An 89,201-nucleotide genomic window follows, 5' to 3' on the forward strand; every position below is an offset into this window, starting at 1 on the left:
CGCGCGCCCGCAGCCGACGCCTTCACCGAGGTACCGCTCACTGACTTCACTGCTGGTACTGCGAACTGCACTTACTACGGGTACTGCCACTGCGTCAACTGCGGTACTGCTCTCACGGCGGCCCCTCATCACTGCGAGCCGCCCGGTCCGGTCACCAGTCCCGTCGCCGTCCTGCAACCGCTCTGGCTTCGACACTCCGTCACCGCACCGTCCTGCAACTGCAACTGCGTGTACTGCGGTACTACTGCCCGGCAGTTCGTCTCTGCCGGGCCGTGCGGTCTCTCTGGGCTACGAGAGAAACCATAACCACCCCACCACCCAATGTCTACTCCAACCGACATAGATTTCCGCGTGTTCGACGATGAGGTAATCGACCTCGAACAGCGACACGAGCGGGCACAAGGCCCGGCCCTCGCCGGGTTACCGGTCACAGGCCAGGGCACAAGCACCACGCAGGCACGACCGGGCATCGACGATCCAGAGACCAGGGAGACCTCCCTCGACGGCCCCGTACGTCCGATCGCGGCCGAGGCTGCCGACACGGTGGTCCTGGTCGTCTCGAAACTCGTCACCAACGCCCTGGTGACGGCACGACCGCCGGGCCGGAGAGGGTCGTGGACCTGTCCGCAGACCCGGCCGCGCGGCAACTCCCCATCGCTGTCCCTGCGTGGCAGCGAACTTCCCGTCAACGATCCAGTGGGCCCCGCTCCGGGACGATGCCTACGGTGTGCCGGGAAGCCGGACCGTGACGAGGAGACCGCCGGCGGGGCGGGGGACGAGGTCGAGGGTCCCGTCGTGGGCACGGACGATGCTGTGCACGATGGCCAGCCCGAGGCCGACGCCGGCGTGCTCGTCGGTGCGTACGCGTTCCGTTCCGCGCTGGAAGGGTTCGGTGAGGGTCGGCACCAGTTCCCGTGGGAGCGGATGGCCCGTGTTCTCGACCCGCACCACGCTCGCGTCGCCCTGCCCTTCGGTGTGGACCGTCACGGTGCCGCCGGCGGGGAGGTTGTGGACGATGGCGTTCTGGACGAGGTTCGTCACCATCCGCAGCAGAAGCTCCGCGGAGCCGCTGGTCCGTGTCGCTCCGCCGGTGACGTCGAGCGTGATCCCGCGCTGTTCGGCGAGGGGGAGCAGGGTTTCGGCGGCCTCTTCGGCGACGAGGGACAGGTCGACGCTCTCGCGGGTGAAGTTCCCGCGGTCGCTGCGGCTGAGCAGCAGGAGGGCCTCGGTGAGGTCGATCGCGCGCGTATTGACAGCCTGCAGGCGTTCGAAGACTTCGTCTTTGTCCCGCGTGGGGTCCCTGCGGGCGACGTCGAGCAGCGTCTGCGAGATGGCCAGCGGGGTGCGCAGTTCGTGGGAGGCGTTCGCGGCGAACCTCCGCTGCTCGGCAACGTGCGACTCAAGTTGTTCGAGCATGGTGTCGAACGCGTCGGCGAGTTCACGGAATTCGTCCTGGCGGCCTTCCATGCGGATCCGGTGGGACAGCGATCCGTTCCCGGCCATCCGTGCCGCGGCCGTGATCTGTGTGAGCGGTGCGAGCATCCGGCCGGCGAGGATCCATCCCCCGACGAGGCCGAACACGAGCAGGAAGACCATCGCCACGGCCGCGGCGGGGGCGAAGGTGCGCACAAGGAGGTAGCGGTTGGGCGCGATCCCGAGAAGGCCCTTGGGGGTGTCGGGTACGTAGCGCAGCAGGAACACCCACACCACGGCCAGCAGGAGGGCGCCGGCGACGGCGAGGAACCCGGCGTAGCTGAGGGTGAGTTTCAGCCGGACGCTGAACCCTGGGCGTCTATGCATGCGTACTGCCGGAGCGGGTGGTGTCGGGGCCGGTGTCGATGCGGTAGCCGACGCCCGGCACGGTGGCGATGATCCATGGTTCGCCGAGCCGTTTGCGCAATGCGGAGACGGTGATGCGCACGGCGTTGGTGAAGGGGTCGGCGTTCTCGTCCCAGGCCCGTTCCAGCAGCTCTTCGGCGCTGACGACCCCGCCCTCGGCGGCTACGAGGACTTCCAGCACGGCGAACTGTTTGCGGGTGAGCGCGACATAGCGTCCGTCGCGGAAGACCTCCCGGCGGAAGGGGTCGAGCCGCAGGCCAGCGATCTCGCGGACCGGGGGCCGGGCGTAGGCGCGTCTGCGGTCGAGCGCCCGCAGCCGCAGGACGAGCTCGCGCAGCTCGAACGGTTTGGTGAGGTAGTCGTCGGCGCCGAGCTCGAACCCGGAAGCCTTGTCGTCGATCCGGTCGGCAGCGGTGAGCATGAGGATCGGGATGCCGCTGCCGGAGGCGACGATGCGCCGGGCGACCTCGTCGCCGGAGGGGCCGGGGATGTCGCGGTTGAGGACCGCGAGGTCGTAGGAGTTGACGCTGAGCAGTTCCAGGGCGGAGTCGCCGTCGCCCGCGATGTCGGCGGCGATCGCCTCCAGCCGCAGACCGTCACGGACGGCTTCGGCCAGGTAGGGCTCGTCCTCCACGATCAGTACGCGCATGTCCGAAGCCTAAGCAGCCCCACATATCGCCGACGTATGCGAAGACGTGTACACACCGGACACGCGCCTCAGCCCGCCGGTGCCAGCACGGGGCGAGGCTGGTCCGACGGCGCTTCCGCCGTACTGCGCCACCAGCGGCGCGACGCCAGCCCGGCCAGTACGGCGCCGGCGGCGTTGACCAGTACGTCGTCCACGGAGGACACCCGGTCCAACCGCAGGACGTACTGTGCGGTCTCGACCAGGACCGAGCAGCCCGCCCCGAGGGCCATGATCCGCGGCACCGACGCCAGCGCCGCGAACCGCATCGGGGCGAAGAACCCTAGCGCCGCGAAGACCAGCAGGTTGCCCACGATCCCGAGCGACCCCATCGTGACCAGGTCCCGCAGCGGTACCAGGCTCACCCGGGCGGGGACGACGCCGGCCCCGCCGCCCGGCATCATGGTCAGCCACAGGAACGGCACCGTCCCGTGGACCATGCCCACCTCGGTCAGCGACCTCCGCCACGCCGATGTGACACCGGCGGCCCGCCGACGGCGCGCCAGGGCCCACGCCACCAGCACGGCCAACGGCAGCGTCACCAATGTCATGAGCACCACCCCGTTGAACGTACCGAAGCAGCCCCGCCACCGCCCGGCCACGCACATCGGAGCGGCCATCATGAGCGGCCCCCGCACGACGAACAGGGCGCTCGCCAGGCCGAGGGCCGCCAGGCCGAGGGCCGCCAGGCCGAGGGCCGCCAGGCCGAGGGCCGCCAGGCCGAGGGCCGCCAGGCCGAGGAGCACGATCCTGCGCGTGCGGCGCGCCGGTGCTGACAGGGATGCGTTGTGGTTCATGCCCTCATTGGAGACGGAGGGCCGTTGCGGTGGCGTATGCGATTTTCGATACGCCCGCGATACACGGAATCCCCGGCATCAAGGAACTGGCGCAAGCTGGCATGGAGACGGTCCCGCCCCTGGGGATCGCGCCAGCCCAGCTACTGCAGGTGCTGGACGACTCGTCCGTGAACATCGCGCTGCCGAGCATCCACGACGAGCTCGCTGTCACGCCCGCACATCTGCCCTGGACCGTGAACGCCTAAGAACTCCTATCGCAATGACTTCGGGCGTCGCCAGCAGATGAGTGCGCGTCCGGACCGCCCCCCGCTCGGTGCTGGGCCAGCTCGACTCCGTGCGCTCGGGTGCGACTACACGGGTGCACACCTGCACGTCAGACGGCGCGAGAACGTCAAGGAGCGTGGTCGAGTCGAAGAAGGGATGAGTTCAGCCGGTCGACTTCCTCGTTGTGCAGGCATTCGGTCAGTTCGTTGACGAGCGGCATGCGACCCTCGGTGCGGGTGCTCCGGGAGGCCGACCACTTGTGGGTGCGGCGGAGGTCCTCGTCACATGTGAGCTCCAGGCGGAGGAGATCTCGATCAGTCCCCGCACGGCGTCACGGCATCTGCTCGCGCTTGGACTGAACCGTCGCCGGTTCATGGACCCGGACGGTGAAGCGAACCGGGAGCCGCAGAAGATCACCGCCCGCCGTCCCGGGCACATGGTCCACGTCGACGGGTTCAGCCGGCTCGCCTACACCGAAGCGCTGCCGGACGAGAAAGCCGCGACCGCCATCGCGTTCATGCGCAGGGCGAGAGTCTGGTTCGTTGAGGCTGAGGCCGACAGATATCGGGTACGCCGAAGGTACCGCCCACCACTGACGTCCCACGTACACCACCGTCCACCACCGTCCACTCGCGACACCCGTCAGACGGTGATCGTCAGACGGCGATGGCGTTGAGGGCAGCGGGCGCGGAAGGGGCCCTGGCTCCTGTGGGTGCCACCGCCCCCGTATGCCCCGCGGCCTCCGGGGTGTACTCCCGCCAGGCCGACGCCAACCTCCGTACCGCCTCCGACAGCGCCTCCGGCGCCAGCAGGAAGTGCAGCCGCAGCTGCCGGGTGCTGCCGCCCAGCGCGTCCATCGTCGCGCCCGGCAGCACCGCCACCCCGTGCCGCATCGCGAGCTGGGCGAAGGCGACACCGTCGCCGTACGGAAGACGGACCCACATCGTCTGGCCGCCGTCGGCCGGGGCACACGTCCACGACGGCAGCAAGCGGGCCAGCTCCGCCCGCAGATGGTCGTGGCTCGCGCGCAGGCTCCGCGCCCGTCGCGCCGCGATCGGCCCCAAGCCGTCGAGCAGCCGGGCCGCCACCCACTGCGCCGGAACATCCGACCCCAGGTCGTGAATGGCCTTGAGCCGGGCCAGCCGGGAGACCAGCGCCGCCGGCCCCCGTACCCAGCCGACGCGCAGCCCGCCCCACACCACCTTGCTCAGCGAACCGACGCCGATCACCTCGCCGTACGCGGACAGCGGCACCCCCGATTTCTGCGCCGGATCCGCTTCGAACGCGAGATCGGTCAGCACCTCGTCGTCGACCAGCGGCACGCCGAGCGCCTGCGCGGCCTCGACGAGCCGACTGCCCTGGAGCGGCGGAAGGACGGTCCCCGTGGGGTTCTGGAAGCGGGGGATCACGTAGGCGAGGGCCGGGCGGTGACGGTCCATCACCCGGATCGCCTCCGCCACGTCCACCCCGTCCGCCCCGACCGCCACCGGGTGCAGCTCTGCCGCCGCCTCCCGGAAGAGGTCCAGCGCCCCCGAATACGTCGGCGCCTCCACCAGCACGCCGTCGCCGGGCGCGACCAGCAGCCGCGTCAGCAGCGACAGGCCCTGCTGGGCGCCCGTCGTGACCAGGATCTGCTCCGGACCGGTCGGGACGCCCCGTACCGCGTACCGCTCCGCGATCGCCGTCCGCAGGGCCGCGAGCCCCGCCGGGTGGTAGCCCAGGTCGTCGCCGGGCAGGACGAGCGAGCGGTACGCCTCCGCCACCTCGGGCGGCGCTCCCATCGGCGCCGCGCAACTCAGCAGGATCACGTCGTCCGGCGCCTCCAGGAGGTGCAGGAAGAGCGGGTTGGACGTCTCCGTCACCCGAGGGCCGGGCGCCAGGGCGGGGGAGGCGACCCGCGTCCCGCTGCCCTGCCTCCGTACCAGCCGACCCTCCTGGCGCAGCGTGTCGTACGCCGCCACGACCGTCGTACGGCCCACCGCGAGCGCGGCGGCCAGCCGCCGGTCGGGCGGCAGCAGCGTGCCAGCGGGCAGCAGCCCCTCCTCGATCAACTGCCGCAGCCGGGCGGCGAGCAAGACGTACAGCGGTCCGCGGCCGGCGGACCAGCGGCCCAGACGGGCGACGAGATCATCGATTGGTTCCATTGGCAGACCAATCTGCCGGGATTGGCCCTGTGGGCGCAAGGGGCCGTCGTCTTCACTGGTCCCATGACTGGTCCCCTGAGCGAATACACCGGTGCCCTCCGTCCCGAGACCCTCGCCGTCCACCCGCCGGAGCAGCGGATCTCCGGCAGCAAGCCCCTCGGAGTCCCCCTCCACCAGGGGCACGTGTTCTCCTTCGATGACGCCGACGCGATGGCCGAGGCCTTCCACTCCAACGACGCATTCCTCTACAGCCGCTTCGGCAACCCCACCGTCCGCGCCCTGGAGGACGCCGTCGCCCGCCTGGAGGGTGGTGTCGCGGCACACTCCTTCGCCTCCGGTATGGGTGCCATCAACGGTGTCCTGCTCGGACTGCTCGGCACCGGCGGCCATGTCGTCGCGCAGAGCTGCCTGTACGGCGGTACGTACGCGGTCCTGACCGACCTCGCCGAGCGCTGGGGCGTCAAGGTCACGTACGTCTCCGGGACCGACCCGGAGGAGGTGCGACGGGCCCTGCGGCCCGAGACGCGGCTGCTCTACCTGGAGACCATCGCCAACCCCACCACCCGGGTCGCCGATCTGCCCGCCCTGATCGCCGTCGCCGCCGAGGCGGGCGTCCCCAGCGCCGTCGACAACACCTTCGCCTCGCCGCTGCTGTGCCGGCCGATCGAGCACGGCGCGGACATCGTGATCCACTCCGCGACCAAGTACCTGGCCGGGCACGCGGACGTGCTGGGCGGCATCGCGGTCTTCCGGGACGGCGAGCTGTACGGCCGCATCCGCCACTACGCGATCGAACAGGGCGCCTCCACCGACCCGTTCGCGGCCTGGCTGACCCTGCGCGGCATCCAGACGCTGTCGCTGCGGATCGAGCGGCAGTCGGCGAACGCCGTCGACCTGGCGGGCCGGCTCGCCGCGCACCCGGCGGTAGCGGCTGTACGCCACCCCGCGCTGGCCGGACACCCCGACCAGGCCGTCGCCGGGCGGCTGCTGCCGAAGGGCGGCGGCGGGGTGATCTCCTTCGACCTCGCGGGCGGCCGCGAGGCGGGCCGCGCGTTCGTCGGGGCGGTACGGGTGGCCTCCCTAAGCGCCTCGCTCGGCGACGTGAAGACCCTGGTGATGCACCCGGCCTCCACCTCCCATCGCCAGCTGGACGCGGCGGCCCTGGAGACGGCGGGTATCGGACCAGGCACGGTCCGGGTCTCGGTCGGTATCGAGCACGTCGAGGACCTGTGGACGGACCTGGAGCGGGCGCTGGAGCGGGCGGGGAAGGCGGGCTGACCGAGAGAGAGTCCGATGAACCAGCCGATTTGACCGTCCGCTGCCAGGACGACCGGGCCGTCTCTGTGAAGTTCTGTGACCTCTTCGATGAGGACGAAGACTGCGTGAACTACGCCATCGAGGCTTGTGCGGCGGGTCTGACCGCTCGCCTGGACGGCGTGGCAGCCTGGAACTGGGGCGCCGCCGACCTGGCTCCTTGCCTGGAGGGGCTCTCCGAGGACTTCCGAGGCTGGGATGGAGAGCGTGTCTGGCAGACCAAACGACCGCGATCTCACTGTCAGAGCGGTCTTCCGCTCGGGCGGCCATGGTGGACTGACCTGGACTCTACGTCCGTGGCACACGTCCGTTGGGAGCTGGGAGGCATCCGTCACCACCTGGCTGGAAGCCGGCGAGGAGATGTCCACTCTCGCAGCCGATGTCCGGCACTTCCTCGGCCAGGAGGCCGGTCATCGTGGGTGACATGCGGCTCGTTTGGACTCTCAGCGGGCGGGGATGGGCCGAGTGCGTCATCGCCGATCATCAGGCGGAAGCCGAGGTCACAGCCTCATACATCTCCACAGCCGCCGAGGACCTTCTGAGAGGGCGGTCTGCGGGTTAATGTCCGTTTCTGGGTGAGGGCTGGGGTGGGTTGCTGGTTGAGGGCTTGGTCGGCCATTTCCCCAACGCGAACGGCCGCCCGGCGTTGAGCGCCGGGCGGCCGCGGCTGTGTGTCGGTCCGCGTCAGAACAGGGAGTACAGGAGCCTGTTCGGGGAGCCGCTGCCGGCGCTCTTGACGACGCCCGTGGTGGCGTTGGTCGTGATGGCGTCGCTGACCTGGGCCGGGGTGGCCGAGGGGTGGGCGGCTAGGTAGAGGGCGGCCGCGCCGGCGACGTGCGGGGTGGCCATGGAGGTGCCGCTGATGGTGTTGGTCGCGGTGTCGCCGGTGTTCCAGGCGGCGGTGATGCCGACGCCGGGGGCGAAGAGGTCGAGGCAGGTGCCGTAGTTGGACCAGGACGCCTTGGTGTCGGTCTTGTCGGTGGCGCCGATGGTGAGGGCCTGGGGGACGCGGGCGGGGGAGTAGTTGCAGGCGTCCTGGGCCTTGCCGCCCTGGTTGCCGTTGCCGGCGGCGACGGCGTAGCTGACTCCGGAGGCGATGGAGTTCTTCACGGCCGCGTCGAGGGAGGAGCTGGCTCCGCCGCCGAGGCTCATGTTGGCCACGGCGGGCTTGACTGCGTTGGCGGTGACCCAGTCGACGCCGGCGATGACGCCGGACCAGGACCCCGAGCCGTTGCAGTCGAGGACGCGAACGCCGACGACCTGGGCGGCCTTGGCGACGCCGTAGGTGGAACCGGCGGTGGTGCCGGCGACGTGGGTGCCGTGGCCGTTGCAGTCGTTGCCGTTCTGGCCGTCGCCGATGGTGTCGGTGCCGATGCTGGCGCGGCCGCCGAACTCGCTGTGGCTGACGCGTACGCCGGTGTCGATGACGTAGACGCGGACGCCGGAGGCGGTGGTGTTGTAGGTGTAGGAGCCGTCGAGCGGCAACTGGCGCTGGTCGATGCGGTCCAGACCCCAGGTGGCGTTGGACTGGGTGGCGTTGGTCTGGGTGGCGTTGATGCGGACCGTGGCGTCCTGCTCGACGTAGTCGACCCGGGGATCGGCGGCAAGGCGGTGGGCCTGGGTGGCGGACATCTTCGCCGCGAAGCCGCGTACCGAGGAGCCGTACACGTGGGTGAGTTTGCCGTCGAACGCGCTGGTGAGGGCCTGGGCGGTCGGCCGCACGGATGCCTTGTGGGTGTCCTTCAGGACCACGATCCAGCCGTCGGCGACGGCGGTGGCGGCGGGGGCCAGGCGGACGTCGGGGCGGCCCGCGCCGTGCGCGGGAGCGGTGCTGAGCAGTCCGGCGGCCAGAGCGGCGGCGGGGATGAGCACGCGAAGGTGTCGCGCGGGGGATCTCATGTGATGAACCAGACCTTTCGTTGTCCGGGTTACGGGCAATCCGGGTCGTGCGGTGTCGCCGTCCGGGGTCTCCGGTCGGCTCCCGGCCGCGGGTGGTCAGGCCGCGAACGGGCATATGGGGACGTGCGGCTCGTCACCCCCGGGCAGTCGCGCGCCCTGTTTTGAGCCGTGCATGACAGTGCCATGGGGTATCGAGCGTCCGCAAGATGCCGGATGCGTCCCGGCCGTTCGTTTGCTGCGGCCTCGCGGGATCCGTCCACCGGGGCAGCCGGGTGTACGCCCGGTCGGCTATCGCTTCCTGGCGTGTCGAGTGCCCTCGAGCAGGGGATGGATGTTCACGTGTTCACCGCCTGCGGGTCGCGCCAGGTGGGGGTGTTCGCGTGGGTGAGGCGGCGGGCCATGACGTGGGTCATGGCCCAGTAGACGCGGGAGGCGGAGGAGGCGGGGCGGTGTTCGTAGTCGCGGACCACGCGCCGGTGGAGCAGCAGGATCCCGTAGGTCTGCTCGACTCTCCACCGCTTCGGCTGCGGGACGAACCCCGTCTCCTGCGGGTTGCCTTCGAGGATCTCGACGTCGATGCCCAGGCCGGCTCCATGCACGACGACCCAGGATGTCGATGTTCACGAGTACGGAAGGCGGTACGAAAGAGCCTCGTGCACCGGCTTCAGCGCCCTGGCGCCGGCCGCCCGGGCGGGGTTACCCGGAGCTGCTCGCCTCAGGCTCCCTCAGCGAGTGCGATGGCTCGCGCTGCCGGGGACTGCACCTCGCTTCCCGGACCGGCCGAGAAGCCCGGAATGCGGGCCATCGAGGACACGCGTTGACCTAAATGCCTCCTACGGTCAGCCCATGACCAGTTCATCGGAAAGCCCCACCCCGTTCCTTCGAGGCGAGCGCGGTGAGCTGCTGCAGGCACTCGCGGAGCAGCGGGAGTTGCTGCTCATCACGGTCCGCGGCATCACTGACGCTCAGGCCGCACAGCGCACGACCGCGAGCGAGCTCACCCTGGGCGGGATCGTCAAGCACATCAGCCGCGGCGAGCAGGTGTGGACACAGATCATGGCCAAGGGGGACGGAGAGCTGCCGGACGGCATGCTCGACATGGAGCAGTACCGCATGGCAGACGACGAGACCCTTACCGGGCTGCTGGAGCAGTACGCGGCCGCGGCGCAGACGACCGATGAGGCCGTGGCTGCCCTGCCGGACCTCGACCGCAGCGTGCCCCTCCCCAAGACCCCGTGGTCCCCGCCGGAGACCGTCTACTGGTCTGCGCGCCGGATCCTGCTGCACCTGATCAGGGAGACAGCTCAGCACGCCGGCCACGCGGACATCATCCGGGAAACACTGGACGGAGCCAGCACCACAGCTCAACGGTGACCGCCCCCAGCTGAGTCCTCAGACCGCCAGTCCGTGCGGCGTACAGCACAGGCAACCACTCGGCCTCGGATCGCCGTCGGGTCGTTGACACCCCCTGACGGCCGGCGGTCCCCCAACACACCGGGGACTGCTGCCCGTCGTCGTGAACATCCGAGCCGTGCGGGCCTCCGTGCTGCCTCCCGGTGGGGCGACGAGGGGGGGTGATCTTGGCCTGGCTCCGCCCTGCCGTAGCCTCACCCTGTCATGATCATCTGGAGCTACGGCTGTAGCACCGCTGTGGTGTGCGCCGTAGCTCACGAGGGACCTATGAGGCACCAATTGACGAAGCACAGGATCGCCGCCCGACTCGCCAGCGTGGCCGCCGTTGGCGCTGTGGTGGCTGGTGGCACCCTGGCGCTGGCGCCGGCCGCATCCGCGGTGGGCTCCAGCGCCTGCACGAAGAATGTCGCTGACTACGACTCCCAGACGGACACCACGGTGAACTTCCGCACGGGCCCCGGGACCGACTACACGGCAAAGGGCACGGTGAGCCAAGACACCACGGTGCGCGTCTACTGCACCGCCAAGGGCGGCGCGTGGGCCTACCTGAAGGTCACCGGCGGCGCACACAAGGGCAAGACCGGCTGGATCGCCTACAAGTACCTCGCTGTTCCCATGCAGTTGAGCTAACGAGCGCGGCAGAACGGCCAGTCCCTGCAAGGGGCCGGTGGCTGATGCTGTCGTGGAGGCGGGCCCGGGGCGAGGCTTCTCCCCGGGCCCGCAGTGGGTACGACCTCTCAGACGTTTTCAGGCATGCCCGGACGCCGGGGCATTCCCGCTGGGAACACCCCGACGGGGTTGCACCGGCGGGGGGCTGGACGGTTGCCTGCACCGGTGCACCGGGAGTTGTGCCGGAGGTAGGACCGGGGGGTGAACCCCCGGAACACCTCCGCCGGGCGCTCGACGACCGCCGCCGGCCCTCTAGAGCGCGTCCACCGCGCTGACTTTCCAGCCCTGCGGAGTGCGGACCAGGGCCATGCGGACACGGTTGAGGTCCAGGCGCGGGGTGGTGATCTGGGTGCTGGTGGTGATCTGGTTCATGAAGAGGAGGATGACGGCCTTGTCCGGGGAGGCCGATACGACGGATATCGCCGAGGGATCCGCGAGGGTGGCCTTGACCACTCCCTGGTACGTCGCGGCCGTGGGCGCAACCACCGTCTTCGTGGTCTTGGTGTATTGGTCGAGGAAGTCGCCCGTGAGGTGGGTGCGGGCCGCGGCGAAATCGCGGTCCAGGTGACGGTGGTCGTACGAGAGGATGACCGGCGCCGCCTTGCGGGCCGCCGTCAGGGCGGCTGCCCTGGCCGCGTCCGTGCGCTCGCCCTCCCGGTGGTACCAGCCCAGGGTGGCGGTGGCGGCCAGGGCAAGGGTCAGGGCGACCAGGGCGGCCACCCGTGCGGTGCCTCGGCCGCGGCCGACGCGCGCCGGAGCCGGCTCCGGTACCGAGTCCGGCTCCGCTACCGGGTCGGCGGGCTCGTACGGGCGGCGTGCCCGCTCGGACCGTTTGGCCGCGGCGCGGGCGGCGGCCGCTCGAAGGGTGGGGTTCGCCACGGTGGTTCTCCTGTTCAGCTTCAGCCGACGAATTCGACGTTGGACGTCAGCCACTGCCCGTTCTCGAGGACGAGGTCGAGCTGGAGGCGGTAGTTGCGGGACGTGCTCCCGGGGGCGGCGACATTGGTGACCTTGCTGTCGGCCACCACCAGCACGCGGGCGCTACGGTCGTCGGCCCGGGCGATGCCCGCGTCGAGGATCTGTCCCTCGGAAACCGACTTGTTGTCGGCGACGATCTTGGTCAGCTCCGCGGTCTGGGCCGCGAACTGCTTCTTGAAGTCCCCTGTCGCGCCGCTCAGGACGTTCTTGCTGTCCCGGTCGTAGTGCCGGTAGTCGAGCGACGTGAAGTTGAGCGCCGACTGGCGGGCGGCTGCCAGGATGTCCTGGTTCCGCCGGTCCTCCTCGTGGCGCTCGTACAGCTGGAGACCCAGCCAGCCGGAAGCCGCCGTGAGTACGGCGGCCAGGGCGGCCAGCGTGGTCAGGAGTACGCGGTTCATGCCATGGGTCCCACGAGCAGCCATTGCCAGGAGTCCTTTCCGAAGAGGCTTTGTGCTCCGCCCGTCGAGCCGATCTGCGGGGCCCGTCCGTCGTACGAGCCGCTCGGGCGCGGTGCGTTCTGGGCCCCGCGGACCGAGGTCTCACTGCCGCGCGGGGCCGTGCAGCGGGCTCCGGTGTCGGCCGGGCGGACGTCGGTGTCGGCGGGGTCGCGGCGCTGGGTTCCGTACCCCTCTCGGCAGGGCGGAGGGTCGTCGGCGTTGACGACCATGCCGAAGTGTGTGGTGCCGTCGCCGGGTAGCACCGTGTAGCTGCCCGCGACCACCACGGGGAAGGTGACCAGCATCTGTTCCACGCCGGGCAGCCGGGCGAGGGTGATCTGACCGCCGCTGATGAGGTTGCCCAGCAGGACCGGGAGGTGGGGGCGGTTGGCCTTCAGCAGCGAGTCCACCTCCTGGGAGGCTGCCGTGCCGTTGCCCATCAGAGCGCGGATGTCCCCGTCGCTCGCCTTCACCTGGGCAGTGAGCGCCGCCAGGTCCCGGGAGAAGGAGGTGATCGCCGATCCCTTGTCGGCCTGTGTCTTCAGGACCGTCCGGGAGTCCTCGATCAGCGCGATGGTCTGAGGCAGGGAAGCGGAGGCCGACTCGACCAGGGCGTTGCCGGAGTCCACCAGCCGCGTCAGGTGCGGGCCGGTGCCGGCGAACGCCTTGCCCAGTTCGTCCACCGTGATCCGCAGGTCCCCCTTGTCCACCGAGTTGACCAGCCGGTCCAGGCTGAGAATCATCTCGGTGGTGGGCATCGGCACCCGGGTGTCCCGGCGGGGGATCGTCGTGCCCTCCCGGAGATACGGGCCGCTGCCGGAGCGCGGCTGGAGATCCACGTACTGCTCGCCGACGGCGGAACGGTTCGCCACCACTGCCAGGGTGTCCGCCGGTATGTGCGGGGAGTCCTCCAGGCGTAGCGCCACGGAGACGCCGCCGGACCCGGTCAGCCGCAGCTCCCCCACGCGGCCCACGGGCACACCGCGATAGGTGACCTCGGCGCCGGAGTAGATGCCTCCGGAGTCGGCGAACTCGGCCCGTACGGTGTATCCCCGGTCCAGGACGCGGTCGGCCAGTCCGGTGTATCGGGCGCCGACGTAGGACACCCCGACGGCGGTGAGGAGGGTGAAGGCGAACAGCTGGGCCTTGACCGTACGGGTGATCACGGCACCAGTCCCTTCATCAGCAGCTCGGCGAGCGCCACGTCGACACCGGCCGGGAAGTGGTCGGCGCCGCTTCTGCTGTACGCGCCGGAGGAGTTGTACGAGCTGTACGAGACCTGGTTGCCCCGGGGGCAGAGCGGGAGGCAGCCCAGGTCTGGGTCGCCCGGCAGCGCCGGCCTTCCCGGAACCGGTGGGGCCGTCGGGGTCTCCGGGAGGCCTGGGATTTCGGGGGGCACGGGCAGGCCCGGGAGCGGCGGAACGTCGGGGAGTCCAGGGGTGGGAACCTTCGGCAGGTCGGGGGGCGCCGGGACGCCGGGCTTCGCGGGCTGATCGGCCAGGTTGCCGTAGATGCTGCTCAGGTCCAGATCGGCGGTGACCTTGAGATTGACGTAGTCGCCCTTGATGGCGTCCACCACATTGCGGGGGAACGGGTAGGTCGTCAGCAGTTCCAGGGCGTTGGGCAGGTCGGCGCCCGCCTTGTTCAACTGCTGGAGGATCGGCTGGAGCAGCCGCAGATTCGCGATCACGTCGTCCCGCGAGGCGTTGATCACCGAGGTACCGGTCTTGCCGAGCTCCGACAGCGACGTGAGCATGGTGGTCAGCTTGGCCCGCTGGTCGGCCAGCACCTTCAGCGCGGGCGGCATGGTCGTCAGGGCCTCGCCGATCGTCGTCTTCTCCTTGGCGAGGGTCGCGGACAGCTTGTCGATGCCCTCCAGCGCGCGGACGATCTCCTTCTTCTGTGCGTCGAGCCCGCCGAGGAAGGTGTTCAGCTCGGCGAGCAGCGACTTGACCCGGTCCTCGCGGCCCTCCAGGGCATTGTTCAGCTCGGTGGTGATGGTGTGGAGCTGGGCGACTCCACCGCCGTTGAGCAGGGCCGACAAGGCCGACAGCACCTCTTCGATCTCGGGGTTGCGCCCGCTGCGGGACAGCGGGATCCGCGCGCCGTCGGTGAGCCTGCCCAACGGTTCGGCGTCCGGCGGCGCCGACAGCGCCACGTACTTCTCGCCGAGCATGCTGGTCTGCCTCAGCTCGGCGATCGCGTTGCCGGGCAGCTTGACCGAGTCGTCGACGCGCAGCCGTACCCGGGCGTGCCAGCCGGCCAGTTCCACCTTCTCGACCGCGCCGACGGTGACGTTGTTGACTTTGACCGTGGACTGCGGGACGAGATCGAGGACATCCAGGAACTCGACGGTGACGCGGTAACTGCGGCCGTCCGCGGCCGCGCCGCCGGGCAGCGGGATGTCGTACAGCCCCTTGAATTCGCAGCCGGTCAGCAGCAGGGAGCCGGCGGTTGTCCACAGGGCGGCCTTGAGCGGAGCTCTCAGGTGCATCACGTACGGGCCTCCAGGATTCCGCCGAGTGTCTTGTCCATCGAGGCAGTTCCCCCCACGGGAAGCGCGGCTCCGGTGACCGGGTCGCCCTCCGGCAGCTCGGGCAGGGAGTCGAACAGCTCGTTCAGGTCCCTGCAGTCGGTCTTCTCCCCGGTCGTCTTCAGCAGGGAGCACAGCAGGGCCGCCGGATCGTGAAGCTGGTCGGGGTTGCTGCGGGTGTCGAGCGTGCCCGAGGAGGGGTTGTAGGCGTTTTGCAGATTCGACAGGCCGGCGGGGGCGGTCTCGAGCAGTTCTTCGAGGGCCGCGCGCTGGGTGACCAGCACACCGGTCACGTTGGCCAGGCCCTTCACGTCGGCGGTCAGGTTCTTCTTGTTCTCCTTCACGAAGTCCGCCACGTCGGCGAGCGCGGCCGCCAGGTGTTTGATCGCCGCCGCCAGGTCCCCGCGCTCTCCGGCCAGTTGTTCGGCCACCTTGGCCAGGCTGTCGTTGAAGGAGCGGACGCTCGCGTCGTCGGCCGCGAGTACGGCGGTGAACACCTGCAGGTTCCGTACGGTCCCGAAGAGGTCCTCTCTGCCGTCGGACAGGGTGGTCACGGCCTGCGAAAGATCCTCGACCGTCTGGTGGAGCTGCGCGCCCTGTCCTTGGAGGTTGTCCGCGCTGACGGCGAGCAGCCGGGAGAGCGAACCGTCCTTGTTGGCGCCCTCGGGGCCGAGCGCGTCCGCCGTCATGCGCAGGCTGTCGAAGACCCGGTCCAGTTCGACGGGCACGGCCGTGCGCTCCTCGGGGATGACGGCGCCGTTCCTCAGTACCGGGCCGCCGCGGTGGACGGGGAGCAGCTGGACGTAACGGTCACTGACGACCGAGGAGTTGATGATCGCGGCCTTGGCGTCCTCGGGGAGCTTGTACTCGGCCGCGTACTCCAGCTCGACGCGCACCCGGCCACCCTGCGGCGTGATCTTCTTGACCTCACCGATCCGGACGCCGAGGACGCGGACGTCGGATCCGGGGTAGATCCCGACGGTACGCGGGAAGTACGCGGTCACGCGGACCGCCGGTGACTCGGCGAGGTGGACGAAGGCCATGACGGCGGTCACCACCAGCGCGGTGGCGAGCGCGAGGTGGCGGATGACACGCCGGTTGAGCGTGAGCTTCGCCGGGAGCTTCACCGGGACCCTCATCGTGACGCTCCTGTCCGTGGGACCACCGGGGTGGGGGCGACCAGGTTCTGGATGTAGCTGTCGAACCAGCGGCCGTTGCCGAGGGTGTTGGTGAAGACCCTGGCGAAGGGGGCCATGAGCTGGACGCTGCGGTCGAGGCTGGCCTGGTTGCGTTCCAGCATCCGCACCACGGTGTTCAGGCGGCTGAGCGCCGGGCCGATCTGCGCCCGGTTGTCCTTGACCAGGCCCGAGAGTTCGACGCTGAGGGCGACGGAGCTCTTGAGCAGCGCGTGGATGGCCTCCCGCCGCGCGTGGATCTCCTTGAACAGTTCGTCGCCGTGCTTGACCAGCTTGCTGAACTCGTCCTTCCGCTCTGCGAGCACGCCGGTGACGCCGTTGGCGTTGCCCAGGAGTTCGCGCAGGGCCTGGTCGCGGGAGGCCACGGTCCGGGAGATCTTCGACAGCCCCTGGATGGAGGCCTTCACCTCCTCGGGTGCGTCCTGAAAGGTGGTGGAGAGGGTGTCCAGGGCGTTGGCCAGCCGCTCCTTGTCGATCTGCTCGGTGGTCGTGGTGAGGTCGCTGAAGGCGGCGACCACGTCGTACGCCGGGACCGTACGGCTCAGGGGGATCTCGCTGCCCGGCTTCAGCCGGCCGGGGCCTTTCGGCTCCAGGGCGAGGTACTTCGCGCCCAGGATCGTCTTGATGCGGACGGACGCACCCGTTCGGGAGCCGAGTTCCGGGTCTCCCTTGACCCGGAAGCTCACCTTGACGTGGTCACCGGCAAGCTCCACCTCGTCGACCTTGCCGGCCTTGACACCGGCGATGCGGACCTCGTCGCCGGGCCGCAGCCCGCCGGCCTCGGAGAAGGCGGCACTGTACTTCTCGCCGCTGCCGATGAGCGGGAGGCTCTCGACATTGAACGCGGCGGCGATGAGCAGCGTGATCACGGTGAGGCCGATGGCGCCGATCGTCACGGGATTGCGTTCGCGGAAGGGGATCAACGTCCGCACCTCGCCCGGGCGACGTGGAGTTCGGGAGTGATGGTCCCGGCGCTCTTCGGCAGCACGATCCGGCCGTCGAAGTCGCACAGGTAGAAGTTGAACCAGGAGCCGTACGAGGCGGTGCCGGTGAGCTCGTTGAGCTTGTTCGGCAACCGCTGCAGGACGCCCTCGACGGTCTTCTCGTGGTCGTTGAGCGTTCCGGTGAGCGTGGCCAGCTCGGCGATGTCGGTCTTCAGCGGCGGCCGGGCGTCCTTGAGGAGACCCGAGGTGGCTTCCGCGAGGCCGTTGATGCCCGCCAGGGATTCACCGATGGGCTTCCGGTCGGCCGACAGCCCCGAGATCAGCCGTTGCAGCTGTGCGATCAGGTCGGAGAAGCGGGTGCTGCGCTCGTCCACGGTGCCGAGGACGGTGTTGAGGTTGTCGATCACCGAGCCGATCAGCTGGTCACGTTCGGCGAGCGTCGTGGTGAGCGAGGCGGTGTGCGCCAGCAGACTGCGGACCGTACCGCCCTCGCCCTGAAGGGTTTTGACGATCTCGGTGGCGAGCTGGTTGACGTCCTTCGGGCTCAGGGCGGCGAACAGCGGCTTGAATCCGTTCAGCAGGGCGTTGAGGTCGAGCGCGGGCTCGGTACGGGAAAGCGGGATCCGTCCCCCGGGGCTGAGCCGCTTGGACTCCCCCGCTCCTTCCGTCAGCGCGATGTACCGCTGCCCGACCAGACTGCGGTAGCGGATCACGGCGCGGGTGCTGGTGAGCAGGTGCCTGTCGCGGGAGACGCTGAAGGTGACCTCGGCCAGCGTCCGGTCCGTGACGGCGATGTTCTCCACCTCGCCGACCCGTACCCCCGCGACCCGGATGTCGTCGCCCTCCTCCAGGCTGGTGACATCGCTGAAGACGGCGGTGAAGGTGTCCTTCGGGGTGAAGGAGAGATTCACGATGGTGGCCGCGAGCACGGCGGTCGCCGCCACGGTCACCACCGCGAAGATCCCGAGCTTGATCAGCTGGGGGGCTGTCGCCATCGCGTTCGTACGACGCGTACGAGTCGTGGTGCTCATGCGACGCTCACCGCCGTTCCCCGTGCCATCGGTCCGAAGAGCAGGGTCGTGACCGCCGGCACCTCGTCGGCGGGCAGCCCCATGACCGGGGCCACGAGCGAGGCGACCGCCCGCTGTTCGGTCGGCGTTCCGGACACGGCACTGTGGGAACCTCGGCCCGTTCCGTCGTTGAGCTTGTGGTTCGGTGCCGGGACCTCGGGGTGGGGCAAACCTCTGCAGTTCGGTCCTGAGCGGTCGGCATAACGCGGTTCCTCGCCGGGTCGGTAGGGGGGACGGGGGTGGACGAATTCGAGGGTGATGCGCATCGTTCCGCCCTTGAACGCCTCTTCGGACGCCGCTTCCTGACGCACGAGCCCGGCCAGCAGGCACGGGTACTCGGGCGAGTAGCGGGCGAACAGGGCCAGCGTGGGCCGGGAGACGCGGCCCAGGGTGATCAGCCGGTCGGAGTTCTCTTCGAGGACGGCTTCCGTGGTGTTCGCGGCGGTGGCGGTCCAGGTGAGGACCGACGCGAGCTGCTCCCGCTTCTCCACCAGCGTCCGGCTGGTGGTGAGGGTGTTGTCCAGGATCCGCAGCAGGTCGGGGGCGGCGTCGCGGTAGACCTCTGCCACGTCGGCGAACCGGGATATGTCCTCCTGGAGGGAGGGCATGTGCGGGTTGAGGCGGTGCAGATAGTCCTCGACGCGGGTGAGGTTGTCGCCGATCCGGTCGCCGCGCCCTTCGAGAGCGGTGGCGAAGGCGGACAGGGTCGCGTTGAGCTCACCGGGGCTCACGGTGCGCAGCAGCGGCAGCAGGTCGTTCATCAGCCGCTGGAGCTCGATGCCGACCGTTGTGCGGTCCTGCGTGATCACGTCACCGGCACGGATGTGCCGTCCCGACGGCTTGCCGGGGGCGACCAGGTCGACGAACTTCTCGCCGAACAGGGTCTTGGGCAGCAGCCGGGCGTGGACGTCGGCCGGAATGAGGCGGACGTGCTCCGGTTTCAGAGCGAGGGAGAGGGTCGCCTTCTCCCCGTCGGCCCTGACCTCGCGGACCTCGCCGACCAGCAGGCCGCGCAGCTTGACGTCGGCGCGGGGCTCCAACTGGTTGCCGAGGGTGTCGGCCTCCAGGGTGATCCGGACGACGGAGGTGAACACCTGCTGGTAGACGGCGAGCGTCAAGGACAGCAGCAGCGCGATCACGGCGATGAAGGCGACTCCGTAGAGCCGCAGTTGGGTGGCCCGCGCGAGAGCCGGGGCCGGTATTCGTATCCGCATGCGCCTACCCCGCTATCCGTACGGTCGTGTTGGCGCCCCAGATGGCCAGGCTGAGGAAGAAGTCGAGGACGTTGATGGCCACGATGGACGTCCGTACGCCACGGCCGACCGCGACACCGACACCGGCCGGGCCGCCGCTCGCGTAGTAGCCGTAGTAGCAGTGCACCAGGATGATCACGACGGCGAAGGCGATCACTTTGCCGAAGGACCACAGCACGTCGACCGGTGGCAGGTACTGCTGGAAGTAGTGGTCGTACGTCCCCGTGGACTGCCCGTAATAGCCCGTGGTGATGGTGCGGGCGGCGAAGTAGGAGGACAGCAGCCCGATCACGTACAGCGGGATCACCGCGACGAAGCCGGCGATCATCCGGGTGGTGACCAGGAACGGCAGCGACGGGACGCCCATGACCTCCAGGGCGTCGGTCTCCTCGCTGATCCGCATCGCGCCGAGCTGGGCGGTGAAGCCCGCGCCGACCGTCGCCGACAGCGCGAGCCCGGCCACGAGCGGGGCGATCTCCCGGGTGTTGAAGTACGCGGAGAGGAAGGCCACGAAGTTGGACGTGCCCAGCTGGTTGAGCGCCGCGTACCCCTGGAGTCCGACCTCGGTGCCGGTGAAGAAGGAGAGGAAGGCGATGACTCCGACCGTGCCGCCGACGACCGCCAGCGCCCCGCGGCCGAAGGTCACCTCGGCGAGCAGGCGCAGGACCTCCTTCTTGTAGCGGCGCAGGGTGCGGCCGGTCCAGGCGAGGGAGCGCCCGTAGAAGACGAGCTGCACGCCCAGCTCCTCCAGGGAGCGCCCGGCACGGTGCAGGGCGTCCAGCGGATTCAGGAGAGTCATCCTCATCCCCTCTGCGGAACGACTTGGAAGTAGACGGCGGTCAGCACGAAGTTCGTGACGAACAGCAACATGAAGGTGATGACCACCGACTGGTTCACGGCGTCACCGACGCCCTTCGGCCCGCCCTTGGCGTTCAGGCCCTTGTACGAGGCGACGATCGCGGCGATGGCGCCGAAGACCAGTGCCTTCAGTTCTGCGGCCCACAGGTCGGAGAGCTGGGCCAGGGTGGTGAAGGAGGCCAGGTAGGCACCGGGTGTGCCGTTCTGCAGGACCACGTTGAAGAAGTAGCCGCCGGCCACGCCGACCACCGAGACCAGGCCGTTGAGCAGGACGGCCACCAGCATCGTGGCCAGTACGCGGGGCACCACCAGCCGGTGGATCGGGTCGATGCCGAGCACCTGCATGGCGTCGATCTCCTCCCGGATCTTGCGCGCCCCGAGGTCCGCGCAGATCGCCGTGCCGCCGGCCCCCGCGATGAGGAGCGCGGTGACGATGGGGGACGCCTCCCGCAGCACGGCCAGTACGGAGGCGGCGCCGGAGAAGGACTGGGCGCCGAGCTGCCGGGTCAGGCTGCCGATCTGGAGCGCGATGACCGCGCCGAAGGGGATGGAGACCAGGGCCGTGGGCAGGATCGTGACGCTCGCGATGAACCAGGCCTGCTGGATGAACTCCCGCACCTGGAAGGGACGGCGCGGGAGGGTACGCATGACGTCCAGCGCCATGGCGAAGAGGCTGCCGGAGTGCCGGAGCGCTCCAGTCGGGGACAGGTTCATGCGTCAGCCTCCACTGCCGGGGCCGGCTTCGCCGCCGGCTTGGTCCCTGCCGCCGAGTCCGCGGTCAGGTCCGGGGCACCCTCCCGGGACGGGTTCGGGTCCGGGTCCGGGTCCGGCGCCTGGGCCGGGGCGGGGGCCGTGTCCGCCTCCCCCGGGGGGACCGGCTTGCGGTGCGGTTCCGCCTCACGGTCGGCGATCGCCTGCCAGCGGGGCGGCCGGGTGACTCCGGGGCTGGGCAGCAGGCGCGGGGGCGTCTCCACGACGACGTCGTCCCCGCTGCCGAGGCCGGCCAGCTCCTCCTCGACCTGGGCGGCGTCCTTCTCCTCGGCCATGCCGATCGGACCCTGCATCCGGCCGCCCAGGAACTGTCGTACGACCGGCTCGTCGCTGGTGAGCAGCTCCTCGCGAGGGCCGAACATCACCAGTTCGCGCCGGAAGAGCAGCCCGATGTTGTCCGGGACCTGGCGGGCCGAGGCGATGTCGTGGGTGACGATCAGGAAGGTGGCGTCGATCTGTGCATTCAGATCCACGATGAGCTGGTTGAGGTAGGCCACGCGCACCGGGTCGAGTCCCGAGTCGGGCTCGTCGAAGAGGATGATCTCCGGGTCGAGCACCAGCGCCCGTGCCAGGCCCGCCCGCTTGCGCATACCTCCGGAGATCTCGCCGGGCAGCTTCTCCTCGGCGCCGATCAGACCGACCATGTCCATCTTGTCCAGGACGATCCTTCTGATGTCGCTCTCCGTTTTGCGGGTGTGCTCACGCAGCGGGAAGGCGATGTTGTCGTACAGGTTCATCGACCCGAACAGGGCGCCGTCCTGGAACAGCACGCCGAAGAGCTTCCGCACCTCGTAGAGATCGTGCTCGCGGAGCTCGGTGATGTCCGTCCCGGCGATCCGGATGGATCCCCGATCCGGCTTGAGCAGGCCCACCAGTGTCTTGAGGAACACCGACTTGCCCGTACCCGAAGGGCCGAGCATGACGGACACTTCCCCGGCGGGCAGCGTCAGCGACACGTCCTGCCAGATGACCTGGTGGCCGAAGGATTTGGTCAACCCTTCCACACAGATCTCGACGCCCATCCGGTTCACCCTTCAGCGGGAAGCAGCTCCGACATCTGCTCTACGGGGAAGGGCGGCGGGTCCGTCGCGACTCGGCCAAGTTTTTTTACGGCAGCTGCGCGGGGAGGGTTCCTGGGACGACGTCCGGTGCCGCGGTGGTGCCGGAGAGCGGCGGCGCGGCCGGGATGGCCGGCGTCGCCGGGAGCGGCGGAACCGGCACGGCCGGCGTGGGCAGATCCGGGGCGGGCAGGGCCGGGGCGGGAAGATCCGGCGAGAGCTCCGGCAGGATCGTCGCCACCGTCGGCAGGACGGAGGGGAGGTCCGCGGGCAGGCCCGCGGGTGTCGCCGGTCCGGTCGGACGTACGGAGGCGGGGGCGTTCGGTCGTACGGACGAGACGGCCGGCATGCGGGCGCCCTGCATGCCCGGCGTGCCCGGCGCCTCCCCCACCACCGCCACCTCCGACGTGCCGGGCCGCCGGGGCAGCGGCGCGTCGAGCTCGTACGCGAAGGGGACGGCCAGTCCCACCACGGCCAGCGTCACCGCCGCGGAGGCAGCGGCCAGGGCGGGGACATCGCCACCGGCCCGACCCACCTGGTCCCGCCCGCGACCGATCAGCCACAGGCCGAGCGCCAGCGTGCCGGCCAGCGAGTTGCGCAACGTACGCCGGGCCCTGGCCAGCAGGGACTCCACCGCCTCGTAGCTCAGACCCATCTCACGGGCTATCTGCCCGACGTCCCGCTCCTCCGCCTTCAGCCGGAGTGCCTCCGCCTGGCGGGCGGGCAGCTCCCTGCTCCGGTACGCCAGCCATCTGGCCTCCGCCCGGTCGCACACCGCCTCCTCGACCGGGACCGGACCGGGGGCGGTGAGCTTCGGGGCGCCGCTCACCTGGGCCTCGCGGTGGACCTGCCGGTAGCGGTCGACGCACAGGCGCATGGTCACGGTCGTCAGCCATGCGCCCAGCCGCGCGTCGTCGAGGTGCTTGTTCTGCGCCCCGCGCAGCATCGCCTCCTGCACGGCGTCCTCGGCGTCCTCGGCGCTCATGGACCTGCGGCGAGCCACCTTGAGCAGTTGTTCGCGATGGCTCCACATGTGCTGCCACCGCTGGTGGGCCGCTTCTTCACCCGGTGCGGCCGGGTGCGCTGGATACCTGTCCGTTGCCATGACCCGGGAGGTTACCGTCGGGTACACCAGATTGTGGAGGGGTGATCGGTGATGGAGTCCTAACCGTTGCCGGGCAGCTTGCCGGTACCCGCGGGAAGGACATCACCCGGCAGCTCGATGCCGGTACCGGGAGGGGCACTCGGAGCCGTGACCGGGGGCGGGTCCGCCGACGGCGAGGGAGCGGGGGTCGGCGCGGGCTTCGGCCTGCGCGAAGGCGGCGGCGGTGTGGGCGCCGGGGAAGCGGGCGGAGTCCCGGTCCTCGGCGCGGGGACATCCGGCTCGGTCCGTCCGGTGCCGGGAGGCGCAGGGTCCGTACCGGAACCGGCGCCCTCCCGCTCCGGAATCACCCGGTGGCCGTCCCTGAAGTAGGCGTACCAGGACAGGACGACCCTCAGGTACTCCCGGGAGTGGTTGTAGGAGAGGATCGCGCGGTCGAGATCCGCCGGCGAGGAGAGGTCGCGTCCGCCCGCGCACAGGTAGCGGCCTGCGGCGAGCGCCGCGTCGTGGACGTTGTGGGGATCGGTCCTGCCGTCGCCGTTGCCGTCGGCGCGCCACCTGGTCCAGGTGGACGGGATGAACTGCATCGGGCCGACGGCGTGGTCGTAGGACCTGTCGCCGTCGTACGCACCGCCGTCGGTGTCCCGGATCATGGCGAAACCCCGGCCGTTCAGCTGCGGGCCGACGATGGGCGCGTACGTCCTGCCGTTCGCGTCCACCCTTCCGCCCCGCGCCTGGCCGGACTCCACCTGGCCGATGGCCGCGAGCAGTTGCCAGCGCAGAGCGCAGCGCGGGGTGGTCCGGGCGAGCGCCGCCTCGGCGTTGCGGTAGGCGGCGAAGACCGTGGCGGGCAGCGCCACGCGACCGACGGTGAAGAGGGTGCCGGGCGAGGACGGTTCGGGCTCGTCCGCCGCCAGGGGAGGCAGCTCGCGAAAGTAGTGCGCATCGCCCGAAGCGCCCTGCTCCGGTGATGCGGCGGCGTCCTCGGGGCCGGACTCCCGCGCCGCGAGGCCCGGCGCCTGCGAGCCGGTCAACACCACCATGGCCGCCGCCGCGACCGCCGTACCCCGCATGCCTTTGCGTATCCGCCCCGGCAACTGACCCGCCATGTGTGAGGCCCCTCCCCATCGCACTTCCCCGACTTCCTCACCTCTCTACGCGGCCGGGGCGCGGGTCCGTCGCGGGAGCCGCGGAGTTTTTTCAGGGGCCACGGCTTCGAGCGGATGATTCCGCGTTGCGCACGGTGCGTTTGTGGGCCTGCGTCGGGCCGTGGCACGCAGGCCATGGCCAAGGCAGCCGTTGCCGACGGCGCCCGCCCGCGCCGCCGCCGTGGCCAGCACCCCGGGACGGCTGCGGCAGCTCGGGCCGTCTCGCCGGGGCCTTGGTGAAATCTCGTTCGATCACCACGGGGTCGGTGCCCTGGCGGGACTGCTTGATCTGCAACCGCAGCTTGGCCCCGTCGGACATCGTCGGATCGTCACCGGGGGACACCTCCCCCAGGTGTCCGGGCGCGGATGCGTGGCGGATACTGCCCCGGCCTGGGCGAGGACGTCACGGCGGAGGTCGTCCTCGCCAAGGATGCCGCGCATGTCCGCCAGGGGGACGGACAGCTCACCCGCGGCCGCCGGATCCTGCACGCGCAGGTGATGCCAGGCGGCATGGGCGTTGCGGGCCGCTCGTAGGGTGTCGGCCCGGGGCGTTGCCCCCGTCGTCAAGGTGTTTCGTCAGGCCGATCGCGGACTCGTGGAGCCCGCGTCGCGGCGAGGCACAGTTATCTGCACCAAGTCCCCTCGTTGATCAGCGTGATGGCAGTGCGATCAACGAGGAGGAACACCGTGGAACTGCAACATGAACTGATCGAGGGACGGGCCGAGCTGCCCCGGGTGGGGGCCGTTGTCCCTGCTCGGGGCGTCCACCCTCCGTACATCGTCGTGAACACGTACGACGATGAGATCGAGGCGGCTACCGCCTATCTGCGGGACCTGGCAGTGAACGACTGCAGCCCGTTGACTGTACGCAGCTACGGGTACGGCCTGCTGAGGTGGTTTCGACTGCTGTGGCTGCTGGGCGTGACGTGGGAGAAGGCGACTGAGTCTGAGGTCGCGGTGTTGGCAGGGTGGCTGCGGGCGGCCTCGAATCCGCAGCGCCAGCGGACGAAGACCGGTGGGGACGCGCCCGGGTCGGTGAACCTGAGGACCGGCAAGCCTGCACGGCGTGCTGGGTACGCGCCGAGGACGATCAACCACGCGTTGTCGGTAGTCAGCGGCTTCTACGGGTTCCACGCTCATCAGGGCGTGACGTCGGCCAGCGCGACGCCCTGATCGACTACTTCGGCCGACGCCGCGCTGATCTCGACTACGCCAGCCTGAGCAGCTCGCGCTCCTCCTGGTCAAGCACTTCTGGGTGAAGATCGAACAGCTCACCCTGGTCAGCAGGGCCTGCGGATTGCTCCGGACCTCTATACGCACTGGCGGGAGGCAATCCGCCTCAAGGACGACGGCTCTCACAGGATGGGCCAGGACGACATCGTCATCTCGGTCCGGAGCTTCTACTACGACCTGCACACCTGGGCTGCTGCCGAACCCGAGCCGCTGGGCCACCTGGGTCGCACCGTGTCCCGTCGCGCCCGGTGAGCTCCACGGCCTGGGCGTCCGTCGGGTCGGCGGAAGGTGAGCGAACGCTCTGCGGACCGTACTCTGCCAGCACGAACACGCCTGCTTCTCTGAACTAGCGATCGCTACTCGGGGCTCTGGGTAAACCGCTGGCAGCTGGGTCCCCGCAGGGCAAAGATGCAGCCATGCGCTATGCCAACACCGACCCCGAGCTCATGGACCTGGTCCGACGATTCGTCACGCCCGGCCGGCGGTACCTGCGGCTGGGTGGAAGCTCGCTGCGGTTGAGCGGGCCTGAGCGGGACTTGTTCATGAGGGAGCTGGTCCAGGCTGCCGGGGAGATCACTCCCGCTGAGCTCGGCGTCCTTTTCGAAGGCGGTTGGCGAGAGCGTAAGACTGCCTCGTGGCTGGTTGCTGTAGCCGGCAGGACCGAGTTCCGCAGCCGCATCGGCGAACTCCTGCTGGCCAGGGAAGGCCCCGGCGGCGGGGCCTACTGCATCATTCTTGCCACCTTCGGCACCAGCGCGGACGCCGATCTAGTCTGCAGATACCTTGATCGCTGCTTGCCTCAACCCGACCTCGTCTACGACCAGATCGTTGCTCTCAGCACACTGCTTCACCTCGATGCCGTCCTTGGGACCGAGCGAGCATCCCCCTACCTTGCCGCCGGTGGCCTGTGGCAGCACTGGACCGATGCCACGCCGAACCTGTTGCGGGATCCGCAGAAGTACCGGCAGGTCGTGGACCAGCTCTGTTCCTTCGCCAGCGAGTGCGCTGAACTCTTTGCCAGAATGGAGACCAGGCACTGAGCCCCCCGACTTGACCACTGGATGCCGACCGCTTCGGACCCCTCAGTAGAGTCTGGGCAATGACAGGAAACCAGGGCCGCTGGCCAAAGATCGACCAGGATGGTGGCATCGAGGACGTGACACTCCTCATCCTGGAATGGCTGGGTGAGCAGGGCGTGAACGCCATGATCAGAGTGGACGCCGAGAGGGTGGCCGACAACGCGCCGGCGTGGACGTTCGCCGCCAGTGGGGGTCCCTTGGAGCATGGCATGCGTGCTGACGGGAGGACTGTGCAGCAATGCATGTCCACAGCCCTGTCCCAGCTGCGCGAGGCCGGGCTGTCGGTTCCGTTTTGATCTTCGTCTTCGCTCGCTCTGGCTTCGATCATGACGTTGGTCTCGGCGTCCCAGCGGTTCCTCCGGACCGGCTGAAGCCCGGCATTCCAAGCTGGACCGCAGCCGACTGTCTCTCGGCCAGTGCGTCGACCTGGGCGAGCTTGTCTTCGGCGCCGGCCAAGCTGACCCGGAGTCCTTCGACCTCGCCGAGCCAGCCCTCCTGTTCGGCTTCGGCGATGCGGGCGACGAGGTTGTCGCGGATCTCCTCAAGGCGGCCGCGCTGGGCTGGGTCCGGCCGGAGGAGCGAGCAACGAATGCAAGCGTGTTCATGAACACAAGGGCTTGAGAAAGCACGAGCGCAGGTTCCGATGGAGACCTTGCGCTTCTCGAAGTGCGCGAGGAAGGCGTCCCATTCCTCCTCGGTGGGGGTTCGGTACTCATCGCTGGGCCGGGCGGCCCTGCGGCGGGTGATGAAGGCGCGATGGGCCTCGATGGTCTCGGCAGGGTAGATCGCCTTGTAGCCCATCGTCGTATCAAGACTCTTATGCCCGCAGATCACTTGGGCGATATGCGGTGGCAGGCCGTTCATGATGGCGTCGGTCACGAAGATCCTGCGAAGTCGTGCGGGGAGAAGACGAGCGGTTCGCCGGCGGCATCGGTCAGGCTCGTGGCGGCCAGCGCGTTGATCAGAAGCTTGCGGAGCGCGGTCGGGGTGAAAGCCCGTTGTTCGGTGCCGATATCGCGTTGGAATAGCAGCGGCATCGGCGGGTTCCAGACCCGCTCGTGGACGTCGTAGGAGGTCACCAGCGGGATCGCGCGACTGCTTCCCCGCAGGCGGCGGATGATGGTGGAAAGGACGTCTGCCAGTTCCGGGCTGACCAGCAGGAGCCGTTCGCTGTCGGTCTTGGACGGGGCGATCTGCAGCAGGGGTACGACTTCGCCGGTGCTGGGGAGCCGGTGCGGAAGGCATCAACCTCACCCTCACCTTCCTCCTAGCCAAGCGCGACGAAACCCAACGACGAGCCCGGCGCCCGGCAGTCGACCTGGGCATCCCAAGACCCCGCGCCATCCACTCACCACCGGAGGCCCCTTGAGTGGTCGGTCGCGTACCGATCAACCTGTTACCAAGCAGAAGGGATGCCCGGCCGGATCGGTGAGAACCCGCCATCTGTCCTCATTTGGCTGGTTATCTACCTTGCCCGCGCCCAGTTCCAGCAGCCGGGCTTCGGCCTCGTCCAGGTCATCCACTGCGAAGTCAAGGTGGAGCTGCTGGGGAACGCTCTGACCTGGCCAGCGGGGAGCGCGATAGTCGTCGACCCGTTGGAAGCCGATGAAGAGGCCGTCCTCACGGTTGAGGCTGGCGAAGTCTGCGTCGGATTTCGGGTGAGGTTCGAGGCCGGTGGCTTGCTGATAGAACGCCGCCAGAGCCAGCGGATCAGGGCAATCGAGCGTTATCGCAGCCAACTTCATCTTCAAGGACATGGCACCTCCGGGCCGATCGGTTGATCTTCACACCTTAGAGGCGGCCACCCGTCTGCTGACCAGGGGACCGTGGGCAACACCAGCGGTCCAGGTCGAGGACACCGAAGCCCCTTACCGACGAACACCATCACTTTCCGTCACTACATTGCACCCACTCATCCCACCTGAAGGGAGCCTCATTGCCGCAACACATACGCAGCGTCGCCCGAAAGGGTGAAGTGCAGAGAAGCACGCAAGTTCACAAGATCACGGCATCTCGAAATCCTCGAAGTCGAAGCCGGGAGCCACGACGCACGACATCAGGACCGGCTCGTCGCCGGCCGGCTCCGCGGTCTGCCAGGTGCCGGCCGGTACCAGAAACTGTGGCTGCTCCCCGTACTCGAAACCGGGCCCCAGAACGGAAGCGGCCGTCTCCCCGGGCGCCTCCCCGCTCCCGCCGAGCCGGATCGTCAGCGGCCCGCCCCGGTGCCACAGCCACAGCTCGTCGGAACGCACCCGGTGCCAGCGTGAGACCTCGCCGGGGTGGAGGAGGAAGTAGATCCCCGTCGCGAACGGACGCGGTCCCCCGTACCCGTCCGGTACCGCTTCCGGCCCGGTGCGCCAAGTACGGCGGAACCAGCCGCCCTCGACGTGCGGCTCAAGTCCCAGGCGTGTAACCAGTTCAGAAATCTCACCCATGGCCGTACATCCTGACGCACAGCAACCGCACCTGACGTCCGGGGCGCGGAACCTGGCCAGCACCTTCTGGGCCGCCATCGAGCCCGTCGTCCTCGGCATCCCGACCACCCGCCCGCCCGAATGAGACCCTGAGATCGGAGATCCGGACGAACCCTGAGTGGACACCCGGTGCCTTCCTGCCATGGCAGGAAGGGGCCGCCACCAGCGAGGATGCCCGCCATGACCACCGACCAGAACCTCACCTCGCTCCGCCCGACACCCGCAGCTCCCCTCGTTTTCGGCGCGGGAGCCGCGATCGGAGTGCTGGGCGGGATGATCGGCCTGGGCGGCGCGGAGTTCCGCCTGCCCCTGCTGATCAGCCTGTTCGGGTTCGCCGCTCTCTCGGCCGTCATCCTGAACAAGGCGATGAGCCTGGTCGTGGTCCTGGTCGCGCTGCCCGCACGCCTCGCGGCGGTCCCGGCCGCCGACGTCGCCGCCCGCTGGCCCGTCGCGGTCAACCTGCTGGCCGGCAGCCTCCTTGGGGCCTGGGCCGGCGCGTCCTGGGCGGTCCGCATGCGCAGCACCACCCTCTACAAGGTCCTGGCCGCCCTGATGGTCCTCATGGCCGCAGCCCTCGTGGTCACCCACGTCACCACCCTGGACACCGTCGCCCTGCCGCTCTGGGCCCAGATCCCCGCCGGAGTCGCGGCCGGGTTCGGTATTGGAGTCGTCGCCGCGATCATGGGCGTCGCAGGCGGCGAGCTGCTGATCCCGACGATCGTGTTGCTGTTCGGCGAGGACATCAAGACCGCCGGAAGCCTCTCCTTGCTGGTCTCCCTGCCCACCATGCTGGTCGCGCTCGCCCGCTACAGCCGCGACGGCAGCTTCGCCGTCCTCGGCGCCAACCTCCGCTTCACCGCGACCATGGCCGCGGGCTCCGTCGCCGGCGCGATCCTCGGCGGCTTGCTCCTGGGCGTGTTCCCAGACCTCGTCCTCATCCCCCTGCTGGCCGTGATCCTGCTCGTCTCCGCGGTCAAGCTCGCCCGGCACGACCGACTCCCCTAGTGCAGAGAAGATGACAGCGCACGCAAGGGCCGGACTGGGACGGGCCCAGGTCGCGACCGTCAGGCGCGGGGCGGGGGCAGTCATGGGGTGGTTCCTCTCTGCGGCGGCACCGTAGTGGACCGTTTCTCCGCCCCGGCATTCCCGCGGCGACACAGCAGTACCGGAACGCCGCCAACAGTCCCCGGTCCGGTACTCGCCATGCTGCCGATCAAGCCGAACCGCCCCGCGCCCGGACCGACTGGTGGTGTGACTGATTCCCAATCATGGTTGTCAAGCAGTCCTTGATCCGGCCTGCTCGGCAAGGGGCATGAGATCCCGGGCCTGCGGTAGTGGACTTTCGGTAGTGCCGCGGGGGCGCGGAGTTCCGTAGGGTCGCGTTCGTGAGAACAGTGATCACCAAGGCCCGGGTGCCGGCACCGGTACTGTCCGCAGGCCTCTTCATCGGGGCGGTGGCGGCCGTTGGCACAGGTGTCGCCACCCTGTGGTGGGGCATACCGGCGGCGGTCTGCGCCTTCCTCGCGGGCTGGCAGCCGGGGCGGAACCGGAGCACGGGGGCGGCCTTGGTCGGAGTGCTCGCGGCCGCCGTTGTGGCTGTGCTCCTGGTGCCGACATGGCTGGGCTGGGCGAGCCAGTTCGTGGGGTTGTTGCTCGTGGCGGCGATGCTGCCGTGGTTCGCGGGCCGGTTCCTGCGCCAGTACCGCGAACTGGTGCGGGCCGGGTGGGAGCGGGCCGCGCGGCTGGAGCGGGAACAGCATCTGGTCGCCCAACAGGCCCGGTTGCGCGAGCGGACCCGGATCGCGCAGGACATGCATGACCTCCTCGGCCACGACCTCAGCCTCATCGCCCTGTCCGCGGGGGCACTGAAGCTGGGCCCTGGCCTGTCTGAGGACCACCGGGCCACCGCCCGGGACATCCGCGCCAGGGCGGGAGCCGCCGTGGACCGGCTCGGCGAGGTGATCGGTGTCCTGCGCGAGCCGTCGGATCTGGCTCCGGGGTCCGAGCCCGGCGCTGGGCTCACCGAACTCGAACGCCTGGTGGACCGGGCGGCCGCGGCGGGGCTTGACGTCCGGCTGCGTGTAGAAGGCGAAGCGGTGGCCGGTGACGCCCTGCTGGTCGTCGAGCGGGCCGTGCAGCGCGTCGTCCAGGAGGCGCTGACGAACGTTGCCAAGCACGCGCCCGGGCACCGGGCGACCGTCGTCGTCCGGCACATGGAAGAACGGACCGAGGTCAGTGTGACGAACGAGCCGGTGTCCACCGTGTCTGCGGCCCACCATGACCACGCCGCCCGTCCCGCACCTGCGTCCCGGGCCTCCGCACCCGGCGAGGGCCACCGCTTCGGGCTCATCGGCCTGGATGAACGCGTCCGACTGGCCGGTGGCACCTTCACATCGGGCCCCGAGGGCGGCGGGTTCGCCGTCCGGGCCAGGCTCCCGCACCGTCCCAGGGCCGTGCCCCCGCCACGCCGCGCCGAGCCCGATGATCCAGGTGACGTACTGCCTCCTGAGCACCGCAGTGCCCGTCGCCGGCTGGGCCGTACCGCCGCCGCGGCCGTCCTGGTGCCGCTGTGCACCTCCGCGTTGCTCATCGGCGGGCTGCGGGCGTGGGACACCGTGACGGCACGGCAGTCGGTACTCGCCCCCCGGGACTACGCCCTCCTGCACATCGGCCAGCCACGCGCGGACGTGGCGCCGTACCTGCCCGAGCGCCAGACGACCCGCCGCCCGGCAGCACCCACGCCCGCACCACAAGATGCGGCCTGCGAGTTCTACGTACAGACCAGCGACCCCTTCGATGACCACTCGGGGGATATCTACCGTCTCTGCTTTCGGGCTGGCCGCCTGGTCTCCACCGACGACTACACCGGGAAGGCTGTCCGATGATCCGGATCCTGATCGCCGACGACGAGCCCATGATCCGCGCAGGCGTCCGCGCAGTCCTTGCCACCGACCCCGGCATCACCGTCGTCGCCGAGGCAGCCGATGGCCACCAGGCGGTGGAGCTGGTCCAGCGCTACCGCCCGCAGGTGGCCGTCCTCGACATCCGGATGCCGGGGACCGGCGGTATAGAAGCCGCCGCCGAAATACGAAGGACCGTCCCCGAAACGGGGATCGTGATGCTGACGACCTTTGGCGAGGACGAGTACATCCTGCGCGCCCTGAGCGAAGGTGCCGCCGGCTTCCTGATCAAGTCTGGCGAGCCGGAGGAGCTGATCGCCGGTATCCGGGCGGTTGCCGACGGCGCCGCCTACCTGTCACCGAAGGTCGCGGCACGGGTCGTCGCGTATCTCGCCGCTGGCGGTGCGGGCGCCCAAGCCGGCCGCCGCTCCGCGGCCCGCGCCCGCGTCGAGGCGCTAACGGCCCGGGAGCGGGACGTGCTCGGCTTCCTCGGCAGCGGGTTCTCCAACGGGCAGATCGCGCGCCGCCTGCGCCTGGCGGAGGGGACGGTGAAGGCCCACGTCAGCTCGATCCTCGCGCGCCTCGCGGTCGACAACCGGGCTGCGGCGGCCGTGGTCGCGCACGAGGCCGGCGTGGTCCCGGTGCCGTCCGACCGGCTGACGTACGAGGAAAGCTGACACCGCCCGTACGGCAATCGGTAGTACGAGGAGCCACACGGTCACTACGGCCGTCGCGCCGAGCGCCGTGCCCGCAAGGACGTCGTGCGGATAGTGCACCCCGACCAGCACCCGCAACAGGGCGGCCGCCCCGGCCACCGGGAGCACCAGGGCCGCGAGCCGAGGACGTACCAAGATCGCACCAACTGCCAACGCGACTGCCAGGGTGGCGTGGTTGCTGGTGAACGACCAGTCGCCCGGCTCGGGACACGATGCGAGGGCCGAGACCCCTGGCAGGGCCCGGCACGGACGTTCCTCGTCGACGAGGAGTTTGATCGCCTCACTGAGTCCGTAGGCGACGACGGTCCCGGCGGCGGCCACTGCTACCCCGGCCAGGCCCGGCGCGTCACGGCGGCGAAGGGCGCTCCAACCAACCCAGGCCATCAGCAGGCCCAGGAACAGCAAAGTGCCCTCACTCGCCGCTTCCAGGGCGGTCTCGGCCCACGCTGGCCCGTCCGCCACGCTCCCAGTCAGCGCCCGGTAGGCCCTCGCTGAGAGGCCCGCCGTGACGTGCACCGGTTCGTTCGTGCCCAGTGTGCCGTCGGGTGCCAGCCAAGCCACGGCCGCTGCCCCCGCCCCGGCCGACGCGACCGCCACCGGTAGTCGCCGACCCCACCCGTACCGCTTGATCGATTCCATGCCGCCGACGGTAGGAACACCGCAGGCCGGGTGCCCTGGCCGAATGGCGGCCCGGTACCCCCGACGATCGTCAGGGTTGACCGGTACAGGCTGAAGAGACGGGACTTGCCTCGGAGATCCAGAGGCCGTCACGAAGCCGTGATCGTCATGCGGCAGCGGCAGACGCGCAGGAGGCGGCGGTGGTAGCGGTGTGGTCGGCGCATGTTGCCGCTGATGCGTTCAGAGTCCCGTGGGACCGGTGCGAGTCCCGCGACGCCGGCGAGTCGGCCCGCGCTGCCGAAGGCGTCCATGTCCCCGCCGGTGCAGGCGATGAACTCCGCTCCCAGCAAGGGCCCATCCGGGGCATGCTGAGGATCACTTCCGCGTCGTGGTGGTCTCGGTAGCGGGCCGCGATCTGCCCGTCGACGGCGGCGATCTCTTCGTCCAGAGCCAGCAATGACCGGGCCAGGGTGTTTACCACGGCGGCGGCTGTGATCTCCCCGGCAACAGCGGTGTGCTGGGCCTGCGCCGCATCCATCGCTGCCTCGGCTATCGCCTGGGCGCCCCGGACTTTGCGGTTCTTCAACCAGGTCGCGAGTCGGCTCAGGCCAATCCGGCGCAGGCCGGCTGGCGTCTGGTAGCCGGTCAGCAGGGTGAGTGCCGCTAGAGCTGACCGTCATGGTCGCTCATGATGAGGTCCGTTTCGGACAGGATGGCACAGGTGACGATCTCCGACGCCGTGTACCTGGCCATGGGAGTCGGTGCGCTCGGTGCGGCCGTGCTTCCCCGGCTCGTCTTTCGCCGGCCGCTGTCCATGCCGATGGTGTTCCTGGCGGCCGGAGCTCTGGTCGCCGCCCTTCCGTTGTCAGTGCCGGTGGTGGAACCGGGGCGGGACCGGTTGTGGGTCGAGCACGCCACCGAACTGTGCGTCATCGTGTCCCTGATGGGAGCCGGCCTCGCCCTGAACCGGCCCGTGGGCTGGCGCCGCTGGGCGGGCCCTTGGCGGCTGCTGGGCATCAGCCTGCCGCTGACCATTGCGGTCATGGCCGCGGTAGCGGCGCTGCTGCTGGAATGGCCTCTCGCTCCGGCGCTGTTGTTGGCGGCCGTGCTGTCGCCGACGGACCCGGTACTCGCGGCGGAAGTACGGGTGGGTGAGCCCACCGACGTGGAGGACGACGAGGACGAGGTCAGGTTCTCCCTCACCGCCGAGGCCGGGCTGAACGACGGACTCGCCTTCCCGTTCGTGCTGGCCGCCCTTGCACTCGCCGCGGCTCCGGAGGGGGCGACGGCGACGGACTGGATCGGGAAATGGCTCCTCGTCGACGTACTGGCCCGGACGGCCATCGGGCTCGCAGTCGGCGTCATCGCGGGACGGCTGCTGGGCCTGATGTTCTTCCGGGCCCGGCCTTCGGCACTGCGGCTTTCCGAGCACATGGAGGGGTTCGTCGCGCTGGGCGCCACGTTCGTGGCGTACGGAGCGGCCGAACTGATGCACGGCTATGGATTCCTCGCCGTCTTCGTCACCGCCTGCTCCATCCGGGGCGCCGAGCGCAACCACGGCTACCACAAGGTCCTGCACGAGTTCACTGAACAGATGGAACGGCTGCTGACCGCCTTCCTGCTCTTCCTGCTCGGGGGGTACCTCGTCAGGTACGGACTGCCTTCACTGACGTGGCAAGGCGCTGTCGTCGGGCTGCTCCTGGTCCTGGTCGTTCGGCCGGCCGCCGGATGGGCGGGCCTACTCGGGGGCCAAACCGGCCCGCGCGAACGCCTGGTCACGGCCGTATTCGGGATCCGCGGCATCGGATCCCTGTTCTACCTCGCGTACGCCCTCGGCCACAGCGAGCACTTCGGCGCGTCAGCACGGCAGTTGTGGGCCGTCGTGGCGTTCACCGTCCTGCTGTCCGTGCTCCTGCACGGCGCCGCCGCTACCCCCGTCATCCAACGCCTCGACCGGCTCCGCCGCTCCTCACCGACACCACCCTGAGCCACAACGGCGCCGACCTCACAGGGCAATACACCTAGCCCGGAGGTCCTGTCTCAAGCCACACAAGCGGCCGTGGCGCCGAAGCCCCATTCGAACGCGTACGCCTTCGCCGACGGCACGGATCGCTCCCGCATCAGGCGACCTGGAGCTTCGGGCGTCCCGTCGCGGCGGGCGGACGTGCGGCCTGGCCGTAGCCGTCGGCCCCCGGCGGGTCGTCGCCGTGCGGATCACACGGCCCACCTCACGGAAGGCGGTGTACGTGGCGTTCTCGCGAGCGCGCCCGCAGGCGCCGCAGCAGCGGGGTGGAGGAGGTGACGGGCCCTCGCGGTCAAAAGGGGTCATCCCAAGGGGTAACCCCTTGGGATGTACGGGCCTTTGACGCCAGATGCTAGCGGCCGAGCAGCGAGCCGAGCGTCACGCCGTACCGGGCGCGCAGGCGCCGTATCTCCCACAGCGACAGCGCGGACACCGAGAGCGGGCCGCCCAGCGAGAAGACGTAGAGCACGACGGGCGGTGCGGCCACGGCCGGGCCGTCCCAGAGCTGGAAGCCGTAGAGGGACCAGACCAGCAGCGGGGAAAGCAGGGCCGGCAGCAGCTCGTGCACCTCCCCCGTGCGGAAGCAGGAGTTCAGGCCGGTGACGGCGGCGGCCAGGGTGAAGAACACGGCCCAGACGAGGACGGCAGCGCAGACGAGTGCGGCCGCGACGAACAGCAGGCCGACCAGGAGACCGGTGAAGATCGTGCCCAGAACGCTGCCGAAGAACCCGAAGGTGATGTCGTGCGGGCCCACGTCCGAGAGCGAGACGATGTCACCGCCGAGGGCCGCCGCCATCAGCCAGACCACGCCGGCTCCGAGCGGCAGCGCGCCCAACGCCTTCAGAGGGCCGGCGACGCGGCGCGCGTACAGGCGCCGCAGGGGCGCCCGGGTCGACAGGACGCAGAGGCCTACGCCGACGACACCGGCCACCAGGACGATGGCGCAGCCGATCAGCAGTTCCTCCAGCTTGCCGAGCACGAAGTCCTGGCGACCCTCGCGCAGGGGGTAGGCCAGGAGGAGCCAGGACATGCCCACCAGTCCCAGGGCCGTGCGGATGCGCTGCACCCTGGTGATGACCGGGTCCTCGATGCGGTCCGGGGCGGAGGGGCTGGTCAGGGCTCGGGCCGCCGACAGGGGATTGGGCAGGGCGTCTACCTGCGCGTTGACGCGCTGACGCGTGGTCACTTGAGATCTCCGGAAGGTGTTCGCTCACGCCGAGGGGGCCGGACTTCGTCACCGGGCTTCGCCACCGGGCGTGCGTCACCCTAGCTGATCATGCCCGCGTCATCATTATCGTCGCGAGGACGATAATAAGCCCATGGTCCGCCTCGTGGACAACGAACCAGGGGACGAGAAACCGGCGCGCCCCGCTCCAGCGCCGGGGACCCATGGGACCGTGGTTGCTCTCTCAGCCGGTGTGAAGGATCCGAAAGCGATCGGGTTCCGCCGGATCTCGGTCCACGACTTGGACCGGCGCCCACTCCCATTGCCACACGCTGATGCCCGGCGTACGGGAGAACTGGATCTGCCCGCGGGTGCCTTCGACTGCGACGCGCGCCCAGGATTCGGCAGTGCGTGCCCGGTCCACGCCGTGAGAACGCAGCACATCGGCGAGGACGGCGACCGTGTCGTAGCCCTCGAAGGCGACGAAGGAGGGCGCTTCGGCCAGCCGCTCGCGCAGGGCCGTCTCCACTCGTGCACCGAGTGGGCTCAGGCGCTCGGGCAGGTAGCGCAAGAACGGGATCGCGGCGCTGTCGTCGCCCAGCGACGTCGCCCATCCGGCGAACTCCGGTTGCCCGGCCGGAGCACCGATCAGGATCTCGGCGAGGCGCTGGTCGCGGCGGACGGACTTGACGATCGACACGGCCGGCTCCGGGTGGCCGACCAGAAGAAGGAGGGCCGTCGCGCGATGGTCGACGAGTTCGTCGCACACGGCCGCGGGGGTGAGCGCGTGCATGCCGAGTCCGATGACGGTGCCGCCGCGTGGAGCGAGGTGGTCCCGCAGGATGCGGGTCCCAGATGCCCAGTAGACACTCGGCTGGGCTGCTACGGCGATGCGACTGTGGCCCGCGCCGAGGAGGAAGTCCGCGTAGATCCGCCAGCCGTGGGACTGCGCCGGGGCGAGGCGCGCGACCCATTCCGTTGGCTGTTCGGTGAGCGCGTCGAGAACCGCTGACGAGCAGAGGAACGGCAGGCCGAGTGCGTCGGCCCTGGCGGCAGCGGCGCGAGCGACGACGCTGTGATACTCCCCCGCCAAGGCGGCCACGCCCAGGCCGGCCAATTCGTCCACGGCCGCCGCGGCCCTTTGCGGATCAGCCGCGGTGTCTCGGACCACCAGTCCGAGTGGTCTGCCGCCGATCCCGCCGGCGTCATTGACTTCGCGAACGGCCAGCTCCATTCCGGCGAGCAGGTGTCGGCCTGCCTCGACCCAGCCAGGCCGAGTCAGCGGAACGAGAGCGCCGATCCGGACGGACGATCCGTCAGTCCGCTCCGTTCCAGGCGGCGATGGTGGCGTATTCATGCGTGGGCGTCTCCCGTGCCACGACTCGGCTGCAGTTGGCCCGGATCGTGGAGTGGCAAGGCCCGGTAGTACGCGTTCATCTCATCTCGCCGTGGCGGGCGCACCTGGGTGACCATGCCGGACATTGCATCCACCACCATCGCCAACAGGCAACCGATTATTTGTTCGCTGAGCGGCCGGGCTTCAAGGAACCCGGCCGCTCAAGGGCCGCACCTGCGGCCCGTTCAAACCGTCGCCAGAGGCGATGGCCGAGCTCACGAGCCTGCTCGCGCCCGGCGGCCTCCACCGCTGAGCCCCGTTCCGGTTCCTTAGGCGTAGACCACGTTGGCGGCCAGCAGCGCGCGCATCCGGGGTGCGGGCCCGTCGTCCCCGCCCTTGGCCGGGGTAGCGGCCGGATGCGCGTGTAGGGGCCCTGAACCTGACCCAGGCCCGCGGCGCGCGGCGCGCGGCAAGAGGCCTTCGCGGAACGGCTGCTCGCGGACCCGGCCGCTGTGCGGGCGCGGGTGCGCCACACCCTCGAACAGTGCGCCGAGGCCTTCTTCGGCGCCGCCTGGACGGGCGTCGCCGTGCAGCTCGCCACCGACCTGCGCCTGAAGAACGACCAGAACGACCTTCTGAAGCGCCGGGGCATCGGGGCGGCACACGCATCGGTCTCCGGCGCAGTCACCCTGGCACCGGACGGCGGCTGCGTCATCGTGGACAAGCTGCAGGACAAGGCGACCGCCGCCCACGGCAGCGGAGTCACCTTCATCCCCAGTGTCTTCGGCCGCCCCCACCTGGTGGTGGTCCACGCACCCGGGTGGCAGCCGGTGGTGCAGTACCCCGTGGCCGAGCCGAGTCCATCAGAGCCGGTATCGCTGGAAGCGGTCACACTACGGCTGAGGCACTCACACATCCGGTACGGCGCGGCTGCTGCACACCCTGGCGCGCGGCCCGCACACCACCGGTGAGCTGGCCCACGCCTGGGAACTTTCACACCCGGAGGTTTCCCGCCACCTCGCTGTCCTGCGCCGCGCGGGCCTGCTCACGGCCCGGCGGCACGGTCGTTACATCCGTTAAATCTGTTACGTTCGTTACACCCTCAACCTGCCCGATCTGACGGCGCTGGGCACCCCCCTGCTGGCCGCCGTACTGCGCTGAGTAGCTTCGGTCTGCCAGAACGCGGGCGACCGCCGCCTTCGCAGCGCATCGTCCGACTCGGCAGGCCGCCGAGCAGTACGGGCGCGACATGCGGCGACAGCCGGGGACGGGCCCGAGGGCGGACACCACCCCCAGCGGCCCCGTTGCGGGCGGCACGGCCAAAACGGTCCTCCAGCGCCCTCCGTAGCCGGGAGCACCTCGCCCGCGGGCATGCCGCACAGCACCTCTGCGCGCTCCCCTGCACGTCGGATCACGGCAGGCCGAGGCCAGCGGCGCGGGCGCAAGCGATTTCCGATGACGGGTCCCGGGCATGGGGTAGTGAGCCGAGGATGGGGAGTCCCCGGGGCCATGGCCCCGGGGACTCCCCATTCTTCTTGACCGAGCGTCTCACCCGACACGGCAGCTGTCCGCTGACGTTGCCGTCAGCATTGCCGTCAAGGCACTTACTCACCGCAACAGTCACTGACGGGGAGTGTGAGATCGATAGAGAATCGGGCCGATTTCTCTCTAATTCGACCGATGGCGACCGTACGGTCCGTAGATCTCGACAGTTCTTCCTTCACTGCATTCTCCGCCTCGATCTCCCTTGTCTCCAGCGGACCAAGAGGGGGCGGAGGGTCGCCGTACCGAGTGATGACAGGTTCGCTAGCTCCGAGCCTGTAATCGACTATCGACAGCAGCTCCCGTAGGGCAACATAGGATTGATCGACCCTTTTTGGATCCGGCCTCAGTGTGACCGACAAGGCATTTCCGATCAGTTCCAGGGATCTCGCAGCAAAGAATTCAGGGTGCGAGGAGTCGAATTCATCAGCTTGTGACTCCTCGCCCAATTCTTCTAGAGCCTCAAGACACTCCTCATCCACGTCCTGGCCGTCTGCAGCGGACCAGATCAAATCCAGTACAGAATCAAGCCAGTCGCTCTCTTCCTGAGGGCCGAGGGTTCGATAGAAGACGGAACCGCGCTGTGCGACAGCAGCTGCAGCCACCTTCAGGTCAGGCAGAGACACGCTAATTGACCTTGTCGAGTCCGAGTTGTCCTGCATGCGAATCAGTCTCCAGCCCCCCAGAATATCGTGTATGGAGAATTTTGAGGCTGATGCCCGCGAAACCCTCGCCCGCCGAGAGTCAGTCCATACACATGGTCACCGAGCATCATCGAGCATCTATCCACGCAGAAATTTCGGGAAGCAGCGCCGAATACTGGATGCTCGTGCGATGCCAGGCTGTTGAGAATATTCTCCTCCGCGTGAGTTCCGCGGCCTCCCCGAGCGAATTCCTCGCCGGGCCTGAGTATCCACGAGGCGGGCTGGGGGGCATCTCCGTTGATTCCAATTCGGATCGAGTATGCCTTGGTCTTCGAATTGAAGACTCCGATTACTGCCGTAGTTGCAGAATTATAGCCACGGGTCGAATTGAGCTCCTCCGCGCGGTCCAACGCCAGCATTGCATCATCTTCACTGCCAACGCCACAGTTATGGACGAGAACCGGCGCGGCGCCTGCCAGCACATAGTATGTGTGGAAGTCGTTGACGGTGAGGTTGTGGGTGGTGACGGCGTGCGGGTAGTTGCGGGCCGACTGGACGGTGAGGGTGCTGCCGTTGGGCTTCCGAAGCTGTTCGCCGGGAGTGAGGTTGCCAGCGTCGACCCACTGGTGACGGGTCTCGCTCCAGTAGGGGTGGTGGAACGTGGAGGTGATGGTGGCCGGCGGGCCGCGGGGGTTTGCGTCGTCGGTGAGGGTGAGGTCGGTGAAGTCCTTGTCGTCCGGGGTGGTGATGGTGGCCGTGACCTGCTTCGGGCGGGTCTCGCCGGTCTGCGGGTCAGTTGCCATCACGGTGTCGCCGATACGGATCTCTTCGATGGCCTTGGTCGTTCCGTCGGCCATCTGGACCGTGGTACCCGCCGGGAAGCTGTTCGACTCGACTTCGCAGGAGTCAGACTTCGTCCTGGCCTCGGAGCCGCTGCCCTGGGATTCGGCGTCAGCATCCCCATTTTCGGCTTTGGAGTCTGTACCGGCACTGTCGCTGGCCGATTCCTTGGAGGCTTTCGCTTCGTCTGATTTGGCTGCCTTGGCTGCCGCTGCAGCTGCTTCGTCCTCAGCCTTTTTGGCCTTGGTGACCGCTTCCATGGCCTGGGCGGCCCGGCGTTCACCAGCGTTGATGGCGTCGTAGGTCTTGTTGAGTTCCTTGTAGATCTTGAAGGCCTTGATGCCGATCTTGATGGCCTTGAAGAGCTTGCCCCAGGGGACCGCGTTGAGGGCGGTGTTGATGCAGGCCATGACGTCGCCCTTGGTGAAGCAGTCCCGGGCGTCGTTGTAGCCGATAAGGTCCATGACCAGGTCGACAACGGCGTGCTTCAGTTCATCGCGCCGCTTCTTCGCTTTGATGACTTCACCGTTGGCATTGTCCAGCTCGATCTGCTCGGGGCTCGGTCCATCCCAACGAGGGGGACTGGCCTTGCTCTCGGCCTCGCGCATTTCAGGGCTGCAGTTGCCCTCGCAGCTGATGGGCTTGAGTCCGCTGGGATCCGACTTGTTGAACGGGTCATTGTTGGAGTACGCGTAGGCGTTCCACTGCTGCGGGTCGCCTGCGTCGATGATCGGGTCCGGGCTGATGAAGCGGCCGGTGGTGGGGTCGTATTCGCGGGCGCCCAGGAGGGTGAAGCCGGTGGCCTTCTCCTTGGTGCCGCCGACGAAGCCCTTGTCGCCCGCCCAGATGCCGGCGGCGGGCTGGGTGCCGCGTTCGTTGCCGAAGGGGTCGCTAGGGCGGCGGACCTGGGCGAGGTCGGTGGCGTTGAACTGAACGCCGTTGGTGCCGTGGTGGTCGGAGGCCTGGTAGGTGAGGTTGGAGGTGCCGGCGGTGGTGGTGCGGGTGATGGACAGGCCGCCGGGGGCTCCGTACGTACGGACGTTGGAGACCTTGCCGGTGGCGGTGTCCAGGGTGATCTGGTCGGCGCCGACGTTCAGCGTGGTCTTGCCCGGGTCCCGGCGGATGAGCTGGTTGCCGCCGGTGTCGTAGAGGTAGCTGGTGCCCGCGCTCTCGCCGGTTCCGGTGATCTTGTCGAGCTTGCCCTGGTCGTTCCAGGTCAGGGTCTTCGTGCCGGGGGTGCTCGTGATGGAGGCGGTGTTGCCGGTGGCGTCGTAGGTGTACGAGGTCACCTTGGTGCCGGTGGCAGTCGTTTCGGTGGAGGTCATCAGGGCGTGCGGGCCACCCGTTCCGGTGCCCTTGTTCGGTCCGGTACCGAACGTCTGGGTGACCGTCACGTCATTGGCCGTCTTCCCGGTGACGTCCTTCTTGACCAGCTTCTTGCGGTTGCCGATCTTGTCGTACTCGTACTCCTGCCAGTACGGGGCCGGGCCGCCCACGCTCGGCTTGCCGGTGGTGGCGTCGAGCTTGGGGCCGGTGCTGTTGGAGCAGCCGCCGATGCCGCGGACGCTCGGTTGCGGGGCCGTGGTGGTGGTGCCCGTGTCGGTCCAGGCCTTGGTGAGGCGTCCGAGGTAGTCGGTGGTGAAGCACTGCAGGTCGCGGGTGGCGCCGTCCTGGGTGTTGCTGATGGAGGTCAGCTGGCCGACCCGGTTGTAGGTGTAGTCGTTGACGTCGACGCTGGCCCGGGTTGCGGTCTGCTTGTCCAGGGTGGTCCGGACGGGGCGTCCGGTGGCCTGGTCGTAGTCGACGGTGGAGACGATCTGCTTGCCGGTGTCGCCCAGGGTGGTACGGATGGCCCTGCCGTAGGGGTCGTAGCGCATGTCCACGACGTAGGGCGTGATCACGGAGCCCATGGTGCTGTCGAGCGAGGTGAAGCTGCCGGCGATGTTGCTGCCGTAGGTCAGCGTCTCGGCGGCGAGGCCGGCCCCGGTGATGGCCGGGAGGGCTGTGGTCTTGAGCTGGCCGTACTTGTCGTATGTGTTCTTGGTTTCGTAGGTGCCGGCGAGCTGCTTCTCCGTGGCGGGGATCGTGACCTTGGTACCGAGCGGGCGGTATCCGCTGTCGTAGCCGGTGACCTCGGTGGTGTAGGCGTTCCCGGCGGCGCCGCCGGTGTAGCGGGTGGTGGTGGAGGGCTTGCCGAGGACCTTGGTGTCGTAGGTGTAAGCGCCGACCTGCTTGGCGGGGTCGACGGCCGTGCCCTCGTAGGTGGCGGTGGTGCGACCCAGGAGGTCGCTGACGGTGGTGGCGCTCTTGCCGCGGGCGTCGGTGGCGGTGACGAGGTTCTTGCTGTCGTCGTAGACCGTGGTGGCGGTACCCGAGTCCGGGTCGGTGGTCTGCACCGTGCGGCCGAGGAGGTCGTAGGCGAAGGTCCACTCGTTGCCCGCGGAGTCCTTGCGCCGTAGTTCCTGGCCCTGCGTGTTCGTCTCGTACGTGGTCTCGTCGTACTCGCCGGTGGGGAGGTTGCTCTTGTACTGGCGCAGGGCCGACGTGGTGCCGTTGGTGATGCTGGCCGTGGCGTAGCCGCCGTTCGGCGGGATGCTGCGGACCTCGTCAGCGCCGGGGTATTCGGTCTTCGAACGCCACTGCTCGATACCGAAGGACTGGAAGACGGAGGCGGTGGAGCGGCCGAGGCCGTCGAAGACGGAGACGGTCTGGGCGGGGATGTGGCTGTCGGGGCTGACGCCGCCGTTGGGGAGGAACAGGGCGCCGCCGGGGGCCGCCTGGTCGTTGTAGTACGGGGCGCTGGTCTTGACCTGCCAGCCGTGGGAGTCGTAGAGGGCGTCGGTGATCATCCGGCCGTAGGCGCCGGAAGGCGTGTGGGCCTGGGTCTGGCGGATGCGGCCGAGGCCGTCGTAGATGGTGTAGCTGGAGATGTACGAGTCGTCGTTCATGAGCGTCTGGCTCAGAACGGTCGTCGGCGCGTTGGTGCCGTTCATGCTGTACGAGAACTTGCGGACCGGCGGGTCGACGGTCCGGTCCTGGCCGGGCTGCCAGATGACCGTGACGCGTCCGAGGGCGTCGTAGCCGCGCTCGGCGACGTGCCCGTTCTCGTCGGTGGTCTTCATCGGCAGCGCGCGGCCGGTGTCGAGGGTGGTGGTGGTCTTCCAGCCGAGCGGGTTGGTGTGGGTGACCTCGTAGGGCAGCGCGTTGGCCAGGGCCCGGTACTCGGTCTTGGTGACGGCGCCGTCGGGGTGGGCGGCGTCCTTGCGGATCTTGTTGGTGGTGGTGCTGATGCGGCCGTAGACGTCGTAGGTGGAGGTGATGTTGAGGCGGTAGACGGGCTTGCCCGTGGCGTCGTACTTCTCCAGAACCTCGGTACCGGTCTGGTCGGCGGTGCTACCGGCTTCGCCGAGGGCCTTGCCGTCGAAGTAAGCGCGCGTGTCGCCTACCGTGTTCGCCGCGGTCGGGGTCTGGGCGCACCCGCCGGAACCCTTGAGGACCAGGGTGCGGGCGGCGAGCTGGGTGAGCGCGCCACCGGGGCCCGCGGCGTAGGTGAAGGAAGTGCACAGGCGCTGGTCGGGGCGGGACAGGTCGCTCTTGTCGTCGACCTGCAGGGGGCGGGAGAAGAGAGTGGTGTCGTAGGCGGAGGTCCGCTCGCTGATGCGCCAGGTGTTGTTGGCGAGCTTGGCGCGGCTGGTGACCTTGCCGGTGTTCATGGCGCGGGCCGTGATGGCCGGCATGCCGCCGGATTGAACGCGGGTCGCGGTGACGCCGCTGAGCCAGGGGGTGGAGACCTCGTCGGCGATGACGGTGCCGCTGTCGCCGTCGCGGTCGTAGGTCTGGGTCTGGCGGACGAAGCCGGAGAGGACTTCCTCGTCCTTGATGGTGCCGCCCTGGGCATCCGGGACGTTCACGCTGCGCTTGGTGCCGTTGGCGAGGACGTCGCCGTCCATGCCGCGCAGGAAGGTGGCTACGGACTTGGTGCGCGGGGCTTCGGCGCTGTTGCCGTTGCCGGTGCGGGTGGTGACGGTGGCGAAGCCGCGGAACTGGTCCCAGGTGCGGGTCTTGGGGTCGGCGAACTCGGAGTCGTTGCGGTGCCAGCCGATGCCGCCGCCGTACTCGTAGTCGGTGACCTGGCTGACCTGGCCGGCGACCTTGTCCTGCTGGGTGACGGACTGGACGACGATCTTGTGGAACCAGTCGTTCACCGGGTCCGGGAAGGACTGGCCGGGCAGGTACCACTTGACCGGCATGCAGGCCATGGTGTTGCTGTCCTCGGAGGACGGCATGGTGCCCTGGACGCGGGAGCACTCCGGCGCCTTGTAGACGACGTTGATCTGCCCACCGGTCTCGGTGGTGATCGTCTGGATGCGCGGCCGGTTGAACCGGGAGGCCCCGGCGTCAGAGCCGTCGGGGCGCTTGACCACGCCATCGACGCGGTTGGGGATCTGCAGGGGCGTGAAGGAGACCGCCGGTACTTCCAGCTTGGGCCTGGCGTTCGTGGCGGAGCGCTTGATGGAGCCGAGCCAGAGCGTCGGCGCGGTTCCGTCACCCGAGGGCTCGAAGCGCTGGGTGAGCGCGTAGGAGTCGATGTTACGGTAGCCGCCACTACCGAGGACCTCGGTGTCGATGGCCGTCAGGCGCTTGGTGGAGAAGTAGGTCGGCGACAGGTTCAGGCACTGACCCGTGGCCGCGCACTCCTGGTCGACGGGGGTGTCGCCCCAGGCCGCGGGGTTGGTCTTGCGCTGCGCCGGGTCGCAGGCTGCGCCCGTCTCGAAGCAGCGGTCGGCGGTGCGCAGCCAGATCTGGGCGGCGGTGTTGGCCTTGCCCTTGGCGGTGATCTGGTCGGGCAGGCGCTGGCCGTAGCCGATCCAGGTCGGGTACGAGGCGCGCTGGTAGAGCGTGGGCTCGCCGGTGCCGTTGTTCTGGCCGCCGCCGCGTCCGTAGTAGTTGTCCTCCTGCCCGTAGCGGTAGGAGGTCAGGTTCTGGTGCGGGTCGACGACGTAGTCGAGGTTCCACTGCCAGCCGAGCTGCTGCCAGGTGCCGTTGGCCGGGGTGTCCGCGCCCAGGCACTTGTCCTGGCCGCTGTTGAAGTAGACGGGGACGGTGGAGACGGACTTGGCCTCCGGGTCGGTGCCGTCACCGCCGGGGAGGCGGTTGGCTCCGAAGTAGTACTGGGTGCCGTCGGTCGTGGTGACCTTGAAGCCTTCGCCCTTCCAGGCCGCGTTGCGCTGACCGGTGAGGCGCTCGATCTTCGTGCCGTCGTCACCCTGGAGGCGGTACACGCAGGTGGCATCGTCGCGGACGATCTGGCCCGCGTGGCCGGCCATGGACAGGGACAGGATGTCGCCGGCCCAGCACTCGTCACCCGAGTCCTTGATGCCCGCGTCCTTGCAGCCCTTGTACGAGCGGGAGATCGAGCCGGGGTGCCAGTCCCAGCCCTCACCGATGAGGCCGGACTGGGCATTGGTGGAGGCGGTGCGGCCGTCGATGGACGAGGAGTCGTAGCCGAGTACGACGCTCGGCGCCGCGCCGGCGATGGCCGAGGGGATCTCCGCCGTGTAGCCGTAGGTGAAGTTCGCGGCGTTGGCCCCGGCCTGCCAGGAAGCCGACGGCAGCAGCGGGGTGGCGGAGTAGTCGCCGAGGTTGCTGGACGGGCCCGGCTCCACGCCCAGGGCGACGCCCTCAGCGGCCAGGACCTGGGGCGCGGATCCCGAAGCGGACTGCGCCTCGGGCTGCGCCTTCAGGACCGAGACGGAGCCCGGCGCTGCCTTCCGTACGTCGACCTCCGCGACCAGCCGCCCGGAGGCGTCCGTGCGCGAGGTCAGCGGCGTACGGGTCGTACAGCCCGCGGCGCCAGGAGTGGTGAGGGCGCAGGCGGGCAGCTGGACCAGCCGGGCACGGCTGCCCCAGTTGGCCCCGGCGTTCTTCGCCCATGCCGAAATGTCCAGGCCGACCTCTACCTTGCCCGTCGCTGCAACGCCCACGGGGTCGGTGAGAGCGATCAGGGCTCCGTTGACGCCGGCGGCCCGGGTCTTGGCGGCATCCTTGACCTCGACCTTGAGGCTGCCCGTACCGGTGGCGGAGGGAGAGGTGGCGAGTTCAGACAGAGGCGCCGATGACTTTGCGCCATTTCCGGGTGCGACCCACACGGGCAGGTCGCCGGCCCGGACGGCTCCCGAACCGACGACAGGCTGTGGCATGGCCCTGGAACCGACATCAACTGATCTGGCACCTACGGGAGTTTTCGATTTCGGAGCGGGCTTCCATGCCTTGCCCGCAGCCGGGTCCTTCACGGCGGATTTGGCGTTGGAGCCCTTGACCGCCTTCGCGTTGGGCAGCGCGGTCTTCGGCGGTACCCACACCTTTGGCGGCTTGTCAGCCGCCTGGACCACGGGAAGACCCAGGCCCGACACGAGAACAGCGAGCGCGGCGACCACCGCGACCCGTGCTCGACCGCGCTTCGAGCGCACGGCGAAGCCACCCCGACGAGACAACTGGATCCCCCCACAGGAAACCGGATCCTTTCCAGCCGGGGGGACCTCCGCAGACGGCGGAACCCCCGCGCGCTCGCGCTCCCTGTGGTCAGCGCCGCCGTACTCGCTTTGGGGGCCGGCCGGCTCGTAGGCCCCCCTGCGTTCGCCGACGACGCACGGGGGCACGGTCCGGCCGACACTGCATGGCCTGCCCCGCCGCAGCGCCCTCCCTCCCCGGAGGCGGAAGCCGTCGACGCCGCGAAAGCCCAGGCCAAGAGCAGCGGCAAGCCGGTCGTCATCGAGCACCTGACGACGGCGAGTTCACAGACCTTCGTCACTCCGAACGGCACGCTCACCACGGACACCGCGCCCGTACCGCAGCGGGTCAAGACGGCCGCCGGAAGCTGGCAGGCCGTCGACGCCACACTCCGGGCCAACCCCGACGGCACCGTCGCGCCGACGGCCGTTCCCTCCAGGCTCAGCCTCTCCGGCGGCGGCACCGGCCCGATGGCGACCATGACCACGGCGGACGGAAAGAAGCTGGCGCTCAAGGCTCCCTTCCCGCTGCCCAAGCCCGCGCTCAACGGCGACAGCGCCCTGTACCCCTCCGTCCTGCCCGGCGTGGACCTCGAGCTGAGCGCCAACACCCTCGGCGGCTGGCGCCAGGTGCTGATCGTCCGCACCGCCGAGGCCGCCGCCAGCCCCGCGGTCAAGAAGCTCCAGCTCTCGGTCGAGGCCGACGGGCTCAGCGTGAGCGCGGACAGCGCCGGCAACCTCAAGGCCATCGACGGCGAGGGCAAAACCCGCTTCTCGGCCCCGACCCCGCTGATGTGGGACTCGGCCGGGCCTGCCGCCGCCGCGCCCTCGACCCTCTCGAAGTCGGCGGGCGCCCTGGCCGAGCAGTCCGCTCCGGCCGAGGACACCTCGACACGGTCGAGTACGGACGGCCCCGGCACGGGCGCGAGCGTGCAGAAGATCGGCACGACCGTCGATGCGCAGGGCATCCAGCTCGTCCCCGACGCCGCCCTCCTCGGCCAGGGCACCGGACCGTGGTACATCGACCCGGGCTGGAACCCGACCCTCGACAACGCCAACCAGGCCTGGGCCCAGGTCCAGGAGGCGTACCCCGACACCAACGAGTTCAACGGAACCCAGTACGGGCAGGACAAACCCGCCACCGGCTATTGCGGCTACATCGTCGGCAACCCGCCGTGTGACAGGGAGGGCCGCTCCCGGGCCTACTTCCAGATCGGCATGGACTCCAGGCTCCAGGGCAGCGAGGTTCTCAGCGCGACCTTCTACGCGACCGTCGTCTCGTCCTCCAGCCCGAGCACCGTCACCCCGATGGGCCTGTACTCCACCGGCGCCATCGGCAATCCCACCAGCTGGAACCAGCAACCCTGCGCGAAGGCCTCGCGCATGGGCGGCTGCAGCAAGGTCGGGACGGTGAACATGTCCGGCTCGGGTGACATCCAGTTCAACGTCACCGACCTCGTGAAGAACGCCGTTCGAAGCCAGTGGCCCACCGTCACGCTCGGCCTGGCCCCGGACGACGAGTACAACAAGTACTACCGTCAGCGGTTCAGCAACACGCCGCACATCGTCGTCGAGTACGACATCACGCCCACCGTCTGGTGGCCCCGTACCAGCCCGACCCCCGGCTTCGCGGACACCGGCTCCTACGCCGACTGCCGCACCCCCGGCACCGCGAACCCCTGGGACAACCCGGGATGGGTCGGCGCCAACAACAACATCACCCTCACCACCTCCACCTACTCGGCCACCGGCCAGCAACTGTGGACGGCCTTCCAGTACTGGGACGACGACAACGGCGGCAAGACCTCGGTCGCCGAAACCGGCTGGCAGAGCAGCTACGGCGCCGTCACCGTCGACGTCGGCCCGCTGACCGACGGCCACCAGTACGGCTGGCAGGCCCGCACCACGGACGGCACGCTCACCAGCGCCAACACCGAGATGTGCTTCTTCCGCGTCGACCGCACCCCGCCGACCGCCGCCGTAACCTCCACCGACTTCCCCGCCTCCGGCACCATCGGCGCCCACCCCAAGTACGCGGGGGAACCGGGTAGCTTCACCCTCACCGGCACCGACCCCGGTCCTCTGGGCGGCGGTCGCAGCTCGGGCCTCGCCTGTGCCCGCTGGACCACCGACCCGGTCAAGGCAGCCGCCACCGGCTGGAAGTGCACCGACACCGGCGCCGGCATCACCAAGCTGACGGGCGGCAAGGCCACCATCAGTGTCACCCCGCCGCGCTGGGGCACCAACTACGTGTACCTGCAGACCCAGGACAACGCGGGCAACATGTCCCAACCGTTCGTCTACAGCTACTACGCCCCCTCCGACCCCGACGCCGGCAAGGCCGTCTTCGGTGACATCACCGGAGACAACAAGCCCGACATCCTGCTGCCCGACACCGCCGGGGACCTCCGCAAGATCGCCGGCGGCGAAGACCCGTACGGCGCACCCCGCGCCAGGATGGTCACGGCGGTCGGCAACACCGGGAACTGGAACGGAATCCAGATCAGTCACCGGGGCAGCCTCGGCCGTAAGACCGTCGACGACCTCTTCGCCCACCAGTCCGGCAGTGCAAAGCTGTACGTCTACCCCAACGACGGCAACGGTGGATGGTTCGACGGGCAGGCATCCGTCGCGATCACCAAGCCCACCAGCTGCCTCAAGTCCGACAAGACGACGGTCATCACCTGCTCCACCTACGGCTACGGCGCCGACTGGGCCAAGGTGACTCAGATCGCGGCGTTCGGCGGGGTCGCGGGCGAGTCCGGCGAATCTCTCCCCCAGACCTCCCTGCTGTTCGTCGAGAACGGGCGTCTCTGGCTCGCCACCGCCGGCACCAATAACCAGCTCGCATCCCAGGCGATCCTGCTCTCCGGGAACGACACCAAGTGGGACGGCTACGAGCTGATCGCACCCGGCCGTGCACAGGGCACGGCCTTCCCGACCCTCTGGGCCCGCTCCAAGACCGACGGCGGCACCCTGCACGCCTTCACCGTCAAGAGCGCCACCGACCTCACCGGGTTCACCGAGCCGGCCGCAGGACTGATCGCAGGCAAGGTCGATCCGAAAACCTATCCCCGCATCGGATCCGACGGTGACATCAGCGGTGACGACATCCCCGACCTGTGGGCAGTCGACATCAACCAGCAGCTCGTCTCGTTCTACGGCAAGGGGACACGCCCCGACGACAACGTTCCCCACCCCACCGCCACTGGCGTCGACACGTCACCCGTCACCCTGGCCGACCTGAACCGGCCCACCGCCCAGTGGAGCCTCACCAGCCAGACCGGCAACAAGACCCGTGACGAGGTCGGACTCGACCCCGCCACGGCGCCCGCCGGCACCAATCCCGCCACCACGGCGGGAATCACCTTCACCCAGCAGGCCATCGGCGGCCGCGACACCACCTACGCAGCCTTCAAGGGCTCTGCCTCGACCATCACCAGCACCACCAAGGCCGTCGACACGCGCGGCAGCTTCACCATCAGCACCTGGGCGAAGGCCGACACGATCAACGGCGGCATGATTGCCAGCCAGGACGGCACCAGGAGCAGCGCCTTCCTCCTCTATGCCGACCCCAACGGCCAGGCCTGGCGCTTCACAATCGCCCGCGGCGACACCGACGGCCTGATGTACGACTGGACCGACCTCGCCGTCAACAGCGCGGCCCGCTTCACCCCCGCCGAGTGGACCCGCGTTTCCGCCGTCTACAACGCCAACACCGGCCTAATGCGCCTCTATGTCAACGGCACCCTCGCCAGCACCGGCCACCACACCGCCTCGACCAGCCAAGCTCCCACCGGCCCGCTCGTCATGGGCCGGTACAAGAAGGACGGCCAGCCCCACTACCTGACCGACAGCGGTTTCGTGGGCGGCGTCAGCAACCTCGCCGTCTATCCGTACGCCGCCTCTATCACCGCCCCCAACGCGTCCAGCCCCATCCACCTGGCCGGCGCGGCAACCAACTGCGTCGACAACGACTACGACCTCGACACCGACGGCAACAAGATCCAGATCGCCGGCTGCAACGGCACGAACGCCCAGCAGTTCCAGATCCGCAACGACGGCACGATCCAGACCCACGGCAAGTGCCTCAGCGCAGCCGGAGCCGGCACCGCGAACACCACGCTCATCGAGCTCCGCACCTGCGACTCGAGTGCCAAACAGCAGTTCCTCCCCCGCGCCAACGGCGCCATCTACAACCCCGCCTCCGGTCGCTGCATCGACCTGGGCAACTACGACACCACCCCAGGCCGCCAGCTCTGGCTCTTCGACTGCAACCGCTCCCCCGCTCAGACCTGGACCATCCCAGCCCTCGGCACGGCTCCCCTGCCACTGCCGGTGCCACCCCTTCCCACCCCCTAACTCCCACCAGCAGAGCACGGGCCCGCCACTCCTAAACGGGGGGCGGGCCCCACCCCCTCCATCACCCACAGACCAACCGCCTCGGCCACAGCCCCTCACACGCAGGCCGACTCCTCGTGTTACGGTCTCCGGCCAGAACAGAGGCCGGGCGGAAGGCAAATCACCGTTCGATCAACAATCAGAGACGTAGGAAACCTGTGCCCAAGCGCCGACTCGTAATTGCCGCGGCTGCCCTGGCAGCCGGCGTTGGACTCATACCCGGCATGGCCCAGGCCCAGCCGGTAGCACCCGATCCCCATAGGGCAGCCGCTCCCGATATGGACCCGAGCACGGCCGAGGCGTCCGGAGCCGAAGTCTTCAGCAGTTCCACGGACCGTACGGTCCGCACTGTGGTGCCGCCCGCCCAGAGCCGGGCTGCGACCGCCGCCGAGAGCCAGGACCTTTCGGTCAGACTGCACAGTTGGGGCACGACGGCGCACGGGATGCTTGTCCATTCCACCTTCAGCGGCGCTGAAGGCCCGCTCGACGTCACCATTTCCTGGGGCGACGGCACCACGGATACGGTCACTGCCGACGCTGCCGAGCCACTGGTAAGCAAGCACGCGTACGCCGAGGTCGGTGAGTACACGATCACCGTTACCGTGACCGACGCGGCGACGAATACGCAGGCCGTCAACAAGGTGACCGTGAAGACGCGGGGCTCGGACTTCACCCCGCACACCCCCATGCGTCTTCTGGACACCCGCGACGGCACGGGCCAGGAAAAGGGCAAGGTCCCGGCGTACGGCTCGACCAGCGTCAAGATCACTGGCAACGGCACCATTCCTGACGGAGTCACCGCTGTGGCCCTCAACCTCACCGTCACCAACACCACCGGCAGTGGTCACATCATCGCCTGGGGCACTGGTCGTCCGAGGCCCGAGACGTCCAGCATCAACTACGCCCCCGGCGAGACCGTGCCGAACCTGGTCATCATGCCGGTCGGCCGAGACGGGCGCGTCAACCTGGACAACGTCGGCTGGGAGTCCGTCGACCTCATCGCAGACGTGACGGGATACTTCACCGCAGCCGCGTCCAGCGGCTTCACCTCGCTCTCGCCGACCCGGTTCGTCGACACCCGCGAGGGTCGGGGCACTGCCAAGGGCCAGGTCACCGGGCAGGGCTCCTTCGGCGTGCAGATCGCAGGGATGGGCGGCGTTCCCAAGGGCGCCACCGCCGTCTCGCTCAACGTGACGGTCACCAACCCACGCGAAGCCGGCCACCTGACCGTCTACCCCAGCGGGCAGGCAGCCCCGACGGCGTCCAACCTGAACTTCACCACGGGCCAGACGGTCGCCAACTCGGTCATCGTGCCCGTTGGACCCGACGGCCGGATCATCGTCCGCAACGGCGCCTGGCAGCCCACCGACATCGTCGTCGACGTCAACGGCTACTACACGCCCGACAGCAATGCCGCCTATGTGTGGAACCACCCGACGCCGACCCGGATGGTCGACACCCGTCAGGACGGCAGCCCGCTCGCGGCCCGTGACTACCTCCGCCTGCAGGCGATCCCCAACGTCGAGGCGTACGTCCTGAACACCACGGTCACCAACACAACAGGCGCCGGCTTCCTGTCAGTGGCCCCGGACCCGAACACGCGCGAGCAGTACGAGAACGGCACCGCGACCCCGCCGGCGCGTCCGGTCTCCTCCAATCTGAACTGGACGGCGGGCAAAACGGCCGCGAACCTCGTCCAGGCCAGCCCCGCCGACAGCGGCATGGTCGCCTTCTGGAACCAGGGCTGGGAGGAAGTCGACCTGATCATCGACTACTTCGGCTACTACGGCACCGACTGATCCACCAGACGACCCACCACGCGGCGGGGTGGTGCCCACATCAGGCACCCCCCCGCCGGCATCACGAAAGTCGAGCCCAGCAGGCCTGCTGGTGTTGAACCGGGACGCGAGGGTCGGGCTTGACGGGCGGGCCCTGCACCGGCTCACGGAGGATCTTTCACGCCTGGGGCGTCTCCGGCGCCCTGAACCCGTCCGGGGTGCGCGTCCGCAGCGTCCCCGTACCCGCCACGGTGACACGGATCTCGATCGTCGTCGCAGCGACTGGGCCGCCACCGCTGGACCATCGAACGCACCAGGGTCTGGCTCGCCGCCTGCTGCCGCCTCCACCGCCGCTACGGGTGGCGGCGCCCTGCTCGACGCCGGCGTCTATCCCGTTGCACTGGCCCACTCCCTGCTCGGCTCACCGGAGCACATCCAGGCGCAGGCGCATCTGACGCCGGAAGGCGTGGACGAGCACACCAGCGTTCTCCTCGGCTACCGCAGCGGGGCCACGGCGCTGCTGACCTGCTCGTTCGCCGCGACTGAGCCAGGCCGCCGTCATCTACGGCACACGTGGACGCATCGACATCCCGGCGAACCTCTTCAACCCCGGCGGGATCGTCCTCCACCGCGCCGGAGCCGAACCGCAGCACTTCCCCGCCCCGCCGGTCGCCGGACACGGCTACGGCCGGGAAGCCGCCGAGGTGATGCGCTGCCTGCGGTCGGGCGAGACCGAGTCGCCGCTGGTCCCCCTGGACGGCACGCTCGACGTCATCCGCACTCTTGACGTCGTACGCCGGCGGATCGGGGTGCGGTACCCGCGCGACGACCTCGGGTGATGCCCTGGACCCTGCATTGCGTCTACATGGCGATCACGTCCCTGGACCCCACCGGGAAGGGCCAAGTCCGCTGGACCATGCGCTGGAGAACCGCCCTGAACGCCTTCGACGGACGCCTCTCGGCAGCCCCTCCCCCGCACCCTGGGATGGATGTGACTCTGTGCCCCCATCCGCCGGCGATGCACGTCCAGAACCCGAGCACACGTACCCGCAGGCGCGGCTGCTTGACGGGGTGGGGTGCATGGATGGACTCAGACATGCAGGGTGGGCCGGTAGATGAGCTCTTGAATGTGGCCGTCGAGCGTCCGGCACTCGATCAGCTCGAGGTCGAAGTCGGCCGCACCCTGGAAGATCGGCTCCAGCCCGGTCTGACCGGTGATCACAGGGAAGAGCGTCACCTGGACGCGGTCGACCAGACCGGCGGCCATCAGCGCCCGGTTCATCGACAGGCTGCCGTGCGAGCGCAGCGGTACCTCGGACTCCTCCTTGAGCCGAGCGATGACGTCGACGGCGTCGCCGCTCACGACGTTCGCATCCGGCCAGTCGAGGGGTCCTTCCAGTGTGGTCGAAACCACCGTTGCCGGCAGGCTCCTCATCCGTGTGACCCATGGGTCACGCACCTCGGACTCCTCGGTGCTCGAGGCCAGCATCCGCGCGAACGCCCGATACGTGTTGGCCCCGAAGACCATCCGCTGCTCCTCGCCGTACAGGGCGAGGCGGTGGTCGAGGAGCTCGGGTCCTTGCTTGCCCCAGTAGCCGCTCCAGCGGCCGCTGGCGGCGCCGAAGCCGTCAAGGCTGGAAAAGACGTCGAATGTGTAGGTAGCGGACATGATGCTCTCCTCTAGTGCGGTTGATCGCGTGTGTAGATACAGACTGGAAACCATGGCGAAACTCATCGCCCTCGGACTCCTGGAGTCCGGCCACCCCGGATGCGGTCCTAGGGGCTGAACCACCGCGAGGCGATGCTGGACCTCGCCCGCGAGGGACTGGTGGAGCCTGTGCGCAACAAGGGCTTCCGGATCACTGAGGTAGCGGAACCTGGACCAGTACACCCCAGGAGCCCGTTATGCCACCTGTGTCCCGGCGGCCCCCTCCGGGACCCTTGGCGACCGTTCGGACCTCTTGGCAACCAAAGTGCAATGTGAAATATTACTGCCGTGCCCAGAAGACCCACTTCGGACGTCATCGTCATCGGCGCAGGCGTGATCGGCGCGGCCTGCGGATACTACGCGGCGCTCGCCGGTCTCACCGTCACCGTGATCGACCGCGGCCCCGTCGCCGGCGACACCACGGGAGCGGGCGAGGGGAACCTCCTCCTCTCCGACAAGGAACCCGGCCCCGAACTCGAACTCGCCCTCCTCTCCGCCAGCCTGTGGCGGCGGCTCGCCCGGCAACTCCCGCCGGAGATCGAGTACGAGCCCAAGGGCGGCCTCGTCGTCGCCTCCGACGAGACCCGGATGCGCGCCCTGCGCGTCTTCGCCGCCGGACAGCGCGAGGCCGGTGTCACCGCGCGAGAGATCCCGGCCGACCGGCTGCGCGACCTCGAACCCCACCTCGCCCCGGGCCTGGGCGGCGGCTTCCACTACCCCGAGGACGCCCAGGTCATGCCCGCGCTCGCCGCCGCCCACCTGCTGCGCGCGTGCGGTGACCGGGTACGGCTCCGGCTCGGCGAGGAGGTCGTCGCCGTGCCCACCGGGGCGCACGGCGAAGTCCTCGGCGTACGGACCGCCCGCGGCGAGGAGATCCACGCCCCGTACGTGGTGAACGCCGCCGGAACCCGGGGCGGCGAGATCGCCCGGTGCGCCGGGGTGGACCTACCCGTACTGCCCCGGCGGGGCTTCGTCCTGGTCACCGAACCGCTGCCGCGCGTGGTGCGCCACAAGGTGTACGCCGCCGATTACGTCGCGGACGTCGCCAGCGGTTCCGCGGCCCTCCAGACCTCGGCCGTGGTCGAGGGCACCCCCGCCGGGCCCGTCCTCATCGGCGCCAGCCGGGAACGCGTCGGCTTCGACCGTACGCTCTCCACCGAGGTGCTGCGGCGGCTCGCGGCCGGGGCCACGGCCCTGTTCCCGGTACTGTCCACGGTGCGGGCGATGCGGACCTACGCGGGCTTCCGCCCGTACCTGCCCGACCACCTGCCCGCCATCGGGCCGGACCCGCGCGTACCCGGTCTGCTGCACGCATGCGGGCACGAGGGCGCCGGCATCGGCCTCGCCCCGGCGACCGGCATGGTCGTCGCCCGCTGCCTCACCGGCGAGGAACTGCCCCTGGACATCCGCCCGTTCAGACCGGAGCGCTTCGCCCCGGCCTGACCCGTCACCTGATCCGGCGCCGGCTCTGCACGCTGATGTCGCGCCGCCCCGCTTCCCCGACACCGCGCGGCCCGGCCGCCCGGCCGGTCCTTCCGCCCCCCTTCACGAGAGGAGGCCCCCGTGGCCCACACCCCCGCCGATCTGGTCGGGGCACGGCCGGGACCCCCGTTCGAGATCACCTTCGACGGACGCCCCGTACCCGCACTGTCCGGCCAGTCCGTGGCCGCCGCCCTCTGGAGCGCGGGCATCCTCGCCTGGCGCACGACCCGGCGCCGGGGCCGCCCGCGCGGTGTGTTCTGCGGCATCGGCCAGTGCCACGACTGCCTCGCCACCATCAACGGGCGGCCCAACCGCCGCGCCTGCCTGGTCCCCGCCCGGCCCGGGGACACGATCACCACCCAGGAAGGGGACGGCCATGACCGCCGCCTCGGCGAGTGAACCGTACGACCTCGCGGTCGTCGGCGCGGGCAGCGCCGGCCTCGCCGGTGCCGTCGCCGCCGCCGAACTGGGCCTGACCGTCGCGCTGCTGGACTCGTCGCCGCAGACCGGCGGACAGTTCTACCGGCACCCCGAACCGCCGATGGGCGCCGTACGGCCCGAGGCCCTGCACCACGACTGGTCCGCTTTCCGCGACCTCGGCCGGCGGCTGGTGGACCGCGGCGTGCGCCATCTTGCCGGACACCACGTCTGGGCGGTGACGAAGGAGGCCGAGGACTCCTGGACGGTGCACGCCGTCACCGGCGCCGACGGCACCGAGGAACCCACCCGCGTACGTGCCCGGGCCGTCCTGCTCGCGACCGGCGCGTACGAGCGGCACCTGCCCTTCCCGGGCTGGACCCTGCCCGGAGTCGTGGGAGCCGGCGGAGCGCAGGCCATGCTCAAGTCCGGCCTGGTGCTCCCCGGCCGACGGATCGTCGTGGCGGGCAGCGGCCCGCTGCTGCTCGCCGTCGCCTCGTCGCTCGCCGCGGCGGGGGCGCGGGTACCGGCCGTGGTGGAGGCGTCGGCGTACCTGGCCTACGCCCGGCACCCCCGCGTGCTCGCGGCGAACCCCCGCAAGGCGGCCGAGGCCCTGATGTACGGCGCGGCGCTGGCGCGGCACCGGGTCCGCCCGCACACGCGCAGCGCGGTCATCGAGGCGCACGGCACCGACCGGGTGGAGGCCGTTACCGTCGCGCGGCTCGACCACGACTGGACACCCGTACCGGGCACGGAGCGCCGTATCGCGTGTGACGCCCTGGCCGTCGGACACGGGCTGGCTCCGCAGATCGAGCTGGCCACGGCCCTCGGCTGCGCCACCCGCACCACCCCCGACCGCACCCTCGCCCTCGTCCTGGACGGCCTCCAGGAGACCTCCGTCCGCGGCCTGTGGGCGGCGGGCGAGGCCGGCGGGGTGGGGGGCGCGGAACTGGCCCGCACCGAGGGCGAGCTGGCAGGCATCGCCGCCGCGGCCCGGCTGCGGAAGGTGAGGACCCCCGAGGGCCGGGTCCGGGCGCTCCAGCGCCGCCGGAACCGCCTGCGGGCCTTCGCCGACGTCATGGCCGCTGCGCACGCGCCCGGGCGGCGATGGACCCGTTGGCTGACCGACGACACCGACGTGTGCCGCTGCGAGGAAGTCACCGCGGGCAGCGTCCGTCACGCCGTAACCGACCTCGGTGCGCGTGACGGGCGGACCGCCAAGCTGCTCACTCGGGCCGGCATGGGCTGGTGCCAGGGGCGCATGTGCGGGACGGCCGTGGCCTGCCTCGCGGCCCGCGACGGCGTCCCGGAACCCCCCGCCGAGCGCCGCCCGTTCGCCACCCCGGTCCCGCTGTCGGCGCTCGCCGCGCTGGACCGGCCCGACGGCGGGCCCCAGGACGAGCCCGACGCCTGAGCCGGCCGGAGTGAGCGCCGACGCAAACCGCGTCAAGTGGGCCGTGACCTTCGGCCAGGACATGTGGCGCTGGGGCCACAAGGTCGTGGCGCACGAGACCGGACACACCTTCGGCCTCCCCGACCCCTACTCCTTCAACACCCCGACCCACGGGTTCGTCGGCGGCTGGGACGTCATGGGCAACATCGCGGGCCACGCCCCGCAGTTCCTGGGCTGGCACTCCTGAAGATGTCCTGAGACCCGATCCGTACCGTGGGTGCCGCCGCATCGGGTGCGGCGGCGGCACTCCCCCACTCCGCCGATCGGCAGGTACGCGCCGCCGAACGCCCACAGCCGCGCCCTCGCCCTCGCCCTCGGGGTACAGCCCGACACGGGATCGGGCTGTGGCTGATGATGAGCCGATCTACCGACGAAGCGCGCGGCCAAAGATGGGTGTCGACCCCGATGCACGGGGCCGGTAGGGCGGGTGATGGTGAGGGGGAAGAGCACTCATGATGCCTCTTCCGGCGCTGGATCGTAGCGGCGCGCCGGGCTGGGGCAGCCTGTGTGTTCGTGGCCTCGGCACGAACGGAGTCCGCGCCGATGACTACTTTCCCGTGCCCCTTCGCCCATGAAGGGCAGCCCGTCTTGGCCCGCCGTGGCCTTGGCATCCGCGTTTCGCCCGGAGTCTGGGCAAGGGCCGCCCCCGGCGGCCCCGGGAGTACCGGCGGGGCCCTGCCTGGCTGGCCCTGGCTCTCGCGATTGCCGCGGTGATCAGCGGTGCCGCCGTGCCCCACGGGCTGCTGCTCGCGGCCGGGCTGGTCCTCGCATCTGTCTCGGTGAGCCTCTTCGAGACCACCGGCCGACGACGGAACAGGCCGCGGCAGCCGTAAGTCATCGGGGCCGGCGAAGGGAGGAGCGGCCGTGACGCTGCAGCAGCTGTATCTGGCCTTGCTGGTCGGCGGCAGCGTCCTCATGGCCAGCATCGCCGCCGCCCGCGCCGCCCACCGGATCGGGCTGCCCAGCCTGCTGTTCTTCCTTGCGGTCGGAGTCCTCGCCGGTGAGGACGTCATCGGCATCGAGTTCGACGACGCGCAGCTCGCACAGTCCCTGGGCACCGCCGGCCTGGCAGTCATTCTCGTCGAAGGCGGATTGACCACCCAGTGGGCCGATGTGCGGCGCCTGCTGGCACCGGCCGGAGTCCTGGCCACCGGCGGCGTCGCCATCTCGGTCGCCGTCACCGGCGCCGGAGCGCACTTCCTCCTCGGCATGGACTGGCACTTGGCCCTCCTGCTCGGCGCGATCGTCTCCTCCACCGACGCCGCCGCCGTCTTCGCCGTCCTGCGCTCTCTGCCGCTGCCTCAGAAGGTCACCGGGCTGCTGGAAGCGGAATCCGGGTTCAACGACGCCCCGACCATCATCCTGGTGCTGGTGTTCTCCACCGCGGCCGCCGATCTGCCCGAGCCCGCGTACATCGCCGGGAACGTGATCTACCAGCTGGCTGTCGGCGGTGTGCTGGGCTTGCTGATCGGCCGGATCGGGGTTGCCGCTCTGCGCCACATCGCCCTGCCCGCCACCGGCCTTTACCCGCTGGCCACCGTCGGCTTCGGCATCATCGCCTTCGCCGCGGGCGGCGCCGCGAACGCCAGTGGCATCATCGCCGCCTACCTGGCCGGCCTGGTCCTGGGCAACTCAAGCCTCCCGCACCGGGCCGCGACCCGCTCGTTTGCCGAGGGCACCGGATGGCTCGCCCAGATCGGCCTGTTCGTCATGCTCGGCCTGCTCGTCGACCCCAGCGAACTCCCCTCCGCCGTCCTGCCCGCCCTCGCCGTCGGCCTCGTACTCCTGCTCGTCGCCCGGCCGGTGTCGGTCGCCGCCTGCCTGGCCTTCTTCCGGACCCCGTGGCGGGATCAGGCGTTCATCTCCTGGGCCGGTCTGCGCGGGGCCGTGCCCATCGTGCTCGCGACCTTCCCCATCGTCGCGGCCGTCGACGGTGCCCCGCGCCTGCTCAACATCGTCTTCGTCCTCGTGGTGGTCTTCACCCTGATCCAGGGGCCCACCCTGCCGACGGTGGCTCGCAAACTGGGGGTGACCCGCCCCGGTGCGCTGCGCGAGATCCAGGTCGAAGCCGCGCCCCTGGACATCCTGGACGCCGACCTCCTCACCGTCGCCATCCCGCCCGGGTCACGGCTCCACGGCGTCACCGTCGCCGAGCTCCGTCTACCGCCACCCACGGTGATCACCCTCATCGTCCGCGAGGCCATCACCCTCGTTCCCCACCCGGAGACTGTCCTGCAAACCGGTGATGAGCTGCTCCTGGTCACCACACCTGGCATCAGGGAAGCGGCAGAACAGCGCCTGCGCGCGATCGGGCGGCGGGGCAAACTGGCCCGGTGGCTCGGCGAGCACGGACGCCTCGAACCACCGCCCCCGAGCGGCGGGCGCTGAGTGGTCAACGCCTGCGGCGGCGGCAGCGGCAGCGGCGAGCAGCAGCGCGGTCTCCGTGCCGGTGAGCGCCGCCCAGTCGTCCTCGCTCACGCGCGGCCGGCCGGGTCCTGGTCCGGTACGGTCTCCGGCGCCTTCGCCAGGGAGGGCGTCGCGGCAAGGCGCGACCCGTCAGGGCTGCGGCGCTGGCGGATCCAGGCGGCCACGGGTTCGGTGTAGCGCGCGGTCAGAGGCCCGATCACCACCAGGATGAGGACGTACGCGGTGGCCAGCGGCCCCAGCGCCGGCTCGATGCCGGCGGTGACGGCGAGACCGGCGATGACGATGGAGAACTCGCCGCGGGCGACCAGGGTGCCGCCGGCGCGCCAGCGTCCCTTGACCCCGACGCCGGCCCTCTTCGCGGCCCAGTAACCGGTGGCGATCTTCGTGCACGCGGTGACGACAGCCAGCGCGAGTGCCGGAAGCAGCACGGGAGGGATGCTGGCCGGGTCGGTGTGCAGGCCGAAGAAGACGAAGAACACCGCGGCGAACAGGTCCCGCAGCGGGCTCAGCAGCGTGTGGGTGCCCTCGGCGACTTCGCCGGACAAGGCGATGCCGACCAGGAACGCGCCGACGGCGGCGGAGACCTGGAGCTGCTGCGCGATGCCTGCCACCAGCAGGGTCAGGCCGAGGACCACGAGAAGGAGCTTCTCGGGATCATCGCTGGAGACGAAGCGGGAGATCAGCCGTCCGTAGCGGACGGCGACGAACAGCACGGCTCCCGCGACGGCGAGGGCGATCGCCAGGGTGGCGCTGCCGGCAGCCAGGCTCACCCCGGCCAGCAGGGCGGTGATGATGGGCAGGTAGACGGCCATGGCGAGGTCTTCGAGGACCAGGATGCTGAGGATGACCGGGGTCTCGCGGTTGCCGAGGCGGCCCAGGTCGCCCATCACCTTGGCGATGACGCCGGAGGAGGAAATCCAGGTCACTCCGGCCAGCACGACTGCGGCGACCGGGCCCCAGCCCATCAGCAGCGCGGCCAGCGCGCCGGGAACGGCGTTCAGGGTGAAGTCGACCAGACCCGCGGGGTACTGGGTCTTGAGGTTGGAGACGAGGTCGCTGGCGGTGTACTCCAGCCCGAGCATCAGCAGCAGGAGGATGACGCCGATCTCGGCGCCGATCGCGACGAACTCCTCACTGGCGGGCAGGGGAAGCAGTCCGCCCTCACCGAAGGCGAGGCCAGCCAGTAGGTACAGGGGTATGGGCGAGAACTTGAGCCTGCCCGCGACCCGGCCCAGCAGGCCAAGGCCGAGGATGATCGCCCCGAACTCGATCAGGAACACTGCGGAGTGCACAGGCTTCACTCCCGTCCCAGTATCGCGGCGGCAGCGTCGACGCCCTCGCGGGTACCGATCACGATGAGGGTGTCCCCGCCGGCGAGGCGGAAGTCCGGCGCGGGGGACGGCCGGGCCTCCGCCCGGCGCAGGACCGCGACCACCGACACACCCGTCTCGGTGCGCATCCGGGTCTCGCCCAGCACCCTGCCGTTCCAGTACGAGTGCGCGGACAGTTCGATCCGCTCAGCCACTAGACCCAGATCCGTGGTGTGGAGCAGGTTCGGGCTGTGGTGCGCGGGCATCAGCGCGTCGATCAGCGACGCCGTCTCCGCCCCCGTCAGGTGCAGCGACTGCGCGCACGCGTCCGGATCGTCCGCCCGGTAGACGTTCACGGTCCGGGTTCCGTCCCGGTGGGCGATCACCGACAGGTGCCGGTGTTCGCGTGTCGTGAGGTCGTACTGGACCCCGATGCCGGGCAGCGGTGTCGTACGTATCCGTGGAGCAGGCACAGCCCCTCCCCCTCTGTTCGGTCTTTGCGATGGTGGTGCGAAGCGCGGCGGGATCGGGCAGGTGATCCGGCGCGACGAGGGCTCATGTTGCCAGGTGCGAACGGGCGGGGATATGGGTGTCGTCACGGATGGACAAGCGGTGCCGCAACCCACCAGGCTGAGGCGGGGCAGTAGGCCAGCCGCAGGTCAGGCCGCGGATGACGGCGGGACGCGAGGCGGCGACAGTGAAGGTGGGAGCCCACCGAGAAAGGCGCGGGACCATGTCGCTGTACTGGCGGATCTTCCTCCTCAACGCCGCCGTCCTCGTCGCGGCCGTCCTGCTGCTTCTCGGCCCCGTCACCGTCTCCACCCCCGTGCTGCTCGGCGAGGCCCTGGTCCTGATCGCCGGGCTGGCGGCGATGCTGATCGCCAACGCCGTCCTGCTACGGATCGGCCTCGCCCCGCTCCAGCGCCTGACCCGGGCCATGGCCACAGCAGACCTCCTTCGGCCCGGCCACCGCACCACGGTCACCGGCACCGGCGAGATCGCCGAACTGACGAAGACGTTCAACGCGATGCTCGGCCGTCTCGAGGCCGAACGGGCCGCCAGTTCCGGCCGGGTCCTGTCCGCACAGGAAGCCGAACGCCAGCGCATCGCCCAGGAACTCCACGACGAGGTCGGCCAGACCCTCACCGCCGTACTCCTCCAGCTCAAACACGCAGCCGACCACGCTCCCGCCCGCGTTCGCGAGGACCTCCACCAGGCCCAGGAGACCACCCGCGCCGGCCTGGACGAGATCCGCCGCATCGCCCGCCGCCTGCGCCCCGGAGTACTGGAGGAACTCGGCCTGCACAGCGCCCTGCGCGCCCTGGCCGCCGAGTTCACCACCTCCCGCCTGAGCGTGACCACCCACATCACCCCCGGCCTGCCGCATCTGGACCCGGCAGCGGAACTCGTCCTCTACCGCATCGCCCAGGAGGCGCTGACCAACACCGCCCGCCACTCCGGCGCCTACGCGGTCGAACTCCACCTGCGGCCGCTGCCCGGCGGGGGTGTGGGCCTACTGGCCCGCGACAACGGCCAGGGACTCCGATCCGCGCCTGAAGGAGCCGGCATGCGCGGCATGCGCGAACGCGCGCTGCTCATCGGCGCGGAGCTCCATATCGGCGCCGGCCCCCACGGCGGCACCCAAGTACGTCTGAACGTCACAGACCACACCGCTGAAGACCACCCCGGGGAGATCGCCCGATGACCGCACCGGCCCGCATCCTGCTCGCCGACGACCACGCCCTGGTCCGCCGCGGCGTACGCCTCATCCTCGACGCCGAACCGGACCTGACCGTCGTCGCCGAGGCAGCCGACGGAGCCGAAGCCGTCGCCCAAACCCGGGACCAGGACATCGACCTGGCCATCCTCGACATCGCCATGCCCCGCCAGACCGGTCTCCAAGCCGCCCGCGAACTCGCCCGCATCCGCCCCAACCTGCGCACCTTGATGCTGACGATGTACGACAACGAGCAGTACTTCTTCGAAGCGCTCAGAGCCGGCGCCTCCGGATACGTCCTGAAGTCCGTCGCCGACCGCGACCTCGTCGAAGCCTGCCGCGCCGCCCTACGTGACGAACCCTTCATCTACCCCGGCGCCGAGACCACCCTCATCCGCACCTACCTCGACCGCGCCCGCAGAGGCGACCCCCTGCCCGCCCGCCCCATCACCGAACGCGAGGAGGAGATCCTCAAACTGGTCGCCGAGGGCCATACCTCCAAAGAGATCGGCGACCTCCTGGTCATCAGCGCCAAGACCGTCGAGCGCCACCGTGCGAACCTGCTCCAGAAACTCGGTCTGCGCGACCGCCTCGAACTCACCCGCTACGCCATCCGCGTCGGCCTCATCGAACCATAAGCAGCCAACTGCCGCCCGTCGCCCTGTAACGGGAGTTGGTCGAAGCGGAAGCCATCTCGGCCCAGACCCGCCGGCACGTCAAGGGTCCAGCCCCCGGCTCTCAGCAAAGGGTCAGCATGCGTCCGACTAGACCTGACCACAGCCTGCTGCACACGAGACACAGCCTCAAGACCAAGAAGTGCTTCCGGCGGCCGTTTCACGCACATCGGATCTTCGGAAGCGGAAGGAAAGCGCCTCCACCTACCCAGCCTCCCGCATCAGGAGGTAAGCACAGTTCAGCGCACTCTTCCCCTGGGCTTCAGGCGAGTTGAGGGAAGTTCCGGGGCAGGAATCGGAGCGCCGTCATAGCCCTTTACCTCGCCGAAGCGGGTGCCGTTCGTCCAGTCCTCGCGGGCCCGTGCGATATCCTCTTGGGACCGGCCGATCCAGTTCCAGAACATCACGATCTCCTCCTCGAACGGCTCGCCCCCCAGGAGCATCAGGTCCGCGTCCGAGCTTGCGCGCAAAGGGAGTTCGGTGCGGCCGCAGCCGAGGTAGAGCATCGAGCCCGGGAGGACCGGGACGCCGTCGACGTGGGCCTCGCCCGACATCGACAGGACCCCGTACTCGAAGTCCGGGTCGAGCGGGAGCCGGGTCTCCGTGCCCGCCGTGAGGGAGAGGTCCGCGCCGACGATCGGGGTGTACGCCGTACCGGGCGAGGTCGCCGTGTCCAGGGTGCCCAGGATCACCGTCGCCGTCAGGCCCGGGGCGCTCACGTGCGGAAGCTCGGCATGGTGCTGGAAGTGCGGTTCCACCTCGCGGTGGGCGTCCGGGAGGGCCACCCACAGCTGGGCGCCGTGGAGGAAGCGGGCGTGCGGGCGCGGGCTCTCCTCGGAGTGGCTGATGCCGCGGCCGGAGGTCATCAGGCCCAGCTCGCGCGGGCGTACCGTCGCCAGGCTGCCCAGGCTGTCGCGGTGCAGCACCTCGCCGTCGTGGAGCCAGCTCACGGTCTGGAGCCCGGAGTGCGGATGCGGCGCGACCTGCATGCCCGTCTCGTCGGCGATGTCGTCCGGGCCGTAGTGGTCCACGAAGCACCAGGCGCCCACCATGCGGCGGCCCAGGTTCGGCAGGAGGCGGCGGACTTCGGTGGACTCCCCGAGCATGACCTTGCGCGGGCTGAGGAGCTCGCGTACCGGTTCGGCGACGACGAAACCGCGGCCGCCGCAGGTGGAGAGGGCGGGCTGGCGATCGAGATTGCTCATACGGACAACCTAGCCCCGCCGCGGCGGCTCAGGTCAGTGGAATCTTCCCCGGCTCGACCGCGTTGGAGGCACCGGACCCACCGACGGGACCGCGGAAGGACCCGGCGGACGCGCCGACGACGTGCTTCGGGCACGGGACGGCAGCCCGGCGCTGGGCGCGGGCCCGGCGCTTCTTCGACGTGACACCTGGAGCGGTACGGGCGGCGGAAGAGGCCCCCCGTACCTGCGGACGGCCGCGGCGAGGGCCGGGGAGTTCCCCGGGTAGCGGGCGGCTCGGCCCCGCCCATGCGGGGCCGGGCCGCAGCCTCGGTTAGCCTGGGGCCACGATGAACCGTCTGACCACGCCTTTCGGCTCCTACGAGCTCACCCGCTTCCCCGAGGACCCGCGCGACCGGCTCCGCGCCTGGGACGCCGCCGACGAGTACCTGCTGCGCCACCTCGACTCCGGTACCGGGGAGCGCGGGCCGGTGGACCTGGCCGGCGCCGGCCAGATCACCGTGCTCGGAGACCGCTGGGGGACGCTGACGACCGCGCTCGCGGCGTACCACCCGACGCAGATCACCGACTCCTCGCTGACCCGCTCCGCCACCGCGGCGAACTTGGACCGCAACGGGATCGGCACCTCCAAGGCGACGGTGACGCTGCTGACCACGCAGGATCCGCCGCCCGAGCGGATCGACGTACTGCTGGTGCGCGTACCCAAGAGCCTGGCCCTGCTGGAGGACCAGCTGCACCGGCTGGCCCCGCACGTGCACGCGGGCACGGTCGTCATCGGTACGGGGATGGTCAAGGAGATCCACACCTCCACGCTGCGGCTCTTCGAGCGGATCCTGGGCCCGACCAAGACCTCGCTCGCCGAGAAGAAGGCGCGGCTGATCTTCTGCACGCCCGGCACTCCCGGGGCCACGCGCCCCACGACTCCGGGTCCCTGGCCGGTCACGTACACCGTGGACGAGGAGGCGGGCTCGGCTTCCGGGCTGACCGTCGTCAACCACGCCGGGATCTTCTGCGCCGACCGGCTCGATGTCGGCACCCGCTTCTTCCTGCAGAACCTGCCGACCAACACCGACGGCGCCCGGGTCGTGGACCTGGGCTGCGGCAACGGCGTCGTCGGCACGGCGGTCGCGGTCGCCGATCCGGACGCCGAGGTCGTGTTCACCGACGAGTCCTACCAGGCGATCGCCTCGGCGCAGGCCACGTACCGGGCGAACGTCCGCGAAGGCCGGCGGACCGCCGAGTTCCTCGTCGGGGACGGGGTGGCCATGCTCTCCCCCGGGTCCGTGGACCTGGTGCTGAGCAATCCGCCGTTCCACTCCCACCAGGCGACGACGGACGCGACGGCGCTGCGGATGTTCGCGCAGTCGCGCAAGGTGCTGCGGCCCGGCGGCGAGCTGTGGATCGTCGCCAACCGGCACATGGGTTACCACACGCACCTGCGCCGGCTCTTCGGCAACAGCGAAGTCGTGGCGAGCGAGCCGAAGTTCGTGGTCCTGCGCGCGATCAAGCAGGATCGTCCGCGGCCTATGTGACCTGCCAGTACGTCCTACACTCGGCCGCGTGAGCAGCCAGGCGCGGCATGACGGCCGAGTAGACGGCGGGGGCGGGCGCTACCGCCGGGAGGACGCGGCCCGGGCGGCCGGCGTCAAGGTGCGCAATCTGCGCTACTACCAGGAGCGCGGGCTGCTGCCGCCCCCGCGCCGGGAGGGCCGGATCGCCTGGTACTCCGACGACCACCTGACCCGGCTGCGGCTGATCAGCGATCTGCTGGGGCGCGGCTACACCGTCAACGGCATCGCCGAGTTGCTGCACGCGTGGGAAGAGGGTGGTGGCCTGTCCCAACTCCTGGGCTTCGAACGGGAAATGACCAGGGACTGGGTCCAGGAGGAGTCGGTCACGATGACCCGCGCCGAGCTGCGGGAGCTGTTCGGCCCGACGGCGACGGCCGAGGACACCCGGCGGACGGTGGAGCTGGGGTACGTGACGGTCGACGGCGACCGGGTGACGCACCCGAGCCGACGGCTGCTGGAGGCGACGCTGACGCTGGTGCGCCAGGGCGTGCCGCTCGCGGACATCCTGGACGCGGGGGACTTCGTACAGACACAGGCGGCGGCTCTCGCGGACCGGTTCGTCGGGCTGTTCCGGCGGCATGTGATCGGCGAGGAGGGGCTGGAGCGGCTTTCGGCCACGCAGTTGGAGCACATCTCCGAGGCCGTGGCGGCCCTGCGACCGGTGGCCGGTGAGGTCGTGGCCACGGAGTTCGCGCGGGCGATGGCGCGGCGCGTGGAGGCCGAGGTCGCCGAACTGCTGCGTACGGAGCAGTAGGAGTCGGCCTAAAAGGTGCGCTCGCACAACCTTGCCAACCGTCATTGGCACTCTTACATTCAACTCGTCGGTAACAACATCGGTGCACAGCCGAAATAAGGGACGATCTCATGGCAGATTCCCCGCACTTATCCGACCCCTCCGGACCGCCCGACCCCCCCGATCGATCCGGCGCGTCCGGGCGATCCGGAGGCGGCCACGTCCGCTGGCGTCGGTTCGCCCTCCTGACCGTCCCCGCCGTCGCCGTCACGGCGGGCCTCGGCATCGCCCTCGCGCAGGGCGCGCTCGCCGCCTCCTTCGCGGTGTCGGGACAGCAGTTCAAGGTGTCGGCGAAGAGCCTGCAGGGCGAGGGCTTCGCGCAGTACGGCAGTGTCGACGTCAACGCCCGCGACGAGCTCATCCCGGTGGCGGTCACCGCCATCAGGGAGGCCAAGCTGCACAGCCTGTGCCAGTCCGTGGTCACCACGCTCCCGGTGATCGGCGACATCTCGCTCAATCTCACGGCGGGCAAGAAGAGCCCGGTCGAGGCGAGCAACCTGTTCGTCGACGCGACCCAGCTCTCCGGCGACGCCGCCTTCACCAACATCGAGATCGGTCGGGACGCCTCCACCCTCGACAAGGGCCCGGCCGACGCGCAGGGCATGCAGGACCTCTTCGCCCAGCAGGCGGACACCGTCAGCATCACCGATCTCCAGCAGACGGCGTGGGCGACGAACGCCGGCACATTCAAGCTTTCCGGCCTGAGCATGAACATCAGCAAGGGCAAGAAGGAATGCTTCTGAACCGCCGCAGTCCCGAACCTCGCGGGCCCGAGCGCGAACCCGGGCCCGAGCGCGGACGCGAACCCGGACGCGGACGGTGGCGGTGGCGGCGCTGGCGGCGCAGCAGACCGTTCTGGGGAGGGCTCTTCGCCATCCTCGCCGGGGCGGAGATCTGCGTCCTTCCGCTGGCACCGCTGAAGGTCATGCTCCAGCAGGGAGTGGCGGGGATCCCGTCCGTCCTGATGGGGATCATCATGATCGTGCTCGGGCTCACCGCCTGGTTCTCGCCGCCCCAGCGCAGCCTCGCCGGCGTCCTCACCACTCTGATCGCGACCGGCGCACTGGTCCTGTCGAACCTGGGCGGCTTCCTCATCGGCACCCTGCTCGGCATCGTCGGCGGCGGCCTGATGTTCGCCTGGCAGCCGTCCGCCGGCCTGCGCGCCGGCGGCACGAAGTCCGCCCAGCCCGTCAGGCCCGTCGAGCCCGTCGAGCCCCCAGTGACGACCGAGCCCGCCGCGGAGAGTGGTACCTCCCCGCGGTAGCCGGGTACTCCCCGCCCCCACCCCTCACCCGCACCCCTACCACCGCGCCCTCACCCCCGCTCCCACCACCTCGCACCACGATCCCCAAGGAGCACCACCATGATCCGTACACGTACCGCGCTCGCCCTCGGGCTGGCCGCCGCCGGGGCCCTCTCGCTGGCCTCGGTCACCGCCACCGCCGCCCCCTTACCGGTGGCCGGGTCGACCACCGTCACCCCGGCCGGGCACACCTTCAAGGCCACCCTCAGCGGGAAGGCCACCCTCAAAGCCGGATCGGTGACGGTGACCTGCACGGTCTCCGTCGCCACCGGTACGGTGCCGGCCGCCCCCGGCAACCACAACGCGGCCGGGCCGGTCTCGTCGCCGATCTCGCCGCCCACGTACAGCTCCTGCACGTCCAGCACGCCGGGGGTGACCCCCACGGTCACCACCAGCGGTGCCTGGACGGTGTCGATGCAGAACGGCGCCCCGAGCACGGCGACCCTGACCGTCCCCGTGGGCGGGCTCGTGGTCAAGACGACCGGTCTCGCCACCTGTACGGTCACCACCGCGCCCACTGCCCCGGCCGGGGTGGGCGGCAGCTGGACCAACGGCGCTCCGTCCCGGCTGACCTTCACCAACGCCTCGGTACCGGTCAAGGTCGTCGGCGGGTTCGGCTGCCCGACGAGTGCGACGAGCTCGGTCTTCAACGCCGTCTACACGGTTTCCGACGCCACCGACCCGACGCAGCAGATCACCGTCGCTCCCTGATCTCGGTGAGACGTCCCGCCGCCCCCCACTCCTCCCGTGACCAGGGGCGGCGGCCGCCGGCGCCCGAGCGCGGAGCGCAGCCGGGAGCTTCACAGTCCCGGCGGTGGCGGTTAATTCCGTTGCCCGAGGGGAGGGGGCTGAGTGAAGCTCCCTCCCATGTCACAGAGCACTGTGCAACCCCAGACCGCACCCCGTACGCAACGCGACGTCTCCGACCTCTTCTCCGGCGGCCGCCTCACCGCGATCCCCCGCAAGGCCGCCCGGCGCGAACAGTTGCTCGTCCACCTCACCGAAACCCTGTTCGCGGTGGACCGGGACTACACGGAGCCCGAGGTGAACGACGCACTGCTCACGGTGCACGAGGACTGCTCCGCCCTGCGGCGCTACCTGATCATCTCGGGCCTGCTGACGCGGACCCGTGACGGCAGTCGCTACCGGCGGGCCACGACCACCCGGTAGTGCGTCGTCAGCCGTCCGTCGTCGCCGAGTACGTGGAAGGCGACGGCCGGCGGTTCGTCGAGGTGGACGTGCTCGTCGGCCCCCGACCGCGCCTCCCACGGCAGCCGGAGCGTGGAGACCACACCGGGCGCCACGAGCAGCGGGCGCCCCGCGAAGGTGGTCGCCGCCGCCGTGTGGGCGTGCCCGCACAGGAAGGCCGTCAGGTGCGGGTGCCGGCCGGCGAGCTCCGCGAGCCGCTCCTCTCCGAACTGCCTGATGTCATCGACGTACGGCGTGTGCAGGGGTACCGGCGGGTGGTGGAAGCCGACCAGGACCGGGGTCTCCCGAGGGGTGCCGGCGAGCAGGTCCTCCAGCCAGGCGAGTGTGGACTCCCCGAGGAAGCCGTGGTGCTCGCCGGGTACGGACGAGTCGCACACCGCGAGCACGAAGCCGTCACCGCGCAGCACCTGGTCGACCGGCTCGGCGGAGGCGACCGCCGAAGGCCCTTCGTCCAGCAGGACCTGGCGGAAGGCGACGCGCTCGTCGTGGTTGCCTGGGCAGACGACCAGCGGGTGCCGCGAGCGCAGCACCTTGCGGGCCTCCTCGTACTCGGCGGCGCTGCCGTGATCGGCTATGTCCCCGCTCACCAGTACGGCGTCCAGGTCGTACGGCAGGGCGTCCAGGTACTCCATGACGGCGCGGGTACGGTCGGCGGCACGGCGGTCGCCGTCGAGATGGACATCGCTGAGTTGGGCGATCACGATCACGGGCGGTGGCTCCTTCGTCGCTGATCCGGTGCGGGACAGCAGTCCCGCGAGGGGAGACGGCAGCGGTGGTCCACCGCGGCTCCCCCACCGGAGACGGCATGTGCACCACATTCAACACGCCCCCTCCGCTCACCACGGCGTCCCCGGAACAGCGGGGATCGGCGGGGATCGGCGGGTGCCGGTCGGTAAGCCAGCGGATCCGACTTGCGGAGCGGCCGCAAGTGGAGTTGCGTCTAAGTAGGCATGGAACAGGGTCCTGTTCTCCCCTTGTGGGGTGGTGAAGCACAGTGCTGTTCACCGATCGCACGGACGCGGGCCGACGTCTCGCCGCGGCGCTGGGGCACGTCGCCCAGGAGGAACCCGTCGTCCTCGGCCTGCCGCGGGGCGGAGTCCCCGTGGCCTTCGAAGTCGCTCGGGCGCTCGGCGCCCCCCTCGATGTGATCGTCGTCCGCAAGCTCGGCGTCCCGTACCACCGGGAGCTCGGATTCGGCGCCATCGGCGAGGGCGGGGTGCGCATCATCAGCGACCACATCGTCCGCCAGAGCCGCGCCAAACAGGCAGAGCTCGCCTCGGTCGAGCATGCCGAGGAAGCCGAACTCGCCCGCCAGGCACGCCGGTTCCGCGCCGATCGTCCCCGGACGCCCATGGAAGACCGCACGGCGATCGTGGTGGACGACGGGATCGCGACGGGCGCGACCGCCGCGGCCGCGTGCGAGGTCGTACGGGCGCAAGGCGCGGCCCGGGTGGTGCTCGCCGCTCCCGTCGCGTCACCTGACGCCGTCAGCTGGCTTCGTACCGTGGCCGACGAAGTGGTCTGCCTGTCCACGCCGCGTGCGTTTCGCGCCGTCGGCGAGTGGTACGAGGACTTCTCGCAGACCTCGGACGAGGAGGTCGTCTCGCTGCTGGCCGAGGCCGCGGCCTCAGCCTCGCCGTCGGCTCCCGCTCCGGCTCCGGCTCCGGCTCCGGCTCCGGCTTCTCCAGAGGCTCCGGCAGCGGCATCGGCCGATCCGCCGTCCCGCCCGTCGGGCCCGCCCACTGCGGAATCCGTCGACGTACAGGCGGGCGGGCTGCGGCTGGCCGGAGAACTCACCCTCCCGGACGGCGCGGAGGCGATCGTGGTGTTCGCCCACGGCTCCGGCAGCAGCCGCCACAGCCCCCGCAATCGTGCGGTTGCGGCGGCCCTGCAGCAGGCCGGCCTGGGCACGCTCCTCTTCGACCTGCTCACCTCGTCCGAGGAGGCCGACCGCGCGAACGTCTTCGACATCGGAACCCTGGCCGGGAGGCTGGCCGACGCCACCCGCTGGCTGCGGAGCCGCGAGTCCGTCCCGATCGGTTACTTCGGGGCGAGCACCGGGGCCGCGGCGGCGCTGCGGGCCGCCGCTTCCGCCGACGCGGACGTCGGCGCCGTGGTCTCCCGCGGCGGCCGCCCCGATCTCGCGGGACCGGCGCTCGCCGACGTACGGGCGCCGACGCTCCTCATCGTGGGGGGCGACGACACGATGGTCCTCGACCTCAACCGGCGGGCCCAGTCCCTGCTGCGCTGCAGAACCGGCTGGAGGTGGTCCAGGGCGCCACCCACCTCTTCGAGGAACCGGGCGCGCTGGAGGAGGTCGCCGGCCTGGCCCGGTCCTGGTTCACCGAGCACCTGACGGCTCCGGCCGCCGGCAAGGGTGATACCTAGCCCGGTGACTGGCCCCGGTACGTCTCCAGCAGGCGCAGCCAGATTTCGCTGAGGGTGGGGAAGGCCGGGACCGCGTGCCACAGGCGCTTGACCGGGATCTCCGCCACGACGGCGACGGTGGCCGCGTGCAGCAGTTCGGCGGCACCCGGGCCGACGAAGGTGGCGCCCAGGAGGACCTCGCGGTCCAGGTCGACGATCATCCGGGCCCGGCCGCGGTAGCCGTCGGCGTACAGCCCGGCGCCGGAGACCTGGGACAGGTCGTAGTCGACGGCGCGCACCCGGTGACCGGCCTGTTCCGCCTCGGCCAGGGTGAGGCCGACGGCCGCGGCCTCGGGGTCGGTGAAGACCACCTGCGGGACGGCCTGGCTGTCGGCGGTCGCCGCGTGCGCGCCCCAGCGGCCGGTGTCCAGCGAGGGGGTGCCCGCCGCTCGGGCGGCGATGGCGTCGCCCGCGACGCGGGCCTGGTACTTGCCCTGGTGGGTGACGAGCGCGCGGTGGTTGACGTCTCCGACGGCGTACAGCCAGTCGTGGCCCGGAACCCGGCAGGTTTCGTCGACCTCGATCCACTCACCGGGGGTCGCGCCCACCGTGTCCAGCCCGATGTCCTCGGTCCGCGGCGAGCGCCCGGTCGCCATCAGGAGTTCGTCGCCCTCCAGGGTCTCGCCGCCCTCCAGCACCACGGTGACGGGTCCGGTCGAGCCGTCCCGTACCACCGCCTCGACGCTCACGCCCGTACGGATCACCGCGCCGGCCTCGCCCAGCGCCTCGGCGACCAGCTCGCCCGCGAAGGGCTCCATCCGCGGCAGCAGCCGGGAGCCGCGCACGAGCATCGTGACCTGCGAGCCGAGGGCCTGCCAGGCGGTGGCCATCTCGGAGGCCACCACGGAGCCGCCCACGATCAGCAGCCGGCCGGGCGCCTCCTGCGCGGAGGTGGCCTCGCGACTGGTCCAGGGGCGGGCTCCGACGATCCCGGGCAGGTCGGGGATCACGGCGCGGCTGCCGGTGGCGATGACCACCGCGTGCCGGGCGGCGAGGACGTGGTGCTCTCCCTCGGGACTGGTGACGGCGACCTTTCGGAGCCCGTACAGCCGGCCGTGGCCCCGGTACACATGGGCGCCGATCGAGTCCAGCCAGTCGATCTGCCCCTCGTCGTTCCAGTGTCCGGTCCAGTAGTCGCGGTGCGCGAACACCGCCGCCGTGTCCAGCGGCCCCTTGACGGCCGCCGCCAGGCCCGGCACCCGGCGTGCGTCGGCCCGGGCCAGCGCCGGGCGCAGCAGTGCCTTGCTCGGGACGCAGGCCCAGTACGAGCACTCCCCGCCGACGAGTTCGCTCTCCACCAGGGCTGTGCTCAGGCCGGCGGCGCGGGTCCGGTCGACGATGTTCTCGCCCGCCGGTCCCCCGCCGAGCACCACGACGTCGTACTGCACGGCTTCTGTCATGCGGACCAGTGTCACCGTCGGCCGGGGGCCCGTCACGCACTCATGCCTCCGGCGTGCCGGGCTCCTGCCCGCCCTTCTGCTCGGCGGCGATCTTCGCCCGCACCTCGTCCATGTCCAGCGCGCGGGCCTGCCCGATGAGGTCGGTCAGCGTCGCCTCGGGCAGTGCGCCGGGCTGGGCGAAGATGGCCACCTGGTCCCGGACGATCATCAGGGTCGGGATCGAGGTGATCTGGAAGGCACTGGCCAGTTCCTGCTGCGCCTCGGTGTCCACCTTGGCGAAGACCAGATCCGGATGGGCCTCAGACGCCTTCTCGTAGACCGGGGCGAACTGCAGGCAGGGCCGGCACCAGCCCGCCCAGAAATCGATCAGCACGAAGGGGTTCTCGGTAACCGTCCGGTCGAAATTGTCCTTGGTGAGCTCGACTGTAGCCACGGTGTCCAGACCTCCTGTTTGAGCCGTCTGCTCCTGGAACGAACGACTCACGCCCATGATTCCTGGACCATGATCCCCGGCCCTAGAAAGGATGTCCTGCCGGGACGGCGCGGGTCGTGGTCCAGCGCAGCTCCGTGAAGGCGTCCAGATTCGCTTCGCCGCCGAAGCGCGCGCCCGTGCCGGAGGCGCCGACCCCGCCGAACGGGGCCACGGCCTCGTCGTTCACCGTCTGGTCGTTGACGTGCACGATCCCGGTGGGGATCCGCTCGGCGAGTTCCAGCCCGCGCGCCGCGTCCCGCGTCACGATCCCGAGGGACAGGCCGTACGGGCCGGCCGCGGCAAGGGCCACCGCTTCCTCCTCCGTCGCGAAGGACCGTACGGGCGCCACCGGGCCGAAGACCTCCTCCGCGTAGGCGGGGGTGTCGTCGGCGACGCCCGCCAGCACGGTCGGCCGGTAGAAGAGCTCCCGGTGGGTGCCGCCGGCGACGAGCTTGGCCCCCTGCTGGGTGCTGGCCTCCACCAGGGCGTGGACCCGCTCCAGCTGGGCGCGGTCGATCAGCGGGCCCAGGTGCACCCGCTCGCGGTACGGGTCCCCCACCGCCAGCGCGTCGGCGCGTACGGCGAGCCGCTCGACGTACTCGTCGTAGAGCGAGGCGTGCACGAGGTGGCGCCCGGCGGTCATGCAGATCTGGCCCTGGTGGAAGAAGGAACCCCAGGAGGCCTGGGCGACGGCGGCCTCGATGTCTGCGTCGCGGAGTACGACGATCGCGGAGTTGCCGCCCAACTCCAGGTGCGCCCGGGTCAGATGGCGGCCCGCCAGCTCGCCGACGAGTCGGCCGCTCGCCGTGGATCCGGTGAAGGACACCACGCGCACCCGGGGGTCGGCGACCACGGCGGCGCCCGTTGCGGAGCCACCGGGCAGCACGTGCAGCAGCCCGCCGGGCAGACCTGCGGCGGCGAAGACCGCGGCGAGGGCGAGGCCGCCGCATACGGCGGTACGCGGGTCCGGCTTGAGCAGCACCGCGTTGCCGAGCGCCAGCGCCGGGGCGACCGACCGGATCGCGAGGATCAGCGGGGCGTTGAAGGGGGCCACTACCCCGACCACCCCGGCCGGCACCCGGCGGGTGAAGGACAGCCGGGGCGCCTCGCTCGGCAGGACCTGGCCGGTGGGGCGCGAGGCGAGCGCGGCGGCCTCGTAGCACTCCTGCGCGGCTACGTGCAGCTCGAAGTCTGCCTTGCCGGGTATCGAGCCGGACTCCCGTACGAGCCAGTCCCGCAGCTCGTCGGCGTGCGCGGCGAACAGATCCCCGGCACGGCGCAGTACGGCCGCCCGCTCCATGTGGGTGGCCCGCGCCCAGTCGTGCTGCGCGGCCCGCGCCCGTACCGCGGCCTCCGCGACGTCGGCGGGGGCGGCCAGGTCGAGGGTGGCGAGAGTGCGGCCGGTGGCGGGTTCGACGACCGGGGCGGCGCCGCCCGTGAGGGTGGGTCCGTCCTGCCAGAGCGTCGGGTCGAGGAGCGGCATGGCGCGGGGCCTCCGGGTGGGGGTGGGCGGGGCGGGGGGCGGCAGCACGCGCCATCGTGCCAGACCGGAGGCACCACTTCTGTTCAGTTATAGGGCAGTTGACGGGAGGAGGTGACCGAAAATGATCGACGTGCTGACGACGGCTCAGCGCTCCAGGACGAGCGCGATGCCCTGCCCGACTCCGATGCACAGCGCCGCCATACCGGTACCGGAGCCCGCGGCCGCCAGCTGGTGCGCGACCGAGCCGGCCAGCCGCGCGCCCGAGGCGCCGAGCGGGTGGCCGATCGCGATGGCGCCGCCGCGCGGGTTGACCACGGCCGGGTCGAGCTCCGGCCAGGCCGCCAGGCAGCCCAACGCCTGCGCGGCGAAAGCCTCGTTGAGCTCGAAGGCCGCGAGCTCGGCGAGCCCCCGGCCGGCCTTGGCGAGTGCCCGCTCGACGGCATCCACCGGTCCCAGGCCGAAGAGCTGAGGCTCGATCCCGGTGACGGCCGAGGCGCTGATCCGGGCGAGGGGCTCGCGGCCGGTGGCCGCCAGCCCCGCCTCGTCGGTCAGCAGCAGGGCGGCGGCGCCGTCGTTGAGCGGCGAGGCGTTGCCGGCCGTGACCGTGCCGCCGCCGTCCGTCCGGAAGGCGGGCTTCAGCCGGGCCAGCGCCTCGGGGGTGGAACCCTCGCGAATGCATTCGTCGCGTACGAGGTCCACCCCGGCGTACGGGACCACCTCCGCGTCGTAGTGCCCGGCGGCCCAGGCGGCCGCGGCCTTGCGGTGGCTCTCCAGCGCGAAGGCGTCCTGCGCCTCACGGGTGATGCCGTGCTTGTCGGCGACGAGTTCGGCGCCCTCACCCAGTGAGCCGGTCCACTCCGCGGGCATGCGCGGGTGGGTCATCCGCCAGCCGAGGGTGGTGGACCACATCTGCTGATGGGCGGCGGGAAAGGCCCGTTCGGGCTTCTGCATCACCCAGGGGGCGCGGGACATCGACTCGACGCCGCCGGCGATGGCGACGGAGGCGTCACCGAGCGCGATCGCACGGGCGGCCTGGATCACGGCTTCGAGGCCGGATCCGCAGAGCCGGTTGACGGTGACGCCGGGGACGGTCACGGGCAGCCCCGCCAGCAGGACCGCCATCCGGGCCACGTCCCGGTTGTCCTCGCCGGCGCCGTTGGCGTCGCCGAAGACGACGTCGTCGATGCGGGCCGGATCGAGCTCGGGCGTACGGTCGACCAGCGCGCGCACCACGTGCGCGGCCAGGTCGTCCGGCCGGACTCCGGCGAGGGCGCCGCCGAACTTGCCGATCGGGGTGCGGACGGCGTCGACGACGTAGACGTCACGGACGGTGCGGATGCTCATGGGCGCTCTCCTGGGCGGATCCGTACGGGCGGCAGCGCATCCGTACCGGTTTCGGCACCGGGATACGACGCCGGGCGCGCCCGGTGGGGCGCGCCCGCAGTCTCCGTCCGCACGTCACCGCCTGTCAACGGCCCCCGGAGCGGTGACGGGACCGGTGCGGGGAGGGCTCCCGGCGCGGCTTCCCCGACCGGTCGCGGTCTCGCGGTCAGGTCGACTCCCGGTGGACGGCCACGGCCGACATCAGGTCGTGCCGCTCCGTGACCTCCGAGGGCTCGCGGACCGCCCGGTCGACCAGGGACGCCAGGTGGTCGCCGGTGGGCAGTTCTATCTGCACCGTGCTCAACCGGGGCCTCAGCAGCTTTCCGATGAGCAGGTCGTCGGCGCCGATGACGGCCACGTCCTCGGGGACACGCAGACCCTCGTCCTGGAAGGCCCGCATGAGGAGCATCGCGTACTCGTCGTTGTAGGCGAAGGCCGCGTCCAGGCCGAGCGAACGCCAGCGCGCGGCCAGTGCCGCCGCCGATTCCTCGGAGTAGGCCAGCGGGAGGGCCTCGACCCGCGCGCCCTCGACCGACCGGGCCCCCGCGAGGCGGGGCGCGGAGAAGAGCTCCAGCCCCTGCTCCTGCGGGACCACGACGCCGATCCGGGCGCGGCCCCGCTCGACGAGGTGGGCGGCGGCCCGGACGCCGACCTGCCGCTGGTCCATGACCAGCGCGTGCGCCCCGGGGACACCGGTCGGGCCCATCGTTATCACCGCGCGCGCCCCGGCCCGTTTCAGGGTCGCGACGTTGTGGGCGCAGAGCGTGACCTCACCGAGGGAGAGCACGGCGACGGGACGCAGCTCCGCCCAGGCACGCGCGGCCTCGTCGCCGGTGAGGCCGAGGCCGGCGTACTGGACGACGGTGTAGTCGAGGCGGCGCAGGGCCCACTGGAGCTCGTTGAGGAAGGTGCTGTAGAGCGGACCGACGGGCACGTGCGAGGTGGGCAGCAGCACGATGCGGGTGTGTCCGGCCCGGAGACTGCGGGCGGCGGCGTGCGGGACGTATCCGAGTTCCTCGGCGGCTTCGCGGACCTTGCGCCGGGTCGGTTCGCTGATACGGACGGCTTCCGCGTTGTTCAGGACGTACGAGACCGTCGCGCGCGAGACCCCCGCGAGACGGGCCACGTCGGTGCTGGTCGGCACGGAAGGCGGCTGGGTCGGGGATCCGGACGCCGTCGTCGGCGGCTTCGGCGATTTCGATGACTGAGACATTGCCGTCGGATCCTTCCAGACCGGTTGCGCCCGGAGGCCGGTGGATGGCCTGAAAAGAATGCCGCCCACGGGTTGCCGGGCCCTGTCCAGCGGAAACACACGGAAACGGCCTCCCCGATCCTTCTCTGGGAGGCCGTTGCCGTGTGTGCGGGGGACATCCGGAGGACACCGGGCTAGGCGGCCGTGTTGCCCTCGGAGCCGCTCGACTCCGTCGTGATGAGCTTCGTCTGCTGCCCTGCGCTCGGCTTTGGGCCGGCGGTGACGCGCCGGCCCACAGCACGCGTGGGGTTAGTCGTCGTCGCTGCCGAGGACGCGGCCCTTGAGCTTGACCGGTGCGGCGGCGCCGACGCGGAGTTCACCGTCGGTGTACCGGTTGGGGGCCGCGCCGTCGACCGCGTTGATCTGAGCGGCGAACCCGAGGATGCCCTGGTCGTCGTTGTTGGTGAACAGGTGGGGGTTGTGGGTGAAGGTGAGGGTACGGCCGTTGTTGGTGACCTTGCCCTCGATCTTCTGGAGGTTGCCCTTGGCCGCGAGGGTCTTCAGGTCGTGGTAGGCCCAGGTGATCCAGCCGTTCCACTGGAAGCCGGTGGGTGCGGTGAGGGTGTACGTGACGTCACCGGGGTTGATGGGCTTCTCGTTCGGGCTGAGGATGCCGAAGGACAGGAGGGTCGCGCCGCCGCCGGGCGCGTCCTCGGGGATGCCCTGCTGGAGGATGAACAGGTCCTTCTCTGCTCCGGTCTTGACGGGTGTCAATGCTTCGGTGGCCATCTGGCTCCTTCTGGTGTGGGGGATGGCGCCGGGACGGGGTGTGCCCGGCGTGGTGCCGGACCGGGTGCCCGATGGGGCGGGCGGTCCGGAGCATGGGGGGCTCTGCGCGGGGTCGCCGACTGGTGGTCGGTCAGTCGTCGCTGCCGAGGACGGTGCCCTTGAGCTTGGCGGGGGGTGCGGTGCCGACGAGGGCCTGCCCGTCCGTGTAGCGGCCGGGCTGCGCATCGTCAACGGCTTCGATCCCGCAGATGTAGACGATCAGGTCGCGGTCCTCGTCGGAGGTGAAGAGGTGCGGGTTGTAGGTGAACGTCAGCGTGCGGCCGTCATCGCTCACATGCGCCTCGACCGGCGGGAGGTCGCCGGCGGTGGTCTGGTCGAACCGCTTGTACTGCGCGCCCACATGCCCGTTCCAGCGGAATCCCGTGGGCGCGGTGAAGACGTGCTCCACCGGGCCCGGATCGACGGCCCGGCCGTGTTCACGGCCGGTGACGGTGACGTTGAGGGTGGTGCCGAGCCCGCCCGGCGCGTCCTCCATCCCGATCTCCTGCTTCACGACCAGGTCCAGCGCCGGCGCCTTCGCCTCCACGTTCGTGGTGACCTCGCCGTGCTGCCGGGGCGAGGTGTTCGCCCGGGTCGGGGAGATGATCTTCGCGGAGATGGTCAACGGCCCGGTGTGCTGGGCATCGATGGTGCCGCAGACCGTGACCGTCGCCGAACCGCCCCTGGGCAGGCTCAGCTCCTGGCGCAGGCCGCCGGTGGCGGAGCCGGTGCCGGCGCTGGCGCCACCAGAGGTCTCCACCTTCAGCATCAGGTTCGACAGCTGCGGCGGAACCACCCCCTCGACCACGGCGTCGGGTGCGTCGTTGGGGCCGTCGTTGCGCACGCTGATCGGATAGCACACCTTCGTGCCCGCGTCAGCCGTCGCCGGGCCGGTGATCTCCAGCGGCATCTCCACCGGGAGGGCGATCTTCAGTCGTCGGATCCGGTGCGCCTGTGTCGCAGCGCCGGTACTGGCGGCGATGCCGAGCTTGAAGGTGGCGGGCGGGGCCGCCTGTCCGGCGCCCTGAATCGGGAAGCTGTCGATCACGGTGGTGCCGTTGGGGGCTGCTTTGCTCGACATCCGCACGGTGATCCGGCCGTCGACGATGGTGATCTGGACGTGGGCGCCGTCTTCCCAGCTTGCCCTGAAGCCGCCGGGGGCAGCCTTGCCGGTGAGCCAGTTGAAGCCGTTCCACTCGTCGCCGGAGCCGCGGACGCAGACCATGTTCGAGGAGTTGCCGGGGCCGCCGGGCCCGGCCAGGGTGCCGCCGAAGTTGCCGTAGGTGTCGAAGCCGATCCCGACGTATCCCTTCGTCACGCCCTTCTTGTTGCCGCTGCTGTGCTTGACGGAGGAGTAGCCCAGACCCGCGCCGTAGCCGCCGGGCTCAGTGGTGGTCGATCCGTCGATGAGGAAGACGGAGAACCCGTCGCCGGCGCTGTTGCCGCCGCGGTGTTCGGCTGAGTAGTCGAAGTCGATGACGACGCCCTCCGAGGAGGGGAAGGCCTGGTCCAGGAGGGCGGCACCGGACTTGTTGTGGTTGTCCGGTGTCAGTTCCAGGCATCCGTTGAGGACGGCAGTGGGGTGAATCTTCCAGTGGGGATTGTCAGTGGTGCTCTCCATGAACGTTTCGGTGATCGGCAGCGCAGCGGCGCCTTCGGTCGATGTGGGGGTTTTCTCCGTGGTCGTCATGGACTTACCTCAGGCTGTTCGGAAGTGGGGGTCACCCAGCGGGCTGCGGGGCGGGCTCGGGAGCGTGGGTGGCGAGCAGGGGGCCAAGGACGGCCAGCGCGCCCAGTGCGACGTCCTGGTACAGGTAGAAGCCGGCTTCCAGCGGAGGCAGGTCCTCATCTGCGGCTGCCGCGTCCGGCGGTGGGCCGTCCGCGGGCGCGTCGGCGGCGGGAGCCGGGCGCAGGAGGCTGGTCAGGTCTTGGCCGGCGCCCTCGATGGCGGCGCGGGCGGTGGCGGTGAGCAGGCGCAGGGGCAGGTCGAGAGCGGCGGCGGTGCGCTGGGTGGGCAACACGGCCAGTGGGGTGGGGGTGGGGGCGGTGACCGCGGCGATCCACTGCAGGGGCAGGTGGAAGGTGGCGGCGATCCGCTCGGGCGGCAGGAGGGGCGGGGGCGGCCCATCGGCCATGAGGTCTTCCCACTCCATGAGGTCGAAGAGGAACTGGCCGCCCTTGTAGAGGGGCCAGGGCTGGAGGGCGGCCAGGAGGGCCTGGGCGCGTTCGGGCTCTTGCTGGCGCAGGGCGACGCCATGGCGGGCCAAGGTGCACAGGCAGTCCCGCAGGCAGGTGTTGGTCTGCTGGAGGAAGGCCAGGGCCCTGTGGTCTGTCGGTGTGAGCGGGTCGGTGCTGCCGTCGCCGGTGTCGGGGCCCGGGCTGGATGTGGGGGTGAAGGTCACAGGGGCCTCGAGGTGACGTAGTGGGCGATCTGGCGCAGGACGGCTTTGCCCTCGTTCTCCGGGATGACAGCCAGGTCTTCTTCGAAGCGGGCGATGCCGTCGGCGGCGAGCTGGTCCGCGAGGGCGGTGGCGTACTCGATGGAGCCGTGGCGCTGCATGGCGGACAGGAGTTCTTCGGCGTGCTGCTGGGTCTTGTCGGTGCGGCGCTGCTTGAGGATGTCGAAGAGCCTGGGCCGCTCATGGGATTGCATGGTTCGAAAGAGGTGGATGAGCATGATGGTGCGTTTGCCTTCGAGGAGGTCGCCCAGGGGCTCTTTGCCGTAGAGGGCTTCCTCGCCGACGAGGTTGAGGATGTCGTCCTGGATCTGGAAGGCGATGCCGATCATGCGGAACGCTTCGTCGAAGCGGCCGAGCAGGGCGGGGTCGGTGATGCCGGCGCAGACGGCGCCGATGCGACAGGGGCTGATGCAGGTGTACCAACCTGTCTTCTTGGTGCTCATGGTGAAGTAGGCGTCGTCGTGTTCGGGGACGACGTCGTGGCGGATCCAGCCGAGTTCCATGGCCTGGCCCTCGATGGACTCGCGGCACATGTGCAGGGTTTCCTGGATGAGCCCGAGGGTGCGGGCCAGGCCCAGTGTTTCGAGGTTGGACAGTACGGCGTCGATGGCGAGGAGGTTCAGTCCGTCGCCGACGTTGACTGCCAGGCCCGCGCCGTGTTCCTCGTGCATGGTGGGCAGGCCGCGCCGGTGGGTGGATTCGTCGGCGATGTCGTCGTGGACGAGGAAGCCGTTGTGGAACAGCTCCAGTGCGGCGGCCGCGCGGACGGCGTCTTCGGGACGGCCGCCGAAGGCGGCGCAGGTTGCGATGGTGAGGGTCGGCCTGAGCCCTTTGCCCTGCCGGGCGGGATAGGAGCGCATCAGGTCATACAGTTCGGCCCGCGGCTCCTTGTCGGGCATGAGCCGGTCGATCTCGTCGTTGGTGCGGGCGCGGCAGACGCGCATCGTCTCCATGAGGTCGGCGTCGCGGACCGCGTGCTGGTTCCACCAGGGTTCGGTGCGGCGGCCGTCCCACAGCAGGCGGGGGGCGGTGACGGTGGTGCCGCCGATGAGCGCGAGCGGGACGGGGGTGTCCTCGGGGGCGCGTTGGGCGAGGAAGTCCAGCGCCTTCCACTGGGTCGGGCGGCTGGCCTGGGCGGGCACGAGGGGCGCCGCGCTGATGGCTCCCCACAGGTGGGGGGCTCGTTCGCGGTAGTCGCCCCAGAGCTCCTGCATGCTCCGCAGGCCCGACGCCCGTTGGGAGAGCAGGGTGAAGGCCCGCCAGACGGCGAGGGTGTGTTCGCGGGAGCCGCGGACGTCCAGGCTTTCGGCCAGGATCTGCGTGGTGGGCCGGCGCTGGAGGTCGAAGACGAGGTTCATGGCGCGGTTGTCGAAGACGACTTCGACGTCCGCGTCTTCGCAGCGGGTCTGTTCGATGACGAGGCGACTGTGCCGTGTGGTGAGGGTGGCGTTGCTGTCGTCGTTGAAGTGCAGGCCGAGACGGATGTCCCCCAGGTGGTCCGCTGCCGCGGCGATGATCGCGGGGGCGCGGTCGCAGAGCGCGTTGATGGTCTCGGCCAGCACGTGCGCGCCGGTGAGGGAAACGGTGGTCTCAGTCATGGGCTCCCCCGGCGAATTCGACGATGCCGCCGGTGTTGAAGGTGAAGTGCCGGCCTGCGACGGTGCCTTCGACCGCGCAGGGGCCGAGCGTCTCGTGTACGGAGAACGGGTGCAGGCTCGTTTCGGAGGGGTTGGCGATCCGGGCCGCGGTGCGGGCCGTGAAGTCCAGCAGGAGCCGGTCGTCGCCGAGCGTGGCGGTGATCAGCAGACGGCGTGGCACGGCGGCCATGGGGGGTGTGCCGAGCATGCCGGCGAGCGGGGGGACGAGAACGACCTGGTCCCGGTCGAGGGTCTCGGTAACGGCGATCTGTAGGTTGCGGCGCGGGAAGTGACGGATCATCCGCCCGTTCCGCCACAGCATCACCGATCCGTTCGCCGCCTCGGCGGGGAACGCCGGCTGGATGAGGGTGAAGACGACGGCGTAGGGCGGCGGGGCCTCCGCAGGGCCCGAGGGGTCGTTGACGAAGCCGAACACCCAGCCGCCCAGTGCGGGCCACGACCAGCGGCCGCGGACGCGTTCGTGATAGCCGAGCAGCTCGGTGGGCTCCTCGCTGCCGTCCGCGTGCCGGAGCAGGCCGCTGCCCAGGACGCCGGGTTCGGACTGCCAGCGCAGGTGCTCACCGTCACCGAAGGGCGCGCACTGCGAGGTGCACGGCAGGCTGGTACGCGACAGCAGCACGTCCAGGGCCGGGCCGGCCGAGCGGGAAGCGACACGGAAAGCGGCCGGAACACCGTGCGGGTACGGCCGGGCGAACGCGGACCACGGCTCCTCGGGCTGCTCGGCGTTGAACTGCGTCGAGCTCCAGCCGAGCTCCGCGGTGTGGACCAGGAGAATCGCCATGTGCTGGCCCTCGGCGGCCGTCCCGGTGCCGCTGCGTCTGCCGGTGGTGGGCGCGCCGGGCTGCGCGTAGACGGGGCGGGCCGCGGATCCCAGGACGGACAGGTTGGCGATCACGGCCTGGGCGCCGTTGCGCGACAGGAAGGCGTAGTGCAGCCATCTCCTGTCGAGCGGGTGGGTGAGCGGGGCATGGGGGAACGGGCCGGTCTGGCCCAGCCGCAAAGCCGGCTGCGGGGACGTCAGCACGGACCAACAGTAACCACACATCATCACTTCGTTACGCACTGTAACGTTTCTTCGGGTGATATGGGCGTGTTAATTCTGCTTAGTCATCAATTGCATGGCGGCGCAGCGACGTTGATAGCGGCCGATGGACAAGCGCCGCCGCACGCCACAGCGCCGCCACACGCCACAGCGGCGCCCTCAGCCCTCTCCGGCGGTGAGGACCGTTGCCTTCAGCCGCACACCCTCGTGGCCGGCGATGACCGCCCTGCCGTCCTTGAACCGGCCCGCCGCCGCCTCCCGCCGCGCCCGGACCGGGAGCGCGTAGACCAAAACCCCTGCCTTGTCGGGACCGGTGTTCAGCCGCGGCCGGCCGGTCACCTCCATACGCCGCCCCTCGTCGCGCAGTACGACGGTCAGCGTCTCCCCTTCGGCGACCGTCCGGTCCGCGCGGTAGTACGAGCAGGTCACAGGCGGTTCGAAGGCGAAACCCGACGGTGCGGTGAAGTGATGGGCAACCGGGCCGGGATCCCACACGCCCTCGCAGGAGACACGCACGTGGAGGAGGTCTCCCTGACCGGGCTCCACCTCGAGACCGCCCTCCTGGGCGACCGACAGCACCGGGCCGGGCTGTCCGGCATCACCCTTACCTGGATCGGGCAGCCGGATCGCCTCCACCCGGTGGTTCATGTTGTCGGCGATGTACAGCCACTGACCGGCGTCGTCCACCGCAAGTCCGCACGGATAGGCCAGGGAAACCCCCGCGACCGGGCCGCCTTCGCCCGGCGCGGCCGCGGCGCCCGCGTCCGCGCCCGCGATCACTCGCGCCGCGCCGTCGGCGATCCTCCAGACCGCGTGCGCATTCAGGTCAGCGGCGTACACCGCGCCCGCCCGGTCGACCGCCACCGCGCACGGAGCCTCCCACCCCACCACCACACCGGGCGCCGGCTCGCCGCCGGCCGGGCCCGCGATCACCGACAGCCCGCCCCGCTCGTCCAGCCGCAGCACGCGGCGCCCGCCGATGTCGGCGACGTACACGGCCCCCGAGGCATCGGTGGCGACGTCGGCGGGGGCGAAGGGCTCCCCCGCCACGGCCGGGCCCTGTTCCGTCCGGGCGCGGTCGCTCCTGCCGGTGAGGACGGTGCTGATCACGCCATCCGCTCCGACCCGGCGAACCTGCCGGTTTCCACCGTCCACGATGTAGCAAAGGCCGGCACCGGTCACCGCGATCCCGCACGGCGAGGACAGCTGCGCTTCCGTCGCAGGGCCTCCGTCGCCGCCGGCGCCGCGGCTTCCGTCGCCGGCCACTGTACTGATCACGCCGACCGGACCCACCCGCAGCACCCGGTGGTTCATCTCATCGGCGATGAAGAGGTTGCCGCCGCTGTCCAGGGCCACCGCTGCGGGGAAGCCCAGCCGGGCCGAGGTCGCCTCCCCCGCGTCACCGGCGTACCCGCGCAGCCCGTCGCCGGCCACCGTACTGATCACGCCGGAGGCCTCGACCCGCCGCACTCGGTGGTTGGCGTGATCGGCGATGAGCACCTCCCCCGACGGGCCGGCGCACACGTCGGCGGGGAAGCCCAACCGGGCCTCCAGCGCGGGGCCGCCGTCACCACCGGCGCCGGCCACACCACAGCCCGCCACCACCACCCCGGTCCCGGGCGGCATCTCCTTGTTCGGCACCGTCACGGTGACCTGGCTCACTGTCACTTGCTTGCCCCTCCTCGCACAGTGGGCACGTGCCGAGGCGGTCCGCAACCGCGTCACTCCCAGCCCCCGCCCGCGTCATCAAGAGTTCTTGCCCACACACCATGGCAAGCCCCTCCGCTCCCGCTCGACAACCCGCCCGGAGTTGCACTCGGCAGAGGGAACGGCAGATGCCCCGCGAGCGGGCGGGCAGTCACCGCCACATCTGACAGAAGTAACACGCCCATATGAACCGAAGAAACGTTACGGTGAGTAGCGGTCAGGGCTGAAGTGGTTACCTTGAGTGGTGTTCTGACGCTTCCCCGCCACCCCGGCTGTCCGGCGGCGCGTGAATCGGCGACGCCGTAGACAGCGCCCTGGCGCGTATGCCGCGGCGAGCCCCGGGTCGGCTTACCGGGACCCGTCAGGCTGACCAGCCATGCCCTCAACTCACGGCGAGGGCCTGACCGACCGACAAAGCGGAAGGTGCATGAGGATGACCACTGACGTGCAGTCAACGAAGCAGGAAGCCTACAAGCGGGGAGAGGAACAGGGGCGGGCGGACGCGAACGCCGGCCGGCCCCACACCGAGCAGCCCCGGGACGGCGCGCGCGGCGAGAAGGACTACTACGCCAACGGCTACGACTGGGGGTACGAGCAGGCCCTCGCGCAGAAGCTGGACCTGGTGGTGTGGCAGGAAGGCGGGGTGGAGGACGCGCCCGGCGGCATGGGCTCGACCCTCAACGTGTGCGTGCGCACCCCCAACTCCGGTGATCCCGTTGACGCCGGTCAGGTGGAGCACGTGTTCACCGCGCCGAGCGGCTTCCGCTGGAACGGGCATGTCGGGGCGCAGTACAAGCACATCGACCAGACGACGAGCGGACACCTTCCCACGGTCAAGGCGACCGTGAGCGACGACGGGCGAACGCTGAAGTTCACCTACCCCGTACATCTGAACACCAGCGCCGAGGACAAGGACATCCTCGTGTACATCTGCGGCATCGAAGCCGTGGACGGGGCGCGTCCCGGCCGGTACTCCGACGGCTCCGCCCAGGTGGGCGGCGCGCCTGCCGGAAAGCTCAAGGCCTCCGTCCTCGACCCCGACGAGGACTGACAACACCCCTTCCGTGACATCGCGGCCACGCCTGAAGAGCGGCGGACCGCACGTCGCGGACACCCACCACACAGCCCAGGAGTCAGAACACGTGAACACCATCGTCACGTCGGGTTTCTTCCCCTCCGCCACGCTGGACGCATCCCAGCTCAGCGGCACGGGCACCGATCACATCCGCTGGGGCACCTCTGGTGCCCAGAGCGGCTACATGTTCCGCGGTTCTGCCGCGGACGTGCAGCTCGACGGCAGTGAGTTCGTCATCGGCACGTTCGTCCACCGCAACTTCCCCATCAACGTCACCTCCAGGTTCGACGTCGACCTCAAGGTCAACGTCCTGTTCGAGGACGGGAGCACAAGCGACTTCACGTTCACCTTCAACCACAACGAGACGCCCAACAACACTGCCAACCCCGAGGACCTCGTCGACCTGCCGACCTTCGTCTCGCCCAAGGTGGTGACGGTCGACGGAAAGGAGTACAAGGCCGTCCTGAGCGGATTCAAGCTCGACGGGCAGATCGTCAGGCGGTTCGTCAGCCCTGAGAGCGGCGTGAACCACGCGGAGATCGTCTGCCTGTTCGCCCCACAGCCCGGCGCCCCCGACGTCATCATCTGCGACCTGCGCCACCAGGGCACCGCCGCCGGGCAGGGCGACGAGTACGTGGAGCTCCTCAACAAGGGCAGCGAACCCGACGACCTGTCGGGCTGGGTACTGGAGTGCAAGTCCACCGGCCGCAGCTTCACCTTCCCGGCGGGCACGACGATCCAGCCCGGCCAGCGGATCAGGGTGTACACCAACGAATCCCACCCCGACTTCGGCGGCCACTCCTTCGGCTCCGCCCAGGAAATCTGGAAGGACAAGGGCGACATCGCCCGCCTGCGCAAGGACAACTTCGTCGTGGACCAGTACGGCTACGGCGACAAGGCGCAGAACCGCGTTCCAGCGCCCTGACGGAGGCGGTCCCGATAACCGCGCGGCGCGCGGGGCGCATGGTCGAGCCGCGTAGGGCGCCCCTGGCTATGCACGGACAGCACTCACACCGCGCGGACAGGACACCTCGCCTCACGCAACTTGCGCCGCCGTCGCACGCCACCGAGCGCGGGCCGGGGCGGGGGTGGGGCGTGGTGGGAGACATGACAACCCCCGCCCCCGACCCAACAGTGTAAAAGTAGGTAGTCGAAAAAAAAAAAACCAAAAACAAAAAA

General features: G+C 70.2%; 73 protein-coding genes and 11 pseudogenes. 39 read left to right on the forward strand and 45 right to left on the reverse strand.

Translation table 11 applies throughout. From position 1 onward, the window contains the following. Positions 1 to 720: 720 nt before the first annotated feature. The 3 genes from ABZX75_RS25730 to ABZX75_RS25740 form a co-directional block, all read right to left on the reverse strand. Positions 721 to 1,800, reverse strand: coding sequence for a HAMP domain-containing sensor histidine kinase (locus ABZX75_RS25730; protein ID WP_355414457.1), 1,080 nt, complete (start codon positions 1,798 to 1,800; stop codon positions 721 to 723). Next, on the reverse strand, positions 1,793 to 2,488 hold the full coding sequence (locus ABZX75_RS25735) for a response regulator transcription factor (protein ID WP_355414459.1): 696 nt from the start codon (positions 2,486 to 2,488) through the stop codon (positions 1,793 to 1,795). The genes ABZX75_RS25730 and ABZX75_RS25735 overlap by 8 nt, the downstream gene beginning before the upstream one ends. Before the next feature lie 68 nt (positions 2,489 to 2,556). Then, entirely contained in the window at positions 2,557 to 3,321 is a 765-nt protein-coding gene (locus ABZX75_RS25740) for a VanZ family protein (RefSeq protein ID WP_355414461.1), read from the reverse strand. A gap of 29 nt (positions 3,322 to 3,350) precedes the next feature. Between ABZX75_RS25740 and ABZX75_RS25745 the strand changes: the two genes are divergently transcribed. Together ABZX75_RS25745 and ABZX75_RS25750 are read left to right on the forward strand one after the other, a co-directional pair. Next, entirely contained in the window at positions 3,351 to 3,566 is a 216-nt protein-coding gene (locus ABZX75_RS25745; protein ID WP_355414463.1) for a hypothetical protein, read from the forward strand. 341 nt (positions 3,567 to 3,907) lie between these two features. After that, positions 3,908 to 4,126, forward strand: a pseudogene (locus tag ABZX75_RS25750) (IS481 family transposase); the annotation flags it as partial. Positions 4,127 to 4,241: 115 nt separating this feature from the next. On the opposite strand, the gene ABZX75_RS25755 reads toward ABZX75_RS25750, so the two are convergent. Continuing rightward, the gene (locus tag ABZX75_RS25755) at positions 4,242 to 5,729 is read right to left on the reverse strand and encodes a PLP-dependent aminotransferase family protein (protein WP_355414465.1); all 1,488 of its coding nucleotides are present in this window, start codon (positions 5,727 to 5,729) and stop codon (positions 4,242 to 4,244) included. Between the two features lie 63 nt (positions 5,730 to 5,792). On the opposite strand from ABZX75_RS25755, the gene ABZX75_RS25760 reads away from it, so the two are divergent. The 3 genes and pseudogenes from ABZX75_RS25760 to ABZX75_RS25770 all read left to right on the forward strand — a co-directional run bounded on the left by ABZX75_RS25760 (position 5,793) and on the right by ABZX75_RS25770 (position 7,466). After that, entirely contained in the window at positions 5,793 to 7,007 is a 1,215-nt protein-coding gene (locus ABZX75_RS25760; protein ID WP_355414466.1) for an aminotransferase class I/II-fold pyridoxal phosphate-dependent enzyme, read from the forward strand. Positions 7,008 to 7,072: 65 nt separating this feature from the next. Beyond that, positions 7,073 to 7,204, forward strand: a pseudogene (locus tag ABZX75_RS25765) (hypothetical protein); the annotation flags it as partial. Positions 7,205 to 7,241: 37 nt separating this feature from the next. Next, a complete protein-coding gene (locus tag ABZX75_RS25770) occupies positions 7,242 to 7,466 on the forward strand; it encodes a DUF6228 family protein (RefSeq protein WP_355414468.1) in 225 nt (74 codons plus the stop codon). A 261-nt stretch (positions 7,467 to 7,727) separates the two neighbouring features. On the opposite strand, the gene ABZX75_RS25775 is transcribed toward ABZX75_RS25770, so the two are convergent. Both ABZX75_RS25775 and ABZX75_RS25780 read right to left on the reverse strand, forming a co-directional pair. Next, a complete protein-coding gene (locus ABZX75_RS25775; RefSeq protein ID WP_355414469.1) occupies positions 7,728 to 8,942 on the reverse strand; it encodes a S8 family peptidase in 1,215 nt (404 codons plus the stop codon). A 335-nt stretch (positions 8,943 to 9,277) separates the two neighbouring features. Continuing rightward, positions 9,278 to 9,547 (reverse strand): annotated as a pseudogene (locus ABZX75_RS25780) (IS5/IS1182 family transposase); the annotation flags it as partial. Positions 9,548 to 9,788: 241 nt separating this feature from the next. Here ABZX75_RS25780 and ABZX75_RS25785 point away from each other — a divergent pair. Together ABZX75_RS25785 and ABZX75_RS25790 are read left to right on the forward strand one after the other, a co-directional pair. Beyond that, positions 9,789 to 10,316, forward strand: a complete 528-nt coding sequence (locus ABZX75_RS25785; protein WP_355414471.1) for a DinB family protein — start codon at positions 9,789 to 9,791, stop codon at positions 10,314 to 10,316. Positions 10,317 to 10,634: 318 nt separating this feature from the next. Beyond that, positions 10,635 to 10,985, forward strand: coding sequence for an SH3 domain-containing protein (locus ABZX75_RS25790; RefSeq protein WP_355414473.1), 351 nt, complete (start codon positions 10,635 to 10,637; stop codon positions 10,983 to 10,985). A gap of 291 nt (positions 10,986 to 11,276) precedes the next feature. On the opposite strand, the gene ABZX75_RS25795 is transcribed toward ABZX75_RS25790, so the two are convergent. The 13 genes from ABZX75_RS25795 to ABZX75_RS25855 form a co-directional block, all read right to left on the reverse strand. Further along, positions 11,277 to 11,903 carry a hypothetical protein gene (locus ABZX75_RS25795; RefSeq protein WP_355414475.1) on the reverse strand — a complete coding sequence of 209 codons (627 nt, stop codon included), beginning with the start codon at positions 11,901 to 11,903 and terminating at the stop codon, positions 11,277 to 11,279. A gap of 20 nt (positions 11,904 to 11,923) precedes the next feature. Continuing rightward, entirely contained in the window at positions 11,924 to 12,400 is a 477-nt protein-coding gene (locus ABZX75_RS25800; protein ID WP_355414477.1) for a hypothetical protein, read from the reverse strand. After that, a complete protein-coding gene (locus ABZX75_RS25805) occupies positions 12,397 to 13,605 on the reverse strand; it encodes an MlaD family protein (RefSeq protein ID WP_355414479.1) in 1,209 nt (402 codons plus the stop codon). Before ABZX75_RS25805 ends, ABZX75_RS25800 begins: the two co-directional genes overlap by 4 nt. Next, positions 13,602 to 14,933, reverse strand: coding sequence for an MCE family protein (locus ABZX75_RS25810; protein ID WP_355414594.1), 1,332 nt, complete (start codon positions 14,931 to 14,933; stop codon positions 13,602 to 13,604). Before ABZX75_RS25810 ends, ABZX75_RS25805 begins: the two co-directional genes overlap by 4 nt. Continuing rightward, entirely contained in the window at positions 14,933 to 16,111 is a 1,179-nt protein-coding gene (locus tag ABZX75_RS25815; protein WP_355414481.1) for an MCE family protein, read from the reverse strand. The genes ABZX75_RS25810 and ABZX75_RS25815 overlap by 1 nt, the downstream gene beginning before the upstream one ends. Continuing rightward, positions 16,108 to 17,091 carry an MCE family protein gene (locus ABZX75_RS25820; protein WP_355414483.1) on the reverse strand — a complete coding sequence of 328 codons (984 nt, stop codon included), beginning with the start codon at positions 17,089 to 17,091 and terminating at the stop codon, positions 16,108 to 16,110. The genes ABZX75_RS25815 and ABZX75_RS25820 overlap by 4 nt, the downstream gene beginning before the upstream one ends. Continuing rightward, on the reverse strand, positions 17,088 to 18,143 hold the full coding sequence (locus tag ABZX75_RS25825; protein ID WP_355414485.1) for an MlaD family protein: 1,056 nt from the start codon (positions 18,141 to 18,143) through the stop codon (positions 17,088 to 17,090). Before ABZX75_RS25825 ends, ABZX75_RS25820 begins: the two co-directional genes overlap by 4 nt. Continuing rightward, positions 18,140 to 19,396 carry an MCE family protein gene (locus ABZX75_RS25830; RefSeq protein WP_355414487.1) on the reverse strand — a complete coding sequence of 419 codons (1,257 nt, stop codon included), beginning with the start codon at positions 19,394 to 19,396 and terminating at the stop codon, positions 18,140 to 18,142. The genes ABZX75_RS25825 and ABZX75_RS25830 overlap by 4 nt, the downstream gene beginning before the upstream one ends. 4 nt (positions 19,397 to 19,400) lie before the next feature. Further along, positions 19,401 to 20,234 (reverse strand): ABC transporter permease, encoded by an 834-nt coding sequence (locus tag ABZX75_RS25835; protein ID WP_355414489.1) that lies wholly within the window; start codon positions 20,232 to 20,234, stop codon positions 19,401 to 19,403. A gap of 2 nt (positions 20,235 to 20,236) precedes the next feature. Then, the gene (locus tag ABZX75_RS25840) at positions 20,237 to 21,007 is read right to left on the reverse strand and encodes an ABC transporter permease (protein WP_355414491.1); all 771 of its coding nucleotides are present in this window, start codon (positions 21,005 to 21,007) and stop codon (positions 20,237 to 20,239) included. Continuing rightward, positions 21,004 to 22,086 carry an ABC transporter ATP-binding protein gene (locus tag ABZX75_RS25845; protein ID WP_355414493.1) on the reverse strand — a complete coding sequence of 361 codons (1,083 nt, stop codon included), beginning with the start codon at positions 22,084 to 22,086 and terminating at the stop codon, positions 21,004 to 21,006. Before ABZX75_RS25845 ends, ABZX75_RS25840 begins: the two co-directional genes overlap by 4 nt. Positions 22,087 to 22,171: 85 nt before the next feature. Next, positions 22,172 to 23,227, reverse strand: a complete 1,056-nt coding sequence (locus tag ABZX75_RS25850; RefSeq protein ID WP_355414495.1) for a sigma-70 family RNA polymerase sigma factor — start codon at positions 23,225 to 23,227, stop codon at positions 22,172 to 22,174. Between the two features lie 59 nt (positions 23,228 to 23,286). Continuing rightward, positions 23,287 to 24,333 carry a lytic transglycosylase domain-containing protein gene (locus ABZX75_RS25855; protein ID WP_355414497.1) on the reverse strand — a complete coding sequence of 349 codons (1,047 nt, stop codon included), beginning with the start codon at positions 24,331 to 24,333 and terminating at the stop codon, positions 23,287 to 23,289. Between the two features lie 405 nt (positions 24,334 to 24,738). Here ABZX75_RS25855 and ABZX75_RS25860 point away from each other — a divergent pair, with 405 nt between their 5' ends. From ABZX75_RS25860 to ABZX75_RS25880, 5 genes are all read left to right on the forward strand, one after another. After that, the gene (locus ABZX75_RS25860) at positions 24,739 to 24,906 is read left to right on the forward strand and encodes a hypothetical protein (protein WP_355414499.1); all 168 of its coding nucleotides are present in this window, start codon (positions 24,739 to 24,741) and stop codon (positions 24,904 to 24,906) included. Between the two features lie 153 nt (positions 24,907 to 25,059). Beyond that, a complete protein-coding gene (locus ABZX75_RS25865; protein WP_355414501.1) occupies positions 25,060 to 25,545 on the forward strand; it encodes a hypothetical protein in 486 nt (161 codons plus the stop codon). 189 nt (positions 25,546 to 25,734) lie between these two features. Further along, on the forward strand, positions 25,735 to 25,857 hold the full coding sequence (locus tag ABZX75_RS25870) for a hypothetical protein (protein ID WP_355414503.1): 123 nt from the start codon (positions 25,735 to 25,737) through the stop codon (positions 25,855 to 25,857). A 164-nt stretch (positions 25,858 to 26,021) separates the two neighbouring features. Further along, complete coding sequence (locus tag ABZX75_RS25875) at positions 26,022 to 26,645, forward strand: DUF6000 family protein (RefSeq protein ID WP_355414505.1); 624 nt, start codon at positions 26,022 to 26,024, stop codon at positions 26,643 to 26,645. A 59-nt stretch (positions 26,646 to 26,704) separates the two neighbouring features. After that, positions 26,705 to 26,980, forward strand: coding sequence for a hypothetical protein (locus ABZX75_RS25880; RefSeq protein WP_189864135.1), 276 nt, complete (start codon positions 26,705 to 26,707; stop codon positions 26,978 to 26,980). Between the two features lie 28 nt (positions 26,981 to 27,008). Here ABZX75_RS25880 and ABZX75_RS25885 read toward each other — a convergent pair whose 3' ends face one another. The 4 genes from ABZX75_RS25885 to ABZX75_RS25900 all read right to left on the reverse strand — a co-directional run bounded on the left by ABZX75_RS25885 (position 27,009) and on the right by ABZX75_RS25900 (position 29,119). After that, complete coding sequence (locus tag ABZX75_RS25885) at positions 27,009 to 27,563, reverse strand: integrase (RefSeq protein ID WP_355414507.1); 555 nt, start codon at positions 27,561 to 27,563, stop codon at positions 27,009 to 27,011. Next, positions 27,560 to 27,763, reverse strand: a complete 204-nt coding sequence (locus ABZX75_RS25890; protein ID WP_355414509.1) for a hypothetical protein — start codon at positions 27,761 to 27,763, stop codon at positions 27,560 to 27,562. The genes ABZX75_RS25885 and ABZX75_RS25890 overlap by 4 nt, the downstream gene beginning before the upstream one ends. Before the next feature lie 309 nt (positions 27,764 to 28,072). Then, on the reverse strand, positions 28,073 to 28,441 hold the full coding sequence (locus ABZX75_RS25895; RefSeq protein ID WP_355414511.1) for a VOC family protein: 369 nt from the start codon (positions 28,439 to 28,441) through the stop codon (positions 28,073 to 28,075). A gap of 246 nt (positions 28,442 to 28,687) precedes the next feature. After that, a complete protein-coding gene (locus ABZX75_RS25900) occupies positions 28,688 to 29,119 on the reverse strand; it encodes a cupin domain-containing protein (RefSeq protein WP_355414513.1) in 432 nt (143 codons plus the stop codon). On the opposite strand from ABZX75_RS25900, the gene ABZX75_RS25905 reads away from it, so the two are divergent. The 4 genes from ABZX75_RS25905 (at position 29,118) to ABZX75_RS25920 (ending at position 32,735) form a co-directional block, all read left to right on the forward strand. After that, a complete protein-coding gene (locus tag ABZX75_RS25905) occupies positions 29,118 to 29,243 on the forward strand; it encodes a hypothetical protein (RefSeq protein WP_355414515.1) in 126 nt (41 codons plus the stop codon). The two genes, ABZX75_RS25900 and ABZX75_RS25905, sit on opposite strands and share 2 nt — an antisense overlap. A gap of 95 nt (positions 29,244 to 29,338) precedes the next feature. After that, entirely contained in the window at positions 29,339 to 30,163 is an 825-nt protein-coding gene (locus ABZX75_RS25910; protein ID WP_355414517.1) for a sulfite exporter TauE/SafE family protein, read from the forward strand. 380 nt (positions 30,164 to 30,543) lie between these two features. Further along, positions 30,544 to 32,043 carry a histidine kinase gene (locus ABZX75_RS25915; protein ID WP_355414519.1) on the forward strand — a complete coding sequence of 500 codons (1,500 nt, stop codon included), beginning with the start codon at positions 30,544 to 30,546 and terminating at the stop codon, positions 32,041 to 32,043. Continuing rightward, positions 32,040 to 32,735: a response regulator transcription factor gene (locus ABZX75_RS25920; protein ID WP_355414521.1), complete on the forward strand. Its 696-nt coding sequence runs from the start codon at positions 32,040 to 32,042 to the stop codon at positions 32,733 to 32,735. Before ABZX75_RS25915 ends, ABZX75_RS25920 begins: the two co-directional genes overlap by 4 nt. A 36-nt stretch (positions 32,736 to 32,771) precedes the next feature. Here ABZX75_RS25920 and ABZX75_RS25925 read toward each other — a convergent pair. Both ABZX75_RS25925 and ABZX75_RS25930 read right to left on the reverse strand, forming a co-directional pair. Next, a pseudogene (locus tag ABZX75_RS25925) lies at positions 32,772 to 33,413 on the reverse strand (phosphatase PAP2 family protein); the annotation flags it as partial. 158 nt (positions 33,414 to 33,571) lie between these two features. After that, positions 33,572 to 34,056: pseudogene (locus ABZX75_RS25930) on the reverse strand (transposase); the annotation flags it as partial. Between the two features lie 57 nt (positions 34,057 to 34,113). Between ABZX75_RS25930 and ABZX75_RS25935 the strand changes: the two are divergent. After that, positions 34,114 to 35,379 carry a cation:proton antiporter gene (locus ABZX75_RS25935; protein ID WP_355414523.1) on the forward strand — a complete coding sequence of 422 codons (1,266 nt, stop codon included), beginning with the start codon at positions 34,114 to 34,116 and terminating at the stop codon, positions 35,377 to 35,379. Positions 35,380 to 35,767: 388 nt separating this feature from the next. Here ABZX75_RS25935 and ABZX75_RS25940 read toward each other — a convergent pair whose 3' ends face one another. Together ABZX75_RS25940 and ABZX75_RS25945 are read right to left on the reverse strand one after the other, a co-directional pair. Then, the gene (locus ABZX75_RS25940; protein WP_355414525.1) at positions 35,768 to 36,601 is read right to left on the reverse strand and encodes a hypothetical protein; all 834 of its coding nucleotides are present in this window, start codon (positions 36,599 to 36,601) and stop codon (positions 35,768 to 35,770) included. A 223-nt stretch (positions 36,602 to 36,824) separates the two neighbouring features. Next, positions 36,825 to 38,062, reverse strand: a pseudogene (locus ABZX75_RS25945) (ABC transporter substrate-binding protein). 309 nt (positions 38,063 to 38,371) lie between these two features. Here ABZX75_RS25945 and ABZX75_RS25950 point away from each other — a divergent pair. Further along, positions 38,372 to 39,077, forward strand: a pseudogene (locus ABZX75_RS25950) (DUF5937 family protein); the annotation flags it as partial. A gap of 443 nt (positions 39,078 to 39,520) precedes the next feature. On the opposite strand, the gene ABZX75_RS25955 reads toward ABZX75_RS25950, so the two are convergent. Together ABZX75_RS25955 and ABZX75_RS25960 are read right to left on the reverse strand one after the other, a co-directional pair. Then, positions 39,521 to 40,120 carry a hypothetical protein gene (locus ABZX75_RS25955; protein ID WP_355414527.1) on the reverse strand — a complete coding sequence of 200 codons (600 nt, stop codon included), beginning with the start codon at positions 40,118 to 40,120 and terminating at the stop codon, positions 39,521 to 39,523. Between the two features lie 5 nt (positions 40,121 to 40,125). Then, positions 40,126 to 47,142, reverse strand: a complete 7,017-nt coding sequence (locus ABZX75_RS25960) for a polymorphic toxin-type HINT domain-containing protein (protein WP_355414529.1) — start codon at positions 47,140 to 47,142, stop codon at positions 40,126 to 40,128. Positions 47,143 to 47,520: 378 nt separating this feature from the next. Here ABZX75_RS25960 and ABZX75_RS25965 point away from each other — a divergent pair, with 378 nt between their 5' ends. The 4 genes and pseudogenes from ABZX75_RS25965 (at position 47,521) to ABZX75_RS25980 (ending at position 54,469) form a co-directional block, all read left to right on the forward strand. Next, complete coding sequence (locus ABZX75_RS25965; RefSeq protein WP_355414531.1) at positions 47,521 to 51,813, forward strand: ricin-type beta-trefoil lectin domain protein; 4,293 nt, start codon at positions 47,521 to 47,523, stop codon at positions 51,811 to 51,813. A gap of 482 nt (positions 51,814 to 52,295) precedes the next feature. Next, the gene (locus ABZX75_RS25970) at positions 52,296 to 53,651 is read left to right on the forward strand and encodes a hypothetical protein (RefSeq protein WP_355414533.1); all 1,356 of its coding nucleotides are present in this window, start codon (positions 52,296 to 52,298) and stop codon (positions 53,649 to 53,651) included. A gap of 243 nt (positions 53,652 to 53,894) precedes the next feature. Further along, positions 53,895 to 53,987, forward strand: a pseudogene (locus ABZX75_RS25975) (IS5/IS1182 family transposase); the annotation flags it as partial. A 350-nt stretch (positions 53,988 to 54,337) separates the two neighbouring features. Beyond that, positions 54,338 to 54,469, forward strand: a complete 132-nt coding sequence (locus tag ABZX75_RS25980) for a hypothetical protein (RefSeq protein WP_355414535.1) — start codon at positions 54,338 to 54,340, stop codon at positions 54,467 to 54,469. Positions 54,470 to 54,720: 251 nt separating this feature from the next. On the opposite strand, the gene ABZX75_RS25985 is transcribed toward ABZX75_RS25980, so the two are convergent. Further along, positions 54,721 to 55,299 (reverse strand): dihydrofolate reductase family protein, encoded by a 579-nt coding sequence (locus ABZX75_RS25985; protein ID WP_355414537.1) that lies wholly within the window; start codon positions 55,297 to 55,299, stop codon positions 54,721 to 54,723. Positions 55,300 to 55,422: 123 nt separating this feature from the next. Here ABZX75_RS25985 and ABZX75_RS25990 point away from each other — a divergent pair. From ABZX75_RS25990 to ABZX75_RS26015, 6 genes and pseudogenes are all read left to right on the forward strand, one after another. Continuing rightward, positions 55,423 to 55,522 (forward strand): annotated as a pseudogene (locus ABZX75_RS25990) (GntR family transcriptional regulator); the annotation flags it as partial. Between the two features lie 104 nt (positions 55,523 to 55,626). Next, complete coding sequence (locus ABZX75_RS25995) at positions 55,627 to 56,781, forward strand: FAD-binding oxidoreductase (RefSeq protein WP_355414539.1); 1,155 nt, start codon at positions 55,627 to 55,629, stop codon at positions 56,779 to 56,781. 120 nt (positions 56,782 to 56,901) lie between these two features. Further along, positions 56,902 to 57,219, forward strand: a complete 318-nt coding sequence (locus ABZX75_RS26000) for a (2Fe-2S)-binding protein (RefSeq protein WP_355414541.1) — start codon at positions 56,902 to 56,904, stop codon at positions 57,217 to 57,219. Next, positions 57,197 to 58,651, forward strand: coding sequence for an FAD-dependent oxidoreductase (locus tag ABZX75_RS26005; RefSeq protein WP_355414543.1), 1,455 nt, complete (start codon positions 57,197 to 57,199; stop codon positions 58,649 to 58,651). The genes ABZX75_RS26000 and ABZX75_RS26005 overlap by 23 nt, the downstream gene beginning before the upstream one ends. A gap of 7 nt (positions 58,652 to 58,658) precedes the next feature. Next, positions 58,659 to 58,874 (forward strand): annotated as a pseudogene (locus ABZX75_RS26010) (peptidase M6); the annotation flags it as partial. 680 nt (positions 58,875 to 59,554) lie between these two features. Next, positions 59,555 to 61,078 (forward strand): potassium/proton antiporter, encoded by a 1,524-nt coding sequence (locus tag ABZX75_RS26015; RefSeq protein ID WP_355414545.1) that lies wholly within the window; start codon positions 59,555 to 59,557, stop codon positions 61,076 to 61,078. Between the two features lie 86 nt (positions 61,079 to 61,164). On the opposite strand, the gene ABZX75_RS26020 is transcribed toward ABZX75_RS26015, so the two are convergent. Together ABZX75_RS26020 and ABZX75_RS26025 are read right to left on the reverse strand one after the other, a co-directional pair. Beyond that, on the reverse strand, positions 61,165 to 62,409 hold the full coding sequence (locus ABZX75_RS26020) for a cation:proton antiporter (protein ID WP_355414547.1): 1,245 nt from the start codon (positions 62,407 to 62,409) through the stop codon (positions 61,165 to 61,167). 5 nt (positions 62,410 to 62,414) lie between these two features. Next, positions 62,415 to 62,900, reverse strand: a complete 486-nt coding sequence (locus ABZX75_RS26025) for a TrkA C-terminal domain-containing protein (protein ID WP_355414549.1) — start codon at positions 62,898 to 62,900, stop codon at positions 62,415 to 62,417. 260 nt (positions 62,901 to 63,160) lie between these two features. Here ABZX75_RS26025 and ABZX75_RS26030 point away from each other — a divergent pair, with 260 nt between their 5' ends. Both ABZX75_RS26030 and ABZX75_RS26035 read left to right on the forward strand, forming a co-directional pair. Next, positions 63,161 to 64,132, forward strand: a complete 972-nt coding sequence (locus ABZX75_RS26030) for a sensor histidine kinase (protein ID WP_355414551.1) — start codon at positions 63,161 to 63,163, stop codon at positions 64,130 to 64,132. Then, on the forward strand, positions 64,129 to 64,782 hold the full coding sequence (locus tag ABZX75_RS26035) for a response regulator transcription factor (RefSeq protein ID WP_355414553.1): 654 nt from the start codon (positions 64,129 to 64,131) through the stop codon (positions 64,780 to 64,782). The genes ABZX75_RS26030 and ABZX75_RS26035 overlap by 4 nt, the downstream gene beginning before the upstream one ends. 275 nt (positions 64,783 to 65,057) lie before the next feature. On the opposite strand, the gene ABZX75_RS26040 is transcribed toward ABZX75_RS26035, so the two are convergent. Further along, positions 65,058 to 66,023: a pirin family protein gene (locus ABZX75_RS26040; RefSeq protein ID WP_355414555.1), complete on the reverse strand. Its 966-nt coding sequence runs from the start codon at positions 66,021 to 66,023 to the stop codon at positions 65,058 to 65,060. A gap of 335 nt (positions 66,024 to 66,358) precedes the next feature. Between ABZX75_RS26040 and ABZX75_RS26045 the strand changes: the two genes are divergently transcribed. From ABZX75_RS26045 to ABZX75_RS26070, 6 genes are all read left to right on the forward strand, one after another. After that, complete coding sequence (locus tag ABZX75_RS26045; RefSeq protein ID WP_355414596.1) at positions 66,359 to 67,552, forward strand: methyltransferase; 1,194 nt, start codon at positions 66,359 to 66,361, stop codon at positions 67,550 to 67,552. A 28-nt stretch (positions 67,553 to 67,580) separates the two neighbouring features. Then, entirely contained in the window at positions 67,581 to 68,345 is a 765-nt protein-coding gene (locus ABZX75_RS26050) for a MerR family transcriptional regulator (protein WP_355414557.1), read from the forward strand. Positions 68,346 to 68,569: 224 nt separating this feature from the next. Next, positions 68,570 to 69,127, forward strand: coding sequence for a DUF6230 family protein (locus tag ABZX75_RS26055; RefSeq protein ID WP_355414598.1), 558 nt, complete (start codon positions 68,570 to 68,572; stop codon positions 69,125 to 69,127). Next, positions 69,118 to 69,648 (forward strand): DUF6114 domain-containing protein, encoded by a 531-nt coding sequence (locus tag ABZX75_RS26060; protein ID WP_355414559.1) that lies wholly within the window; start codon positions 69,118 to 69,120, stop codon positions 69,646 to 69,648. The genes ABZX75_RS26055 and ABZX75_RS26060 overlap by 10 nt, the downstream gene beginning before the upstream one ends. Before the next feature lie 99 nt (positions 69,649 to 69,747). Next, positions 69,748 to 70,398: a hypothetical protein gene (locus ABZX75_RS26065; RefSeq protein WP_355414561.1), complete on the forward strand. Its 651-nt coding sequence runs from the start codon at positions 69,748 to 69,750 to the stop codon at positions 70,396 to 70,398. A 156-nt stretch (positions 70,399 to 70,554) separates the two neighbouring features. Beyond that, complete coding sequence (locus ABZX75_RS26070; RefSeq protein WP_355414564.1) at positions 70,555 to 70,857, forward strand: DUF2087 domain-containing protein; 303 nt, start codon at positions 70,555 to 70,557, stop codon at positions 70,855 to 70,857. Here ABZX75_RS26070 and ABZX75_RS26075 read toward each other — a convergent pair. Beyond that, on the reverse strand, positions 70,830 to 71,603 hold the full coding sequence (locus ABZX75_RS26075; protein ID WP_355414566.1) for a metallophosphoesterase: 774 nt from the start codon (positions 71,601 to 71,603) through the stop codon (positions 70,830 to 70,832). The two genes, ABZX75_RS26070 and ABZX75_RS26075, sit on opposite strands and share 28 nt — an antisense overlap. A 287-nt stretch (positions 71,604 to 71,890) precedes the next feature. Between ABZX75_RS26075 and ABZX75_RS26080 the strand changes: the two are divergent. Next, positions 71,891 to 73,284: pseudogene (locus ABZX75_RS26080) on the forward strand (alpha/beta family hydrolase). On the opposite strand, the gene ABZX75_RS26085 reads toward ABZX75_RS26080, so the two are convergent. The 11 genes from ABZX75_RS26085 to ABZX75_RS26135 all read right to left on the reverse strand — a co-directional run bounded on the left by ABZX75_RS26085 (position 73,281) and on the right by ABZX75_RS26135 (position 86,908). Continuing rightward, on the reverse strand, positions 73,281 to 74,723 hold the full coding sequence (locus ABZX75_RS26085) for an NAD(P)/FAD-dependent oxidoreductase (protein WP_355414568.1): 1,443 nt from the start codon (positions 74,721 to 74,723) through the stop codon (positions 73,281 to 73,283). The pseudogene ABZX75_RS26080 and the gene ABZX75_RS26085 sit on opposite strands and share 4 nt — an antisense overlap. Positions 74,724 to 74,763: 40 nt before the next feature. Continuing rightward, entirely contained in the window at positions 74,764 to 75,156 is a 393-nt protein-coding gene (locus tag ABZX75_RS26090) for a thioredoxin family protein (protein ID WP_355414570.1), read from the reverse strand. 82 nt (positions 75,157 to 75,238) lie between these two features. After that, the gene (locus ABZX75_RS26095; RefSeq protein WP_355414572.1) at positions 75,239 to 76,678 is read right to left on the reverse strand and encodes an aldehyde dehydrogenase family protein; all 1,440 of its coding nucleotides are present in this window, start codon (positions 76,676 to 76,678) and stop codon (positions 75,239 to 75,241) included. Between the two features lie 144 nt (positions 76,679 to 76,822). Next, positions 76,823 to 78,022, reverse strand: coding sequence for a thiolase family protein (locus tag ABZX75_RS26100; protein WP_355414574.1), 1,200 nt, complete (start codon positions 78,020 to 78,022; stop codon positions 76,823 to 76,825). A gap of 205 nt (positions 78,023 to 78,227) precedes the next feature. Beyond that, on the reverse strand, positions 78,228 to 79,274 hold the full coding sequence (locus tag ABZX75_RS26105) for a LacI family DNA-binding transcriptional regulator (RefSeq protein WP_355414576.1): 1,047 nt from the start codon (positions 79,272 to 79,274) through the stop codon (positions 78,228 to 78,230). Between the two features lie 288 nt (positions 79,275 to 79,562). After that, entirely contained in the window at positions 79,563 to 80,042 is a 480-nt protein-coding gene (locus tag ABZX75_RS26110; protein ID WP_355414578.1) for a hypothetical protein, read from the reverse strand. 130 nt (positions 80,043 to 80,172) lie between these two features. Then, positions 80,173 to 81,771: a hypothetical protein gene (locus tag ABZX75_RS26115; RefSeq protein ID WP_355414580.1), complete on the reverse strand. Its 1,599-nt coding sequence runs from the start codon at positions 81,769 to 81,771 to the stop codon at positions 80,173 to 80,175. A gap of 31 nt (positions 81,772 to 81,802) precedes the next feature. Further along, entirely contained in the window at positions 81,803 to 82,483 is a 681-nt protein-coding gene (locus ABZX75_RS26120; protein ID WP_355414582.1) for a hypothetical protein, read from the reverse strand. Further along, positions 82,480 to 84,138, reverse strand: coding sequence for a polyprenyl synthetase family protein (locus ABZX75_RS26125; RefSeq protein WP_355414584.1), 1,659 nt, complete (start codon positions 84,136 to 84,138; stop codon positions 82,480 to 82,482). Before ABZX75_RS26125 ends, ABZX75_RS26120 begins: the two co-directional genes overlap by 4 nt. Beyond that, positions 84,131 to 85,222 carry a hypothetical protein gene (locus ABZX75_RS26130; RefSeq protein WP_355414586.1) on the reverse strand — a complete coding sequence of 364 codons (1,092 nt, stop codon included), beginning with the start codon at positions 85,220 to 85,222 and terminating at the stop codon, positions 84,131 to 84,133. Before ABZX75_RS26130 ends, ABZX75_RS26125 begins: the two co-directional genes overlap by 8 nt. A 177-nt stretch (positions 85,223 to 85,399) precedes the next feature. Beyond that, positions 85,400 to 86,908, reverse strand: a complete 1,509-nt coding sequence (locus ABZX75_RS26135; RefSeq protein WP_355414588.1) for a serine/threonine protein kinase — start codon at positions 86,906 to 86,908, stop codon at positions 85,400 to 85,402. Positions 86,909 to 87,380: 472 nt separating this feature from the next. Here ABZX75_RS26135 and ABZX75_RS26140 point away from each other — a divergent pair, with 472 nt between their 5' ends. Together ABZX75_RS26140 and ABZX75_RS26145 are read left to right on the forward strand one after the other, a co-directional pair. Then, on the forward strand, positions 87,381 to 87,998 hold the full coding sequence (locus tag ABZX75_RS26140; RefSeq protein ID WP_355414590.1) for a hypothetical protein: 618 nt from the start codon (positions 87,381 to 87,383) through the stop codon (positions 87,996 to 87,998). Between the two features lie 91 nt (positions 87,999 to 88,089). Further along, positions 88,090 to 88,947: a lamin tail domain-containing protein gene (locus ABZX75_RS26145; RefSeq protein WP_355414592.1), complete on the forward strand. Its 858-nt coding sequence runs from the start codon at positions 88,090 to 88,092 to the stop codon at positions 88,945 to 88,947. Positions 88,948 to 89,201: the final 254 nt, after the last annotated feature.

Source organism: Streptomyces sp. NPDC003038 (genome assembly GCF_040611115.1).
GTDB lineage: Bacteria > Actinomycetota > Actinomycetes > Streptomycetales > Streptomycetaceae > Streptomyces.

Bases quoted from the DNA above. Each gene is read 5' to 3' on its own strand.
- ABZX75_RS25985 (WP_355414537.1), bottom strand. From the start codon at position 55,299: ATGTCCGCTACCTACACATTCGACGTCTTTTCCAGCCTTGACGGCTTC.
- ABZX75_RS25855 (WP_355414497.1), bottom strand. From the start codon at position 24,333: ATGGCGGGTCAGTTGCCGGGGCGGATACGCAAAGGCATGCGGGGTACG.
- ABZX75_RS26005 (WP_355414543.1), top strand. From the start codon at position 57,197: ATGACCGCCGCCTCGGCGAGTGAACCGTACGACCTCGCGGTCGTCGGC.
- ABZX75_RS26095 (WP_355414572.1), bottom strand. From the start codon at position 76,678: ATGCCGCTCCTCGACCCGACGCTCTGGCAGGACGGACCCACCCTCACG.
- ABZX75_RS26040 (WP_355414555.1), bottom strand. From the start codon at position 66,023: ATGAGCAATCTCGATCGCCAGCCCGCCCTCTCCACCTGCGGCGGCCGC.
- ABZX75_RS25875 (WP_355414505.1), top strand. From the start codon at position 26,022: ATGCGCTATGCCAACACCGACCCCGAGCTCATGGACCTGGTCCGACGA.
- ABZX75_RS25825 (WP_355414485.1), bottom strand. From the start codon at position 18,143: ATGAGCACCACGACTCGTACGCGTCGTACGAACGCGATGGCGACAGCC.
- ABZX75_RS25785 (WP_355414471.1), top strand. From the start codon at position 9,789: ATGACCAGTTCATCGGAAAGCCCCACCCCGTTCCTTCGAGGCGAGCGC.
- ABZX75_RS25775 (WP_355414469.1), bottom strand. From the start codon at position 8,942: ATGAGATCCCCCGCGCGACACCTTCGCGTGCTCATCCCCGCCGCCGCT.
- ABZX75_RS25760 (WP_355414466.1), top strand. From the start codon at position 5,793: ATGACTGGTCCCCTGAGCGAATACACCGGTGCCCTCCGTCCCGAGACC.
- ABZX75_RS25730 (WP_355414457.1), bottom strand. From the start codon at position 1,800: ATGCATAGACGCCCAGGGTTCAGCGTCCGGCTGAAACTCACCCTCAGC.
- ABZX75_RS26070 (WP_355414564.1), top strand. From the start codon at position 70,555: ATGTCACAGAGCACTGTGCAACCCCAGACCGCACCCCGTACGCAACGC.
- ABZX75_RS26035 (WP_355414553.1), top strand. From the start codon at position 64,129: ATGACCGCACCGGCCCGCATCCTGCTCGCCGACGACCACGCCCTGGTC.
- ABZX75_RS25830 (WP_355414487.1), bottom strand. From the start codon at position 19,396: ATGCGGATACGAATACCGGCCCCGGCTCTCGCGCGGGCCACCCAACTG.
- ABZX75_RS25740 (WP_355414461.1), bottom strand. From the start codon at position 3,321: ATGAACCACAACGCATCCCTGTCAGCACCGGCGCGCCGCACGCGCAGG.
- ABZX75_RS25910 (WP_355414517.1), top strand. From the start codon at position 29,339: ATGACCACCGACCAGAACCTCACCTCGCTCCGCCCGACACCCGCAGCT.
- ABZX75_RS25835 (WP_355414489.1), bottom strand. From the start codon at position 20,234: ATGACTCTCCTGAATCCGCTGGACGCCCTGCACCGTGCCGGGCGCTCC.
- ABZX75_RS25810 (WP_355414594.1), bottom strand. From the start codon at position 14,933: ATGCACCTGAGAGCTCCGCTCAAGGCCGCCCTGTGGACAACCGCCGGC.
- ABZX75_RS26060 (WP_355414559.1), top strand. From the start codon at position 69,118: ATGCTTCTGAACCGCCGCAGTCCCGAACCTCGCGGGCCCGAGCGCGAA.
- ABZX75_RS25755 (WP_355414465.1), bottom strand. From the start codon at position 5,729: ATGGAACCAATCGATGATCTCGTCGCCCGTCTGGGCCGCTGGTCCGCC.
- ABZX75_RS26100 (WP_355414574.1), bottom strand. From the start codon at position 78,022: ATGAGCATCCGCACCGTCCGTGACGTCTACGTCGTCGACGCCGTCCGC.
- ABZX75_RS25860 (WP_355414499.1), top strand. From the start codon at position 24,739: ATGCGTGGCGGATACTGCCCCGGCCTGGGCGAGGACGTCACGGCGGAG.
- ABZX75_RS25900 (WP_355414513.1), bottom strand. From the start codon at position 29,119: ATGGGTGAGATTTCTGAACTGGTTACACGCCTGGGACTTGAGCCGCAC.
- ABZX75_RS25870 (WP_355414503.1), top strand. From the start codon at position 25,735: ATGGGCCAGGACGACATCGTCATCTCGGTCCGGAGCTTCTACTACGAC.
- ABZX75_RS25970 (WP_355414533.1), top strand. From the start codon at position 52,296: ATGCTTGTCCATTCCACCTTCAGCGGCGCTGAAGGCCCGCTCGACGTC.
- ABZX75_RS25920 (WP_355414521.1), top strand. From the start codon at position 32,040: ATGATCCGGATCCTGATCGCCGACGACGAGCCCATGATCCGCGCAGGC.
- ABZX75_RS26115 (WP_355414580.1), bottom strand. From the start codon at position 81,771: ATGACGACCACGGAGAAAACCCCCACATCGACCGAAGGCGCCGCTGCG.
- ABZX75_RS26105 (WP_355414576.1), bottom strand. From the start codon at position 79,274: ATGTCTCAGTCATCGAAATCGCCGAAGCCGCCGACGACGGCGTCCGGA.
- ABZX75_RS26110 (WP_355414578.1), bottom strand. From the start codon at position 80,042: ATGGCCACCGAAGCATTGACACCCGTCAAGACCGGAGCAGAGAAGGAC.
- ABZX75_RS25850 (WP_355414495.1), bottom strand. From the start codon at position 23,227: ATGGCAACGGACAGGTATCCAGCGCACCCGGCCGCACCGGGTGAAGAA.
- ABZX75_RS26085 (WP_355414568.1), bottom strand. From the start codon at position 74,723: ATGACAGAAGCCGTGCAGTACGACGTCGTGGTGCTCGGCGGGGGACCG.
- ABZX75_RS25735 (WP_355414459.1), bottom strand. From the start codon at position 2,488: ATGCGCGTACTGATCGTGGAGGACGAGCCCTACCTGGCCGAAGCCGTC.
- ABZX75_RS25770 (WP_355414468.1), top strand. From the start codon at position 7,242: ATGGAGAGCGTGTCTGGCAGACCAAACGACCGCGATCTCACTGTCAGA.
- ABZX75_RS26030 (WP_355414551.1), top strand. From the start codon at position 63,161: ATGTCGCTGTACTGGCGGATCTTCCTCCTCAACGCCGCCGTCCTCGTC.
- ABZX75_RS26065 (WP_355414561.1), top strand. From the start codon at position 69,748: ATGATCCGTACACGTACCGCGCTCGCCCTCGGGCTGGCCGCCGCCGGG.
- ABZX75_RS25880 (WP_189864135.1), top strand. From the start codon at position 26,705: ATGACAGGAAACCAGGGCCGCTGGCCAAAGATCGACCAGGATGGTGGC.
- ABZX75_RS26140 (WP_355414590.1), top strand. From the start codon at position 87,381: ATGACCACTGACGTGCAGTCAACGAAGCAGGAAGCCTACAAGCGGGGA.
- ABZX75_RS26125 (WP_355414584.1), bottom strand. From the start codon at position 84,138: ATGACTGAGACCACCGTTTCCCTCACCGGCGCGCACGTGCTGGCCGAG.
- ABZX75_RS25980 (WP_355414535.1), top strand. From the start codon at position 54,338: ATGCGCTGCCTGCGGTCGGGCGAGACCGAGTCGCCGCTGGTCCCCCTG.
- ABZX75_RS25955 (WP_355414527.1), bottom strand. From the start codon at position 40,120: ATGCAGGACAACTCGGACTCGACAAGGTCAATTAGCGTGTCTCTGCCT.
- ABZX75_RS25905 (WP_355414515.1), top strand. From the start codon at position 29,118: ATGGCCGTACATCCTGACGCACAGCAACCGCACCTGACGTCCGGGGCG.
- ABZX75_RS25815 (WP_355414481.1), bottom strand. From the start codon at position 16,111: ATGAGGGTCCCGGTGAAGCTCCCGGCGAAGCTCACGCTCAACCGGCGT.
- ABZX75_RS25800 (WP_355414477.1), bottom strand. From the start codon at position 12,400: ATGAACCGCGTACTCCTGACCACGCTGGCCGCCCTGGCCGCCGTACTC.
- ABZX75_RS25895 (WP_355414511.1), bottom strand. From the start codon at position 28,441: ATGTCCTTGAAGATGAAGTTGGCTGCGATAACGCTCGATTGCCCTGAT.
- ABZX75_RS25960 (WP_355414529.1), bottom strand. From the start codon at position 47,142: ATGCCACAGCCTGTCGTCGGTTCGGGAGCCGTCCGGGCCGGCGACCTG.
- ABZX75_RS25845 (WP_355414493.1), bottom strand. From the start codon at position 22,086: ATGGGCGTCGAGATCTGTGTGGAAGGGTTGACCAAATCCTTCGGCCAC.
- ABZX75_RS25840 (WP_355414491.1), bottom strand. From the start codon at position 21,007: ATGAACCTGTCCCCGACTGGAGCGCTCCGGCACTCCGGCAGCCTCTTC.